Genomic DNA, 95353 nt, shown 5'->3' on the forward strand with positions numbered 1-95353 from the left:
GTAATTTAATTACATTATAGTTCGTGTTTGTTTTTGATTGAAATGCTTATGTCCCAGCCTCTTTCCTACGATTAGTCAAGTAGTTATTTAAAAAATATTTGAACTTGATAGTACTATTTTTGAGCATGTCAAATAACCTCAGCTATTCTATTAATTTTTTCAAACTGTGGTATTTTGTGGTATACTTTTTATGTGTTATTATTGGTCCTTAGAGACCGTGTACGAGTATTCGTACTTTGTATTGTTCCTGACCATGGAATAGATACATTTCAATAGCTTGTTCATGCAAGCAACAGTGGCAACCCTGTCCTTTTTGGCTTGAGGTTGCTTTTTTAATTTATAATAATAATCCACAATGTGATTGGGGGCAGCTTTTTGTTGGCGTATCATATTCTTAACGATAAGATATAAGACTTTTCTTCCTTTTGGATTTCCACGTTTATTGATATGGTCTTGACCTGCATATTTACCAGATTGATACCTTCTAATATCTATGCCGATAAAGGCGTTCACTTTTTTATGATTAGAAAAGCGTGACAGATCGCCTATCTCCCCAATAAGGAGTGCTGCGCTAATCTCCCCAATGCCAGGAAAACTAGTAAGTAACTGGAATTCTGAAAGTTGTCGGGCCTTCATAATTAATTGTTCTGAAACCATTTTTTTTCCTCTAATAGATGAAGAAGTTGTCGTGCATAATATTGAACTTTTTGAGTTGGAACACTATCTGGTGAAACAGCTGGATAAGATTCTTGCGCGTATTCAATGAGTAACTTCGCCTTCTCCATAGCTCGATTTTCTGATATCTTCTTATGCGTAGTTTTCATCAATAAATTTTTGATCTTGGTTCTACTTGTCTGTAATACTAATTCAGGGTGTGGGAATAACTCTATTAGTGTTAAAGCATAAGGCGTTACTCTACTGGAAAAGAATCGTTCAAGCTCCGGAAAGCTTACTTGAAGTGCATGGTGCAAGTACATCCGTGTATGTTTTATTTGTCCTTCTATTTCTTGATAGAAGCGCGAAAGATCACGAAGTTCTGTATAAATTTCAGGTTGTTGTACTTTTTCTGATCGATCCACAAATGGATGAATTTGTGCTAATTTATGGGCATCATGTTTGTCTGTTTTCCAGCTTCTGAGTGTTCCCTGTTCTAGTTGTTTTTTGGCTTCAAGAGGATTTAACAAGAAATAGGTTAAATTGTTTTTCTGACAAAAGGTCTCCACTGGCTTCGAATAGATACCAGTTGATTCAAAAACAATTTTAGGTTCTTCTGGAAGGCTATAAATCTCTTCTAATAATGCTTGAAACCCAAACTTATTGTGAAGAATTTCCCCTTCTGAAAGACATGTTTGGCCGTCATATAAGACTTTGTAACTTTTCCCCATAGAAATATCTAAAGCAATAATTAATTCCAATGTTTTTCCTCTCTCTTCTTTATCATTTTGAAAGATCTTCACTTATTCATTTCGATTCCAATTTCCTATACACGAGCTCCTTGGCCCCAACATACTTAAAGCTGATTCAAAAATGAAAGTGAAGAAGCTCCGTTTATCATTCGGATTCGAGATCCCTGAGGCTGGTCGAGCTTTCTTTCACTTCTCACTATAACTTAAAAAGAAAAATAGTGGGCAAAGTCATCCGTCGATGACCTTACCCACTAATCTTAGTATGTTTTTATGTTCTAATTTAATAAAATAGTGCTTCCCCATGAAATTAATAAAGGAAGCTATTTTGAGAAAATATATTCATCCTTTTATCAAAGCTTGGAACAAAATAGGATAAAAAAAGAATAAATGAATAAAATAATTTTTGTTGCCTTTTTAAAGAACTATAAGTGACAGGAGTGGAAGATTTTACAGCTGCCTATTCTATAGTTCTAACAATTAACATGTACTCATAAGTTGAAAGAGTAGAAACAGTAGGGACTGTTAGTTAAAAGAAAGAATTGCTAATACATTTTAATAGGTGCAAACAGATACAATGCATGTTTAGTAAAAAAATTGATTTTACTGTATATCTGTATATGAAGAGGAGGAATCTATGTAAATGTCAATTGCAATAGGTGAATTTTAAATGGACCTCTTCATGCAAATTTTCCATACAAGACTGTCTTTTGATACGAAAGGAAAAGGAGGATACTAATGGGAGACTATATTAGGCGAATACTTATAGCCGCTATTATGCTATTATTTATAAGTTTACTGTTTTTAGGGGGCAAGTATTCACAAGCAAAAGCATTTTCCCTCGCTGACCGCACAAAAGCATGGACTTGGCCAAGTGAAGGAATAATAACGGATACCTTTAATACAAGAAATGGGACACATAAAGGAATAGATATTGCAGGAGATCTTGGAGACAAAGTGTATGTGGTAGATGAAGGGGTCGTAACAAAATCCTATTATTCTCAATCCTATGGCAATGTTATTTTTGTTAAACATGAAAATGACTTAGAAACGGTCTATGCTCATCTAAATAAACTGCTTGTAAAGGAAAAACAATTGGTAAAAAAAGGGGAATTGATTGGTGAAATGGGGAATACAGGATATTCCTCTGGTGTACATTTACATTTTGAAATACATAATAAAGAGTGGACCATTACAAAAGAAAATGCAATAAATCCAATTTTAGTATTAGGAAATGTACAAGTAGGTCAGACTGTAAAAATAGCTGTGCAAGAAGAGGTAGAGGATGTAGTAACAGAACCCATTCACTCTCCTAAAAAAAATTTGCTTCTAGAGGAAGAAAAAAAGTTGGAAGAAGAGTATATAAAGAGAAGCATGCAGAAAATGGAGCTGGAATTGGAGAAAGAAGATGACTCAGAATATACAACGATACCATATAAGAAGGCAAGTATATATCTAAAAAGCAGTGAGTATCTTATAGAAGATAAAAATGAGGAATTTACTTAGAATGTATAGGAATAGGTAAAGTGAGTTAGTTTCTTTCATGAGAGGAATCAACCGAATCCTTTTATTAAAAAAGGCTAACGGCAAAAAGCGTTCACAAGATACTATCCCGAAGTTAAAGAATAATAGTATTTTGTGAACTCTTTTTGAGTGAAAATAAGTCTTTTATATGTGAAATTGTGAACAATAAATGAAGTTCTAAGCAAACTTCTTCACAAATATTGTTTGTTTCATGTATAATAACAATTGTAAAACAACAAATTAATATTGGTCTATCTTCGGGGCAGGGTGAAATTCCCGACCGACGGTGATGAGTCTTGCACTCAAAGTCCGTGACCCTACTTCGGTAGGTTGATTTGGTGAAATTCCAAAACCGACAGTAAAGTCTGGATGGGAGAAGATGGAGGTTCTGCAATCGTTCAAAATAGCTTTTTAGAACGTTTATTAAGAATGCAACCTTTAAACTACTCCCTCAAGTATATCTTTAGCTTGAGGGTTTTTATTTGCAGTATTCTTAATAAATTGCTGAATCTTTCTTCTTAGGTAGATGGATCCTAAAAAGAAGGAGAGAAGAAAATGAAGAAAAAAATGAATGTAAGAAAGTATGTTTTGATTGGGATGATGAGTAGTTTAGCTTATGTGTTAATGATGCTTAAATTTCCAATTCCACCATTTCCAAGCTACTTAAAAGTTGACTTTAGTGATATTCCAGCTTTAGTTGCAGCACTTATTTTAGGACCTGTAGCAGGAATATTAGTTGAATTGATAAAAAATATATTGGATTATTTAATAACAGGAAGTGAAACAGGAATTCCAGTTGGTCATTTTGCTAATTTTATCGCTGGAATCTCATTTATACTGCCAACCTATTTTATTTATAATAAAATTAAGTCAAAAAAAGGGATGGCTATCGGTTTAACATTAAGTATTTTAATCATGACTGCTTTATTAAGTCTATTTAATTACTTTATCATGCTACCTTTCTATAATGCGTTAATGAAAATTCCGAATGATACTACTATATTAAGACAAACAATTATTTCCGCAATTATTCCATTCAATTTATTAAAAGGGATAATTATTTCAATAATCTTTACGTTAGTATTTTCAAAAATGGGTGTATGGATTAATAAACAAATTCCATCACGAAATGTTTAATCTTAAGGGACAGGGAAAAAAGCATGTCAGCTAGCGATAAACACGAATGGTTATGCGGTAATATACGTATAACCATTCGTGTTTTAAGTTTTATCAAGAAGGTTTCAAAACAGTCTGTTGCTATTACTCGCAGTTTGAATACACTGCGCTTTCCGTGGGGCTGCACGAAAAGTATAGTTTCTTCCAATTAAATAAGGGTTGATTTATTTGAAAACGAATGAAATACCCAAATTTAAAAGTCGGCCACCAACAATTATGGTTAAATTGCAGTTTTTCAGTGCCCTCTTTTCGCCTAGTAGGTCACCTTTTTTTCGCTAATCCTATAGGGAGTATCATCTCTTACACTTTATACGGCTTAATAAATAAAAAGCAGAAAGGATACATAATTCCTTTCTGCTTTGTTTATGATAAAGAAAACTATTCGAATTTTAGTGGATCTCCATCAAAAGATTCATCCGCAACTTTGATAGAATCAGTCGGACAACCTTCAAAAGCATCTAACATATCATCAAGTAATACCTCAGGGACTTCAACTGTTCCTTCATTATCATCTAACATAACGAATGCAATACCTTCGTCATCGTAATCATAAATATCAGGCGCCGCAGCTCCGCAAGCTCCACATGCAATACATGTGTCTTTATCAACAATCGTATATTTTGCCATGAGTAAAAAAACCTCCAGTGTTATTCATACGGAGTATATACATGACTAGCATACTCCTTACTATTATCTTATTGTAAGACTGAATCTTTAACTTTTCAATAAAAAAGAGACAGAAAAAGTAGAAAGTAAGAATAACTTTTCTTAAAATAGTCAAAAATTCAAGCAGTTTTTATAAAGATTAATGCTCTCTTCACTAAAAATATTAGATGTTGGGAGATCAAAGTTCACTTAACAATTAAATTCATGTTAAAATAAAAGAAATATTACAAACAAATTTCAACAAAATTTGTCGAATATAGAGGAAGATGAATGTATGTCCTTTTTGAAAATAATTATTCTTAACTGTTTATATAAAATGAATGGAGAAAGGACCATATACTCCATCCTTCATATATTAAATGGCAAAAAATCATCCCAAACAATCCAAGATATTCATATCTTTCAGTTAACCTCCTTATATCAGTCCTTTCCTATGTTATCAAGAGAGCAATTAGAGGAAGTTATTCAAACATTATATAAGGAAAAATGGCTTGTACAGTCTTTAGATAATCATTATTTTATTAATGATACTAGAAAGGGAGAGTTGGAGAATTTGTTAAAGGATAATCCACTTCCAAATTATTTAAATGGTTGGAAATTTCATGCCATTACAGAGCCTTTTTGGCAGAGATTGTCTTTATTTATACAAGTTGCTTCCCATTTGTCTGGAAACAGTATTCGATATATACCAGTACAAAGAAATCCTGTGACCCAATTATGGCTGAAAGAGACTCTCCATTCAATAGCTATAGATAGAAGTAACATTAATAAGTACCTTTATAAAGATTTAGTAAAATGTCTTGAGGAGATTGAAATAAATCCAGCAATCCTGATTAACAGATTAACAGGTTTAAAAAAAATAGGTCTTACGTCAGATCAAGCTGCATTAGAAATGAAAATGGATCCCTCCTTATATCAGTTATCTTTTCTTGCTATTCTTCATTTTATGATAGAAAGAATCCTTTCTAATAAGGAGGACTATTCCTTATTATGTTATATGATTGAAGATAATAAAAAAAATTATACGTTAACGGCTTCAACAGCAAAAACATATGATCTTATTCAAAAAGGCCATAATATAGAGGAAATTGTTCATTTAAGAAATTTAAAACAAAGTACAATTGAAGACCATATTATTGAAGTATTATTAAATGTTCCTGCATTTCCAGTTCATAGTCTTGTGAGCGAGGAAAAAATGACGAGAATTAAAGATAGCATCGAGCAATCATCGTCTAAATCATTAAAGGTAATAAAGCAACAATTACCAGATGTCTCTTATTTTGAGATACGTGTGGTGATGGCAAGGTATGGTGATTCATGATGAAATTAGAAGACAAACTAAAAGAGTACTTTCAATTAACCCAATTTCGTGGAGGACAGAAAGAAACGATTGCGTCGGTTCTTAATCATAGAGATACGCTGGCGATGCTGCCAACTGGAACAGGAAAGTCGTTATGTTATCAGTTTGCCGGAATGCTTCTCGAAGGTACCGTCATCATAATATCTCCACTTTTATCTTTAATGCAGGATCAAGTAGAACAAATGAAGATGAAAGGGGAAAAAAGAGTAGTTGCTTTAAATTCCTTTCTAACACCAGGAGAAAAGCAACGGGTACTTAAACGAATTAACCAATACAAGTATATTTTTATTTCCCCAGAAATGATTTCTATGACTCATATCCTTGAAATTTTTCAACGAATGAAGATTTGCTTATTTGTAATTGATGAAGCACATTGTATTTCACAATGGGGATATGATTTTCGACCAGATTATCAAAAATTAGGAAAAATTCGACAAAAATTGAATAATCCTTTGACATTAGCTTTGACAGCGACAGCTACAGAAGAAATTCGCAAGGATATTAAGAGGTCGTTAAATCTAGAAAATGTTGAGGAGATTATTTATTCTGTTGATCGACCTAATATTGCTATTAATATTGAAGAATTAGCACATACCCAAGAAAAAATGGAGAAGCTTCTTGCAAATATTCAAGCGCTTGATGGGCAGGGAATCGTCTATTTCTCTAGTAAAAAGTTGGCTGAACAGACTGTTGCTTTCTTAAAAGAAAGAGCTTCGAAACGAATAATGGCCTATCATGGAGGAATGTCCCAGGAAGACCGAATCCTCGTGCAACAACAATTTCAAGCTGGTCAGCTAGACGTTATTTGTGCTACAAGTGCATTTGGAATGGGGATTAATAAGGAAGACATCCGCTTCATTATCCACTTTCATATGCCTACACAATTAGAATCTTATCTTCAGGAAATTGGAAGAGCAGGAAGGGATGGGAACCAGAGTGTGTCGATGGTTCTTTATACACCAGGCGATGAATGGATTGCTTATCAGTTAATTGAATCGGAGTTGCCAGATGAGCTTCAGATTAATAAATGGAAAGCACTTTTAAGGAAATACCGAACATTTGATGATTGGATGAAAAATGAAAGTTATCAGTTACAAATGCTTTTTTCTGAAATACAGTGGCGAGTTTTGGAATCATATATTGAGCCAAAAAATAAATCAATGGAAGAATTGTGGCATTCTCTAGAATTATATTGTAAGTTCCGTGAAGAAAGAGTGAAAGTAAAAAAACAGAAAATACAAGAACTGATAGCTTGGTTACATTCTGAAACATGTAGAAGAAAGTATATTATGGAATATTTCGGAGAAAAGTACAAAAGCAAAAGAAAAGAAAAATGCTGTGACAGATGTGGATTGGAGTTATCTGATTTCTTTCAAAGTAAGAACAATAGACAGGATATGCCACAAGTTGATTGGAAAGAGCAGTTAGCTTTTATTTTAAATATAAAAAAGTAGGGTATGAAAATGAATAAAGCAAAATATACGGAGTTAATTAACCAATTGACAGATCGTGATCTATTGAAAAATGTATATATGACCCAAGTTATCCTATTAATTATAGCTTTCTTTCTACATATGATTATATTTAGATGGAATCCTCCAATTACCGAGTTATTTAAGTATGAATGGACAGATTTTATAATTGGAATCATTGCGGCACTTGTGGTTGTAATATTTGATATTTGGTTGATGAATCGGTTTACTACTCATTATCATGATGATAGTGGTGTGAACAAACGAATTTTTCAAGATAGACATCCTTTTCATATTGCGTTCATAGCATTAATAGTAGCATTTAGTGAAGAATTACTTTTTCGTGGTGTCATCCAGTCTAATTTAGGGCTAGTTCTAAGTTGTCTTCTTTTTGCTATTATGCATTATCGGTATTTATTCAATCCTTTTTTATTTGCTAATGTTGTATTAGTAAGTATTGTTATTGGAGTCTTATATGAAGTGACAGAAAATCTTTGGGTTACAGTGATTATGCATTTTCTTATTGATTTCCTGCTCGGTTGTATTATTCGGTTTAATTTGTATCAAAAGGAAATTTGCGTATCAAAGTGAATGTTCGGTGGAGGAAAAGCTCACTTATTGGGGAATTGTTAGGATGGGATGTAAATGAAAAAAGAAGATCCATATAGGGTTCAAGCTGAATTACAGAAACAACGTTTAAAAAAGGTGACAAAGGAAGAGGAAAAATCCGAGGAACGAGCGGAAGAATCTTCATTGCCTTCAAGAAGCGCTGTTCATAAAAATAAAAAGAAAAAATTTAAAGTTCCAATAATTAGTTTATTAGCATTTATATTTGTGCTCTTGCCAGTTGTCTTATTATTAATAAATAGTTTATTAAATGGAAAAGATTTTTCTAATCTTTTATCAACAGAAAATACTCCTAGTTTATTTGAAAATGTAAATATACAAAAAGAAAATCCATCCAATAATAAATCAAATCAGGACAAAACGGAAGAAGGAGAACAAGAAGAATTAGTGATAGATAGTAATACAACCGAAACAGAAGAAGAGGAAGATGTACCTACAGATAATTCAAAAGAAAAAACGGTAGAAGAAGAGGATAAAGCAACAAAGGAAACGACTGAATCGGAACAAACAAGTGAGAATCCGCCAAAAAATGAAGAAACGGAAGAGGTCATGGAGCAAGCAAATGCAAATGAGAAGATAGTATATCATACTGTCGAAAAAGGAGAAAATTTATATCGAATCGCTTTAAAATATTTCCCTAATGGGGATGGAATCGAAAAAATAAAATCCGCTAATAATATGACAAATGACCAAGTTCAGTTAGGACAAACGTTAAAAATTGTACTTGAACAATAATTAATTAATTCTAACTTGTCCACTAACTACATATATATTTATAAAGCGATTGATAAGTTATGTTGCTTACACATGAGGTCTATGTGAAGAACAGATACTTTAAAATTGTGCTATTTAAAGGAGGGAGCGACTTTGGAAAGTCCAATCTTCCCTGAAGACTATGTGTTAGATGGAACAACTAAAAAAGTTATCCTAAAAATAATCGAGAAAAAGAAAAAATTTGATCTGTTAAAAAGACGTCACATACTCATTATGTGGTGTACTATCTTTACGACCTTTTGTTATTTTCTTTGGCTTTATAAGCAAATTGCTATACCCTATTCCCATTCATTTGCTGTTATGTTTTCCGTGTATGTGGAAGAAAGCATTAATCTTTATATTCTTCTGTTTATAATCGGAGTATTTGGATATATGAATGTATTGAGACAAAAGAGGGATAAAGCAGAAAAAGAGTTCCATGACTTGCGTTGCGAGTTTATTGATAAAAGTAAAGATTTATTTGGGAATAGTGAAACGTGGAACAGACGACATGAAATGTATAATAAATTAAAAGATTTCTACGACATAAATTTATTTCATCAAGCAAAGTAAAAAGGTGTAAGATATGAAGAGGGCTATAAAGAACAAAAGATACCTACGAGGGAGGTATCTTTTTGAATATAAACAGAAAATAACCTTAAAAAATCTTTTTCTGCTGCCGATCATCTTTAATAATTTCTACTGCCTCTCTAAAACGCTGGGAATGTACGATTTCTCTTTGTCTAAGAAAACGGAGGCTATCATTTAAATCTGGGTCATCACTCATATTGATGATCCATTGGTATGTGGCCCTAGCCTTTTCCTCTGCAGCTATATCTTCATATAGATCAGCAATTGGATCTCCCTTTGCCTGTATATAGGTTGCTGTCCAAGGATTGCCTGCAGCATCATGGTAAAATAAGGCGTGGTCATGATTAACATAGTGATCACCAAGACCTGCAGCCTTCAGTTGATCTGGAGTAGCATCTTTCGTTAATTTATATATCATCGTAGCAATCATTTCTAAATGAGCAAATTCTTCTGTTCCTATGTCTGTTAATAATCCAATAACACGATCAGGGATGGAATATCTCTGATTTAAGTATCTTAATGCAGCTGCAAGTTCACCATCTGCACCTCCATATTGTTCAATTAAAAATTTTGCAAGCATTGGATTGCAGGTACTCACTTTAACGGGGTATTGTAACTTTTTCTCATATAACCACATAATATTCTATTCTCCTTTATCGCAAAATTAAATATTTGAAGTATGTTTACACTTGCCAAGGCCAAGGGGGTGTATCCCAATCCCATGGTGAACCAGATGGGCTATTTCCAAATTGCAATAAAGGTCCATATTTGCTTTCATATAACTTTTTGAATTTTTCTCGTTCTTTTACATAATGGTTAAATTGATTAATAGCATCTTGATCATGATGATGGGTATCTAAGTATAAGGTTAGTTCGACTAGAACAAAGTCGACGGCTTGGAGCTGTTCCAATAATTGATAATATTCAGGTGGAAGCTGCTTCATAATTTTTTCACTCCCTTATTTTTTTCTCATATGGACTGTAGTAAGGGTCGTAAAGAGCTTTCCATAGAGTTCCTGCTTTTAATGCTTCCATTGGACTAAACTGAGGAAGGTGTGGTGGCTGAAAACCAAGAAATAAATTGGGCGGCGTTGAGTACACTTTTGTTTTTATCGGTGGACAGGGATCAAACTGACTGATAAAAGGATGATATTCTCTGTAAAATGAAGGCATAATAATTTCCCTCCTTTATAATGGGTATACTTTACATCTTATGTCTAGAAATTAATTTACATGCTTTCTTTTATAGAAGCACAACTTTTCCTTCTTACTTTTTTTACAAGTGAAATCTATAAAATAGGAATATTTTGTTTCCATTTAGCTACTCGAAATAAAAGGAAAAGGTATTCTTAAAATTAGTAAAACAAGCTGAAATTGTATTAAAATAAAGGAATCAGCATAAAGGGTAATACGGGGAGGTTTTTATGGTATTTTTATTGGGCGGCTTTATTTTGCTTGTAATTTTTTGTATTGCATTCCTTATCTATATGAAAAATATCGCGAATGAGAATAATGTGAAATATGAGCTATTCTACTTTCCTAACTTTCCTTCATCGATCCATGAAATAACGCTATTTTTCATTTCGGATATACACCGAAGAACCATTGACGATACTATAATCAATGAGGTGATTGATGTAGCAGAACTGGTAATAATAGGTGGAGACCTTTTAGAAAAGGGTGTAAACTTGGAGCAAACAAGGGAGAATTTACGCAAGCTGAAACAAATTGGACCCGTTTATTTTGTCTGGGGAAATAATGATTATGAAATAGATCGGGATGCATTAGAGAGTTTGTTGAATGAAGAAGACATCGTTTTGTTGGATAATAAAGCAGTATCTTTTATGTCATCAAATGGAGAAGGCTGGTCTTTAATTGGAGTAGAAGATTATTCGTTAGAGTATGATGATTTAGAAACGGCACTTCAACAGGTAGAGAACAATAGCTTTAAGATATTAATTAGTCATAATCCAAAAATAATCGAAGAATTAGATGAAGAAAATCAAATTTCTTTAGTATTAAGTGGTCACACTCATGGTGGCCAAATTCGGATATTTGGTTTTGGACCATATGAATTAGGTGGAACAAAGCTAATCGGAAAGACTACTTTGTTTGTTAGTAATGGATACGGGACAACAAGTATTCCTTTAAGATTAGGGGCAAAGCCAGAAACACATATTATTAGAATTCAACACAAACAGAATGAGGAAGAAATGAAATTTTTTAAGCCAACAGTTTGAATAGTTGGCTTTTTCATTTTAAATAATCTCACTTAATAATATTACTCACCGATTACTCCTTCTTTTCATAAACTGCATTAAGAGTTTTTTCAAGGAGCAGGAGGCGTAGTCATGCGTTTGGAGAGATTAAATAGTAATAGAATTAAAATCCATCTGACCACCGATGATCTGTATGAACGTGGATTGACCAAGGAAGATATATGGAAAGACTCGATAAAGTGGCAGTATTTTTTTCATGAAATGCTTGAAGAAGCAAATGATTTATTTGATATGGAGATACATGGATCAGTAGCTGTTGAAATATTTTCAATGAAAGCTCAAGGTATGGTAATGATCTTAACCATAACAGAAAATGAATTGGATACAGAAGAAATCTTATCAGAAGGTTTTTTAGAGATGCAAGTAACTGTAGAAGAAACAGTGGATATATTATATGAATTCATAGATATAGAGGATGTTATTGATGCAGGGAAACAATTAGTGCAAAATAATTTCACTGGCGGTTCATTATATAATCTAAATGAAATATATTATTTATGCTTTACAGATATTTCTTCGTACAAAGAAGAACAAATGATTGCTATTCTAAGTGAGTATGGGGAAAGTAGTTTAAAGAGTATATACATTATTGAAGAATATGGAAATACGATAATAAGCGATAATGCTATTGAGACGCTAGTACAGTATTTCTAATTTGTTAGAAATACTAAAGCAGCCTGTATACGTAGAATCATACGAGGATGGGCGGTTAGACAGGTGACACCCGTTTGAAGATATGTGTATTCAGGCTGTGGCTAATAGCAACCAACATATACGAAAATTCCTTTACATATAAATGAGATAGAATGATTTTCCTTTTTATTCTTATGTTTTTTAGAATAAAGTTGCTTTAAAAGCAAATAAAATCATCTATCTTTTTTTGTGATTTTAGAAAATATTCTACATAAAAATTTACAAGTTGATGATTGGTAAAACCTGTTGAAAGTGTTAAAATGAAATGGGGATATCCTTCCCATCATTTTTGTTTGGCCTCAAGTAATTTTATCGAGTAAAGAAATTAGTTTATAGACAAATGAATTAATGATAATTAAATGAGGGTGGGGTAGGACAAAGAATCGTTTAATTGAATATACTGATAGTAGAATATGAAATAAAAAACAGTTATCCACAGTAAAAAATGGATTTATTGATGGAGAATATGCCTGAAGCTGGCAAAATCAGATAGCTTATGTGTTAGTTGATTCTGTATCAAGTTTTCTGACGAATTTTCTTGCATCTTGCAGGTAAAAGAGTATACTATGCTTTGAATTAGCAAATAAACAAGAAATAATAAAATCATTTATGTTTTCGATTCTATAAAAGAAGCTAAATAATTATTCTTATAAAGAAGAACTACAGTTTATAAACTGGTAGTTTTTTAGGAGGATTTATTAATGGTAGCCAACAAATCTAACGAGAAGAATCATGTAGAAGAGCAACACGATGTTTTGAAATCAACACAAACAATAATTCATAAAGCTTTAAACAAGCTTGGTTACTCAGATGAAGTGTATGAATTATTAAAAGAGCCGATTCGAATGATGACAGTTAAAATTCCTGTGAGAATGGATGATGGAACTGTAAAAATCTTCACAGGCTACCGCGCTCAGCATAATGACGCAGTTGGACCTACAAAGGGTGGTATTCGTTTTCATCCGAATGTTACAGAAACAGAAGTGAAAGCACTCTCCATTTGGATGAGTTTAAAATGTGGAATTGTGGACCTTCCTTACGGTGGTGGGAAAGGTGGAATTGTCTGTGATCCTCGTGATATGTCCTTTAGGGAATTGGAACGATTAAGCAGAGGTTATGTACGTGCAATTAGTCAAATTGTTGGTCCGACGAAAGATATTCCTGCTCCAGATGTTTTTACTAATTCACAGATTATGGCGTGGATGATGGACGAGTATAGCCGAATTGATGAATTTAATTCACCTGGATTTATTACAGGGAAACCACTTGTATTAGGTGGATCACAAGGACGAGAGACTGCTACTGCTAAAGGTGTTACCATTTGTATTCGGGAGGCCGCAAAAAGAAGAGGCATATCTATTGAAGGTGCACGAGTTGTTGTACAAGGATTTGGAAATGCGGGCAGCTTTTTGGCTAAGTTTATGCATGATGCTGGTGCAAAAGTAATTGGTATTTCAGATGCATATGGAGCATTGCATGATCCAGAAGGTTTGGATATTGACTATTTATTAGATAGAAGAGATAGTTTTGGGACTGTTACTAATTTATTTAATAATACAATTTCAAATAAAGATTTACTGGAATTAGATTGTGATATTTTAGTTCCTGCAGCGATTGAAAACCAGATTACAGAACAAAATGCTCATAATATAAAAGCTAGTATTGTGGTGGAAGCGGCAAATGGACCTACGACATTGGAAGCTACCCATATTTTAACGGAAAGAGGAATATTATTGGTTCCTGATGTATTAGCTTCAGCTGGAGGAGTTACTGTGTCTTATTTTGAATGGGTTCAAAATAATCAAGGATACTACTGGACAGAAGAAGAAGTAGAAGAAAGATTAGAAAAAGTAATGAGCAAATCCTTTAAAAACATCTATGATACTGCCGAAATGCGTCGTGTAGATATGAGATTGGCAGCATATATGGTGGGGGTTAGAAAAATGGCGGAAGCATCTAGATTCCGCGGTTGGATATAAAATTGGCTAAATCTATTGCTCAATTTACAAAAATCTCCTATCCTTATAGGTAGGAGATTTTTTATTTTGGCACTTTTCAGGGTGAATTTCTTCCACATAGCGATTCCATATTCATTAATAGAAAAGGATTTCTTAAGGAAGTTTACCCTTATGGTAAAATGTTAGGAGTGAACGATTTGAAAAGAGAAGAGGCTATTATCATTGGTGCTGGTCCATGCGGTCTGGCAGCAGCAATCGCTTTAAAGAAAATAAATATAAATCCACTAATTATTGAAAAAGGAAATATTGTAAATGCCATCCATGGTTATCCTACTCATCAGACATTTTTCAGTACAAGTGAGAAGCTGGAAATAGGTGAAGTAGCTTTTATAACAGAACAATATAAGCCTAATAGAAATCAGGCGTTAGTATATTATCGAGAAGTAGCAAAAAGAAAAGAGCTTCGCATTAATGCATTCGAAGAAGTTCTGGAAGTTAATAAAACAGAAGAGCAATCATTTATTGTAAAAACGGAAAAAGCAACATATATTGCTCCCTATATTATCGTTGCAACTGGATATTATGATCATCCAAATTATATGAATGTTCCAGGAGAAGAGTTAGAAAAGGTAATGCATTATTTTAAAGAGGCACACCCTTATTTCAATCATGATGTAACGGTCATAGGCGGGAAAAACTCAAGCGTAGATGCAGCAATTGAATTGGTGAAAGCTGGCGCAAGAGTAACAGTTTTATACAGAGGCAGTGAATATTCTTCCAGTATCAAGCCATGGATTTTGCCCGAATTTGAATCGTTAGTGAGAAAAGGGATTATCAAAATGGAATTTGAAGCAAATGTCGTAGAAATTAAAGAAACGACACTTCTTTATGAAGTGAATGACCAAATTCATGAAATAAAAAATGATTTTGTGTTTGCGATGACTGGATATCATCCTGATCATGAATTTTTAAAAAAAATGGGTGTAGAAATCGAGAAAGAAACAGGGAGACCTATATTTGACCCAGAAACGATGGAAACGAATAGGAATGGAATATTTATTGCTGGGGTAATTGCTGCAGGAAATGATGCAAATGAAATCTTTATCGAAAATGGAAGATTTCACGGTGAGCAAATTGCCAAAGCGATCCTAGAAAAAAATAGATAGGTCCGAATACTCCTTAAACAGAGGAAAAGGGGAATTGACATGTTGGCGATTTTTTCAGCCGGAATAGCGCCTGGATTAGCATTATTAAGCTATTTTTATTTAAAAGATCAATATGGTTCAGAACCAATATCACTGGTCTTGCGGTCTTTTATTTCAGGCGCACTACTTGTTTTTCCAATCATGTTTATACAATATGTGTTACAAACAGAGAATGTTATTCCAGAAGGTATTTGGAGTGCACTGTTTACCACCAGCCTATTAGAAGAATTTTTTAAATGGTTTATTCTTTTTTATACAGCAGTTAAGCATGCTGATTTTGATGAACCTTATGATGGAATCGTGTATGGAGTTGCCGTTTCATTAGGATTTGCGACCATGGAAAATATTCTTTATCTAGTGGCAAACGGACTAGAATATGCTCTTGGAAGAGCATTGCTCCCTGTTTCCAGTCATGCTCTATTTGGAGTCATTATGGGCTATTATTTTGGTAAAGGAAAATTCATTGTGCCAAGAGGGAAATGGTTGGTATATTCTCTACTTGTTCCTTTTATCCTTCATGGTGTTTATGATTATATATTATCCTGGGAGAAAATTTGGCAGATTTTTATTACCCCATTTATGCTCTATTTATGGTGGCTAGGACTTCGAAAGGTAAAGAGTGCTCGAGAGTTAAGTAATGAACCTATACAAAAAATGACAGGAACATGAATGTATAAAGGAATAGAGGGGAAAATTTACCATTATGCGAAAAATGGTTTCTTAAACCTCTATGGAATAGGGATGAGTGGCAATATAAAAAGGCAACAAAGTAGAGTGAATAACTTCACTCTACTTTTTTTGTATAAAAAACCATTTGCTACAAAAAATACTGTTAATGTTAATAGTATTTAGTTATGGGGGTAATAAGCATGAATAAAAAGTTTTTACTCACAAAAATATCGGTCATCCTTTTTGTTTTGTTAGAACTACTAGCATTCCCTTTTCATGATCAAAAAGTGCATGCATTTTCTGAACAAGTTATACAGCATGGTGCTGTAGGGGATGATGTTATTGAATTACAGGCTAGACTGCAATACGTAGGCTATTATAATGGAAAGATTGATGGTGTTTTTGGTTGGCAAACATATTGGGCATTAAGAAACTTTCAGTATGAATTCGGATTGCCAATTGATGGTTTAGCTGGCACTAAGACGAAAGATAAGCTACTTCGTGCAACCAAATATAATGAACAGTTTGTAAAAGAACAAATTAACCGTGGAAAAAAGTTCTCCCATTATGGTGGAGTTGATTTAGAAAAGCAAAAGACTCCGTCTGCTAAGAAAGAGACAACGCAAAAGCAAACAAAAAAACCTAATACTAAAACGGAGAAAAAGCCAAGTAATAATACAGCTAAGAAGCAAAGTGATACACAGAAGAAAGCAAGTAATGGTGGCCAAGCAACCCCGAAAAATAATACTTCTGGAAACCAGAATGGTACGGGGACAAGTGCTGGTGAGGGAGGTACTGCAACAGAGAATAATAACACTCCAGCACCACAAAATACAACTAATACAAATGGTGGCGAAAATACTACAGGGAAAGAACCAACTGCAGCAAACGTACCAAGTGGATTTTCACAAAATGATATTCAATTAATGGCTAATGCAGTATATGGTGAAGCAAGAGGTGAGCCATATGTCGGCCAAGTAGCTGTTGCAGCAGTAATTCTAAACAGAGTTAATAGTGCTACATTTCCTAATACCGTTTCTGGTGTCATTTTTGAACCACGTGCGTTTACAGCGGTTGCTGACGGACAAATATGGCTAACTCCTAATGAAAGAGCAAAAGAAGCGGTATTAGATGCGATAAATGGATGGGATCCAACGGGTCATGCTTTGTATTATTTTAATCCGGATACAGCAACTAGTGCATGGATTTGGGGTCGACCACAAATTAAACAAATAGGTAAGCACATATTTTGTAAATAGTGGGGTGAGATGAATGTTAAGAGGAATATTAATAGGAGTATTAACACTTGGGATAGCAGGAGTAGCCTACTGGGGCTATCAAGAGCACAAAGAGAAAAATGCAGTATTATTAAATGCAGAGAATAACTATCAAAGGGCTTTCCATGATTTAACGTATCAAGTAGATTTACTTCATGACCAAATTGGTACAACATTAGCAATGAATTCACAAGAATCTCTTTCTCCTGCATTGGCAGAAGTATGGAGAATTACATCTGAAGCACATTCAGATGTGGGACAGTTGCCATTAACATTGCTACCATTTAATAAAACAGAAGAATTCCTAGCAAACATTGGTGACTTTAGTTACCGTACTGCTGTAAGAGATTTAAATTCAGAACCATTATCTGATGATGAATATAAGAAATTAGATGAATTGTATAAAGAAGCAGCAGATATCCAAGATGAATTACGAAATGTTCAGCATCTAGTTCTGGAAAATAATCTCCGCTGGATGGATGTTGAAATGGCATTAGCCACAGATAAGCAGTTAGATAATACCATTATTGATGGTTTGAAAACCGTAGAAAATAAAGTGGAAGGTTATCAGGAAACAAGTTTTGGAGTAACAAATGTTAATATGGAAAAAAAGGACGAAAACTTCAAACATTTAAAAGGAAAGAAGATTTCTGAAAAAGAAGCAGAAAATATTGCAAAAGAATTTGCTGAATTTAAAAATCCTGTAGATGTGAAAGTCACTGAAAGTGGAGAAGGTTCAAATTATGGATTCTATAGTGTAACATTAAAGGAAAAAGGTACAGATATAGAAGCCAATATGGATATAACAAAACAAGGTGGATATCCAATATGGTCGATTGTTTCTCGAGATGTAAAAAAAGATAAAATTAGCCTTAATGAAGCGAATAATAATGCTGTGAAATTTTTAAAGGATCATAACTTTAAAAACTTAGCTTTATTTGAAAGTATGCAGTATGAAAACATTGGTGTGTTTAATTTTGTAACAGAAGTCGATGGAGTAAAAATATATCCAGATAGCATAAAAATGAAAGTTGCATTAGATAATGGAAATATCATTGGCTTTGCAGCAGAGGATTATTTAATGGCAAATACAGAAAGAGAAATAAAAGATCCGGTGATATCTAAACAAGATGCATTAAAGAAAATCAACAAACAGGTTAATATTATGGATGATGGATTAGCAATAATCCTTAATGATCTTAATGAAGAAGTGTTATGTTATGAATTTATTGGAACATTAGGAGAAGATACTTATCGGATTTATATTAACGCCGATAATGGAACAGAAGAAAAAGTTGAAAAATTAAAGAATGCTGAACCAGTTTATGAAGAAGTAGTATAATAAAAATAAAAAAGCTGTCAACAGGCTCTAAAAAGGAGAAGGTTGACAGTTTTTTTCTCTTATTCTTAAACTCCAGTAAGACGCTCCATAAGGTGGTATTGCCAAATATAATTTAATCATGCAATAATGATACATGAAAGTAGGTATATAGTTCGGTGTATAGAGTATATTTATGAGTCCTAAGAACTATTTACGGATAGAAGTGCTACAATTAAATAAAAATAAAGTACATAATAAAGGTAGATATAATCCAAAAAAAGGAAAGTGTGAGATAAGTGATTTCAATTGGAGATACATTAATTATTGAACCGATTCATGGAGAAAAAAAAGTTGATCAATATAAAAGCCGTGTTTTAGGAATGGAGGAAAAATCCCTTTATATTGAATATCCCATTCATCTTGAAACAAATAAGCTGATTTTTCTAATGAATGGTGCTCAATTAAGAGTGAATTTTGTTACAAATGAAGGAATCGCTTATTTATTTCATTCAGAAGTAATCGGAAGAAAAAAAGATAATAATGTACCGGTGTTAATTCTTTCATTACCTAGCATAGATCAAATGATTAAAATTCAGCGAAGACAATTCGTACGGATTGAAACAAGTATTGATATGGCTATTCATCCAATGGAAGTAGAGAACTCCTTTCAGCCATTCACAACGGTATCTTTAGATTTTAGTGCAGGGGGAGCTGCGGTTATTGTTCCTAAAAAAATATACTTAGAGGAAAATAGTAAGATAAAAGTTTCATTAGTCTTACCCTTACAGAACGGAGAGTATAATTATTTGCATCTAGATGCGGAGATTAAAAAAATCATTGATTACAATGAAAATAGCAATAAAATGTCTATTGAATTTTTAGATATTGAGCCAGTGGATCGTCAGTCGATGTTAAGATTTAGTTTTGACCGCCAATTATCCTTAAAAAAGAAAGGGCTTGAAATCTGAATAAAGGAATACTAAAACTCCGATACTAACTTTATAGGATGAATTCGTATTGATGATCGCTAGGAAGTTTTACTTTCTTCTCTACGATTGTAGTAGTGGCTAGTAAAAGGAGTGCTTCGAATGAAAACGGTAGAAAGAATTATAATAAAGATAATCCTGCTTCAAATCGTCTTTTTTTTAGTTGGTCAAATATTTCATATGTGGGATATTATCCCGGAAATAAGAACCATTACCCAATATGAAGGAGTTATGGATTCCAATTTTATATCCTTTCTTGAGACTTTTGGAAGAAAATAAAACATGAATGAAGAAATTTGTCTTTTTTCCTATAATTGTTATATACAAAAATGCTACATAAATAAGCCGATATTAGTGATAAAAAATGAAAAGAAATATGTTAAAATAAAAGATAGTTAAGCCAAATTAAGGCTAGCTCTCCTAATGATGAAATGCTGCTTTTAAGAAGGATTGTATATTCTTTAGAAGCCAACAACGGTTATGGAGAATTTTAATAAGATAATTGGTATATTTGAGCCAGTAGTTCAGGAGGATTTATGGAAAAGAAAATTAGCATTGCAATTGATGGCCCCGCAGCTGCAGGGAAAAGTACGGTTGCAAAGATTGTCGCAGAACAATTAGGATATATTTATATCGATACAGGTGCGATGTATAGAGCATTAACCTATAAGGCAATAAATCATAAATTGAATTTAGAAGAAGAAGAGAATTTAATAAATATGTTAAATGAGACTGTGATTGAATTATTCCCAGGTGAGCAAGGACAATTAATTTTCTTAGATAGCAAAGACGTAACAAAGGAAATTCGTTCAAGTGAAGTAACGAACTCTGTTTCTATCGTTTCGAAGCATAAGCTTGTAAGGGAAGAAATGGTAAGAAGGCAGCAAATGTTTGCAGTAAATGGTGGAGTGGTAATGGATGGTAGAGATATCGGCACCCATGTGATTCCTACTGCTGAGGTGAAAGTATTCCTTTTAGCGTCTGTTGATGAAAGAGCTTTTAGAAGACATAAAGAGAACATAGAAAAAGGATATGAATCTGACTTAGAACAATTAAAACAGGAAATTGCTGCAAGGGATAAATTAGATTCAGAACGTGAAGTTGCCCCCCTTAAGAAGGCGGATGATGCGATTGAAATCGACACAACTTCTTTATCTATTTATAATGTAGTAGATAAAATCATGGAATTAACAAGAGAAAAAATAAGCAATTAATTTTAACAGATAGAAGATCCACTTAATCTTAAAAACTAGTCTAGTGTTTCTTGCTTGACAAAAAAACAAGTTTGTAAGAAGTTTAAAGAGAAGAATTCTTAAAATTCGTATGCATGATAAATTTATTTAAGCTGCAGGATGTTTTTAAACAAATATTTATGCAGGTAGAGTCGAAGGAGGAGTACATATGTCTGAGGAATTAAATGATGTAGTTGTAAATAATTATTCTGTTGGAGACGTAGTAAATGGTCAGATTACGAAGGTAGAAGAAAAACAGGTAATTGTTGCAATCAGTGATAGTAAACTTGATGGGATACTTCCAATAAGTGAATTATCAAGCTTGCACATTGAAAAAGCAAGTGATGTTGTGTCAGAAGGAGACAAGCTTGAATTAGAAGTTATTAAAGTGGAAGAGGATGCCCTTGTTTTATCAAAAAGAAAAGTCGATGCCAAAAAGGCGTGGGATCAACTTGAAGAGAAGTTTAATTCAGGTGAAGTTTTCGAAGCAGAAGTAAAAGACGTTGTTAAAGGCGGACTTGTTGTTGATCTTGGTGTAAGAGGCTTTGTACCTGCATCCTTAGTAGAAGCTCATTATGTAGAAGACTTTTCTGATTACAAAGGTAAGACAATTTCTTTTAAAATTGTCGAACTAGAAAAAGATAAAAGCCGCCTTATTCTATCCCATCGCGCTGTAGTAGAGGAAGAGAAAAGTAAGCAAAAGCAAAATCTTCTTGACTCGATTGAAGCTGGCCAAACACTAACAGGTACTGTACAAAGAATTACTGATTTTGGTGCGTTTGTTGACTTGGGAGGCATTGATGGATTAGTTCATATTTCTCAATTGTCCCATGAACATATTTCTAGCCCAACAGATGTAGTTCAAGAAGGTCAGGAAGTAAATGTGAAGGTACTAAGTGTAGATCGTAATAATGACCGTATCTCTTTATCTATTAAAGAAACACAGCCAGGACCATGGGCGAACATTGCAGATCGTGCTGAAAAAGGTAGTGTACTAGATGGAACAGTTAAGCGTATTGTTTCATATGGCGCGTTTGTTGAAGTGTTCCCAGGGGTAGAAGGACTTGTGCATATTTCACAAATCGCCCATAAACATATTGGAACACCACATGAAGTGCTAAAAGAAGGTCAAGAAGTTCAAGTGAAAGTTTTAGATGTTAACGAAGAAGACCAACGCCTTTCACTAAGTATTAAAGAACTTACAGAGAAAGAAGTGGATGAGGAAGAAGTGTATGAGCTTCCTGAAGAATCAAAAGGTTTCCAATTAGGTGATATGATTGGAGAACAATTGAAAAAGTTGAAAAACTAATTTCTTTGTTTCGTTAAATAGAAAGAAGATATAATAGGGTGGCCATTTTTTTAGGTCACCCTTTTTGCAATGCCTACTTATTATCGTTTAATAATCTGCCTTCTTCAGGACTTTGTAATCGAGTTGAACCATTATAATGAAGTGCTTGGTCACGGTCAGACTCTACTCGGTTACTTTGTTTTAATTTTTTTTCCTGTCTATCCTTAGCCATAGAATTTACCTCCCAAAATAATTAATTGATTCCATTCATGACATGGTCCGTTCACTTCCTTAATGGAAGTTTCTTTTTAGTATTCTACAGAATAGTCGAAACTACATGATGAAAAAAATTCCTTTTGCATAGCAACATATTTCCTTTGTTTACTTGTATCTTTTTCGTTTAAATTACATCCTGCCGAGACATAATGGGAATTAGGAGAGTGAGTATAATGGAGGGATCAATCTTTTTATTTTGTGCATGGTTTATCTGGATTGTTACGACGTTTTTTTTACAAAAAGATAATCCGAAGCGAACTAAATATTCCATTTATGTATTAATAGCAATTGTTTTAAGCCCCTTTAAATGGGAGTGGCATGAAATAAGTAGTTCTGTTTTACTTTTGAGTATATTAATTATCTCGTTTTATTCTACTGGTCGTTTACGATGGAAAACGACTATTTATATTATCATAGCGTCCTTTTTTACGATGTTAGCTTATGCCACATATGAACTGATGGCAATCATTGATCCTATCTGGGTATTTATTCCAGGACCTTGGCTTAAAGTAAGTATATTGTTTGTCCTAGTTATCCTTTTACATAAAAATATAGTCTGTCAAATACTTATTTTGCTAATTGGAAGTAGCACTGGAGAAATATTATTGAGTAGCATTTTAAGAAATTATCAGATGGAATATTATATTGGTTCTTTGAGCTTTTTTGACTATTTAATGCCTGGTGTAGTTGGATTCTTATCCCTATTTTATATAAGAATGACACTAGTAAAATGGGAACAGCATGTATTTATGCTTGAAAAGGAGAGACAAAAAAATATATGAGTAACTTTACTTATCCAATTTTACTTGGAGTAATTGTTGGGACAATATTAAGAATGTATATGCTAAGAACAGATTATCGCCAATATCCTACTTATTTGCATGGGAAAATTATTCATATCGCGCTAGGCTTCATAGCAGCAGGGCTGGGTTCCGTGGCCATTCCTGCAATCTTAAACAAAGATTATACAGCAGTAACTTTCTTAACTGTTGCAGCTTCTCAATTTCGAGAGGTTAGAAATATGGAACGAAATACGCTTACGGAGTTGGATAGTTTCGAAATGGTTCCAAGAGGAAAAACGTATATTGAAGGAATTGCTATTGCTTTTGAAAGCAGGAACTATTTGGTAATGTTTGCAGGTCTTTTAAGCACCTTTGGCTATATTATTTATAATATATGGACAGGTATTCTTGCAGCAATCATCTCTGTAATCATAGCGAAAAAATTGATGTCTGGTGGTCAATTAAAGGATATTGTAGATATTTCATATGCAAAGCCAATGTTTGATGATTCGGGTCTATATGTAGATACCATTTATATTATGAATATTGGTTTGCCAGAGCGGCAGAAGGAAGTCTTAAAGTATGGAATGGGCTTTATCTTGACTCCTAAAAATTTTAATGCCAGAACTACCATTGCAAATTTAGGACAGAGGCAGGCAATTCTATATGATGTGACTACTGCTCTTGGTGTCTATCGAGACTCTGGAACACCCGCATTAGTACCATTAGCTAAACGGGATTTAGAGGATGGAAGGGTGGCTGTATTCGTGCTACCTCAAATACAAAATGAAAAAAAGGCGATTAGTATTATTGGAGCCGTGCCAACGTTAGAAAATGCCATTCGGATGCCCAGTAAACGCTTAGAAAGAGAGGGAGAGATAGAATGAATTTAGAAAAATACATTTTAGCCTCCATTACAACTAATCCAAGCAAAGTCGCACCAGGAAACGGTGTGTATTATTGTGAAAATACGACTGAGATGGAGAATGTTGCCACTAATCTAGAAGCTATATTAGATGGGATTGCTCATAAAATTGGGGAGGAAGTTTATATTATAGTAAAGCATTAAATGCAAATTAGATAAAGTTTTCCAATGAAGAAGGAAGTTTTCAATAGGATTTAGTTTATAAAAGATTAGGGTGTAAGGGAGCTTATATATTTTATAAAAACCAATATATACGAATTAGCGCATACATTGTGAAAAAGTTATAAAAATGATGATTATTGTAAAGAAATGTAGTTTTCTGTTGCTTGGATAACATCTCTTTGATAAACTGTTTTAGTTAGGGGTCTACTTCTCTATTTTAGGGTTAGCCCCTATTTTTACTATTTTTTGTTAAAGGGTATTACTTGAGCAATCGATTATTGGTTTCATTATGTTTAGAATCTTAGGAATAAGTTTTTCATTTTGTTTTTAATCTTGCTTATAAGAGTGTGATTTCAGCCTAAAAAACAACAAATTCGAATGATAAAGAATTCTAATATCCACGAAACTAAAAAGCGGAAGTACTATATTTTCATGTACTTATGTTATAAAGGTAATAAATAATTTAAGAATGTTCTTTAACACTGTGATTACTTAGTTACTATTTTTTTAAGGAATCATGTGGCATGGATAGAATGATTATGTGTGAAGGGAATGATAGCGATGGCTAAACCAGTTATTGCGATAGTTGGAAGACCGAATGTAGGAAAATCGACTATCTTTAATCGGATAGTGGGAGAACGTATTTCAATTGTGGAAGATATACCAGGAGTAACGAGAGATCGTATTTATAGCTCTGCAGAATGGTTAAACCATGATTTTAATCTTATTGATACAGGTGGAATCGATATTGGGGATGAACCATTTTTAGATCAAATACGTATGCAAGCGGAGATAGCAATAGAAGAGGCAGATGTTATTATCTTTATAACAAATGGTCGTGAAGGGGTTACTTCTGCCGATGAAGAAGTTGCAAAAATATTGTATAAAGCTAAAAAGCCAGTTGTTCTTGCCGTTAATAAAGTAGATAATCCGGATATGAGAGAACAAATCTATGATTTTTATGCATTAGGATTTGGCGAACCATTTCCAATTTCAGGATCTCATGGTTTAGGTCTCGGTGATTTATTGGATGAAGCTGCAAAGCATTTTCCTAAGCATGATACAAAGGATTACGGTGATGATATTATTAAATTTTCTCTTATTGGGAGACCAAATGTAGGGAAATCATCCTTAGTTAATGCAATGTTAGGAGAAGATCGAGTAATCGTTAGTAATGTAGCTGGTACTACTCGAGATGCAATTGATTCTGAGGTAACGGTTAACGGAGAAAAGTTTGTTATTATCGATACAGCAGGAATGAGAAAAAAAGGAAAAGTATACGAATCTACAGAGAAATATAGTGTATTACGAGCATTGCGAGCAATTGAAAGATCGGATGTTGTTTTAGTTGTTATTGATGGAGAAGAAGGAATTATTGAACAGGATAAAAAAATTGCTGGATATGCACATGAAGCTGGAAGAGCAGTGATTATTGTCGTGAATAAATGGGATGCAGTAGAAAAAGATGAGAAAACAATGAAAACATTTGAACAAAATATTAGGGAACATTTCTTATTCCTTGATTATGCTCCAATTGTTTTCCTTTCAGCAAAAACGAAGAAACGGATTCATACATTAATACCGATGATTAAAGTTGCTAGCGAAAATCATACTCGTAGAGTGGAAACAAGTGTGTTGAACGATGTTATAATGGATGCTGTAGCGATGAATCCTACTCCAACCGATAAAGGTAAACGATTGAAAATATACTACACTACCCAGGTTGCGGTTGGACCACCAACTTTTGTCGTTTTTGTCAATGATCCAGAATTACTTCACTTTTCTTATGAGCGATTTTTAGAAAATCGTATTAGAGATGCATTTGGTTTTGAGGGAACACCGATTAAAATCTTTGCAAGAGAAAGAAAATAATAGAGGTGTAAAGAAGATGAAAATTCAAAAAACTGTAGCGATGATTGGTGCTGGCAGTTGGGGAACAGCACTTTCATTAGTACTTGGCGATAATGGTCATACTGTTCGTATTTGGGGTAAAGATGAGAAAAATATTGCAGAGATCAATAATTTGCATCAAAATAATAAATATTTACCAGGTATAACCTTACCTAAAGAAGTAGTCGGAACTACATCTTTAGAAGAAAGTGTTCGCAATGTTGATTTTATTATTTTAGCTATACCAACAAAAGCGATGCGAGAGGTTATTCCGCAATTGCTTCCATATATAAACGAACCAAAAACAATCATTCATGTTAGTAAAGGAATTGAGCCTGAAACGTTAATGCGTATTTCTGAAATTATCGAGGAAGAGATACCAGAAAGTAAACGAAAAAGCATTGTTGTATTATCAGGTCCTAGTCATGCAGAGGAAGTGAGTCTTCGACATCCGACGACCGTTACAGTATCATCCAAGAATATGACCGAAGCAGAACTTGTTCAAGATTTATTTATTAATCATAATTTCAGGGTTTATACAAATCCAGATCTTATAGGTGTTGAAATTGGCGGAGCATTAAAAAATATCATTGCAGTTTGTGCAGGTATTGCAGATGGTTTAGGATTTGGTGATAATGCCAAGGCAGCTTTAATAACAAGAGGACTTGCTGAAATGGCTAGGCTGGGAACAAGAATGGGAGCAAATCCCCTTACGTTTGCAGGTTTGACTGGGATTGGAGATTTAATTGTTACATGTACAAGTGTCCATTCTAGAAACTGGAGAGCTGGTAACATGCTTGGAAAAGGCCAAGTGTTAGATGAAGTTCTTGCTCAAATGGGTATGGTTGTGGAAGGAATTCGGACTACAAAAGCTGCACATCAGCTGTCAGAAAAATATGGTGTTACGATGCCTATTACGAATGCTTTATTCCAGATTTTATTTAATGATCAAGATGCAAAAGCTGCCGTAGAGAGCTTAATGGCAAGAGGAAAAACGAATGAAATGGAAGATTTAATAAACATCCTTGCCTCTCAGTACATAGAATAAGAAAAAGATGTGTATTTTTCATCCTTTCTTATAAAAGGATGAAAAAGGAATCTTTTTAAGCAAATATAGGCGTTTTAATGGTTCGAAAATGGATGTAATAACATAAAATGTTTTGAAGCAACCTAGTGGAATGAACAGGGTATGGGTCAAATAGTTGATGGATAATCAAAGTGAAAAGTTTCCCCTACTTTTTACTTTGATTTTTTTATTTTTCCCATTTTTAAACTTCAGGAAGAAGCAACAGAAAGCTTAGGATAATTTGAGGAAGAAAGTGGAAGATAAAACTATCCGTGAAGGTTAAATTGCCTCAACTACCCATTAGGTGTCAGGAAAGAAAGCATCCACAAATGGAAGTTCGCTTAAATCATAGTGATGATTTAGTTTAAATGCTTTATTATAGAGATGTGTGAAAACCTTGAAACATGTTGGTTAACTAGAAAGACTGGCTGATTAATATTATTTTCCCTTCCTTGTCTCTTTTCTATCTTTTTTCCAAACAAAAATGTCATATCCCTTCTCTTCATGTATATATTGAAGAGAAGGTTTTTTATTTTATCTATGAGTGTTTTTTATGAATTAGGTAAATTTCAGAATCAAATAAAAAACGTATGGATGGGTACCATTTTTACGTTCATAAACAACTAACTTGCTAAGTAAATATAAAAACTAGCAAAAAAAAGGAGGGGAAAATAAAAAATAAGTCATAAAGAGATAGGACAACATCATAAATATATATTGTCTAATAGTATTAAAAGGATAATTCTATCCCATGTACTAGGAAAAGTTCAGGAGGGGATCACTTGGAAAAGGTAAATATTTTTAAAGATATTGCCGAAAGAACGGGCGGTGATATTTACTTAGGTGTAGTAGGTGCAGTACGTACTGGAAAATCAACTTTTATAAAAAAATTCATGGAATTGGTCGTAATTCCGAATATGGAAAATGAAGGGGAAAGAACAAGAACAAAAGATGAGCTTCCTCAAAGTGCAGCAGGAAAAACGATTATGACAACAGAACCGAAGTTCGTTCCAAATCAAGCGGCCTCTATTAAAGTAGATGAAGGGTTAGAAGTAAATATTAGGCTTGTTGATTGTGTTGGCTATACAGTGCCTGGAGCACAAGGATATGAGGATGAAAATGGGCCTAGAATGATAAATACACCATGGTATGAAGAACCAATTCCATTCCATGAAGCTGCTGAAATAGGAACTAGAAAGGTAATTCAAGAGCACAGTACAATTGGAGTAGTTATTACAACAGATGGTACTATTGGCGATATTCCAAGAAGTAACTATCTAGAAGCTGAAAATAGAGTAATTGAGGAATTAAAAGAGGTTGGGAAGCCGTTTATTATGATTATAAACAGTGCACAGCCATATCATCCCAATACGGAAGCATTAAAGGATGAGCTTTCTGAAAAATACGATATCCCAGTAATTGCGATGAGTGTAGAAAGTATGCGTGAAGCAGATGTTTTAAATGTAATGCGTGAAGCATTATTCGAGTTCCCGGTATTGGAAGTAAATGTGAATTTACCGAGCTGGGTAATGGTATTAAGAGAAAATCATTGGTTAAGAGATAATTACCAAGAAGCAGTAAAAGAAACAGTAAAAGACATTAAGAGATTAAGAGATGTAGATAGAGTTGTCTCTCAATTTAGTGAATATGAATTTATTGAAAATGCTGGTCTAGCTGGCATTGAAATGGGCCAAGGGATTGCCGAAATTGATCTATTTGCACCAGATGAGTTATATGATGACATTTTAAAAGAAATTGTCGGGGTAGAAATTAGAGGAAAAGACCACTTACTAGAATTAATGCAAGATTTTGCCCATGCAAAAACGGAATATGATCAAATTTCAGACGCATTAAAAATGGTGAAGCAAACAGGTTATGGGATTGCTGCTCCATCCTTAGTTGATATGAGCTTAGATGAACCTGAAATCATCCGTCAGGGATCTAGATTCGGCGTTAGACTAAAAGCTGTAGCGCCTTCTATCCATATGATTAAAGTAGATGTTGAAAGTGAATTTGCTCCAATTATTGGATCGGAAAAACAAAGTGAAGAATTAGTCAGATATTTAATGCAGGATTTTGAGGATGATCCATTATCAATTTGGAATTCAGATATTTTTGGAAGAAGCTTAAGTTCAATCGTCCGAGAAGGCATTCAAGCTAAACTCTCCCTTATGCCAGAAAATGCTCGCTATAAATTAAAAGAAACATTAGAAAGAATTATCAATGAAGGTTCTGGTGGACTAATAGCAATTATTTTGTAAGAACTCTATTTTAGGGTTCTTTTTTTTTATTTTATTTCGAGAAGAAAGCGAAATTTGGTATAAAAAAAGCCTAATAGAGGCATTTTATTTATTCTTATACCCACCATTTACTTAAGTGAAACAATGGAGTTATAGTTCTTTTTACGTTTTAATTTTGGTTGTAAATGGAAATTTTATGGTTTTAATGTTACGCTTTTATTTCAAAATAAGAAAATATCGCTATCAATACATAAAATTTCTTGATATGCATAAACGATTATGATAATCTTTTAAAGGAATTAGCGTTATATAAGGTTTCTTATTCTTTATGTAAGGGTTAAGTTACTTTATACTTGAATACTTCTTTGAGTGAACAAATGTATGTCATTTAAGAAAAAATTCGGTAGGACGTATATAATTCCGTTAATTTGTTTACAAATAAAGATATGAAACTAATTTTAGGCTTTTATTTGAAACACTCGGGAGGAGGTGAAAGGCATGAACAAGACAGAATTAATCAATGCAGTTGCTGAAGCAAGTGAACTATCAAAAAAGGACGCTACTAAAGCAGTTGACGCTGTTTTCGATACAATCTTGAATGCTTTAAAAGATGGTGATAAGGTTCAACTTATCGGTTTTGGTAACTTCGAGGTACGTGAACGTGCGGCTCGTAAAGGTCGTAACCCACAAACTGGTGAAGAAATTGAAATCGCAGCAAGCAAAGTTCCTGCTTTTAAACCAGGTAAAGCACTTAAAGACGCAGTGAAATAATTACATATAATAGTATTTCACTAAAACCGCGAAATTATCGCGGTTTTTTTTTATGAGTTTTTTTATAAAATAATGATGATTGAAATGAAAGGAGAAAAAGGAATAAGAGAGAATCTTTCCAAAGTAGCTATTGTACCCCTTTACTTTCTCTTGTGATATAATAAATAAAATATGTGATTGAAATGGAAAAGTTCTGTTTAGTGCTGTTTTCTAAAAGATTGGTGTGTTTCCAATAGAAAAAACCAATAAATTCAATAACTAATAAATCTGAATACACGTAGACTCCTATGGTAGCGGCTCGGCACTCGACCAATGGAAAGCGAAGTGTATTTAGGCTGCGGGTCATAGCAACAACTTTACATATAATAAAGAATAATATTTCGACAGTTTTTAGAGATTGGCATGAATAGATAATAGCGAAAGAGGAATAAATGGGGAACAAGGGTGATATTATGGCTATACAAGAATTAATAGAGAGTGTAAAAATCAAAGTAGTTGAAAAAACCTCCAATCATTATTTACAAAAACATATACCAAATCCAATTTTGGATGAACATAAGCTTTTACTAACAATAACAGTCTTATTACAGGCAAATGTAAAAAAACAGGATATTATTACCTATGCAACAACAATTACACTTATTCAGATTGCCCTTGATACCCATGAGCTCGTTACAAATGATAAGATGCATAAGGGAAATGAACGAAGTAGACAATTAACGGTATTAGCAGGGGATTTATACAGTGGGCAATACTATAAAATATTAGCTGAAATAGAAGACTTTAAAATGCTTAAGTTTTTAGCAGAAGGCATTAAAGTGATTAATGAGAATAAAATATTCTTCTACCATCATAGCGCAAAGGGAATAGAGCAATTAATAAAAAGTCTAAAAGATATTGAAGGAGCATTAATCCAAAAGCTAGTCGACTACTATCAAATGGATGGATGGAAAGCTTTTGTGGAAGAATTTTTGTTTCTTCATCGAATTTGCAAAGAAAAAGAGTTGTTTGATCAAACGAATAGTTCAATGGTAGTAGATGCTTTTTTTAAGTATGAGAATAAAAATAAATTAAATTCAATAACTAAAAATAATAAAGATGCAATGATGGATAAATATATAAAAGAGGCAAGTTTACGTGTAGAAGAGTTGTTAAATAGTCTTCCAGCATTGCAAGAAGAATTTAGAGAAACCGCCTATCGATTTTTGAATAAACTAAGCAAACAACAATTGTACGTAGAGGAAGGGTAAATAATAATGCAAGAGCAGCAGTCTAAAGAAGAAAAGGTACATAATGTATTTGAAAAGATTTATGGGAATTATGATAGAATGAATTCGTTAATTAGCTTTCAGCAGCATAAATTATGGCGAAAAGACACGATGAAGCGAATGAATGTGCCTAAAGGTTCAGCATGTTTGGATGTATGCTGCGGAACAGCTGATTGGACAATTAGCCTAGCAGAGCAAGTTGGCCCTAACGGGGAAGTGATTGGTCTTGATTTCAGTGAAAATATGCTAAGCATAGGAAAGCAAAAAACAGCTGAGTATAAAAATATACAGCTAATTCACGGCAACGCCATGGAGTTACCCTTTGCAGACAATCATTTTGATTTTGTAACAATCGGCTTTGGTTTGCGTAATGTTCCAGACTACTTAACTGTTTTAAAAGAAATGAGAAGAGTAGTAAAGCCTGGAGGGATGGTTGTTTGTTTAGAAACATCGCAACCAACAATGCCAATTTTTAGACAAGGCTACTATATGTATTTTAGATATATTATGCCGATTTTTGGTAAACTTTTTGCTAAAAGCTATAAGGAATATTCATGGCTACAGGAATCAGCGCGAGATTTCCCAGGTATGAAAGAACTAGCTATGATGTTTGAAGAAGCAGGATTAAAGAGAGTAGGATATAAAGCTTATTTTGGCGGTGTTGCTGCAGTTCATTTTGGTTATAAGTAATAATCTCAATAGTGATGAAAGTCCTGTAAGGGAGAAAAGCTTTTTAGCTGTTTAAAAATTTTATTTAGATATGGGAATAGCTGGAGTAGTCTAAATAGAAGTGGAGAAAATGTTTAACAAGGTTCGCCGCTGTTTTAGCAAAAATGGAAAGTATATTAAAGGCTACTATAAGAAAAAAGAACTAGAAATAATGTCAAGGAAATACATAATTATTTTAAAATATGGATACAAGTTGGGTGAGTAGTTGGTGAAATTAAAAATGATGTACTCATTTTTGAATTCGGATATTGAAAAAATTGAGAGAGAATTAGAAGAAACCGTACAGGCAAACTCTATTATATTACGTGAGTCTTCCTTGCATTTACTACAAGCAGGTGGAAAAAGAATACGTCCGATATTTGTATTGCTTGCAGGGCAATTTGGAAATTATGATATCCATAAAATAAAAAAAGCAGCAGTTTCGTTGGAATTAATTCATATGGCATCATTAGTTCATGATGATGTAATAGATGATTCTGATTTAAGAAGAGGTCAGCCTACTATTAAAGCAAAATGGGATAATAAAGTAGCGATGTATACAGGGGATTACATTTTTGCTCGGTCAATGGAAATTATGAGTGATATTAATAAGCCTGATGCCCACAGAGTACTTGCTAATACAATTGTGGAAGTCTGTATCGGCGAAATTCAGCAAATAAAAGACAAATATCGATTTGATCAAAATATTAGAGATTATTTTCGGAGAATAAAAAGAAAAACGGCTTTATTAATTTCAGCAAGTTCTTTAGTAGGTGCGATTGTTTCGGATGTTGAAGAAGAATTCCAGCAAAAGTTGCATCAATTCGGGTACTATGTTGGTATGTCTTATCAAATCATAGATGATGTACTAGATTTTGTTGGGACAGAAAAAGAATTAGGAAAGCCAGCAGGCGGGGATTTACTTCAAGGAAATATTACATTGCCTGTTTTATTTGCAATGGAAAATGAAGAGGTTCGCAAAAAAATAATCACTGTCCATGAAGCAATGTCAAAACAGGAATTAACAGAGGTTATTACAAGCATTAAAAATACAGATGCAATCGATCGTTCTCTTCAAGTAAGTGACCTGTATTTAAATAAGGCCCTCTTAACTATTCGTGATTTGCCGAATGGAAAAGCCAAATCGGCACTAGCTAATATAGCAAAATATTTGGGTAAACGTAAATTTTAGCAATTGTAACAGTACCTATTACATATGAAAGCGTTTAAAGATTCTTTTGCAAAATTCGAATTTTTGTGTTAAGTTCTTTTCATGAATAACCATTTTTGCTAGTCTAATACATATGGTAGGAGTGAGCTTATGGAAAGAACATTTCTAATGGTAAAGCCAGATGGTGTACAAAGAAATTTAATGGGGAAAATAATAGCCCGGTTTGAAGAAAAAGGTTTCCAACTCGTTGGAGCAAAGCTTATGCATATTTCGGAAGATTTAGCAGAACAGCATTATGCAGAACATAAAGGTAAGCCGTTTTTTACACAATTAGTAGATTTTATCACTTCTGGTCCTGTATTTGCAATGGTTTGGCAAGGAGAGGAAGTTATCGCAAAATCGAGAATAATGATGGGGAAAACAGACCCTCTAGAAGCTTTGCCAGGTACCATTCGTGGCGATTTTGGAGTAGTAAAACATAAAAATATAATTCATGGATCTGATGGAAAAGAAAGTGCGCAAAGAGAAATATCCCTATTTTTCGATGAGGAAGAATTAGTAGAGTATCATAAATTATTAGATAATTGGGTTTACTAACTTTTGGTTATAATAGCTGTCCTGTTCATCAGGACAGCTATTTATATGTGGATAAACGATATTATCAGGTAGCGTTCCCCGTGTTTCCTTTATCTCAGTCAGAGCCCTCCAGTTTGTACGACGATAAACAGGCGCCTCCACATTTCGATTAATTATATGAATTATCGGAATAAAATTTGGCCCTTTTTGAGGAAAATCGTATATACTAAAAAAGAAGTTGATTTTATGATGGTTGTGAGGAAATTACATGGAGAAGGATTTTCAAGATTTTATTAAGAATTTCTATAGATTATCAGGAATAGATTTGTCTTTATATAAAGAGGCACAAATGAAAAGAAGGTTGACATCTCTTTATGAAAAAAGGGGTTTTACTTCTTTTGCAGATTATTTTAAAGCAATACATACGAATAAGAATTTATTGGACGAGTTATTAGATCGGATGACAATTAATGTTTCTGAATTTTATCGTAATTATAAACGGTGGGAGGTTTTAGAGAAAAATATATTGCCCGATCTCCTTAAAGCTAAAGCGCAGATGAAGGTATGGAGTGCTGCTTGCTCGACAGGGGAAGAGCCATATACATTATCAATGCTTCTTTCCAATGAAATGAAGGCAAAGGATTTTCAAATCCTTGCAACAGATATTGATGTTAATGCATTGGAACGTGCGAAAAATGGTGTGTATTTAGAGAGAGCATTAAATGAAGTGCCAGTGGCGCAAAAGAATAAGTATTTTGAACAGCAAGGCTCGATGTATAAAATAATGGACGAAGTGAAAAAAAACGTCACATTTAAAAAACAGAATTTATTGGCGGATTCATTTGGTGGCCCATTCGATTTAATCGTTTGTCGAAATGTTTTAATATACTTTACAGAGGATGCAAAAGATTTGCTTTATCACAAATTCGCTCAAGCCTTAAGACCTGGTGGGATTTTCTTTGTCGGTAGTACAGAACAAATTTTTACCCCCGCAAAGTATGGCTTAGAAACAGCAGATACTTTCTTCTATCGTAAAATATAAGCAATGGCAAAACAACCACAAGAATATCCCGTTGTTTTGCCATTGTTTAAATAATTACTGTATGGTCATCCTTTGAATTTACAAGAGATTTAGATGATTTTGCAAAGATTTTTAGGTTTTTCTCTATTCATAACTGGATAGGTATGTTATATTGAAACATAATTACTTTAAAGCGTTGAAGGGAGAAAGGATTTATATATGAGATACTTAACATCTGGGGAATCGCATGGTCCCAAACTAATTACTATTATAGAGGGTCTTCCTGCTGGAATGCCTTTATTAGCGGAAGATATAAATGAAGAATTAGCTAGAAGACAAAAAGGCCATGGTCGAGGAAGAAGAATGCAAATAGAAACAGATACCGTGGAAATCGGTGGTGGAATTAGACATGGTTATACGTTAGGTTCACCTGTTTCTTTAATTGTAGAAAATAATGATTGGAAACATTGGACTAAAATTATGGGTCAACAGCCAATCGATGAAGCAGAAGCAAATGAAATTAAGCGGAAAATTAGCCGTCCAAGACCAGGCCATGCTGATTTAAACGGTGCTATTAAATATGGTCATCGAGATATGAGAAACGTATTAGAGCGTTCGTCCGCACGTGAAACGACCGTTCGGGTGGCAGCTGGTGCAGTTGCGAAAAAGCTGCTCTCTTTATTGGGGATTAAAATTGCTTCCCATGTTGTGGAAATAGGCGGAGTGAAATCCAATGTTACGAATTATGCATCAATCGAGAAGCTTAGGGAAATAACAGAGAATTCCCCTGTCCGTTGTTTAGATGAACAAGCAGGCGCTGAAATGATGAAGGCGATTGATGATGCGAAAGCAAGTGGTGATTCTATTGGAGGCGTAGTAGAAGTAGTTGTGGAAGGTATGCCAATTGGCGTCGGCAGCTATGTTCATTACGATAGAAAGTTAGATGCGAAGCTTGCTAGTGCCATAATGAGTATTAATGCATTTAAGGGTGTCGAGATTGGTATTGGTTTTGAAGCGGCGAGAAAGCCAGGAAGTGAAGTCCATGATGAGATTATCTGGGATAAAGAAACAGGATATTCTAGAAGAACGAATCGTTTAGGTGGTTTAGAAGGTGGAATGACAAATGGCATGCCAATTGTTGTTAGAGGGGTTATGAAGCCGATTCCGACACTTTATAAACCATTAAAGAGTGTTGATATTGATACGAAAGAAGAGTTTACAGCAAGTATTGAACGCAGTGATAGTTGTGCAGTGCCAGCAGCTTCAGTTGTTGCAGAGCATGCTATTGCATGGGAGCTTGCTTCAGCTATCGTTGATCAATTTTATTCTGATCGTTTCGAAGGACTTGTTGCTAATATTAGAGAGCATAACAAACATGCGAGGGAATTCTAATGCCCACTGTTTCAATTCAAACTTCGTCGAAACAATATGATGTGTGGATTGGGGAACATGTCATTAAACAACTACATTCGTTTATTCAAAGCAAATTTGAAGACGTAACGAAAATATTGATTATTACAGATGAATCCGTAAAGAAGCTACATTTAGCAACAGTAGAAAAAGAACTTTCCACTCTCCCTGTTATAACATATACAGTACCTGCAGGGGAAAAGGCAAAATCATTCGATGTTTTTTATGCTTGCCTCACCTATATGCTAGAACAACATTTAGATAGAAAATCACTAGTTTTGGCATTAGGTGGTGGAGCAGTTGGGGATTTAGCTGGCTATGTAGCTGCATCCTTCATGAGAGGTATTCCCTTTATTCAAATACCTACAACTGTTTTAGCTCATGATAGTGCTGTTGGTGGAAAAGTTGCGATAAATCATCCTCTTGGAAAAAATATGATTGGTGTTTTTAATCAGCCAGAAGCGGTTTTTTATGATACAACTTTTTTGTCTACTCTGCCAATTCAGGAGCTACGTTCAGGGTTTGGTGAAGTGATCAAGCATGCATTAATAAGTGATTCACAGTTTTATCAAGATTTGACTACTAATATAAATAACTTATCAAAAGTAGACATAGCTTATTGGTCTGAAATACTAGAAAAGGGAATTCTAGTTAAACGATCTATTGTAGAGAAAGATGAAAGAGAATCAAATATACGAGCTTTTTTGAATTTTGGTCATACGCTTGGGCATGCAATTGAAGCGGAGATGGGGTATGGTAAATTTACGCATGGGGAAGCTGTTGTTATCGGAATGATTTTTGCATTAAGGTTAAGCAAGAAGAAATATGATATAGCCTTTTCAATGGAGGAATACATAAAGTGGCTCCAATTACTTGGTTATACCTGTGATATTCCAGTGGATTTAGAAATAAACAATTTAATTAATCGAATGAAGCAAGATAAGAAATCGATTAATAGAACAATCCGTTTTGTCTTACTAAAAGAAATAGGTAAACCTGTTTTAGTAGAAATAGGTGAAGCGGAAATTAGAGAAGAATTAGCTATATTTAAAGGTGGGAAGTAGATGATTAGAGGAGTTAGGGGAGCTATTACGGTTGAAAATAATGTAGAGGCAGAGATATTATCAGCTACAGAAAGCCTTTTTAATGAAATGATAAACTCCAATCAAATTAAAGCGAGCGATGTTGCCTCTGTATTTTTATCAGTAACGGATGACATTAATGCAGCTTTTCCTGCAAAAGTGATTCGTATGCAAGAAGACTGGATATTTGTTCCGGTAATGTGTATGAAGGAAATAGCAGTTCCCAATTCATTAGAGAAGTGTATTCGTATTATGATGCATTGGAATACAGAACTTTGTCAGGATGAGATTCAACATATTTATTTAGAAAAGGCAATTCAATTAAGACCAGATTTAACAAAACAATAAGTAACTTTTGGGGTGAAAGAAAATGAAGTGGAAACAGCAGCTTTTAAGTTTAAAAGCTTATCAACCAGGTAGAACGATTGAAGAAGTAAAAAAACAATTTAATTTAGACCGAATTGTAAAACTTGCCTCCAACGAAAACCCTTTTGGAAGCTCTCCGAAAGTTTTAGAGGCATTGAAAAAAGTAGATGGCTCGTATGCTTTATATCCAGATGGATATGCTACAAACTTACGCTATGCGCTTGCTGATTTTCTAAAAGTAACACCAGAAGAGTTAGTGCTTGGTAATGGATCGGATGAAATTATATTAATGATTTCAAGAGCTCTACTTAGACCGGGATTAAATACTGTAATGGCTAGTCATACATTTGGTCAATATAAGCATAATGCAATTGTGGATGGTGCAGAGGTTAGAGAAGTGCCCCTAACAGAAAAAGCAGAGCATGATTTACCTGCGATGCTTGCTGAAATAGATGAAAATACTAGTGTAGTGTGGTTATGTAGTCCTAATAATCCAACTGGTACATATATTCCAGAAAATGAATTAGTTTCTTTCTTAGAAAAGGTACCAGAAGATGTCTTAGTGGTATTAGATGAAGCGTATTTCGAATATGTAGTTGCGGATGATTATTATGATTCTATTTCTCTGACAAGAAAATTCAGCAATCTTATTGTGCTACGAACATTTTCAAAAATATATGGTCTTGCAAGCTTCCGTGTTGGATATGGAGTAGCAAATGCCACTCTATTAAACACTTTAGATCCAATTAGAGAACCTTTTAACGTTAATACATTAGGGCAAATTGCGACTGAAGAAGCATTAAAGGATCAGGAGTTTGTAGAAACTTGTAGACGGAAAAACAGAGAAGGATTAGAGCAATTATACCGTTTTTGTGAAGAAAATAATTTAACATACTTTCCATCCCAAACGAATTTTCTCTTAGTTGATTTTAAAATCGATGGAAATGAAGTGTTCCAATATTTAATGAGTAAAGGATATATAGTTCGTTCGGGTGTTCCTTTGAATTTCCCTACCTCAGTTCGTATAACAATTGGTTCGAAAGAAGAGAACGAAGGATTGATTCAAGTCATGACGGAGTTTCTTGCTGAACAGAAAGTCGCGAAATAATGATGGGAAAAGAAGGCGGTGATAGGATGAATGGTCGCGTCTTCATAATAGGTTTAGGACTTATAGGTGGATCGTTGGCTTTATGTATAAAAAAAGAACATCCAGAAAGTACTATTTTTGGATATGATATTTCCCGAGATAATTTAAAATTAGCCAAAATGCTAGGGGTTATTGATGAAATAGCATCAACGATTGAGGCAGGAGCACAAACTGCTGATCTCATTATTATTTCAACACCTGTAAAAGAAACAGAAAAAATCATCGATTTGCTTTCGACATTAGCGTTAGAACAACATGTACTAATTACAGATGTCGGAAGCACAAAATCTGTTGTTACAAATAAATCGCAAGTGTTATTGGACAAAGGTATTACTTTTATTGGGGGCCATCCGATGGCTGGATCCCATAAAAGTGGTGTCTCTGCTTCCAAAGTTATTCTATTTGAAAATGCCTTTTATTTACTAACTCCTCACGAAAGTATTAAGGAACAAGTGGTTCAAGAGTTACTTAAATGGCTCCAAGGAACAAATGCAAAGTTTCTAATTATTTCTCCAGAGGAGCATGATTTATTGGCAGGTGCCATTAGCCATATGCCACATATAGTTGCAGCATCGTTAGTGCACCAGGCAGATCACATTAGTGAAAGACACGAGCTTGTTACAAGGTTAGCAGCAGGTGGATTCCGAGATATTACTAGGATTGCATCAAGCAGTCCTTCCATGTGGCGGGACATCTTAATACATAATAAAAACGTATTAATTCAGTTAATGAATGACTGGAAACAAGAAATGGATAAAGTGCTTTCACTGATTAAACATGAACGAGCAGATGAGTTATATGACTATTTTTCACGAGCAAAAAAAGTAAGGGACGGTTTGCCTCAAGACCAAAAAGGTGCCATACCAGCTTTTTATGATTTATTTGTGGATGTGCCTGACTATCCAGGGGTAATTTCCGAAATTACTGGCTATTTAGCAAAAGAAAATATAAGTATAACAAATATTCGAATAATGGAAACGCGGGAAGAGATTTTTGGAATACTAGCAATCAGCTTTCAAACAGAGGCAGATAGAATAAGAGCACAGAAATGCATCGCTTCTTATTCTAATTATGATACTACGATTGGATAGAACGAAGGTGAATGTATTGGAGTTATTAACATTAAGAAGTAATAGGAATGGGTTAAAAGGTGAAATTGAAGTTCCGGGTGATAAATCGATTTCTCATCGTTCGATCATGTTTGGATCCATTGCAAATGGAATGACAACAGTAACAAATTTTCTATTAGGAGAGGATTGTTTAAGTACAATCTCTTGTTTTCGAAAATTAGGGGTATTAATAGAACAAGATACCCAAAAGGTCGTTATCTATGGAAAAGGAATGAGTGAATTACAAGAACCAAAAGATATTTTGGATGTTGGGAATTCGGGTACAACGATTCGCTTATTAACGGGAATATTAGCAGGATTACATTTTCACAGTACGTTAATTGGCGATTCTTCAATAGGCAAACGACCAATGACAAGAGTGGTTACTCCTTTAAGGGAAATGGGTGCGAAAATTGACGGCAGAGAAGAAGGAAAGTATACTCCTTTATCCGTACGTGGTGGAAATCTACAAAGTATTACCTATCGATTGCCTGTAGCAAGTGCACAAGTAAAATCTGCAATATTATTTGCCGGCCTTAATGCAGATGGAATCACAACGGTGATTGAGCCAGTACCTACTAGGGATCACACCGAGAGAATGATTCAACGATTTGGCGGGAAAATTAGTAGACACGAAAATGAAATTCAAGTAGAAGGTGGCCAGAAACTTCTTGGTACAGAAATTCATGTTCCAGGAGATATATCATCTGCAGCATTTTTCCTTGTAGCTGGTTGTATTGTCTCTAACAGTAGCATTACTTTAAAAAATGTGGGACTTAATCCTACAAGAACAGGAATAATAGACGTTTTGCAAAGCATGGGAGCAAGCATCGATATTCAAATAGATGCTGCTGATGCTTTTGAACCGACTGGAACAATAAATGTGATGTCAAGTAAGCTTAAGGGAACAGTTATCGAAGGGGAGATTATCCCGAAATTAATTGATGAAATCCCAATCATTGCATTGTTAGCAACACAGGCAGAGGGAGTTACGGTTATAAAAGATGCCCATGAATTGAAGGTTAAGGAAACTAATAGAATTGATACTGTAGTAATGGAGCTAAAGAAATTAGGTGCGGATATTCAAGCAACTGATGATGGAATGATTATCACAGGTGGGACGAAGCTGACTGGAGCAAAAGTAAATTCTCATGGAGATCATCGCATCGGAATGATGCTTGCAATTGCTTCACAGATTTGTGAAGGAGAAATGATTCTCGAAAACGTGAATGCTATTGCGGTGTCGTATCCAGCTTTCTTCGAACATCTTCATATATTGTCTAACTAATAATTGGTCGTCGATGAACACGCTAAGTTTGTCGACGATTTTTTTTGGAACAGAAAATTATTAAAAATGTGGATAAATGGAATATTTGCTATTGTTTAATCATAGCCTGTCTTAAAAGAATAGGTGGTGATTTAGGATGCGATATATCATCGAAAATATACATTTATTAAAAAGGCAAAGATTGAAGAAGACATCTATCCTAATTGAGGATAATCGAATTGAATTACTTAAAGATAAATTCCACTCTTATCAATATATGCGAATGGATGGCTCTCCATATATAATGACACCCACTACAGTTATGCTTGATAACCAAGTGAAGCAAATGAACTCTAGTACACAACAAAAAAAGTATATAGAAGAGAACTTGATCAAAAAGGGATGTACAACCTTTCTCTTTTATATAGAAGTAAAGAGAGAAAGAGAATTGGCTTTGCAATTTAAAAAAATAAACAGTCAATTACTAAATTGTGCAATAGATTATGTTGCAGCCGTAAAGATTCCTTTATCATTATTATCGCCTAGTTTTGTACGAATGTGTAAAAGAGAAAAAGTACCAGTTTTATTTATTGAGATTGAAGATATTAAAGCCTTATATCAAATTCCATGGGGATGGATAAAAGAGGCTTTATTTCCATATAATGCACCACTCGTACCGATATTTTTAGCAAAAGATGAACAAGAAAAGAAAATGGCACAAAATATATGGTCAAGTTTAATGAGAGATGTTAAAATACCATCTATTCCTCATGAAATAAAAGAAGGAATGCCAGTCGACTATTCTGATTTAGCCAAAATAGGGATTTATCCATTTAAAGGAAATGTGTACCAAGGTGGCGAAGTAACGTATAATTTAGTTGCTTACGATGAATCAATCATAAATATTGAAGAAAACGATTTGTTTCTTTATCATTATGATAGAATACAAATGACTATACACAAAGGAAAATGTATTCGAGCAGGGGCAAAGGTGTATTATCGTCCAGGCTATGGTGAATTACTTGAAGTAAAAGTACCTTCCTTCCTAACAATATAGAAGGAGATTAGAGAGGATTATCATATGGAAAGAGTTAATGAAATTATATCTTTATTAGAAGATGGACAACAAGAGAAAGCGTTAAAATATTATCAAGATGTTTTAAAAATGGGCAATAATGAAGAAAGATTTGTGCTAGGCGAAGAACTATTTCAGCTAGGTTTTTTGGAAGAAGCCAAAAATCTATTTTTAGTACTACTAGAAGGGTATCCGGATGAAGGAGAATTACTTGTTCTAGTTGCAGAAGTGGAAATGGAATTGGGAAATGAGGAAATAGCGATTTCTTATTTAGAGAAAATTAACCCGAAGGATCCCTCTTTTCCTCAAGCTTTACTATTGCTTGCAGACTTATATCAAATGGATGGGTTGTATGAGGTTAGTGAACAGAAATTAAAGGAAGCAAAAAAAATCCTACCAGATGAAGTGATTATTGACTTTGCCTTAGGTGAATTATATTCGGAACAAGGAAAAATTGCTGATGCGATAAAATCCTATCAAAAGGTATTACCAATGCAGGAAAATATTGCTGGAGTTAATATCAACGGAAGGATTGCGGATAACTTAAGTGCGGGGGGAGCCTTTGAGGATGCAATTGGCTATTATGAAAAAGCACTCGAAGAAAAAATAGAGATAAATACGTTATTTAATCTTGCTTTGACTGCCTCGCAGGCGAGCCTATATACGGTTGCGATAAATCGTTTTGAAGAGGTAAAAGCTTTGGATTCATCCTACCATTCCCTCTATTTGTATTTGGCCAGAGCATATGAGCATGAAGAAATGCTTGACGATGCATACAAAACAGTTTTAGAAGGAATAAAGCAAGATGAGTTTAATAAAGATTTATATTTATATGGTGGCAAATTAGCTTTAAAACGTGGTGATGAACAAAAAGCCGAGGAACATTTTAGAGAAGCACTTGCAATAGATCCTGAGTTTATAGATGCAGTGCTTTTATTAAATAAATTATTCTTAACTCAAGATCGATTTGAGGATGTCATCGAGTTAATTGAGCTGATGGATAAACAAGAAATGGAAGAGCCGCAATTGCATTGGGATGCAGCCAAAGCATTTCATGGCATAGAAAAATATTCAGAGGCATTAAACAAATATCAATTAGCATATACTTTCTTTAAAGAACTTCCAGATTTTCTATATGATTATGGATATTTTCTTTTAGAAGAAGGAAAAAGAAGGGATGCTGCCGAAATTTTTAATATGCTATTACAAACAGACCCAAGTAATGAAGAGTATATTGAAATCTTGCAACGCCTCACAGAAAACGAATAATTAAGTAATTGAAAAAGGGTAAAAGTATTTTTCACATGGTGACTTTCGTAAAGGATTTTCTTTTAGCGAAATTAAATTTATGGGAAAAGGGCAAACAAAAAGCTTGTTGGTCCACTCTAGTTGTCATTTCCTTAGGAGCGATGCAGGTAAAGCAGGTTGGATAATAAAATTTGTTGCAAGCAGAGGAGGGAATTACAAATGAAAACCCCTGTATCTGTCAATGAAAAAAAAGACTTCATTCGTTGGTTTTTAAATCATTATCAATTGAAGAGACGGGAATGTGTTTGGATTTTAAATTATTTAATGAGTCATGATCAATTGATGGAAAAAGTCCATTTTGTTGAAAATGCAGAAAAATGTCCAAGAGGGCTGATTATGTCCACGCATTGTGTAGATGAAGTACCTTTTAGGTTTTATAAAGAAAATGTAATGACTACAGATGCAGAAAAGTCTTTTCATGATATTCGCCTAAATAGAGATGAAGATATTTACATTCAGCTGAATTTTTACGCATCAAATCAAGTTCATCAATACGCAGCTGTACTAGTAGAAAATCCATTTATGCCGAAAAAGCTACAAATAACCGAAAAAGATAAAATGATTGCTGAACAATTTTTGGTAAGTAGCATAGAAAAATTTCAAAAAGAAAAACTTCTCCAATTAATCGATGAAGCATTAGATACTGGAGATAAAGATATGTTTAATACCTTAACGAATCAATTAAAATTCTTTCAAAATAAATAAGGTTACTTGTCTTCCCGTAAAGCGAACTTTACGGGATTTGTTTTTTTACTAAAGTTCTAATTTCTTGAGATTTTCCTATGCCCTCTAAACTGTGATAAAATAGGAGGATCAGTTATGGAAAAGGGGAAAATGTGTGAGAAGTATTTATATGATACTAAGCAATCGTTCATTTTTAGGGCTGTTACTCATTATTAACATAGTAGGAACGGCTTATGGCTATTATTGGTACAGGTTTCAATTAGCAGAGACACCGACAAAATTTCTGCTCTTCGTACCTGATAGTCCGACAGCAAGTCTCTTTTTTGTGTTTGTATTAATAGCTTTCTTATGGAAAAAGAATTGGCCGCTTATAGAAGCACTAGCTTTAATAACTTTATTTAAATACGGAATATGGGCAGTAGTAATGAACATTCTTGTCTATGTTGAAACAGGAGCAATTGGGATAGACTCATGGATGCTCATTTTTTCACATGGGGCAATGGCAATTCAAGGATTGTTATATATTCCTTTTTATCGTTTTAAATGGATCCATATTCTACTTGTAGCAATTTGGACTTTACATAATGATGTTATTGACTATGTGTTTAAGATGATGCCTAAATATAGTGTCTTGGATCAATATATGGCAAATATCGGCTACTTTACTTTTTGGCTTAGTATTCTAAGTCTATTAATAGGTGTATATGCATATAAAAAAAGGCAGCAATTACAATGGAAAATTCAATAGAATTATTTTTTTAGTCTAACCTTGTCCAACTCATCATACATTTTTAATAGTAGATAGAGGAGGGACAAGAATGAAGGCTAAATTGGTTATGTTGTTGATGATATTGATTTTACTTTTGCCTATCTCTTTTTCTGTATATGCAGACCAAAAAACGCCTGCTAAAGAATTAGATGAACTAGATACACTTTCAGATGAAGTATTACAGCTTGTACGATCAGAACGATATGAGGATGCTAAAAAAATTCTTGATTATTTTTCGAATCAATTTAGTACGGTAACGGTAAATGGCAGTCTATTTACACTCGATGAACAGCGAATATTAACTGGAGCGCATGATGAAGCGATAGAAGCTATAACCAATCCATCGATAGATAGTGATCAACGGATTAATACTGTAACGAAATTTCGATTGGCGGTAGATGCTGTTTCATCAGGTGAGCAGCCCTTATGGACACAAATGGAAGATCCTGTTATGACAACATATCGAGATATGAAAGATGCAATCATTTCTGAAGATAAAGAGAGATTTAATGAGAGATTAGATGCGTTCTTATCGCTCTATCAAATTATTAATCCTAGTCTTAAGCTAGATGTTTCAACCACTCAATTTCAAGAACTGAATTCTCTTGTCGAGTTTCTAAATACCTACCGTTTACAAGTATTTAATCAAAAAGGGACCCAAGAAGAAGTTGGTCAATTAGAAGCGGAGCTACAGGATGTTTTTAATCAGCTGTATGAAGATGAGGCGGATCCTTCATTATGGTGGGTGATTATTTCTACAGGAAGTATCATTATTCTTACTTTATCATATGTAGGATGGCGAAAATATCTTGGAGATAAAGCAGAAAAAAGACAAGCAAAACAAAAGAGAGATAAAATTTGACTTTGAAGTTTTTCTTGCTTACAATAAAAATATACTACATGATGAAATAGGGGGAAAAACATGTTTTTTGTATATTTTATACTAATTATTCTCATACCTATTTGGGCACAAATGAAGGTGAAAAGCGCATATAAAAAATATTCAAAAGTAGCTTCTTCCTCACAAATGTCCGGTAGAGAGGTAGCAAGAAGAATATTGGATTCTAATGGGTTATATGATGTATCTGTTGAAGAAACAAGAGGTGTTTTGTCAGATCATTATGATCCTCGCTCCAAAGTTGTGCGATTGTCCACTGATAACTATCACGGGCACTCAGTAGCTGCAGCTGCTATTGCCGCACATGAAGTCGGTCATGCAATCCAAGATCAGCAAGAATACTCATTCTTACGTTTTCGTTCCGCTTTAGTACCAGTTGCGAGTTTTGGAAGTAATGCATCTTGGATATTTATCATGATTGGTATTTTTGCAAGAATTGAAGGAATGTTATTGTTAGGAATTATTTTAATGGCTGCCGGTGTATTGTTCCAATTTGTGACACTTCCAGTAGAATTTAATGCATCTAACCGTGCAATGGATCAGGTAGTTTCATTAGGGATCATTCGAAACGAAGAAGAGAGAGAAACGAAGAAAGTATTAGATGCAGCAGCACTTACTTATGTGGCTGCAGCAGCAGTAGCGGTGCTCGAATTGATTCGTTTAGTTTTAATCTATACAGGTATGTCAAGAGACGAATAAAATTAATAGAACGATGTGAAAAGGAAGTATCTTTTTACATCGTTTTTTTATTTGATTAATTTGAATTTTGATTTTTCGAAAAATTATAGAATCGAAACAAACGAAGGTGTATAATAAACAATGCGATTTATTTAAAGTGATACCTCCTTTCATTTGGAGGGATTCTTTTATCCAAATGGATGGTTAATAAAACCATTCGGACCTATACGGACAGTTGATCTCCCTTTTATCTTCATATTCCCCATGAGAGAGAAAGGGGATAAATGGGAATTAACGAATAATTAAAGAAAGAAGGGTTTATTTGCAAACTGCTGAATACGTACAAGGGAAAAAGCAACAAGAGTTGACGGTTTATCGGATTTTATTTGCGATAAGTTTAGGGCATTTTTTAAATGATTGTATGCAATCTGTTGTGCCTGCTTTATTTCCGGTTATCCAACAATCAATGGCGTTAAATTATACGCAAATTGGCTGGATTGCCTTTACATTGAATATCACTTCATCCATTTTGCAGCCAGTATTTGGCGTGCTTGCAGATAAAAAGCCTGCACCATATCTATTGCCAATTGCGATGTTTTCAAGCTTAATCGGGATGCTCGGGCTTTCCCTTGCTCCTAATTTTTATCTTGTCTTATTATCGGTATTATTTATCGGGTTTGGTTCCGCCATTTTTCATCCAGAAGGTTCACGAGTTTCCTATATGGCGGCTGGTCCCAAAAGAGGCCTTGCACAATCCATTTATCAAGTAGGTGGAAATGCTGGTCAGTCTTTAGCACCAGTATTTACAGCTGTTATCTTTGTTCGTACAGGCCAATTCGGGACTATTTGGTTTACACTTTTAGCAACTTTAGGCATGATCGTGTTATTCCAAGTGTCAAATTGGTATAAAAAAGAATTATATAGTAGAAACCCACAAAAAAAACAGCAGGCCAAACGCGAATTTATTGTAAATAAAGAAATTATTGTTGCTATATGCTTACTAATTTTTCTTGTATTTGCTCGGTCGTGGTATGGAGCTGGAATCAGTAATTTTCTCCATTTTTATTTAATCGAAAAGTTTGGACTAAGTATTGAAAATGCGCAAATTTTTGTTTTTATATTTTTACTTGCTGGTGTAATTGGAACTTTTTTAGGTGGACCGCTAGCAGATCGTTTTGGTAAAAGAACCATTCTTCTATTTTCATTAGTTGGTTCTGCTCCATTTGCACTGCTTTTGCCACATATGCCTTTTTGGCTGATTGGACCTTTATTGTTTATTATCGGATTTATATTACAGTCTAGCTTTAGTGTGACTGTTGTTTATGCACAAGAGCTGCTTCCCGGCATGATTGGCCTAGTATCAGGGTTAATTGTAGGTTTAGCATTTGGAATGGGGGCTCTAGGTGGAGTGATTTTCGGAGTGATAGGAGATACGTTTAGTTTACAAGCCATTATGATTATCTGTAGTTTGCTGCCGCTGCTAGGAATATTAACTTATTTATTGCCGAGTGATAAACGTGTTACGGAAATTCATTCTGCTTTAAAATAAGCAACCTTTTTCGTTAAATGGAGGTATGTATGAAATTTATAAAAAAATGTATTCCTTTTTGCATTTACCTTTGAAAAAAGAAATGCGAAAAGAATACATTTTTTTTTGGTTATTTTTCGAGTGGTTGTTTATACTCATCCAAAGTAAAGCCTTCTCCCATTACATCATGCACGACACTTACGGATACAAAAGCATGTGGATCAATGCTTGTGATGATACTTTTTAAGCGAACAATTTCTGTTTTCGCTACAACACAATATAGTACTTCTCGATCTTGTTTTGTGAAAGAACCATGACCTTTTAATACCGTGACACCACGATCCATTTCAAGCATTATTTTATTGGCAATCTCAGTATTTGAGTCAGAAATAATCATTGCTCCCCTTGCGGCATATGCCCCTTCTTGAAGAAAGTCAATAACTCTGGTCCCAACAAAAACGGCAACTAATGTATACATTGCTTCCCTATAGGATAAGTAGGTCAAAAGGGACAGGGTAATGACACAAAAGTCAAAAACGAACATGGTCTTTCCCATACTCCATCCATAATATTTAAAGCCTAATCTAGCAATAATATCTACGCCACCTGTAGTCCCACCATAACGGAAGATGATTCCTAAGCCTACACCGATAAATGTACCAGCAAATAATGCAGCCAAAGTTAGATCCTCTGTTAGAGGAATTTCTAATTGAATCCTTGGAAGCTGGAAAAACCAAAGGAAAATCGATACCGCTACCGTTCCGATGATAGTATAAATGAATACATTCTTCCCTAATAGCTTCCATCCAATCAGAAATAAGGGGATATTAAGCAGTAGATTTGTTATGGAAGGATCCCAATTCCATAATGCATATAATAGAAGGGTAATACCGGTAAAACCACCTTCAGCCAAATTATTTTGCATATTAAAATGAACAATTCCAAAGGAAAAAATGGCAGATCCTAATAGAATAAATAAGACATTTTTAATTTTGATACCTTTAAACATCAACTCAGCCTACTTTCTCTATGTACAATTACATTGCTATTAGCGTATCCATTATATCGAATCACATTCAGATGGGCAATGGAGGAGAAAAAATTCAAGAAAGAATAACAAACAGAAAACGAGTAAAAGTTTAATACTTGTTAAATCTAAGCATATCTTCGTTAAAAATGTTTGTAAAAATGGAGCAGATTAGCTAACATGGAATTGGATAAGATTACTTATTGACGTAAGAGGTGTCTATATTGAATCGAGAAAAAACAGTAAAAGATATACAAAGAGAAGTTGATGAATACATTGGTCAATTTAAAGAGGGCTACTTTAGTCCGTTAGCAATGCTTGCTCGTCTTACCGAGGAGCTAGGAGAATTAGCAAGAGAAGTAAATCACTACTATGGAGAGAAGCCCAAAAAAGAGTCAGAGACGGAAAAGGAAATTACCGACGAGATTGGTGATATGCTATTTGTATTAACCTGTCTAGCGAATTCTCTAAATATTGATTTGGAGGAAGCGCATGATCGTGTCATGCATAAATTTAATACACGAGATAAAGACAGATGGACAAGAAAAGACTAAAGAAAATACATAAAAGTAAGGAGATTATACATTGAATAAAGTAAAAATCGTAATAGCTGGCCCAAGAGGTAGAATGGGAAAAGAAGCTGTGTATTTAACAGGAAGAACAGAGCAATTTGAGCTTGTTGCTGTTTTAGATCATAAACATGAAGGGAAAAGCTTAAAAGAGATTGAAGGCTTTTCTTCCTATGATGTCCCAATTTATACGGATATTGAAGCTTGTTTACAAACAGAAAAGCCAGATGTACTCATTGATTTGACTACACCTGAATTTGGTATGCATCATGCGAAAACAGCTCTAAGCTATGGCGTTAGACCAGTAGTTGGAACAACCGGTTTTACAAAGGAAAACTTGGAAGAGTTAGAAGGATTATGTGAAGAAATGAACCGCGGCTGTATTATTGCTCCAAACTTCGCTTTAGGTGCTGTTTTAATGATGAAATTTTCTAAAATGGCAGCACGATACTTTGCAGATGTAGAGATTATGGAAATGCATCATGATCAAAAGCTAGATGCACCATCAGGTACCGCAGTGAAAACAGCAGAACTTATTGCTGAAGTACGAGAAAGTAAAAAACAGGGACATCCAGATGAGAAGGAAACAATACAAGGAGCTAGAGGAGCTGACTTTGATGGTATGCGCATCCATTCTACTAGGTTACCAGGTTTAATTGCTCATCAACAAGTAATGTTCGGAGCAGAAGGAGAATCCTTAACAATTAGACATGATTCCTATAATCGTACATCATTTATGTCAGGCGTTAAATTTGCAGTAGAAGAGGTATTAAAAATTAATGTACTGATCTATGGCTTAGAAAATATTATGGAATAGGAGTGGAATAAGGATGAACATTGCATTAATTGCTCATGATAAAAAGAAAAATGATATGGTAGCTTTTGTTGTTGCCTATAAAAAGATATTTGAAAAGCATGCTTTATATGCAACAGGAACAACAGGTGCAAGAATTCAGGAAGCAACCGGATTAGAAGTACATCGTTTTCATTCAGGACCGCTCGGAGGAGATCAAGAAATAGGTTCATACATTGCTAATAATGATATGGACATGGTGTTTTTCTTCCGAGATCCATTAACAGCACAGCCACATGAACCAGATGTAACAGCATTAATCCGCTTATGTGATGTTTATTCTGTCCCTCTTGCAACAAATATGGGAACCGGAGAAGTATTAATTAGAGGACTCGAGCAAGGCGATATAGATTGGAGAAAAATAGTTCATGGAAAGACAGAACCAGTGGCAAAAAAACTCGAAGATAACTAATATAGATATACTTGCTTTTGGTGCACATGCAGATGATGTGGAAATCGGCATGGGTGCAACAATCGCTAAATATGCAGCATCAGGGAAAAAAATAGTCATTTGTGATTTGACAGAAAGCGACCTTTCTTCAAATGGAACGGTTGAAAGACGTAAACAAGAAGCAAAGGAAGCTGGAAAAGTGTTGGGGCTTTTCGATAGAATAACCTTAGATTTTCCTGATAGAGGTTTATATGTGGAGGAGAAAGCCATTCAAAAGGTAGTAGAGGTAATTCGCTCCTACAAACCTAAGCTAGTTTTCTCCCCTTATTGGGAAGACCGGCATCCGGATCATGGGAACTGTACAAAAATCGTGAAAGAAGCGGTTTTTTCAGCAGGCATTCGTAATTATCACGCTAATAACACAGATCCACATAAAGTTCAAAATGTATACTATTATATGATAAATGGTTTTCATAAACCAGATTTTGTGATTGATACAAGTGAGTTTATGAAACATAAAGAAGCAAGTTTAAATTGTTATCAAAGCCAATTTGTTAAAGGGAAAGACAGTGTAGACACTCCGTTAACAAATGGCTATATTGACACCATCGAGGCAAGAGAAAAACTTTTTGGAAAAGAAGTCGGCGTAACCTATGCGGAAGGCTTTATTAAATCAAAGCCAATATTATTAAATCAAGATTTATTAGGTGGAGACATATGAAAAAATTAAAAATTGGCATTACCTGCTATCCAACTGTTGGTGGTTCAGGTGTTATTGCAACAGAATTAGGGAAAATGCTGGCGGAGAGAGGACATGAAATACACTTTATCTCCTCGAGCATACCATTTCGGTTAAATAAAATGTATCCAAACATTTACTATCATCAAGTAGAAGTAAATCAATATGCTGTTTTTCAATATCCACCATATGATTTAGCACTGAGTAGTAAAATGGCAGAAGTTATTAATCGAGAAGAATTAGATTTGCTTCATGTACACTATGCAATTCCTCACGCTGTTTGTGCCATATTAGCAAAACAAATGAGCAATAGAGATGTAAAGATAGTGACAACTCTACACGGTACAGATATCACCGTATTAGGGTATGATCCTTCACTAGCAACAGGCATTCGGTTCGGGATTGAAAAATCAGACCTTGTAACAGCTGTTTCGAATTCTTTAATTGCCCAAACGCATGAAGTAATTGAACCAAATAAAGAAATTGTCCCTGTTTATAATTTTATTGATGAAAGAGTGTATCGTAAGGTAGATGCTAGTCATTTGAAAAAAGAATTGGCTATTTCAATGAATGAAAAAGTCATCATACATGTATCTAATTTTAGAGGAGTTAAAAGAGTAACGGATGTCGTCAAAGCATTTAAACGAATTTCAGATCAAATTCCATCAAGACTACTGCTTGTTGGAGATGGTCCTGAAATGTCTAAAGTAACAAAACTGGTGGATGAACTGCAATTAAGAGAGAAAGTTTTGTTCCTTGGAAAACAAGAAAATCTAGAGGAGCTGTATTCGCTAAGTGACTTAATGCTACTTCTTTCTGAAAAAGAAAGCTTTGGCTTAGTAGCATTAGAGGCGATGGCATGTGGAGTGCCGGTTATAGGAACGAATGTCGGCGGCATTCCAGAAGTAATCGTTCCAAATGAGACTGGTTTTATTTGTGAACTAGGTGATGTAGAGGATATTGCTAAGCATTCGGTAAATCTTTTATCAGATAGTAAAAAACATGCTAGATTCTCTAAAAATTCTCTTTCAAGAGTAAGAGATTATTTCCGTGCAGATATTATTGTTGACCAATATGTGGAGATTTATAAATCAATTCTAGAAACTGGTGGAACGAATGATCAAGCCTTTTAATGACGCTATTCCCATAATGGAGAGAATTGAGAGTGCAGGCTTCGAAGCTTATTTTGTTGGGGGAGCAGTTAGAGATTATCTATTAAACAAACAAATTAATGATATAGATATTGCTACCTCCGCAACACCTGATGAAATTAAAACGATATTTTCCCATACTATCGATGTTGGAATTGCACACGGAACAGTAATGGTAGTATGGAAAAATCATACATACGAAATAACGACCTTTCGAACCGAATCTACTTATGTTGATTATCGAAGACCAGAAAAGGTGTTGTTTGTTCGCGAATTAAAAGAAGATTTAAAACGTCGGGATTTTACGATAAATGCGATAGCGATGAATAAAGAAGGACGTATTATTGATTTTTTTAATAGCCAGGAAGCTTTAAGACAGAAGGAAATTAAAACAGTTGGTAATGCGAATGAGCGGTTTCAGGAAGATGCATTAAGAATCATGCGAGGGATTCGATTCGTTAGTACCTTAGGCTTTCAGTTGGAGGAGGAGACGTTAATAGGCATTATCAAAAATAAGCATCTTCTTTCTAAGATAGCAGTGGAGAGAATTACTACTGAATTTGAAAAGCTTTTACAGGGGAAATGGTGTTCTGATGCTCTAGCTATATTGCTTGAAACAAAGATGTATACATTTTTGCCGATGCTTGCATCTAGTAAAGAAGGGCTCACTAAGTTTGTGAATATCTCTCTGTCTCAGCTTGATTTACTTGAAAAATGGGCTGTTTTATTATTATTATCCATTGAAATAAAAGAAAAACAGCAAATAGAATCATTTTTGCGTGCTTGGAAGCTACCAGTTAAACAAATACGGCATATCCAAAAAATAATCTATTGGTTTTTAGAAAGAGAGAAAATGGTCACCTGGACTAATCATTCGCTTTATTTTGCTACAATATCTATCGCAGTTAGTACGGAGAAAATATATCAGCTTCTAAAAAATCAAGAAATTAATCCAAATATCTCTCTATTAGAAGAACAATATAGAAAGCTGCCAATCAAAAAAAAGGAAGAGCTGGCTATTAGCGGAAATGACCTTTTATTATGGACGAAAAAACAAGCAGGACCATGGATAAAAGAGATGCTTTCCCTTGTTGAAACAAAAGTAGTGGAACGGAAAATTAAAAATGATAAGAAAGTAATAAAGGAGTGGCTAAGAGAATGTCATCAGATATCAGAAAAGGACTAATTGAGGCTTTTACTAATAACCCGAATCAGTATTTATCTGGTGAATCGCTTGCTAAGCTTTTAGGATGTTCCCGTACAGCAATTTGGAAGCACATCGAAGCACTAAGACAAGACGGCTTTATCCTTGAAGCAGTCCGAAAAAAGGGTTATCGAATCATTAGCTCACCAGAGAAAATCGTTCCTGATAATATTTTGTTTGGTTTAAATACCTCCTATATTGGCAGGAATATTCATTTTGAAGAAACGGTGGATTCTACCCAGAATATTGCCCAAAAGCTTGCCTTGGAAGGGGCTGTAGAAGGCACTTTAGTTGTAGCAGAAGAGCAGATTGGCGGCAGGGGCAGATTAGAAAGAAAATGGCAATCTCCTAAATATAAAGGAATATGGATGAGTCTTATTTTAAAGCCGGCTATTCCGATTATGAAAACACCGCAATTGACATTGCTTATTGCAGTAGCGGTTGTTCAGGGAATACAGGATGTTACTGGAGTACAAGCTGATATCAAATGGCCAAATGATTTATTAGTGAATGGTAAAAAATTGACAGGAATTCTAACAGAAATGCAGGCTGATAGTGACAGGGTGCATTCGTTAATCATTGGAATCGGTATAAATGTAAATCAGCAGCTTGAAGATTTTGAAGAAGAGCTGCAGTCCAGTGCCACTTCTATCTATCTTGAAACAAAGACAAGTTGGGATCGAGCAATCATTATCCAAGGCATTATGAAGCAAATAGAAAAACTATATCTTCTTTACTTAGAAAAAGGCTTTTATCCAATAAAACTATTATGGGAAAGCTATTCCATTAGTTTAGGGCAAAAGGTTAGAGCAAATACGTTAAATGGAAGTATCTTTGGACTGGCTAAAGGAATTACAGACGATGGGGTGTTACTGCTTGAAGATGATCAAGGAGAAGTACATTCCATTTATTCAGCGGATATTTTAATGGAAACGTAAATTGCCCATAGTCATCCCTTAGCTGGTTTGTTATAATTCATTTGTCGGGCAGTATCTTAATGAACTGCACCATTGTTTTTAATGTGCAACAACCATAATTATATCTGCCTAGATCCATATTTGGACAAGGACAGAGGGATGAAAAATCGAAACATAAAGACAATCCTTCTATTCTTTGTAGAAGGTTTTTTTCGTATTAAGCCATTCCCTCTTCCTATTAAAGGAGGAAAATGAGTGAAAACTACAACAGATTTTTTTAAAATGAAACAAAATGCCCAAAAGATTACAATGATTACGGCATATGATTATCCTTCTGCTAAATTAGTAGAACAAGCAGGAACCGATTTAATATTGGTAGGGGATTCTTTAGGAATGGTCGTTCTTGGATATGACTCAACAGTGCCAGTTACAATGGAAGACATGATACATCATGGGAAAGCAGTAAAACGAGGGGCTAAAGATACATTTATTGTCATTGATATGCCATTTATGAGTTATCATATATCAAACCGTGAAACATTAATCAACGCTACTCGCTTAATTCAAGAAACTGGAGCAAATGCAGTGAAATTAGAGGGTGCTGATGATGTCATCGATCAAATAAATAGTTTAACAAATGCTGGTATCCCAGTTATGGCTCATTTAGGCTTAACGCCACAGTCTGTTGGTGTTTTAGGTGGTTATAAAGTACAAGGGAAAAGCTCTGAAGAGGCTAAACTTCTTATTCAAAATGCACTGAAATGCCAAGCTGCAGGAGCTTTTGCGATAGTGCTAGAGTGTGTTCCAATGCAAGTTGCGAAAGAAGTAAGTGATCAACTGGACATACCAACAATTGGAATTGGTGCAGGAAGTGACACAGATGGCCAAGTCCTTGTATATCATGATCTCATAACATATGGTGTTGATCGAGTGGCGAAATTTGTAAAACAATATACAAACGTAAATGATCCAATTTCACTAGCGTTGGATCAATATATATCTGAAGTAAGAATTGGAGCATTTCCTGAAATGAAGCATAGTTTTCAGATGAAAGCAGAAGAAGTAAAAAGCTTATATGGAGGAAAAAGCCAATGAACATCCTAAGTAATCCACATCAATTGCAGGAGATATCAACACAGTTAAAAAAAGACCAAGTATCAATTGGGTTTGTTCCAACGATGGGCTATCTTCATGAAGGGCATCGAGCTTTGCTAAAAAAAGCAAGAGAGCAGAATGATGTAGTTATAATGAGTGTATTTGTTAACCCCCTCCAATTTGGACCTAATGAAGATTTGGAATCTTATCCAAGAGACTTTGAGCATGATAAACAGGTCGCAATCGAAGAGGGGGTTGATTATTTATTCCATCCTTCTGAAGAAGAAATGTATCCTGAACCAATGTCTGTAATCGTAAAAGTAGAGCGACGTACAAATTGTTTGTGTGGACGTTCAAGACCTGGGCATTTTGATGGGGTTGCAACCGTTCTAACGAAGCTGTTTCATTTAGTACAGCCAACTAATGTTTATTTTGGAAAGAAAGATGCTCAGCAAGTTGCAATAGTGGATGGATTAATTGAAAACTTTCATTTCCCTATTAATCTAGTTGCACTTAACACAGTAAGGGAAGAAGATGGTTTAGCTAAGAGTTCTAGAAATATTCGCCTTACTCCAACAGAAAGACAAGAAGCAGGTATTCTTTATAAATCGCTAAGTTTTGCTAGAGCTGAATTAATAAAGGGGACAGACAATTTAGAAATATTGAAGAAGCATGTAGTTGAGTTGATTGAAAGGGAATCTAGTGGAAAAGTGGACTATTTTGAAATTCTATCCTATCCCCAATTGGAGAATGTAAAGCAGTTAACGGGAGAGATTATTATTGCGATTGCCGTTCAATTTAGTAAGGCTAGATTAATTGATAATATTATCTTTAAAATATAAGGTTAAGACGCATAAGTATCTCCCTCTGGCTTTTTGGAGAGTTCGAGGAAGTTAGGCCCGAATGGCTCCATTAACCATCAGTGGCGAAGGAAAGAAACCAAATAGAGGTACAAAGTTTCACTTTATATTATGGAGGGTTAACCCAATGTTTCGAGTAATGATGAACGGAAAAATCCATCGAGCAACAGTAACGGAAGCGAACCTAAATTATGTAGGTAGTATTACAATAGATGAAGATATATTAGATGCTGTCGGGATGGTAGCGAATGAAAAAGTTCAAATTGTTAATAATAATAATGGTGCAAGATTGGAAACTTATATAATCCCAGGGGAGAGAGGTACTGGCACTATTTGCTTAAATGGTGCAGCAGCAAGACTTGTACAAGTAGGGGATATTGTCATCATTATTTCATATTGTTATATTTCAAATGAAGAGCTACACAGTCATCAACCGAAAGTAGCAATTATGGATGAACATAATCGCATAATAAACATTCTGCATCAAGAACCAGTGAAAACAGTTATGTAAATTACTAATGCTGATATAAATTACCCCTATTCACTTTGAGTAGGGGTTTTATAATTTATAAAAATTTAAAGAATAAAACTAACATCTTTCCCTTTTTCCATTTTTATGATACCGTTTGAATGACTGAAAGTTTGAGGTGGACGTAATGAGTAACAAATTTGTAGTAGTTGATTTGGAGACAAACGGTAATTCTCCTAGAAAAGGGGATCGAATTATACAATTTGCGGCAGTTGTTATTGAAAACGGGAAAATAGTGGAGGAATATTCTTCTTTACTTAATCCTCTTCAACCAATTTCGCCATTTATAGAAGAATTAACTGGAATCACCGATGAAATGGTGGAAACAGCACCAATTTTTGACGAAGTTGCAGAAAAAATTGTTTCTTTATTAGAGGAAGCTTATTTTGTAGCCCATAATGTATTATTTGATTTATCCTTTTTAAATGAAGAGCTAGAACAGGCTGGCTTTAAGCAGTTTTATGGACCAATTCTTGATACAGTAGAATTAGCAAGAATTTTATACCCAACAGCAGATAGCTATAAATTAACTGATCTTGCTGCACAAGAAGGGATAGTCCATAGTAGACCACATCAGGCTGATAGTGATGCTTATGTTACAGCAGAGCTATTGCTATTATTGTTGGAGAAGCTGAACGTACTGCCTCAAGTAACGACAAAGCAATTAGAATTCTTAAGTTCCTCGCTCAAAAGCGATTTAGATATTTATTTACAAGCTCTTATTCAAGAAAAACAATCAAAAATAGAATATATACGGGATGATTGGGAGATATATCGAGGATTAACCATTAAAAGACTGCCTAGTAATCTGATAGTAGATCAAAGAAAGGATTGCTCTGTTTCTTTTGATATGGAAAAAATGGAGCAAAGAATGAGGGATACTTTTCCTTTTTATCAAAGAAGAGATGGACAATTAGAAATGATGAAGGTTGTTCATCAGGCATTATCAGACAATCGACATGGTCTTATTGAGGCTGGTACTGGTGTTGGAAAGTCTCTTGGTTACTTAGTGCCTGCTGCATATTTCTCAATCGCAAATAAACAGCAAGTAATTGTCAGTACTTTTACAACCCAACTACAAGAACAACTTTTTCATAAAGATTTGCCCTTGCTTAAAAGTATCCTTCCATTTCCTATAACTTATACACTATTAAAAGGTAGAAATCATTATATCAGTTTAGATAAATTTGAAGTTTCTTTAAAAGAGCAAGAAGATAATTATGATATTATTCTTACAAAAATGCAAATATTAATTTGGTTAACAGAGACAGAAACAGGAGATAAAGATGAGTTGAATTTAACAAGTGGCGGAAGCAATTACTGGGAAAAAATAAAAAATGACGGAAATTTTTCGCTGCCTATTTCAAAGGAATGGGCATCTAAGGATTTTTATAGAAGAACTCGAAATGCTGCACAAAAAGCAAATATGATTATAACGAATCATGCTTTGCTTTTAAAAGATCTTACAGCAGGTCAACGCCTCCTCCCTTCCTATGAGTATGTCATTGTGGATGAAGGACATCATTTTGAAAAAACGACGACAAAGCATTTTGGATTTCGTTTTTCCTACATTGCTGTGCGTTTAAGTATTAATGCTATTGGGACCACAGATCAAAAGCAACTTATGTTTCATTTAGAAAACTTGTTAGGGGAATCGAATATCCATCAGAAATGGGAGTTTAATCAATTTATCCTTGGATTACATGATGAATTAGATGAACTTTTTCGGGCTGTACTTCGCTATGCGAAAAAAACGAATCAACCAAGAAGAGATGGAAGGGGAAGCTATCGATTAAAGACTAATAGTGGCATGGGAGATTGGAATGCTGTCAAAAGCGTTGCAGAACGAATTATTTTTCTTTGGAAGGATGGAAGAGAAGTATTAGTACAAAAAATACAGCGATTAAAGGAACAAGGAAGAAAGTTTAGCGCTTCTCAAATGCTAATAGTGGAAAGAATTGAGTCGATTTTAAATGATTGGTATATATATATTAATCATTTGCGGGAGATGTTTTTGCGAGTAGGGGACAATATCGCATGGTTGGAAACAGATGCGAAAAATTATCCGAACAATGCAGTAATATATACACAACCTACTTCTGTCGCTGAAACTTTACAGAACAACTTTTTTAATAAGAAAAAAAGTGTTGTATTTACTTCAGCAACAATTACCGTAAATAATTCATTTGAATACTATGCTAAAGGGTTAGGATTAGGAAATAGCCAACTGGAAGTTCAAATTAATTCACCATTTGATTATGAGAAACAGGTGCAATTACTTATCCCAACAGATGTACCAGAAGTTAATTCCGTATCATTAAATGATTATGTTACTACAATCGGAGAGCAAATAATCCATATCGCACAGGCTACAAAAGGTCGAATGCTGATTCTTTTTACAGCAAATGACATGTTAAAAAAAACATATGATTATATGAAAGAAAGTGGTTGTTTAGAAGAATACGCAATCTTGGCACAAGGGATTACAAATGGAAGTAGAATGAGATTAACGCGTAATTTTCAGCGTTATGATAAAGCAATATTATTAGGTACGAATAGTTTTTGGGAAGGAATTGATATTCCTGGCGAGGATTTAACTTGTTTAATCATTGTGCGATTACCGTTTTCTTCACCTGAAGACCCTTTAACGGAAGCGAAAAATGAGTTGATTAAGAATAAGGGAGGCAATCCTTTTATAGAAAATAGCCTTCCAGAAGCTGTTTTGCGATTTAAACAAGGATTTGGTAGATTAATTCGCACGGAAGAGGATAAAGGATTTATTATTGTTTTTGATCGCCGTATTGTTACAACTACTTATGGGGAGACATTTCTGAAGTCTATACCTACTGTGCCAATTAAGCAACAAAATAGTCAGGAAATGGTAAAATTCATCAAAAGCTGGCTAAAGTAAATTTTTATAAGGTGAATATAGGCGTTTGAGAAAGTACTGCTTCTTGAATGCCTGTATAAAGTGTTTAAGTAGTATACATAATCAATTAGTTGCTCGACAAATAACAACGAATTTATAGAAAATAATTTCTTTCTATTTATAAATACTGTTATAATAACCTATGTACAAAATACTGGTTTAAAGAAGTGATGTAATAAGATGAGAAAATGGATATGGATTGTTATTGTTGTTTTTCTTATTGGAATAGGTGTAAGTATTCATACATATGTACAAGCAATGAAGCCTATAAAAACCGCAAGAGAAATAGCTGAAACGATTGCTAAAAAGGAATCAGATATGAAGGAGATTGATAGCTTTCAATTATATAATGGGAAGGAAGCCTATTATATTCTAGAAGGAAAGAACGATGATAAGGAAGAAATGATTGTTTGGATAAATGAACAAAGCCATCAAGTTACTCAAAAGCTGAAAAAAGATGGGCTAACCAAACAAGAAGCACTTAATATATTATTATCGGAGCAATCACCAGAAAAAATAAATGCAGTCCGCTTAGGGATGTATGATGGACTGCCTGTTTGGGAGATTTATTCTCATACAGATACGGACTCAATAAACTACCATTGGTTAGATTTTGAGACAGGAGAAATCCTTTTAACAATTGAAAATTATTAACTGATAGGAGTGGCAAATAGGAATGAAAATTCAATTAGCGCAAAGAGTGAACGCATTAACACCATCTACAACATTGGCCATTACAGCAAAAGCAGCGAGTTTAAGAGCAGCTGGTCATGATGTTATTGGTTTAGGCGCAGGAGAGCCAGACTTTAACACTCCTCAAAATATTATTGATGCTGCGGTTAGAAGTATGAATGAAGGTCATACAAAATATACGCCTGCATCAGGATTACTAACATTAAAAAAAGAAATTGCAGCAAAGCTAAAGAAAGATCAACATTTAGATTATGATACAAATCAGATTATCGTTACAAATGGTGCAAAACACGGATTATTTACTTTATTCCAGGTTATTTTGGATAAAGGGGATGAAGTAATTATTCCTACCCCATATTGGGTTAGTTACCCAGAGCAAGTAAAGCTTGCAGAAGGTGTACCAGTTTTTGTAGAGGGATATGAGTCAAATGAATTTAAAATTACTCCTGAACAATTAAAAGGAGTAATTACCTCAAAAACAAAAGCAGTTATTATTAATTCACCAAGTAACCCAACTGGAATGATTTATACAGAGGAAGAATTAAAGGAAATTGGAAATGTTTGCTTAGAACATAATATTTTAATTATATCTGATGAAATTTATGAGAAATTAGTTTATGGCGATAGTAAACATGTATCGATTGCTTCTTTATCTCCTGCACTTAAAGAAGCGACTATTGTAATAAATGGGGTATCAAAATCTCATTCGATGACAGGCTGGAGAATTGGGTATGCTGCAGGAAATAAGGAAATAATTACTGCGATGGCGAATCTTGCAAGTCACAGTACTTCAAATCCAACCACACCATCTCAGTATGCTACGATTGAAGCTTACGCTGGTCCAAAAGATTCAGTGGAAGAAATGCGCCAAGCATTTAATAAGCGCTTAGATATCATACATGAGAAATTAAATAAAATTCCTGGTTTTTCGTGCATAAAGCCAAAAGGAGCATTTTATTTTTTTCCAAATGTAAAAAAAGCAGTAGAATTAACAGGATATGCAACAGTTGATGAGTTTGTTGCTGGCTTGTTAGAAGAAGCATTAGTAGCCGTTGTGCCTGGTTCAGGATTTGGCGCAGATAATTACATCCGACTTTCTTATGCAACATCACTTGAAAAGCTTGAAGAAGCAGTAAAGCGGATGGAACAGTTTGTAGAAAAAAAAATGGTTGTGAATAATTAATTTATCTTTATAGCAGAGTATGTCAAAAAATTTCTATCTCTTTTTTGGCATTCTCTCTTTTCTTTATTGCTGTTTGAATACTGTAATGGGAACAGGTAGAGAATTTAGTGATAAACACTATTATTGTTGCCTATTGTATGTTCGATAGTGTTGATTGTCTTAAGATGTAAAGGTATAATGTTTTGGTAGAATATTTTTTTATAACTAGTATGTTTTCTACTAAATCAGCTAAACAGGTAGGAAGAAGCGGTTTATTTATTATCTTTATTATGGATAGAACAACCGCCTCTATTTAAGTACATATATTTATTTGTTTTTGGAGGAGTTAATTGTGATTAAAGCAACTATTGCCGAGTTACCAAAATATGTTGATAAAGAGGTTAAATTAGGTGCGTGGATTGCCAACAAGCGCTCTAGTGGGAAAATTGCCTTTTTGCAGCTTCGCGACGGATCTGGATTTGTTCAAGGAGTAATTGTTAAAAGTGATGTAGAGGAAGAAGTATTTCAAACAGCTAAAACAGTTACACAAGAATCATCTGTATATGTTACTGGTACAGTACAAAAGGATGAACGATCTCCGTTTGGATATGAATTACTTGTTACAAATGTGGAACTGATTCATACTTCTACAGATTATCCGATTACACCAAAAGAACATGGCACAGAATTCTTAATGGATAATCGTCACCTATGGTTACGTTCAAAACGTCAACATGCAGTAATGAAAGTAAGAAATGAAATTATTCGTGCTACCTATGAATTCTTCAATGAAAATGGATTTGTTAAGGTAGATCCACCAATTTTAACAGGAAGTGCTCCAGAAGGTACAACCGAACTGTTTGCAACGAAATACTTTGATGAAGATGCCTATCTATCACAAAGTGGACAACTTTATATGGAAGCTGCTGCAATGGCGTTAGGGAAGGTTTTTTCGTTCGGACCAACTTTCCGTGCAGAAAAATCAAAAACACGTCGTCATTTAATCGAGTTTTGGATGATTGAGCCGGAGATGGCTTTTGTTGAATTTGAAGAAAACCTAGAGGTTCAAGAACAATACGTATCCTATGTTGTTCAATCTGTCTTGAAAAATTGTCAGCTAGAGCTTAAAACTCTTGGAAGAGATATATCTAAATTAGAGAAGATTACAGCGCCTTTCCCGAGAATAAGCTATGATGATGCGATTACTTTCTTGCATGAAAAAGGTTTTGATGATATTGAGTGGGGGGATGATTTTGGTTCTCCACATGAAACTGCCATTGCTGAAAGCTTTGATAAACCTGTGTTTATTACCCATTATCCAACTAAAATCAAGCCTTTCTATATGCAACCACATCCAGAGAGAGAAGATGTTGTGCTTTGTGCAGATTTAATTGCCCCTGAAGGGTATGGTGAAATTATAGGTGGTTCTGAACGTATTCATGATATGGATCTCCTAAATAAGCGTGTAGAAGAACATCAATTAGATCCAGAAACATATAAATGGTATTTAGAACTGAGAGAATATGGTTCTGTTCCACATTCTGGTTTTGGGCTTGGTTTAGAAAGAACGGTCGCATGGATTACAGGCGTAGAACATGTTCGTGAAACAATTCCGTTCCCAAGATTATTAAATCGTCTATATCCTTGATTAAATAATAGGGTGAAAAATATGGAAAGTTTTTCAAAAGTTGACCTCACATCGATAATTCGTGTGAGGTTTCACCTTTTGTACCAATCCTATTTTTTCCCTTCTTCTTTTTGTTAACTATTGCTAGGTTTGGGTGATTTTCATTATTTCATGCATCTGACCAACATGATATACTAAATTAGAGGTGTCATTATGAATAAAACAATTTTTTTAAAATGGTTGCAAGAGGGGAATATAAATATTCCTTCCACACTTCTAACACACTATAAATATTTGAAGATAAATGAAAAAGAATTAGTGCTTTTGCTGCAAATACATTACTATTTAGAACGGGGCAATGATTTTCCAACCCCGTCTGAAATAGCTGATCAAATGACTTTAGATAGTATGGAATGCCGCGAGTTATTGAGTCAGCTTATTAGAAAAGGTTTTATCGAGATAATTGAAGGAAACAGTGATACAGGGATTCGATTTGAGCGATATTCTTTAGAGCCCCTTTGGAATAAATTAATTGAGCAATTTTTACTTAATAATAAAAAAGAAGAAGCAGCTTTAAACGAAAAAGAAGAATCTGATTTATATACTTGCTTTGAGCATGAATTCGGTCGACCATTATCTCCTTTTGAAATTGAGACATTAAATATGTGGGTCGATGATGATCAGCATGAAATGGCAATAATAAAAGCAGCTCTTAGAGAAGCAGTTGTTTCTGGTAAATTAAACTTTCGATATATTGATCGAATTTTGTTTGAATGGAAGAAAAACGGAATTAAAACACTCGAACAAGCAAAAAATCATGGGAAAAAGTTTAGACAGCATCAAACTACTGGATACAAAATAGAACAGAGGGAAGAGGCTCCCAACAAAAAAGCAGTACCTTTTTATAATTGGTTGGATCAATAATTAATAGGTGAATAAAATTAAATAAGTTAGTCAGTAAGATTACTATCATTCGGAAAGGATGTCCAATTTATTCTTTGGATGACCTTTTTTTTATAGATTTATAGTTTATTAATTCGGAGGATCGCATGTTAAAAAAAGATGAAATCAGATATTGCCTAGATAAAATGGGAGAGATGTTTCCTGAGGCACATTGTGAATTAGTTCATTCCAATCCGTTTGAATTGGTTATTGCAGTATCTTTATCTGCACAATGTACGGATGCGCTAGTTAATAAGGTGACAAAAAACTTATTCCAAAAATATAAGACACCAGAAGATTACTTAAGTGTACCTTTAGAAGAATTGCAGAATGATATTCGCTCTATTGGTTTATTCCGAAATAAGGCAAAAAATATTCAAAAACTTTGCCAAATAGTTTTAGAAAAATACAATGGTGAGATACCAATGGATCGAGATGAATTGATTAATCTACCAGGTGTAGGAAGAAAAACAGCCAATGTTGTTGTTTCTGTTGCCTACAATATGCCTGCTATTGCTGTTGATACACATGTCGAAAGGGTAAGTAAGCGATTAGGGATTTGCAGATGGAAAGATTCTGTTTTAGAAGTCGAAAAAACATTAATGAAAAAAGTTCCTAGGGATGAATGGTCTGTGACTCATCACCGCATGATCTTTTTTGGAAGATATCACTGTAAGGCGCAAAATCCTCAATGTGAAGCTTGTCCGCTGCTAGCATTATGTAGAGAAGGCAAAAAAAGAATGAAGACTAAAGGTATAGTATAATGGACAAGAATCAATTAGATGTCCCCGTACAGCTCTTATATGGCCCTTTCCCAGTGATCAAGGAATTTTCATGTATTAAGACGGATTCCTTTGTTAGGAGACCAGCTTTTTTGCATGAAGCAAATTACTATTATAACAAGGAAACGTTTCACCCGTGGAATATAGAAAATGTTAAGGAATGTGTAAATAAGATACTAGAAGAGTGGAAGCTTCTTAAAGTGGAGCTACAACAATTTGCAGCGAACAGAGATACGTTAAATCTACAATACGGATTAACAATAGCTTTGGAATACTTTTTAGAATGCCTATATTGGATAAATGAAAAACCGGTGAATTTAATAGATGGTTTAGTAGACAAAAGTCTAGAAGTAAAACCGTTTAATTTAGAAGATCGTCTCGAATTTATCCTAAAAAGGCTGAATGGGTATCATTCCTATAGACAATTGGATGAGTTGTTTAAAGAGTTAGAAAAGCAGTTTGCGATAAAATTAGTAAAATTAAATAGGAATATTTAGAAAAAAGAAGAGGACTTTTCCATTTGGAATTGTCCTCTTCTTTTGCTGAAACAGGTTCTTTAACAGGTTTATTGAGAGTCATTTCGATTGTTATTTCTATTTCTCTCTTTATCTTGATTGATGTCAGTCGTGCTGGTGTTATTGTTTTGAACATCATCACTATTCCCATTATCATTATTCCCGTTATTGTTCCCATTTCCATTGTTATTGTTATCATTTCCGTTGTTATTGCCATTTTCATTGTTGCTGTTATTGTCTCCGCCATTATCAGAATCTTCGTCGCCTTCCTCGTCCTGATTATCGTCAGATTCTTCGCCATTAGGATCGTCTTGATTTTCTTCATCATCTATCGTTTCATTTGGATCCTCAGGTGGCTGTTCCTCGATTTTCTCTGGCACAGAAATATTACTAGATGCAGGATCACTTTCTAAATCATCTTTAATTGCCTTTACAGTAAAGGTATACGTACTACCAGCCGTTGGTTTTGTAATTTTGATGCTTGTATCGTAAGTAACAGTCAGCTGCTCGCTAGCTCCACCATCGACACTTACACTTACGTCAAATTTAATGCCATCTTTATCACCATAATCCCATGATAACTCGATTTGATCACTGTTTTCGTTATAGCTAGCTTTCACTCCAGTAGGAGCATTTGGCTTATTGTATTTCTGTGATACTTCGTTCAGAATATTACCTTTTACAGCATACTCAGTTAGGATTTGACTGCTTGGCGTGTATGGACTTGCCAATTTAGCTGGATACGTACCTTTTTCTATTTTTATCGTTTCGACACTATCTGGTTTTTTGAAATCAGCAGTTTCTACATCTTCAGAAATATGGCCCATTACTGCTTTAAAAATCTTTTGGGCTACTTTCTGATCTAAACCAGGTTCAATTGGATTTTTTCGTTCTGTGTAACCAGTCCATACAGCCATCGTAAAGTTGGTTGTATATCCTGCGAACCAAGCATCTGGAACACTTTTTGAATTAGTAATACCCCATTTATTTCGTTCTTCTTCAGAATAATTGGTCGTCCCAGTCTTACCAGCGACAGGCAATCCTGGAATATTAGCAAGACTTCCAGTTCCATCGCTACTTGTGAGTACACCTTTTAGCATATCTGTAATGAGAAAAGCTGTATAATCTTGCATCACAACTTTTGATTTAGGTTCCATATTTATCTTTGTGCCATCTTTTAATTTAAATGAGCGTACGGCATGTGGTGTATTATAAACTCCTTCATTTCCAAAAGCACTATAAGCACCTGCAATTTCTAGCGTGCTAGCTTCAAATGCACCAATTGCATAGGATTCATAGGCGTTCTCTAATGGAATTCCTAGATTGACAGCAAATTCTTGAGCATTTTCTGCTCCAACTGCTTGGAAGGCTTTTAGTGCAGGAATATTTCTAGACATTTCTAATGCTTTTCGCATAGTCATAGACCCTTTATAGCTATTATCCCAGTTGCTAATAGATGTTCCATCAGAATAAGTAGTACGTTCATCTACAATTGTTTGATAGGTTCCCCATTTTAAATACTCAACTGCTGGACCATAGTCAAGTATAGGCTTTGCTGTAGATCCAGGTTGTCGCTTTATATCTGTTGCATAGTTTGTTCCTAGCTTTACATCTGGATCACGATCACCACCAAGAGCTAAAATTCCACCAGTTTTTGTATCCAATAAGGTGATTCCTGCTTGGAAATCTTCATCGGGGAATTCAACAATTTCTCCTTCATACATTAATTCTTCGACATAGTCTTGTGCCTCTATATCCATTGTTGTATAAATTTCTAGTCCATCTGTATATACATTAACATCTGGATATTTTTTCTCAATTTCGGCAATAACTTGTTTTATAAATGGATCGTAAGGTAAGTCGTTTGTTTGTCGATCTTCTTTTGCTACTAATGTATCTTCAACCGATGTTTTTTGAGCTTCTTCCATTTCTTCTTTTGATATATATCCATGCTGATGCATTAAAGATAATACAATATTACGTCTTTTTTCTGCTCTTTCTGGATTATTAAACGGATTATAGGCATTCGGCGCCTGTGGCATCCCAGCAAGAAGAGCTGCTTCCGGTAGTGTCAATTCATCTAAGCTTTTATCAAAATATACTTTAGCGGCTGTTTTAACACCGCTCATATTTTCCGACATAAAGATTTTATTTACATACATCTCAAAGATTTCTTCTTTAGAGTATTTGCGTTCTAATTCAAGGGCAAGCCAAGCTTCTTGGGCTTTACGAGTTAATGTTTTTTGCGGTTGGTTAAAGAAGAAGTTTTTCACTACTTGCTGTGTTATCGTACTTGCTCCTTCTGAACCAAATCCATCTCTAAAGTTTGCAATAACCGCTCCGCCTAAGCGAATGGGATCAATCCCATGATGCTCAAAGAAACGGGAATCTTCTGTTGCGATAAATGCATCTTTTACTAAATCAGGAATATCTTCATAGTTTACATAGTCGCGATTTACCGCACCTACTTTTGCTATTTCTTTATCATTCTTGTCATAGATGGTAGAAGAAATTGGATCCTTTAATGTTTCGGGATTCAATTCTGGCGCATCTTTTACCATGATGGCAAAAGTTACTCCACCTGCAATTATTCCAATAATACCGATTGTTAATAAGATAAGCAGAACGCGCTTAAACAAATTCATGCCACTTTTTTTCTTTGCTTTTTTAGGAGCATTTTTCTTTGAGGCTTCGAGTTGCTTGCGACGCTCCTCTCGCGTTTGATATTTATCTGTCATTGTTATTCCTACCTTTCTTTGAAAAACAAAAAGGAATTAGTTAAATTTATATATCGTATCGATTACTTTAATATAGTCAATTCTAGGGTGGTAACCAAGGCTAATAGAGTGACCATTGATTTCTAATTCATGTTTCGTAATCGATTTCCTTCCGCCATTTATCATTCTTTCCCAAAACATAAAGAGTTTTTCTGCTGTTAAATAGAATATTTCACTTGTTTCAGAGAAGGAGATAATGACAAAGCAAATTCCTTGTTGTTCACATACCATCCGCATATGTTTGATTTGGTGTTCATGGAAGTTGTTTAGCGGAAAAGAAGTAGTATGCTTCGTTTCTTTCGCTTCAAAATCTATATATTTTCCTTTATAAACACCGTTATAGTCTGTAGTGGAAGCTTGTTTAAAATAGGCTTCTTTTATGACTGCTGCACTTCTTTTTGGATAATCAACCTGAACGATTTGAACAGGTGTCGGCTTTTTATGTATAACTGCCTTCCCAAATTCTAAATAATATTTATTTGTTTCATTCAAATCATCCTCTAAAGTCATTCCCCTGTTACTATAACTAATTTTTTTTTGTGATTTAATATTCTCGTTTTTTAGCGGAGAATATCTTTTTCCATTTGGGTAATGAATCTTCATTTTTTCACCTCACAAAGATCCTTTCAAAGTATAACTTATTGCAATCAACAAACAATAATACCATAAAGCGTTCATAAGAGGTGAACATTTTGATAGGTATAAATTCGTATTTTTCTCCAATAGAAGAAGAAAAACTTATAACTAGAATAAGGCTAATTACTGATAAGTGCAACTTAGACAATATATCAAGAACAAATGCCTATCTTCGTTATTATAACAAAAATCAAGAAATACAATGGGCTTTTCTTGCCAGTCAAGTTTCGCGCAATGCCGGCTGGAATATGTGTGACTTAAATGGGCTCTGGCTGCCGCAATTAGTTAGTCAAAAAAAAAGGCAGCAAATTTACCTAACCTATGAGAAAGCAAATTGGCTTATTTTTAAAGATGCATACCCCCAATTATTACTCTATGAATATTCGACGAAAATAAACGCGCCAATGTTTCATTTATTAAAAGTTTTTCAGGTTTCTTCTTTTATGGAACAAGAATGGCTGGAATTCTGGAAGAATAGGGATAAGAAAAGGTTAATGAACAGTTTGATTATTAATGAACAAAATGTTATTCAGAAGCCCGTAATTAAAAATGAAAGAATTAAGCATCATATTTTTCATTATCTTCCCTATCTTTTTCAAGATTTACTACATTTTAATGCTGTACTTTTTCCAACATTATATGGGAACCTATACGGAGCTAGCGTTGCGAACTTTACTTCCCTTGATGAGAGAATTAGGCTAGGAAATACATTAGCAAACCTATTATTTAAAAATAATTTATATCAAGACTTCTATGATTTTGCAAGAAAAAGAGAACATACTGGGTCGAGAAAGGATTATGAAAAATATATATACCCCAAAATGACCAATACAACACCAATATTGCGAGCTGTTTTTCCAATAGTCAATCATCGTGATAGTGAGAGAGGTGATTGGTATAAAAAGAAAATTAAGCATAAATGGCGAGTAAGTGGTGATAATAAAGAACCATTCTTAATAACGGATTGGTACTTTAATAAACAAGAGCAGTTACATGAACTAATTCGCCAAAAAAATAAGTGGTTCTAGTCCATCTTTCTACTTTGTCGAATTTTAAACGAGGAATAAGAAAATCTACTTTCTTTGCCGAATCTCTTCTAGTTTTGTCACTTAGGGAGGATAGTTCATAAAAAAAAAGAAAAGATTATATATCAAAATAGCTTGGAGGGATTTGCATGGAAATTGCTTATACAAAAGAAAAGTTATTGAATATGTTAGAAGAAATCCAAGAAGAGTTAGATGCATTAGATGAGACACTTTTTAAATCGGGAAATCAAAATATGCAACTTATTGAGGAGCATATCACTTCTTTAAATGAACTTGAAAATGTAATGGATACACTTAGGGAAAATATTACAGCAAGCCAAGTCTGCAATCCTACTGACCTTTCTCCTTATGCAAGAAAAATGCCACTTTACTTGAACTTAGCAAAATAAATCGTTAAAATAAATGGATTAACGACATTAGGTAAATGGAGTGGCAAAATTGACCGAAAATCATCAGTTGATGGATTATACAGAGAAACTTTTAGAGGCAGTCGAATATTCAGTTGAGACGTTTTACAAAGTGAAGGAATCGGGAGTAAATGAGGATTTTTATAAAGTCGTTCGTCCGTTTGCGAATCAAATTAAAGAGATTAATGATGAATGGAAGGAAATGGCTAAAGCATGGGTCAGCGAAGCGAAGCCTGATTATTTAAGTTCCATTCAAATTAATACAGCATCTGATCATATTGAATTAATTTCGATTCAAGCATTTTTTACGCAAACGAGCAAGAAACGGTTTCTTGATTCGGCAAAATCTGTAAAGTATATATTACAAACATTACTGGATTTGCTAACGGCGGAAAAACAATAGGGGAATGTCAAAAGGAGATGAAAAATCTCTTTTTTTTTCGTTTATTTAAAGGTAGGGTAATTCGTCTATGCCATTTAGTCAGTTGTTTTTTGATAATGAATGCACGGGATAGGCGAAATCATCATATAGTAGAGAAGGATACCTTTAACGTGGGAGGATAGATTTTCATGTATAGAGCATCTAATCCACAAAGAAGAAATGTACCTTATCTGAACGCTTATACGACGCCATATTCACAAACCGAGAACAGACAATATTATTATCCTTATATGAACATGGACCAAGGGCAATGGAATGGGGTAGGGATGAATGGACAAAATCACTATCATATGCCAATGCAACCTAATTATCCAAACAACCAACCGAGTTTTTATCACCCGCAAAATGCATACAAGAGCAGCACCCAAGACATTTTCCAAAATCCATTGCACTATATGGATAACACGGAAATGAACCATTACTCGCAAAATTATATGAATCAAAATCCAAGCTTTATGAATCCATATCCAAAGCAATCATTTATCCCCAAAAAACAAGGGAATGTGAAAAGTATTATGAATTCTTTTAAATCACAAGACGGTTCATTAGATTTTAATAAGATGATGGATACTGCTGGAATGATGATGAACGCGATGAATCAGGTTACGGGTTTAGTAAAGGGCGTCGGCGGAATCTTTAAAGTATAAGCAGAATTGAACAAGGAGGCTGTCAATCGACAGCCTCCATTTCTTTTTCTCTACTTACCAGCGGTGTGCTTTTGCATTACTTCTTAGAATGATATTGTTTTGAGACATTTGTGTATGCCCATTTACTTGGGACTTAGAACGTTTTGGTCTCGTCCAATTGTGATGAAAAAGCGCAGAATGAGAATCTAATTGATCTTTATAACTCATCTTATCACCTCAGGAAGTAAGATTAGAAGAAATTTTTGGATGAAAAGGAACCTCTCCTTCTTGCGTTCAGGAAGGAGAGTGTGCTTCTTTTAGCATCCACTATTAATATGTGCAGATTATAATTTTTTACTCTATCTGGTTTAGGAACTTTGGTCTTCAATCATTATTTTTTTCCCTTTTTGTTTCGGTATTTTAATGATAAGCAAGCCATTTTGATAGGATGCTTTGACTTTTTTTTCATCAATAGGGTGAGGAAACGCAATAGTTCTGCTGCTTTTTTTAAACGTCTGACTTGTATGAAATGTTTTCGTTTTCGTATTTTCTTCTGTAATGATATCCTGATGGTTTACACTTATAGTTAAATGATGGTCAAAGATATCTAATTGTATTTGTTCTTTGTTGATTCCTGGAAGTTCTGCTTTGATAATTGTTGCACTTTCTGTTTCATTCACACTAACGGGAAAAGCCATGTTTGGAAATGGATTGCTAAAAAACTCATCCATTTGTTGTAGAAAGTTTTTCACTGGCTTTTCTTGGAAAAATTGATTCATCGAACGCATAAATCCATTTAAAACTTGAGGATTTTTCTCCTTTTTATTCGGGTCAATTGGAAAATTGGAAGACATTTTAAATCACTCCTTACATAAAACATGAACATAAGTTGATAAATGTTTTCTTCCTTTTTCTATTCAGGGAGAAAACTGCAATTGAATAGGCCTTTTTCTACTTATACTATGCCTAATACATACAATTGGTGTTTCGTCCCCCTGCCATTTTTAATTAGAAATAGAAAAAAGGATGCCAAGAAGAGTTTTGATATATCCAATATTTTTCTCTCATCTGGCTTAAGTAGGTGAGGAGATCATGTTTATGAAAATGTTTGAATAGCTCAACAAATGAACCGCTTTTAATGACGTTTTACTTTATCTGTTTTTATAAAAAGTGCTATATTAAATGAAAAGCGGAAGAAAGGAAGTTAGTAAAAATGAATACTATAAAAGTTGGTAAGGAAGAGCTTTCTTATATAGAAAAAGGAGAAGGGGAAACCATTGTACTCATTCATGGATTTTGTGGAAGTACTGATTACTGGGAGTATATTATTCCATTACTTGCAGATAAATATCATGTATTAGCAGTCAATCTACGGGGACATGGAACTTCAAGCTTTAGTGGAGAACCCTTTCAAATAGAAGATTTAGCGAAGGATATTAAGGAGTTATTAGCGAGATTAGGGATTGAAAAAATATATATGTTTGGACATTCACTAGGCGGTTATGTGACATTGGCTTTTGCAGATCTTTTTATAGAAAGCTTAAAGGGATTTGGCTTAATTCATTCAACCGCATATCCTGATACAGAAGAGGGAAAGGCAGGTAGGCTAAACGCCATTCAAAAAATTCAAGACCTCGGCATTATAGAGTTTGTAAATGGTCTAGTTCCTAATTTATTTGCAGACGAATCCCTTGTTAAGTTAACGAACGAAGTAGAAAAGGCAAAAACAATTGGTTATGGCACTAATGCTTTAGCTGCTATGGAAACACAGGCAGCTATGAGAAATAGACCAGATAGAAATGATGTTGTGGATGAAGCTAACTTGCCTATTTTATTGGTAAAGGGAACAAAAGATAAAGTGGTTTCAGTGGATCGAGTAGCTTCTGCATCAAGCTCGAATATTTTTGAAGTTAGATTAGAAACTGGACATATGAGTATGCAGGAAGCTCCCAATGACTTAGCAAAAGCAATCCATTCATTTGTTAAAGAGAACTAACAAATAATGGTTATTTTTTTCTTTGAAAATCTCTTTTAAATCGAACGTCTATTCGATAGAATGGAGGTTATAGAGGTGAATCAAAATGAACGTACGTAAAAACCTTCAAGATATTATGAAAGAATTAAAAACAAAGGAAGACTATAAAGAAAAAATTTCCCATTGGCATACAATCGAACCGAAAGAAGCTGTAACAGCCCCGCTACCAGAAGATTTATTACCTAATTTAAAAGATGCATTGCAAAAGCGGGGCATTACACGATTATATACACATCAATCCTCCTCCTATCAGGCGATTCGGGAAGGGGATAGTGTAGTTGCTGTCACGCCAACTGCATCAGGAAAGACTCTTTGCTATAATCTTCCTGTTATCCAGTCCATTGCTGAAAATAAAAACGCAAGAGCTTTGTATATGTTCCCGACAAAAGCACTTGCACAGGACCAGAAAAGTGAATTAAATGAGCTAATTGAAAGTGCTGAATTACAAATAAATAGCTATACATATGACGGAGATACTCCTGCTTCGATTAGACAGAAGGTTCGCAAGGCAGGGCATATCGTCATCACAAATCCGGATATGCTTCACTCAGCTATTTTGCCACATCACACAAAATGGGTATCTTTATTTGAAAACTTAAAATATGTCATTATTGATGAATTGCATATTTATAGAGGCGTTTTCGGAAGTCATGTTGCGAATGTCATGAGAAGATTAAAGCGGATTTGTGCCTTCTATGGCAGCAATCCTGTCTTTGTATGTACATCTGCAACCATTGCGAATCCAAAGGAATTGGCAGAAAATTTAACAGAAAAGCGTGTTAAGCTAATTAACAATAATGGTGCTCCAAGCGGCAAGAAACATTTCGTCTTTTATAATCCTCCCATTGTGAATATTCCTTTAAACATTAGGAGAAGCGCGACTTTAGAAGTAAGGCAGATAGCAGGAGAATTGCTGAAAAATAAAATTCAAACAATCGTCTTTGCCAAAAGTCGAGTGCGAGTTGAGATACTACTAACTTATTTACAGGAACTAGTTAAGTATCAGCTTGGATCAAAATCTATTCGTGGCTATCGTGGCGGATATTTACCAACGGAAAGAAGGGATATTGAGCAAGGTTTAAGACATGGAAATATTTACGGAGTTGTTAGTACTAATGCATTAGAATTAGGTGTAGACATTGGACAACTTCAAGCTTGTGTGATGACAGGGTACCCTGGTACGATTGCCAGTTCATGGCAACAGGCGGGACGAGCTGGGCGTAGACATGATGAATCACTTGTGATTATGGTAGCAAGCTCTAGTCCCCTTGATCAGTATATGGTTGCTAATCCTGACTATTTTTTTAGTAGAAATCCAGAAACAGCGAGGATAAATCCTGATAATTTAATTATCCTAATTGATCATATGAAATGTGCGGCTTACGAGCTTCCGTTTAAAGAAGGAGAAACATTTGGAAATTGTGAAATAACAGAAATACTCGAGTTTTTAACAACTGAACGAATCCTCTTTCAAAATGGAGATAAATGGTATTGGATGAATGATTCTTTTCCAGCACATAATATAAGTCTTCGTTCTGCATCACAAGAAAATATAGTCATTATTGACATTTCTGATCGTAGTAAAAGCAGAGTGATTGGAGAAAGTGATCGCTTTTCTGCGATGACTCTATTACATGAAGAAGCTATTTATATGCATCAAGGGATTCAATATCAAGTGGAGAAACTTGATTGGGAAGAAAAAAAAGCATATGTTCGTGAAGTCAGTGTCGATTATTATACAGATGCCAATTTAGCGGTCTCTTTAAAGGTTTTGGAAGAAGATAATCGAACCGATTATTCTGAAGCAGAAACAGGCTTTGGCGATGTTAGTATTATAGCAATGAGTACAATTTTTAAAAAAATAAAATTTGAAACACATGAAAATATAGGTTCTGGTCCCATTACTCTGCCTGAAGAAGAGCTTCATACAAATGCGGCATGGCTTTCTTTTCCACAAGAAAAATTAGCATGGGATCAAGAACAAACCGAACAAGGCATAATTGGTGCTGCTCATGCATTAAAACATATAGCACCGCTTCTTGTTATGGCAGATCCATCTGACTTACATGTAGTTCCACAAGTAAAAGCAGAGCATAATGAAAAAGCAACAATCTTCTTTTATGATCAATATCCTGGTGGAATCGGCTTAAGTAAAAAAATATATGAAGAAATGCCATCAGTATTAAAGGAAGCAAAAAAAATGGTGAAAAATTGTGCTTGTGAATACGGCTGTCCTTCTTGTATAGGAACAGAGAGCCATTCAAATAACAGTAAAAGGGATGTAATTAGAATCCTTTCGCTCTTGGAAGAAAGTAATTTTTCTATTTAAGGGGAATAATATGTCGATTAAAAATAAGTTAAGTAGAATGAAGTCTCATATAAAAAAAGAAGAACAGACTACTCCTGTTAAAAATATCGAGATAAAGGGAAAGAATATTCCATTTATCCAGCAGTGGGAGCAAGAAAATGTCTATCCTTATTGGCTAGATCAGGACTATTGTTTAATTCGTGAAGTAAGCTATCCTCTGGACTATACACATGGGAATTATACATTTCGGGAGTTTTGTCACATTGTGGACGAATGGAATAAAGTCAATTACGACCATCCTCTTTCAGCAAAAGGGCATCAGGCAAAGGAGCTGTTCTTCTTTGACACGGAGACAACTGGCCTTGGAGGCGGTACGGGAAATACTATATTTATTCTTGGGTATGCACAATTACGAGAAAATGAAATAGTTCTAAAACAGCATATATTGCCACATCCAGGAGCAGAAGTGCCTTTATTTAATAGTTTTTTAGAGAATGTAGACTATACAACTCTCGTAACATATAATGGAAAAGCTTTTGATTGGCCACAAGTAAAAACAAGACATACGCTAATAAAGGAGCATGTACCAAAGCTCCCTGAATTCGGTCATTTTGATTTATATCACGGGGCAAGGCGGATGTGGAAACATCGTTTAGATAGAACAAAGCTGTCTATCGTGGAGGAAGAAATCCTTGGAGTAAAGCGGCAGGATGATATTCCCGGATTTCTTGCCCCCATGATTTATTTTGACTTTGTTGAACGAAAGAATCCTGAAGGAATGCTTGGTATTTTAAAGCATAATGAAATAGATATCCTTTCTCTTATTACTTTATATACCCATTTAAGCTATCAATTGTTAAGAAGAGATTATAACATTAGTGCCAAAGAAACGTTAGAAGTTGGAAAATGGTATGCCGTAATTGGCCAGACTGATATTGCCAAACAAAATTTACTGAGTATTCAGGAGCAAAATAAAGAAGAAGTTTTAGAGGCAGCCTTTTTATTAGCAAAAGAATATAAAAGAGAGAAAAGATTAGAGGATGCTGCCGAGCTTTGGAGAAAAATTGTTCAAACATATACACAAGAAACAAAAGTTGCAATGGTTTTACAATCACTAATAGAACTTGCTAAAATGGCAGAACATAAAGAGAAAAACTATCAACTGGCATTAAACTATACCCAAACAGCAGAGCAAATAGTAAAACACAAAGATAAGCTAGATAAAATGATGTTTGAACTTCAAAAAAGAAGTGAACGCATAGAAAGAAAACTGCAAATGAATAATAGAAATCAGTTATTCCATCAATAACCTAGTTGTTTGTACGCCCGTTCCCTATTAAAATAGTAATTGGTTCATTTATACTAAAAACTTTTTTCTATGAAATATATTTTAGTAATTTAACAACAATATAATTTCATAGAAGATACAAATTAGCATAGATGAAATTCTAATTTGGAGTGAACGAACTTGTATAAAGTGGTTATGTGTATGTTTTTTGTTCTTATTTGTTTAACCATCATCTTATTTACAACACTAAAAGACAGCTTCTATGCCCTTTTATAAAATTATAATGACTCAAATAATATTGGGAATTATGGTGATTAATGATGCAGTAAAAAGTTCTCTCGGCAAAATAGGTGTTTGTATTAGTACAAGATTATCCCTTTCTACATAAATTGTTAGTGTAAGATAACTAATTTTTGAGAGGAGATTTTCTTATGCATTGTAAACCAAATAACATTTTACCTGCAGTAGTACATCCAACAAAATGTTGTGTGAATAACACTTTTTCTAATAATATTGTGCCACATATTCATCCAACACATACTACTACTGTAAACCATGTGAACTATGAGCATCAACATTTCTTCCCACACACTCAATCTGTTGAGAATGTGGTAACTAATACTCAAGCTAATATGGGTTCAGCTCCAATGGCACCAATGGCACCAGCAACTCCAGCTATGCCAACAACTGGAGGAACTCCATTTACAGCAACTGGTCAAATGTTCCCGGCTCAAACTGGTATGCCTGGTGGATTCCCATTTAGAAAAAGATAAGTAAGCTAAAACAAGGATCTTTGTTTGAGATCCTTGTTTCTATTTATAGAAAAGTTATTTTAAAACCCACACTTAAACTTACTTTTTACTAGGAGTAGTGGCGGAAGGAAGGTGGGAAGATTATTAGTCAAAAAGAAAAGAATGATTCCCGTAAATATCAGTAGGGGAGAAAAAAGATAACATTGCCTGGAAAAATCCTTTTTTCATCACGATTATTTTCGATCATTTTATCGAATACTTAACATATAATGAAATCAGCAAGCAAAGAAGCAGAGCTAAAAACGGTGTTCTTCTTCTTTTAGGAGGTATAAATTCTTTATGGGAAAAACTATTTATGATATATTTTAAAGTAATAATGGTTAATACGAAGGAGTTACTTGTACAATTATGAAAATAGCCGTCATTTCTGGCTATAAGCCTTTTGAGATAGGAATATTTAAACGAGACGAACTAGCTGTAGAATACATAAAATTAGCAATTAGGAAAAACCTGCAAATAATGCTGGAAGAAGGACTTGAATGGGTATTAATTAGTGGTCAACTTGGTACAGAGCTCTGGGCTGCTGAAGTTGTTTATGATTTGCAAATGGAAGAATATCCTGATTTAAAACTAGGAATTATTACTCCATTTCTTGGACAGGAACAAAATTGGAAAGAAATAAATAAAGAATGGTATGAAGAAATTATGATTCAGGCTGATTTCGTTGATTCAGTATCCAAGAAAGCATATGAAAATCCACAGCAATTAAGAGATAAGAATGTATTTTTACTGAAAAAAAGTGATGCTCTTCTTCTGTTTTATGATGAGGAGAACCCTGGTAGTCCCAAATATTTGTACGAATTGGCTAAAATGTATCAGGAAAAAAACACCTTTGAAATTCGTAAAATCCAGTTTTCAGATTTACAAGATATTGTGGAAGAAGTAAGATTTAATGAAGAGTATTAGTAGAATTAATTGACAAAATGGCGTATTTTTGAAAAAATATTGAGATAAATGGTAATCGACTGAGGTGAGCGATAAATGCTATCAGATAAAATGAAATTAACAGCAAAAGATATTTTGGAAAAAGAGTTCAAAACTAGTGTAAGAGGATATAAGCCGGAAGAAGTAGATAAGTTTTTAGATTTAATTATTAAAGATTATGAAACATTGCATCAAGAAATTGAAGAGCTTCAACAAGAAAATTTACGCTTAAAAAAGCAAGTGGAGGATGCTAGTCGCAGACAACCACCTCCAACTACAGCAGGCACAACTAACTTTGATATTTTAAAAAGATTATCTAATTTAGAAAAGCATGTGTTTGGTAGTAAGCTTTACGATTGAGTTACATTTACTAAATGCAGGTCATGCTGCATAATAGATTAAGAATTACCTATAATAACCATTGCAATGCTTTGGTAAAACCACTATAATAGCTATTGTATCAATAAAACGCTTTGGTAATCGCTGCAAACTTAGTTTGTAGAGGAAAGTCCATGCTCGCACAGGCTGCGATGCTTGTAGTGTTCGTGCCTAGTTAAAAAATAAGCTAGGGCAGCATATTTATGTTGACGGCAGGGAAAATGCCTAAGTCTTAGGATATGGCATGAATACCTTGAAAGTGCCACAGTGACGTAGCCTTGTCAGAAATGACAAGGGTGGAACGAGGTAAACCCCGCGAGCGAGAAACCCAAATTATGGTAGGGGAACTTTCTCTGAGGAAATGAACGGATGAGAAGGACAGAAATTATATTTCTGTAGATAGATGATTACCGCCTTTGTACGAGATGTTAAAGTCGTATGAGTACAGAGGAACAGAACATGGCTTATAAAGCGTTTATGTTGATTAATGATGAGAATGAAGATAAAATCACAAGGGTGACACGGAGATTAGTGTCTGATAAACTGTTAGCGTTTTGGCTTAAAACAGTATGTCATGCATTTAATCTGGTCATCCTTTTTATATGGACTATTTCTTGTATCAAAATAAAAGTAAAAATAAACAACATACATAAGATGAAATTATAGTGAAATGAAGGAGATAATATGCGAAACTTTGAATTAATAGCAACAGCTGCTATGGGGCTTGAAGCAGTAGTTGCGAAAGAAGTACGAGAGTTAGGGTATGAATGTACAGTAGATAATGGGAAAGTATTATTTAAAGGCGATGAAACCGCAATTGCAAGAGCAAATATGTGGCTTCGTACAGCAGATCGTGTAAAAATTAAAGTGGCCGAATTTAAGGCAACTACATTTGATGAACTTTTTGAAAAGACGAAAGCGATTCGTTGGGAGGATTATTTACCTGTTCATGCTCAATTCCCTGTTTCAGGTAAATCAGTAAAATCAAAACTTTTCAGTGTATCGGATTGTCAAGCAATCGTTAAAAAGGCTATCGTTAATCGTATAAGCTCACATTATAAAAAAACTGGCTGGCTAGAGGAAAACGGAGCTTTATTTAAAATAGAAGTAGCAATCCTTAAGGATATTGTTACATTAACAATGGATACTTCAGGTCAAGGTCTTCATAAACGAGGTTATCGAGCTGATCAAGGGGAAGCACCACTAAAAGAAACCCTAGCTGCAGCTTTAATTTCACTAACAAATTGGACAGCAGATCGACCATTCGTAGACCCTTTTTGTGGATCTGGAACGATTCCTATTGAAGCTGCTTTAATTGGACAAAATATCGCACCAGGTTTTAATCGTGACTTTATTTCAGAAAGTTGGGATTGGATGCCAGCTAAAGTATGGGAGGATGTCCGTACAGAGGCAGAGGATACTGCCAAATATGACCAGCCACTTGAAATCTTTGGATCAGATATTGATCATCGCATGATTAAAATAGCTCAAGAAAATGCATTTGAGGCAGGACTAGGAGATTTAATTACTTTTAAACAAATGCAAGTAAAAGACTTTACCACAATGAAAGAAAATGGTGTTATTGTGGGGAATCCGCCGTATGGAGAACGATTAGGGGATAAGCCATCTGTTCAAAAAATGTATCAAGAAATGGGACAGGCTTTTGCTCCACTTGAAACATGGTCTATTTATATGCTAACAAGTGATGAAGCGTTTGAAACACACTACGGCAGAAAAGCAACAAAGAAACGTAAACTATTCAATGGTTTTATCAGAACAGATTATTACCAGTATTGGGGAAAGCGAAAAAGAGATTAACAAATTAAAATTCCTTTAACAGATTAACTGTATTCGATGAGTATATTTTTTTTGTATCCGTATATATTTATTCTATACGTATTTTTCTGGAGGGAATATTTATGAACGATAATACAGTAGACTATACAAAAATTATGGATGCATTGAATTCTTCTATCGATCTTATGGCTGGAGAAGGAGTTGCAGACGAAAGCGTGATTCAAAAGCTGTCTAACGCCCAACAAATAGTTCACCAAGCAATGTCTTATTCCTTGTCTAGAGATAGGGGCTGAAGGAGAAATGGTGCTCTGAAGGTTCTTCTTTTCTGATTTTTTTACTTTAGAACAAATTAAAAATGCCATAAATGTTTGAGAGGGTGCCAAATTATTTTAAGGCAACCCTCTTTTCACTTGAATATTAGTTATAAATTGTCTATGATAAGGATTCGTTATGAAATAAATAAGGATAATTTTATATATAGCAAAGAGAGAAAAAAGGAAGTCAATTCGTAAAGTCGGAGGGGTATCATGCAAAATAGCATGCCATTTGAAGTAGCAAAAACAGAATCATTTTATGAAAAATTGGGAGAATGGATTGGTGACGTCTTTTATGACATTCTTCCAGAAGCAGGATATGAATTACGTGATGAACAGGTTTATATGGCTTATCAATTAGAAAAAGCATTTAAAGATAAAAAAACGATTTTTGCAGAAGCAGGTGTCGGTACTGGAAAAACATTTGTCTATTTATTATACAGCATTTGTTATGCTCGATATGTAAACAAGCCTGCAATTATTGCTTGTTCAGATGAAACATTAATCGAACAGCTTGTGAAAAAAGAAGGCGATATTGCCAAGCTAGAGCAAGCTCTTGGATTAAATATTGATGTGCGATTGGCAAAATCCCGCAACCAGTATTTATGCTTAACAAAATTGGATCAAAAAATCACTTTTGAAGATACTTATAATTCTATTTATGACAGTCTTCCTGAATTCGTTCACGGAACAGGTTCTATGCAATCCTTTGCTCCTTATGGGGATAGAAAGGATTACCCAGATCTAAATGATAAGGATTGGGAAGGTGTGGCATGGGATTCCATGCAAGATTGTTTTACATGTGATAAACGCCACCGTTGTGGACAGACATTACACAGGGATTATTATCGTAATGCCAAGGATTTAATCATATGTTCCCATGATTTTTATATGGAACATATTTGGACAAAAGAATCGAGAAAAAGAGAAGGGCAGCTTCCATTACTGCCTGATAGTGCGTGCGTAGTTTTTGATGAAGGTCACTTACTAGAATATGCAGCACAAAATGCGTTAACCTATCGTTTAACAGAACAAAATTTGGAAAATCTATTAACTAGATTGATGGCAAATGATGTGCGTGAAAAAACATTAAATATTATTGAAGAAACAATCTATCAGAATGAGCAGTTTTTTAGAGAGTTAACAGATGCTTCCTTTAAAGCAGAAGGCTCTGAAAAACAAGAAATTAAAAAAACAGACAAAGTAATGCGAGCAGGAAGAAAATTAGCAGGATATATTTCGGAATTAGAGGAAGAGCTTGTGTTCGAAAGCGAAATGTATGTTATTAATGAATATGACTTAAAAGTTGTTGAGGAGTATTTAGAACAGATATCTCATTCTTTAAGCTTATTTTTGAAGGAAATGAATGGAATTACATGGTTTGAAGAAATGAATGGGGAAAGAACGCTTGTAATTATGCCAAGACTTGTTCAAGACATTATGCAAGAGGAAGTATTTAGCCAACAAAAACCAATTATTTTTTCATCTGCAACATTGTCTGAAAACAAATCATTTGAATATATGGCCAGAAGTATCGGAGCATCTGATTATCTTTCTTTTTCTGCTGATTCTCCATTTGATTACGATGAGCAGATGAATGTTCATATTAAGTCATTTGAGAAAGAAATGAATATGGAAAAACAGGAATATTGTTATGAAGAGTTGATAAAAGCAGAGGGACGCTCATTGGTTCTTTTTAATAGCAAAGAAGATTTGGCTAGTTTTAAGGAAAATCTACCAAAGGACTTTTCGCTTCCAATCTATTTCGAAGGAGAAAGAGAAATCAGTACGCTTGTTTCTAACTTCCAAAATGAGGAAGAATCCATCCTTTGTGCAGTGAATTTATGGGAAGGGTTAGATGTGCCAGGTAGATCTCTAGAAAATGTGTTTATCTATTCCTTGCCATTTCCTCCAAATGATCCAGTGTATAAAAGTAAACGAGAAAATGTCGGAAATCCATTTTTAGAAGTGGATTTACCTTATATGATTTTAAGACTACGTCAAGGCATTGGTCGTTTAATACGTACACATGAAGATAAGGGCTCCATTCATTTATGTATGGATAGCGATGAAACAGAGCTCGTACAAAATGCTGTATTAAAGGCATTGCCTGTAACACCAAATTAAGCAATTAATCATAAATGTCTCATTAGTCATTCTATTAGTGTGTCTTAAAAATAGGACACATAGTTGCTTGTTGCAGCTCAGAATGAACGAATGAGGCATTTTTTTCAAAATAAGCGAGTACATTTTTTTTACTTACTCCAATATCATAATATATCTAGTTTTCCAACAGGTATGTTATGATAAAAGAATACTAAAATGGAAAAGAGGAGAGTATATTGTCTATTAATATAAAAGAGATGGAAACAAAATTTTTGGAGTATGTGAAGAAGATAGGAGCATACAATGAAGCGCTCGCTCTAATTTATTGGGATTTACGTACAGGTGCTCCAAAAAAGGGAGTCAATCAACGAACAGAAGTAATCGGAGTGTTATCTTCTGAATTATTCGAATTATCAACTTCTGAACAATTAGAATCCTATCTTACTGTTCTATCTGAAGAGATCGTTCAAGAGGAATTATCCCCGATTACAAGAAAGACAGTAGAGGAAATGAAAAAGGATTTTGATCGCAATAAAAAAATTCCAGCTCAAGAATACAAGGAATATGTTATGCTTCAATCAAAAGCAGAAAGTGTTTGGGAAGAAGCGAAGGAGAAAGCAGACTTTGCACTTTTTCAGCCGTATTTAGAAAAACTAGTAGAAATGAACAAGAAATTTATCGAGTATTGGGGACATACAAACAATAAATATGATGTTTTATTAGATATGTATGAGCCTGGTATGACAGTCGCTATATTGGATGAAGTCTTTTCTAATGTGAGAGAGAAAATAGTGCCTTTAGTACATAAAATTGCAGAATCAAGTCATAAACCATCTACAGAGTTCTTATATGAGCGATTTTCGAAAGAAGATCAAGAAGCATTTAGTTTGGAAGTGTTGAAGCAAGTAGGATATGACTTTGATGCTGGACGTTTAGATCAAACCGTTCATCCATTTGCTACAGGAATCAATCCAGGTGATGTTCGTATAACAACGAAATATGATGAGTCAGACTTTAGAGTAGCTGTATTTGGAACAATTCATGAAGTTGGTCACGCTTTATATGAACAAAATATTTCCAAAGATTTAATCGGAACTCCTTTATGTTCGGGAACTTCGATGGGAATTCATGAATCTCAATCACTATTTTATGAGAATTTTGTCGGAAGAAATTTATCCTTCTGGAAACATAATTATGAAACCTTAAAATCCCATACAAACGGTCAGTTTGATCAAGTTTCTGTCGAAGATTTTTATCGTGCGATCAATGAATCGAAGCCTTCTTTAATTAGAATTGAAGCAGATGAACTAACCTATCCGCTACATATCATGATTCGTTATGAAATAGAGAAAGGTTTATTTGATGGTGATATACAAGTGAAGGATTTACCAAAGATTTGGAATGAGAAATATCAGTCCTATTTAGGAGTGGTTCCTGAAAATGATGGGGAAGGGGTTCTTCAAGATGTACATTGGGCCGGAGGAAGCTTTGGTTATTTCCCTTCCTATGCACTTGGTTATATGTATGCAGCGCAACTAAAACAGGTAATGCAAAAAGACCTTCCTGAATTCGATAATTTATTAGAACAAGGACAATTACTGCCTATAAAAGAATGGCTTAATGAAAAAATTCATCGCTACGGAAAAATGAAAAAACCACTTGAAATATTGAAAGATGTTACTGGAGAGGGCCTAAATGCTCAATATCTAATTGATTATCTTTACACTAAATATAGTGACGTATATCAGTTAGAGCAATAATCAACACTTATTGACTGAACGAACAATTTACACATCTAAGTTTAAAAGGCGGTTACGCCAATCATCAATAGCTATCAGTTTTTCAGTGGTCTCGATGAAGCGAGGGTAATTTTAAAGGGCTCCCTATATTACAGCAGCATTGCAATTCAATCGATTATAACAAATCGGTTAATCTTTTCTAGTTTCGGCACATATTCCATGAATGATAAATATACTAATATATGTTTATAAAGAAGTGGGTGTGATAAATATGGAGAATTATTATTGTAGTCACTGCCTGACCATCTATAATGAAAAGACAATTTGCAAATGCTGTGGGCAAAAGGTGGAGAATAAAATTAAAATCGAAGTACAAAGTCATACAGATAATAAGAAAATAATGTAGAGGAAAATAGGATGAAAAAATCATTTTTTTGTTTGAGTTAATTCTGCATGTTAAATCAGTTGAATTCCCTAACCAAATGGGTGAGAAAGTAAAATTTTAAACGGGGAAAAATTCAGAGGAAAGTAGAATTGTTCAGCTTCAATCAATGTGGATAGATAAAACATTGATTGAAGTTGAACTTTATATTTCTAAAATAAGAACAATGGTTAATTGGCCAATGTTTTGGAGCGAAATAGGCAAGCTAAGTGCTTTTTCAAAACCAGATAACTTTGTTTCACCTGCTAAAACGGTAGGTGGTGTTATATCTATATCAATTCCATTTTGAGACACAAATGTAGATAAATTACCAGCAATCATATTCCCTAATTCACCAGAGAATGATTCAAGCATAGCCCCTTCCAAAAACATACCAAACATGGATTCGCCTAGCTTACCAAAAACTTGGTTATCCCCATCTATAATGATTCTGCCACGAAAATCTCCAGTTAATCCAATTAATACCCCTAAAGATTTTAAAACAAATGGTGAGACAGTTACAGATGGCCTCTCAATTTGTAGTTCACAGGGAATAACACCTTTTACAGCTTCAATTGTTCCGTTTAAAATTTCAGTTGTACTTTTAGTTAATGACACACACTATTCCCCCATCCTCTAGATAAAAACATCTTATCATAAAATAGACCTATTTTGTTTATATTTTTTGAGAAAATAGGATATACCACATGGTACATTTTTCCTAAACTACTTGTTTTATATGGATTTCCCTTGCTAAAAGGACAGAAAAATAAAACTATTTTTCTTATTGAAAATGATTTTCATTGATGATAATATGTAATTGAGATAGAAAATTATTCTCATTAAGGAAATGAGGTGTAACGAATGATAGCTTTTCCTATTGGCTTAACGGTTATCAGTTATTTATTTGTTATGAAGTATGTTTTAAACCATACAACCAAAGCAACAGATATTAAATAATAGTAATTACATATGATGATGAATGAAATACTGCTTTTTCTTGTCCCCCTTGCCTACCTACATAGGGATTGGCTAACAAGAGAAAGCAGTTTTTTTCATTTCTCTAATATCAGTAAGACGTTATTTGAGAATGCGGAGAAGAGAGTTTGGAGAGTAACTGTCCCTAAAGGTAACACATGGTTAGATTCACTTTTTTTAGGTCGCTTTCAATTTTCAGTTAATTTTACTTTATTGTTATGTGGAAAATAGTTAAAATAAAAGAAATACATAGATGAAAAGGAGTTTATCCATGCTTTCAACGAATACAGACACCTTACATAAATGGACAGCGTTTTATCAATATTTTTTGGCACATAGTGATCAACAAACTGCGCAAAGATTGAAAGAACTAATTAAAAAAGCAACTAGACAAGAATTTATTGCAACTTTTTGTGGACATTATTCTGCTGGAAAATCAAGCATGATTAATAAACTTGTTGGTACAAAGGTTTTACCAACAAGCCCCATTCCGACAACGGCTAATATTTTTCGCGTGAAGAAAGGAAGCAAACAGTTAAAAGTTTCATATTGCACGAACCAAGCAGATGTTTATAAAGAGGTTCTTGATATAAAAGGCGTTTTACAGGCAACAGAAAGAGTGGATGAAATAAAAGAATTAGAAGTCCAATTGGATACGGAACTCCTTTTAGAGAATGCTATTTTAATGGATACCCCAGGAATTGATAGTACAGATCAAGCCCACCAATTAGCAACGGAATCTAGCATTCATCTTGCAGATATTATTTTCTATGTCGTTGATTATAATCATGTACAGTCCGAAATAAATTTTGATTTTGCGAAACAGCTAGTTGATTCAGGCAAAAAATTTGTGTTAATCGTTAATCAAATGGATAAACATCGAGAAGAAGAAATTTCATTTCAACATTTTAAACAAAGTGTTTCTGACTCCTTTTTGTCATATGGAATTAAGCCAGAAAAAATTTTCTTTACTACCTTAATCGAAACGAATTTTTTCTATCAAGGGTTGAAAGAGTTAAAGTGTTATATTGTTGAAAAAATGAAAGAAAAAGAGTTCATTCTTCCTATTTCAATGGATGAATCCTTTCAAAAGCTATATAAAGATCATCATGCCTTTATCGAAACAAAGTATGCTGAAAGAATCGCTCCTATAGATGAGGAGTTAGCAGGTTTAACGGAGGAAGAATATCATTCATTAGAATCAACCTTAAGTACAATAAAAAAAGAACTTCAAACAATAGATGAGGAAGAAAGCGAAACAGTAGTATCTTTAGAAAACGAGTGGCATTCGATTATTAAAAATGCGTATATTATGCCATTCAATCTTCGTGAATTAGCCAAGTCATATTTGGAAACAGAACAGAAAAATTTTAAAATAGGATTATTTGGCAGCAAAAACAAAACAAAAAAAGAAAGAGAGGAAAGACTACTTGCTTTTTACACAGAGCTCGAAAAGCTTGTTCAAATACAATTAATAACGCCATTATCGCAGTTTTTTGAGAAACACGGTAAGTCAGAGTATTTTCCGAAAATTAAAGGGCTTGCTTCTATTTTACATAGGCATAGGTTAAAAGAGTTAGTAAATAAGGATGCGCAGCTTTCTGAAAACTATGTTCTGGTATATTGTGAGACTGTTGAAAATGATTTGAAACAGTCTTTTAGGAAAGAAATCACGACACTATTTACTCAATGGAAAGAAGAGCGCCAGCGACAATTACATACGGAAAAAGAAGAGCGTAGGAAAGAACAGAAAATCTGGCAAGGATTTGTAGACTGTAAGCTAAAAAAGGAAGAGCTAGAGACTAAATGGCAAGACTGGAGAGAGAACCTAAAGCATCTCTTTGTCACACAATCAGTTGATGAGAGTCTATTGCAAAGATTACTAGATTCAGATAAAGAAGAAATTACTTACCAAACATTATCATCCATAAACGCAAGAGCCGTAGACAAGAAAAGAAATCTGACTGAGGATATTAAACGAGAAGAAAGAAATGAATTTGATACAGATTTACTAATTAAACAATTACGTTTTTTAAGTAATAACCTGCAACAGGTAAAGGGATTTACACATATAGCAAAGAATTTGCTTACTAAAGCCGCCAATATTGAAAATCGAACATATACTATTTGCTTATTTGGTGCTTTTAGTGCAGGGAAGTCTTCCTTTGCCAATGCCTTACTAGATTATCCGATTTTGCCCGTTTCGCCCAATCCAACTACGGCAACAATAAATCGAATTTTGCCAATAGATAAAGACCATCCACATAAAACGGTGATTGTTAAATGGAAAACAGAGTCAGAAATGCTTACAGAGATAAATGACTATTTACAGTTAGTGAAGGAAGAGGCAAGTACATTAGAATCAGCGCAAAATTTGATAAAAAAGCTAGCTGCTAAACCTGTAGAAAGATATGCGAATGAATTTCGCTATCTGCAAGCTTTTGTAAAAGGATATTCTGCCCATCGTGATCAATTGGGCAGCGAGATTAATGTTGGATTAGAAGCGCTTTCGAATTTTGTTGCAGTAGAAGAAACCTCTTGTTTTGTGGCTTCGATAGATGTTTATTTTGATTGTAGTATTACTAGAAAAGGAATTACGCTCGTTGATACGCCAGGGGGAGACTCAATTAACAGCAGACATACGGAGTTAAGCTTTGAATTTATGAAAAAAGCAGATTGTATTTTTTATGTCAGCTACTATAATCACGCATTTTCCAAAGCTGATCGTGCTTTTTTAGTACAGCTTGGAAGATTAAAGGATGCTTTTGAAAAGGATAAAATATTTTTTGTCATTAATGCAATAGATTTAGCGAAGGATGAAGAAGAGCAAGAAGCTGTAGAGGAGTATTTACAAGAGCAACTGCAATTATATGGTATACGTTCTCCACGAATTCTTCCTGTTTCTAGTCTTTATTATAAGCATGAAATTTACGGGAAATGGATGGGAAGAGCAGAGGCTAAAATGTATGAATTTATTGAATATGAATGGCTAGCAATGATGCTCCAATCTGCTAAAAAAGAATATGAAGGGACAATTGAACTTTTAAAGCAGCTAGTTAAATCTGCTTTTGCAAAAAAGGAAGAAGCGGAACAAGAGCTTTCTCGGATGGAGGAAGAAAAACGGAATATACTCTCACAATTTGAAACAATAACGTTTCAAGATAGATTAGCGAAATTTAAAATGGAAGTTGAAGAACAGCTTTTTTATTTAAAGCAAAGAATCATGTTTCGATTACAGGAATTAATAAAGGAAGCCTATCATCCATCCATTTTACGAGGGGATAATAAGAAAAGAGAAATTTCCCTTGCTACTGCTTCCTTTTTAATACAGTTGAATTTTGAATTTGAACAAGAATTGCGGGCAGTAAATGTAAGACTGGACCAAATATTTTATAAACAAAGAAAAGAAGGCTATCAAGAAATTCAGCATTCCATTCAGTCCATTAATGGCGAAATCCGTTTGCAAGAAGAAATGGAAAATGCAATTGATACAAAATTAACTTACCATGCTCCTTTCAAACAACTAGATAATGCGCTTAATAAAATTGGAACAAAATATTACAAAAATCCCAAAAGTTTTTTTGAGAATAATGAACGAAAGAATATGGGAATAGAATTAGAACAATTAGTGGATGAGCACGGGAATATTTTTATTAAGGAGCAAATTCACTCCTTCTTTACTTTTTATAAAGAGTTATTTGAACAGCATTTTGATACACTGCTTGATAATTTACAAGAACAAGTGGGCGAATATTATGATGGGAAAACGGCACTATTAACAGAGCATGAGAATTTAGATAAACTTGAGTGGATTATTAAGGAATCAACAAGATTTTCCGCTATTGATTAATGGTTAACAGGGATAACAAGAGGAGGAATAAAGATGGAAATCGTAAAAAGTGTTGATTGGCTAAAGGAAAATTTTGAACAAGATTCTGTTAGAATTATTGATTGTCGCTTTGATTTAAAAAATCCTGACGCTGGCACCGAATGGTATATAGAAGGTCATATCCCAAATAGCGTTTATTTTCACTTAGATAAAGATCTCTCCAATCCAGTAAGTGAACACGGGGGCAGACATCCATTACCAGCCATAGAAGAATTTGTTTCTAAACTTGAAAATATAGGTGTTGGTAAAGAAACTATCGTCATTGCCTACGATAATGGGGAGGGGGCGTTTTCTGGGAGACTTTGGTGGTTATTAAACTATATCGGACATTCCCATACATATATTTTGGATGGCGGCTATAAAGAATGGGTAAAAAAGGATTTTCCAATTTCAAAGGATGTCCCGACTTTTACAAAGAGTACTTTCTCTCCTGAAATTCAAACACATATGATTGCTACTTATGAGGAAGTGTCAGCACAAGTAAGAGCAAAAGAGGAATATAAGGTACTTATTGATTCCAGAGAACACATACGGTATATAGGAGAGATAGAACCGATTGATAAGAAACGTGGACATATACCTGGAGCAATAAACTTTGTATGGACAGATGGATTAAAAAATGGCTTCTTTTTGTCGACTAATGAGCAAAGAGAAAGGTTTTCCTCATTAGACCCCAGAAATGAATATATTGTTTATTGTGGCTCTGGCATAACTGCTACTCCTAATTATATTTCCTTAAAAATGGCTGGAATAGACAATGTAAAGCTTTATCCTGGAAGTTTCAGTGATTGGATTTCTTATGATGAAAATCCAATTGAGACCTGTTTGTCTAACAAGATAGAAGAATGAAACAAAGCATTCTATTATTAGGTGAGGCAGTAAGTTTAGAGTTTACAAAAGTAGAGGCAAATATAGATGGCATGAGAAGGTAGTACAGTGTAGTTTTGAACTTAGCTTAAAATAAGTGGGTTAGGAACAGGAAACTAATGGGGAATTTTAGTTCTCTGTTTTTTTCTTTAGAAGATAATTATTTTTCAGACTTCGTTTTACAACAAACGTACAATCAGGTTAAATTCCAACTAATAAAAAGGGAGAAGAAAAAGCTACCAGCCAAAACTATTTTAGAATCTGTTATAATAAACGAATGGAAATAAAGGAGAGATGCGATTTGAATAATGACAAACAGACAAACCTGATGCTCGTAGATGGGATGGCGCTATTATTTCGTGCTTTTTTTGCTACAGCTGTTACAGGTCAATATATGGTTAACTCAAAAGGAATTCCAACAAATGCAATTCATGGTTTTGTAAAACATTTTTTTACAGCAATTGAACATTTTAACCCTTCACATGTTGCGGTTTGCTGGGATATGGGAAGTACTACATTTAGAACAGAAATGTACCCTTCCTATAAAGCAAATCGTCAAGACGCCCCTGTTGAATTAATTCCACAATTTGATTTGGTAAAAGAAGTTGTAGAAAGCTTTAATGTTCCAAATATAGGGATAACTGGATTTGAAGCTGACGATTGTATCGGTACAATTGCGAAACAAATGAAAGGTGAAGCAAATGTTACCATCTTAACAGGAGATCAGGATATTCTGCAATTACTGGATGATCATATTTCTGTTGCGTTATTAAAAAAAGGGTATGGTAACTATATGGTTTATACACCAGCAAATTTTCAAGAAGAAAAAGGGATTACTCCAAAGCAAATGATCGATCTAAAGGGATTAATGGGAGATACAAGTGATAACTATCCTGGCGTAAAGGGGATAGGTGAGAAAACTGCCTTAAAGCTTCTCCAAGTTCATCAGAATATAGAAGGGATTTTAGCTAATTTATCGTTGCTTACAAAGGGTCAGCGTACGAAAATTGAAACAGACCTCGAAATGCTCCATTTAAGCAGACAATTAGCAGAGATTAAATGCGACGTTCCAGTAAGTTGCATGCTAGAAGATAGCTATTTAAATATCAATCCAGCTACCGCAATGAAGAAATTTGAGGAATTAGAATTTAAAAGATTTCATCATTATGTAGAAAAGAAAGAAGAGCTCACCTTATTTTAAGAAATGGTTTTTTATATATTACGCAAAATTTGCATTGGTATACGAAACTAGAAGGATAAACGCCTAGATATCTCAGAGACTGAAACAAATATTTTAACAAAAGTTAAACCAACCGATTCAAACGAAATGCTTATTTAAAAGTTTCGTATAATCGTTTGGGTTTTTATTTGTATTTATCATGTTTAACTTCATTAGATGTGGGTAGAGTTGAAAATTCTTTAGAATAAATATACAAAAGGATAGATACTTTTGCCCAATTCATGAAAGAAATCAATCAAGATAAAGACTGAATAATACAAGTTGGCTGGAGCTTTTTTTAAAGCCCCAGCTAAATAGCGAAAATTAATGAAATATCATTATTTTGTATTCTTCTTTTTCGCGGCATTTTCTAATTTGCTTTTTGGAGCTGGCGTTATATCAGCGTCTTGACCGTACCCTTGTGGATTAACCCCGCCAGCAGCTTTTCCTCTATTTGTATGGTTTTTATTACTCATATCAATCACCTCTTAAAGTCATAGTGGAAATAAAAATCAATTTTAGTATGAGCAAATAAGAATAATATCATCCGTAAATAAAGAGACTATTTGAAAGAGGTGATTGATATGAATAAGGGCATATATGTTGCCTTAATAAGCATTGGAATGGCTCAATTTTTAAAAATCCCCATTCATTTTTTTAAAACAAAAAAGTGGGATAAAGGCTTATTTTTTCAAACAGGAGGGATGCCAAGCTCCCACTCAGCAGGTGTTTCTTCTCTAACAACTTTTATTGCATTAAAACGAGGTTTACCAACTATTGATTTTGCGTTATCGCTTATTTTCGGATTAATTGTCATGTATGACGCACAGGGAATTCGAAGACAGACAGGAGAATTAACGTTAAAGGTAAATGATTTAGGAGAGCTAGTAGATAAAATTAATACAGATAAGAATATTGCCTTTAAAGAGCAGCAACCAAAAAAACTAAAGGAAATGCTAGGCCACCAGCCACAAGAGGTATTTGGAGGTGCCTTATTAGGTGTTTGTATAGGTTTCTTAGGACATTTATGTACGAAGAAGAAAAATACCATTATACGCCGTTAACAATTGATAGAGGGGCAAGCCCATTTTGCTTCTCTATCTTTTTTTTGCAAAGTTATCGAAGAAAATAGAAAAATTGTGACAATGGTCATTAAAAATGCAAAATAAGTGTTGAAAAAGCTAGAAATATGTCGTGATATAAAGTAACATGTAGGTAAAAGGATAGAGGGGAATGTACACAAAGTTTGAAAACAGTAGAGGAGTATTTGCTTTTTTTAGATGGGAAAGGCTTTTCCTTCGGTGACGATGCAATAGGTTTTATATATTTTGGCAAAGCATATACAAATGCTACAGATGAGCTTGTAATAACAGCAATTGAATGTACTTTAAAAATACAAAAGAAATTTGATGGCAGCTTTTTTGTTTCTTTGCTTGAGATGTTTATAGACAATGAACTGAAAACAAAAAAAGAAGCAATCAGCTTTATAAAAAGAAATCATTTATTTCCACTTTAATGTATTTACATAGAGTGGTTTTTTGTTTTTTCTAAAGAGGCTGTGACATAAGTATTTCAACCAACAATAAACACGAACTATAATGTGATTAACTTACATTATAGTTCGTGATTTTTTAGATAAAGGTTTAAAAACGAAGTGGAATGGAGCGGAGGACGCTCGACTCCTGCGGGAAATAGAGACGCT

93 protein-coding genes, 1 other RNA gene and 1 riboswitch are annotated in these 95353 nt (G+C 34.3%); of the genes, 80 read left to right on the forward strand and 14 right to left on the reverse strand.

Annotated features, from left to right (window positions below; genetic code table 11):
• Positions 1–198: 198 nt before the first annotated feature.
• Entirely contained in the window at positions 199–657 is a 459-nt protein-coding gene (locus ADJ83_RS26215; RefSeq protein ID WP_202908336.1) for a transposase, read from the reverse strand.
• Complete coding sequence (locus ADJ83_RS26220) at positions 639–1415, reverse strand: IS110 family transposase (RefSeq protein WP_231512549.1); 777 nt, start codon at positions 1413–1415, stop codon at positions 639–641. The genes ADJ83_RS26215 and ADJ83_RS26220 overlap by 19 nt, the downstream gene beginning before the upstream one ends.
• Before the next feature lie 726 nt (positions 1416–2141).
• Between ADJ83_RS26220 and ADJ83_RS11610 the strand changes: the two genes are divergently transcribed.
• Positions 2142–2909, forward strand: a complete 768-nt coding sequence (locus tag ADJ83_RS11610) for a M23 family metallopeptidase (RefSeq protein ID WP_082169264.1) — start codon at positions 2142–2144, stop codon at positions 2907–2909.
• 267 nt (positions 2910–3176) lie between these two features.
• A riboswitch (FMN riboswitch) is annotated at positions 3177–3312 on the forward strand.
• A 170-nt stretch (positions 3313–3482) separates the two neighbouring features.
• Positions 3483–4064: an ECF transporter S component gene (locus tag ADJ83_RS11615; protein WP_031537367.1), complete on the forward strand. Its 582-nt coding sequence runs from the start codon at positions 3483–3485 to the stop codon at positions 4062–4064.
• 417 nt (positions 4065–4481) lie between these two features.
• Here the strand turns inward: ADJ83_RS11615 and ADJ83_RS11620 are convergent, their stop codons facing one another.
• On the reverse strand, positions 4482–4730 hold the full coding sequence (locus ADJ83_RS11620; RefSeq protein WP_031537368.1) for a ferredoxin: 249 nt from the start codon (positions 4728–4730) through the stop codon (positions 4482–4484).
• A gap of 313 nt (positions 4731–5043) precedes the next feature.
• Between ADJ83_RS11620 and ADJ83_RS11625 the strand changes: the two genes are divergently transcribed.
• The 5 genes from ADJ83_RS11625 (at position 5044) to ADJ83_RS11645 (ending at position 9554) form a co-directional block, all read left to right on the forward strand.
• Positions 5044–6090, forward strand: a complete 1047-nt coding sequence (locus ADJ83_RS11625; RefSeq protein WP_031537370.1) for a helix-turn-helix domain-containing protein — start codon at positions 5044–5046, stop codon at positions 6088–6090.
• Entirely contained in the window at positions 6087–7583 is a 1497-nt protein-coding gene (locus ADJ83_RS11630; RefSeq protein WP_231512550.1) for a RecQ family ATP-dependent DNA helicase, read from the forward strand. The genes ADJ83_RS11625 and ADJ83_RS11630 overlap by 4 nt, the downstream gene beginning before the upstream one ends.
• Positions 7584–7592: 9 nt before the next feature.
• On the forward strand, positions 7593–8192 hold the full coding sequence (locus ADJ83_RS11635) for a CPBP family intramembrane glutamic endopeptidase (RefSeq protein WP_031537373.1): 600 nt from the start codon (positions 7593–7595) through the stop codon (positions 8190–8192).
• Positions 8193–8246: 54 nt separating this feature from the next.
• Complete coding sequence (locus ADJ83_RS11640) at positions 8247–8963, forward strand: LysM peptidoglycan-binding domain-containing protein (RefSeq protein ID WP_031537374.1); 717 nt, start codon at positions 8247–8249, stop codon at positions 8961–8963.
• Positions 8964–9095: 132 nt separating this feature from the next.
• Positions 9096–9554: a DUF2663 family protein gene (locus ADJ83_RS11645; protein WP_031537375.1), complete on the forward strand. Its 459-nt coding sequence runs from the start codon at positions 9096–9098 to the stop codon at positions 9552–9554.
• Between the two features lie 85 nt (positions 9555–9639).
• On the opposite strand, the gene ADJ83_RS11650 is transcribed toward ADJ83_RS11645, so the two are convergent.
• The 3 genes from ADJ83_RS11650 to ADJ83_RS11660 are packed head-to-tail and all read right to left on the reverse strand — an operon-like array spanning position 9640 to position 10745.
• Complete coding sequence (locus ADJ83_RS11650; RefSeq protein ID WP_031537377.1) at positions 9640–10209, reverse strand: manganese catalase family protein; 570 nt, start codon at positions 10207–10209, stop codon at positions 9640–9642.
• A 46-nt stretch (positions 10210–10255) separates the two neighbouring features.
• Entirely contained in the window at positions 10256–10516 is a 261-nt protein-coding gene (locus ADJ83_RS11655) for a spore coat protein CotJB (protein ID WP_031537379.1), read from the reverse strand.
• 7 nt (positions 10517–10523) lie between these two features.
• A complete protein-coding gene (locus ADJ83_RS11660; RefSeq protein WP_031537380.1) occupies positions 10524–10745 on the reverse strand; it encodes a spore coat associated protein CotJA in 222 nt (73 codons plus the stop codon).
• Between the two features lie 251 nt (positions 10746–10996).
• Between ADJ83_RS11660 and ADJ83_RS11665 the strand changes: the two genes are divergently transcribed.
• The 11 genes from ADJ83_RS11665 (at position 10997) to rpsA (ending at position 22501) form a co-directional block, all read left to right on the forward strand.
• Positions 10997–11812, forward strand: coding sequence for a metallophosphoesterase (locus tag ADJ83_RS11665; protein WP_031537381.1), 816 nt, complete (start codon positions 10997–10999; stop codon positions 11810–11812).
• Between the two features lie 111 nt (positions 11813–11923).
• Entirely contained in the window at positions 11924–12505 is a 582-nt protein-coding gene (locus ADJ83_RS11670; RefSeq protein WP_031538283.1) for an adaptor protein MecA, read from the forward strand.
• 740 nt (positions 12506–13245) lie between these two features.
• The gene (locus ADJ83_RS11675; RefSeq protein ID WP_031538284.1) at positions 13246–14523 is read left to right on the forward strand and encodes a Glu/Leu/Phe/Val family dehydrogenase; all 1278 of its coding nucleotides are present in this window, start codon (positions 13246–13248) and stop codon (positions 14521–14523) included.
• 176 nt (positions 14524–14699) lie between these two features.
• Positions 14700–15668: a YpdA family putative bacillithiol disulfide reductase gene (locus tag ADJ83_RS11680; protein ID WP_031538285.1), complete on the forward strand. Its 969-nt coding sequence runs from the start codon at positions 14700–14702 to the stop codon at positions 15666–15668.
• Positions 15669–15707: 39 nt separating this feature from the next.
• The gene (gene prsW, locus ADJ83_RS11685) at positions 15708–16376 is read left to right on the forward strand and encodes a glutamic-type intramembrane protease PrsW (protein WP_031538286.1); all 669 of its coding nucleotides are present in this window, start codon (positions 15708–15710) and stop codon (positions 16374–16376) included.
• A gap of 200 nt (positions 16377–16576) precedes the next feature.
• Positions 16577–17635 (forward strand): spore cortex-lytic enzyme, encoded by a 1059-nt coding sequence (gene sleB, locus ADJ83_RS11695; protein WP_031538288.1) that lies wholly within the window; start codon positions 16577–16579, stop codon positions 17633–17635.
• Between the two features lie 13 nt (positions 17636–17648).
• Positions 17649–18995 (forward strand): germination protein YpeB, encoded by a 1347-nt coding sequence (ypeB, locus tag ADJ83_RS11700; RefSeq protein WP_031538289.1) that lies wholly within the window; start codon positions 17649–17651, stop codon positions 18993–18995.
• 275 nt (positions 18996–19270) lie between these two features.
• Positions 19271–19942, forward strand: coding sequence for a flagellar brake protein (locus ADJ83_RS11705; RefSeq protein ID WP_031538290.1), 672 nt, complete (start codon positions 19271–19273; stop codon positions 19940–19942).
• 120 nt (positions 19943–20062) lie between these two features.
• On the forward strand, positions 20063–20239 hold the full coding sequence (locus ADJ83_RS25600; RefSeq protein WP_031538291.1) for a DUF5359 family protein: 177 nt from the start codon (positions 20063–20065) through the stop codon (positions 20237–20239).
• Positions 20240–20496: 257 nt separating this feature from the next.
• Positions 20497–21174: a (d)CMP kinase gene (gene cmk / locus ADJ83_RS11715; protein WP_031538292.1), complete on the forward strand. Its 678-nt coding sequence runs from the start codon at positions 20497–20499 to the stop codon at positions 21172–21174.
• Positions 21175–21361: 187 nt separating this feature from the next.
• Positions 21362–22501, forward strand: coding sequence for a 30S ribosomal protein S1 (rpsA, locus tag ADJ83_RS11720; protein ID WP_031538293.1), 1140 nt, complete (start codon positions 21362–21364; stop codon positions 22499–22501).
• A 73-nt stretch (positions 22502–22574) separates the two neighbouring features.
• Here the strand turns inward: rpsA and ADJ83_RS24575 are convergent, their stop codons facing one another.
• On the reverse strand, positions 22575–22712 hold the full coding sequence (locus tag ADJ83_RS24575; protein WP_065429089.1) for a YpzI family protein: 138 nt from the start codon (positions 22710–22712) through the stop codon (positions 22575–22577).
• Positions 22713–22929: 217 nt separating this feature from the next.
• Between ADJ83_RS24575 and ADJ83_RS11725 the strand changes: the two genes are divergently transcribed.
• The 25 genes from ADJ83_RS11725 to ADJ83_RS11845 all read left to right on the forward strand — a co-directional run bounded on the left by ADJ83_RS11725 (position 22930) and on the right by ADJ83_RS11845 (position 48678).
• Complete coding sequence (locus ADJ83_RS11725; RefSeq protein WP_031538294.1) at positions 22930–23538, forward strand: YphA family membrane protein; 609 nt, start codon at positions 22930–22932, stop codon at positions 23536–23538.
• Complete coding sequence (locus tag ADJ83_RS11730) at positions 23535–24425, forward strand: YIEGIA family protein (RefSeq protein WP_031538295.1); 891 nt, start codon at positions 23535–23537, stop codon at positions 24423–24425. The genes ADJ83_RS11725 and ADJ83_RS11730 overlap by 4 nt, the downstream gene beginning before the upstream one ends.
• Entirely contained in the window at positions 24422–24607 is a 186-nt protein-coding gene (locus ADJ83_RS11735) for a capping complex subunit for YIEGIA (RefSeq protein ID WP_031538296.1), read from the forward strand. The genes ADJ83_RS11730 and ADJ83_RS11735 overlap by 4 nt, the downstream gene beginning before the upstream one ends.
• Before the next feature lie 579 nt (positions 24608–25186).
• The gene (der, locus tag ADJ83_RS11740) at positions 25187–26497 is read left to right on the forward strand and encodes a ribosome biogenesis GTPase Der (protein WP_031538297.1); all 1311 of its coding nucleotides are present in this window, start codon (positions 25187–25189) and stop codon (positions 26495–26497) included.
• Positions 26498–26513: 16 nt separating this feature from the next.
• Complete coding sequence (locus ADJ83_RS11745) at positions 26514–27563, forward strand: NAD(P)H-dependent glycerol-3-phosphate dehydrogenase (protein ID WP_031538298.1); 1050 nt, start codon at positions 26514–26516, stop codon at positions 27561–27563.
• Positions 27564–28363: 800 nt separating this feature from the next.
• On the forward strand, positions 28364–29842 hold the full coding sequence (spoIVA, locus tag ADJ83_RS11750; RefSeq protein WP_031538299.1) for a stage IV sporulation protein A: 1479 nt from the start codon (positions 28364–28366) through the stop codon (positions 29840–29842).
• A 477-nt stretch (positions 29843–30319) separates the two neighbouring features.
• A complete protein-coding gene (locus ADJ83_RS11755; protein WP_016203034.1) occupies positions 30320–30592 on the forward strand; it encodes an HU family DNA-binding protein in 273 nt (90 codons plus the stop codon).
• A 431-nt stretch (positions 30593–31023) separates the two neighbouring features.
• Positions 31024–31842, forward strand: coding sequence for a heptaprenyl diphosphate synthase component 1 (locus ADJ83_RS11760; RefSeq protein WP_048717802.1), 819 nt, complete (start codon positions 31024–31026; stop codon positions 31840–31842).
• 6 nt (positions 31843–31848) lie between these two features.
• On the forward strand, positions 31849–32550 hold the full coding sequence (locus ADJ83_RS11765; protein WP_031538301.1) for a demethylmenaquinone methyltransferase: 702 nt from the start codon (positions 31849–31851) through the stop codon (positions 32548–32550).
• 247 nt (positions 32551–32797) lie between these two features.
• Positions 32798–33760 carry a heptaprenyl diphosphate synthase component II gene (gene hepT / locus ADJ83_RS11770; protein ID WP_031538302.1) on the forward strand — a complete coding sequence of 321 codons (963 nt, stop codon included), beginning with the start codon at positions 32798–32800 and terminating at the stop codon, positions 33758–33760.
• A gap of 129 nt (positions 33761–33889) precedes the next feature.
• Entirely contained in the window at positions 33890–34336 is a 447-nt protein-coding gene (ndk, locus tag ADJ83_RS11775) for a nucleoside-diphosphate kinase (protein WP_031538303.1), read from the forward strand.
• A 247-nt stretch (positions 34337–34583) separates the two neighbouring features.
• Complete coding sequence (locus ADJ83_RS11780) at positions 34584–35357, forward strand: CheR family methyltransferase (RefSeq protein WP_031538304.1); 774 nt, start codon at positions 34584–34586, stop codon at positions 35355–35357.
• 198 nt (positions 35358–35555) lie between these two features.
• Entirely contained in the window at positions 35556–36728 is a 1173-nt protein-coding gene (aroC, locus tag ADJ83_RS11785) for a chorismate synthase (RefSeq protein WP_031538305.1), read from the forward strand.
• Complete coding sequence (gene aroB, locus ADJ83_RS11790; RefSeq protein ID WP_031538306.1) at positions 36728–37810, forward strand: 3-dehydroquinate synthase; 1083 nt, start codon at positions 36728–36730, stop codon at positions 37808–37810. The genes aroC and aroB overlap by 1 nt, the downstream gene beginning before the upstream one ends.
• Positions 37811–38176, forward strand: a complete 366-nt coding sequence (gene aroH, locus ADJ83_RS11795) for a chorismate mutase (RefSeq protein WP_031538307.1) — start codon at positions 37811–37813, stop codon at positions 38174–38176.
• Positions 38177–38198: 22 nt separating this feature from the next.
• Complete coding sequence (hisC, locus tag ADJ83_RS11800; protein WP_031538308.1) at positions 38199–39302, forward strand: histidinol-phosphate transaminase; 1104 nt, start codon at positions 38199–38201, stop codon at positions 39300–39302.
• Positions 39303–39328: 26 nt separating this feature from the next.
• The gene (locus tag ADJ83_RS11805; RefSeq protein ID WP_031538309.1) at positions 39329–40432 is read left to right on the forward strand and encodes a prephenate dehydrogenase; all 1104 of its coding nucleotides are present in this window, start codon (positions 39329–39331) and stop codon (positions 40430–40432) included.
• A gap of 16 nt (positions 40433–40448) precedes the next feature.
• A complete protein-coding gene (gene aroA / locus ADJ83_RS11810) occupies positions 40449–41738 on the forward strand; it encodes a 3-phosphoshikimate 1-carboxyvinyltransferase (protein WP_031538310.1) in 1290 nt (429 codons plus the stop codon).
• 136 nt (positions 41739–41874) lie between these two features.
• Positions 41875–42774: a hypothetical protein gene (locus tag ADJ83_RS11815; RefSeq protein WP_031538311.1), complete on the forward strand. Its 900-nt coding sequence runs from the start codon at positions 41875–41877 to the stop codon at positions 42772–42774.
• 24 nt (positions 42775–42798) lie between these two features.
• Positions 42799–44061: a tetratricopeptide repeat protein gene (locus ADJ83_RS11820; RefSeq protein WP_031538312.1), complete on the forward strand. Its 1263-nt coding sequence runs from the start codon at positions 42799–42801 to the stop codon at positions 44059–44061.
• Positions 44062–44259: 198 nt separating this feature from the next.
• Positions 44260–44805 (forward strand): ReoY family proteolytic degradation factor, encoded by a 546-nt coding sequence (locus ADJ83_RS11825; RefSeq protein WP_031538313.1) that lies wholly within the window; start codon positions 44260–44262, stop codon positions 44803–44805.
• Positions 44806–44938: 133 nt separating this feature from the next.
• A complete protein-coding gene (locus tag ADJ83_RS11830) occupies positions 44939–45532 on the forward strand; it encodes a DUF1405 domain-containing protein (protein ID WP_035416534.1) in 594 nt (197 codons plus the stop codon).
• 70 nt (positions 45533–45602) lie between these two features.
• Positions 45603–46415: a sporulation protein YpjB gene (gene ypjB / locus ADJ83_RS11835; protein ID WP_031538315.1), complete on the forward strand. Its 813-nt coding sequence runs from the start codon at positions 45603–45605 to the stop codon at positions 46413–46415.
• A 60-nt stretch (positions 46416–46475) separates the two neighbouring features.
• Entirely contained in the window at positions 46476–47150 is a 675-nt protein-coding gene (locus ADJ83_RS11840) for a zinc metallopeptidase (RefSeq protein WP_031538316.1), read from the forward strand.
• A 301-nt stretch (positions 47151–47451) separates the two neighbouring features.
• Positions 47452–48678 carry an MFS transporter gene (locus ADJ83_RS11845; protein WP_031538317.1) on the forward strand — a complete coding sequence of 409 codons (1227 nt, stop codon included), beginning with the start codon at positions 47452–47454 and terminating at the stop codon, positions 48676–48678.
• A gap of 109 nt (positions 48679–48787) precedes the next feature.
• Here ADJ83_RS11845 and ADJ83_RS11850 read toward each other — a convergent pair whose 3' ends face one another.
• Positions 48788–49666 carry a YitT family protein gene (locus ADJ83_RS11850; protein ID WP_031538318.1) on the reverse strand — a complete coding sequence of 293 codons (879 nt, stop codon included), beginning with the start codon at positions 49664–49666 and terminating at the stop codon, positions 48788–48790.
• Between the two features lie 242 nt (positions 49667–49908).
• On the opposite strand from ADJ83_RS11850, the gene ADJ83_RS11855 reads away from it, so the two are divergent.
• From ADJ83_RS11855 to ADJ83_RS11935, 17 genes are all read left to right on the forward strand, one after another.
• The gene (locus ADJ83_RS11855; protein WP_031538319.1) at positions 49909–50238 is read left to right on the forward strand and encodes a nucleotide pyrophosphohydrolase; all 330 of its coding nucleotides are present in this window, start codon (positions 49909–49911) and stop codon (positions 50236–50238) included.
• A 31-nt stretch (positions 50239–50269) separates the two neighbouring features.
• Entirely contained in the window at positions 50270–51070 is an 801-nt protein-coding gene (dapB, locus tag ADJ83_RS11860; protein ID WP_031538320.1) for a 4-hydroxy-tetrahydrodipicolinate reductase, read from the forward strand.
• 13 nt (positions 51071–51083) lie between these two features.
• Complete coding sequence (gene mgsA / locus ADJ83_RS11865) at positions 51084–51518, forward strand: methylglyoxal synthase (RefSeq protein WP_035416535.1); 435 nt, start codon at positions 51084–51086, stop codon at positions 51516–51518.
• Positions 51475–52218, forward strand: coding sequence for a bacillithiol biosynthesis deacetylase BshB1 (gene bshB1, locus ADJ83_RS11870; RefSeq protein WP_048717807.1), 744 nt, complete (start codon positions 51475–51477; stop codon positions 52216–52218). Before mgsA ends, bshB1 begins: the two co-directional genes overlap by 44 nt.
• Entirely contained in the window at positions 52215–53369 is a 1155-nt protein-coding gene (bshA, locus tag ADJ83_RS11875; RefSeq protein ID WP_031538132.1) for an N-acetyl-alpha-D-glucosaminyl L-malate synthase BshA, read from the forward strand. Before bshB1 ends, bshA begins: the two co-directional genes overlap by 4 nt.
• Positions 53353–54573: a CCA tRNA nucleotidyltransferase gene (locus tag ADJ83_RS11880; protein WP_031538131.1), complete on the forward strand. Its 1221-nt coding sequence runs from the start codon at positions 53353–53355 to the stop codon at positions 54571–54573. Before bshA ends, ADJ83_RS11880 begins: the two co-directional genes overlap by 17 nt.
• Positions 54546–55529 carry a biotin--[acetyl-CoA-carboxylase] ligase gene (locus ADJ83_RS11885; RefSeq protein ID WP_031538129.1) on the forward strand — a complete coding sequence of 328 codons (984 nt, stop codon included), beginning with the start codon at positions 54546–54548 and terminating at the stop codon, positions 55527–55529. Before ADJ83_RS11880 ends, ADJ83_RS11885 begins: the two co-directional genes overlap by 28 nt.
• A 234-nt stretch (positions 55530–55763) precedes the next feature.
• Entirely contained in the window at positions 55764–56603 is an 840-nt protein-coding gene (panB, locus tag ADJ83_RS11890) for a 3-methyl-2-oxobutanoate hydroxymethyltransferase (protein ID WP_031538127.1), read from the forward strand.
• Entirely contained in the window at positions 56600–57445 is an 846-nt protein-coding gene (gene panC, locus ADJ83_RS11895; protein WP_031538126.1) for a pantoate--beta-alanine ligase, read from the forward strand. Before panB ends, panC begins: the two co-directional genes overlap by 4 nt.
• A gap of 145 nt (positions 57446–57590) precedes the next feature.
• Positions 57591–57974 (forward strand): aspartate 1-decarboxylase, encoded by a 384-nt coding sequence (gene panD / locus ADJ83_RS11900; RefSeq protein ID WP_031538125.1) that lies wholly within the window; start codon positions 57591–57593, stop codon positions 57972–57974.
• A 145-nt stretch (positions 57975–58119) separates the two neighbouring features.
• A complete protein-coding gene (gene dinG / locus ADJ83_RS11905; protein ID WP_031538124.1) occupies positions 58120–60903 on the forward strand; it encodes an ATP-dependent DNA helicase DinG in 2784 nt (927 codons plus the stop codon).
• A gap of 198 nt (positions 60904–61101) precedes the next feature.
• Positions 61102–61575 carry a DUF5590 domain-containing protein gene (locus tag ADJ83_RS11910; protein ID WP_031538123.1) on the forward strand — a complete coding sequence of 158 codons (474 nt, stop codon included), beginning with the start codon at positions 61102–61104 and terminating at the stop codon, positions 61573–61575.
• A 22-nt stretch (positions 61576–61597) separates the two neighbouring features.
• A complete protein-coding gene (locus tag ADJ83_RS11915) occupies positions 61598–62797 on the forward strand; it encodes a pyridoxal phosphate-dependent aminotransferase (RefSeq protein WP_031538121.1) in 1200 nt (399 codons plus the stop codon).
• A 334-nt stretch (positions 62798–63131) separates the two neighbouring features.
• Positions 63132–64424 carry an asparagine--tRNA ligase gene (gene asnS / locus ADJ83_RS11920; protein ID WP_152910820.1) on the forward strand — a complete coding sequence of 431 codons (1293 nt, stop codon included), beginning with the start codon at positions 63132–63134 and terminating at the stop codon, positions 64422–64424.
• 192 nt (positions 64425–64616) lie between these two features.
• On the forward strand, positions 64617–65327 hold the full coding sequence (locus ADJ83_RS11925) for a DnaD domain-containing protein (protein WP_031538119.1): 711 nt from the start codon (positions 64617–64619) through the stop codon (positions 65325–65327).
• 125 nt (positions 65328–65452) lie between these two features.
• Positions 65453–66109, forward strand: coding sequence for an endonuclease III (gene nth, locus ADJ83_RS11930; protein WP_031538118.1), 657 nt, complete (start codon positions 65453–65455; stop codon positions 66107–66109).
• 110 nt (positions 66110–66219) lie between these two features.
• Positions 66220–66624 (forward strand): YpoC family protein, encoded by a 405-nt coding sequence (locus tag ADJ83_RS11935; protein WP_152910818.1) that lies wholly within the window; start codon positions 66220–66222, stop codon positions 66622–66624.
• Positions 66625–66692: 68 nt separating this feature from the next.
• On the opposite strand, the gene ADJ83_RS11940 is transcribed toward ADJ83_RS11935, so the two are convergent.
• Together ADJ83_RS11940 and recU are read right to left on the reverse strand one after the other, a co-directional pair.
• Complete coding sequence (locus tag ADJ83_RS11940; RefSeq protein ID WP_031538116.1) at positions 66693–69380, reverse strand: penicillin-binding protein 1A; 2688 nt, start codon at positions 69378–69380, stop codon at positions 66693–66695.
• Positions 69381–69416: 36 nt separating this feature from the next.
• Positions 69417–70022: a Holliday junction resolvase RecU gene (gene recU, locus ADJ83_RS11945; RefSeq protein ID WP_031538115.1), complete on the reverse strand. Its 606-nt coding sequence runs from the start codon at positions 70020–70022 to the stop codon at positions 69417–69419.
• An 80-nt stretch (positions 70023–70102) separates the two neighbouring features.
• Here recU and ADJ83_RS11950 point away from each other — a divergent pair, with 80 nt between their 5' ends.
• The 4 genes from ADJ83_RS11950 (at position 70103) to ADJ83_RS24405 (ending at position 72597) form a co-directional block, all read left to right on the forward strand.
• The gene (locus ADJ83_RS11950; RefSeq protein ID WP_109767881.1) at positions 70103–71083 is read left to right on the forward strand and encodes a DUF2515 family protein; all 981 of its coding nucleotides are present in this window, start codon (positions 70103–70105) and stop codon (positions 71081–71083) included.
• A gap of 146 nt (positions 71084–71229) precedes the next feature.
• Positions 71230–71490: a hypothetical protein gene (locus tag ADJ83_RS11955; RefSeq protein ID WP_031538113.1), complete on the forward strand. Its 261-nt coding sequence runs from the start codon at positions 71230–71232 to the stop codon at positions 71488–71490.
• Between the two features lie 49 nt (positions 71491–71539).
• Positions 71540–71911 carry a YppE family protein gene (locus tag ADJ83_RS11960; protein ID WP_031538112.1) on the forward strand — a complete coding sequence of 124 codons (372 nt, stop codon included), beginning with the start codon at positions 71540–71542 and terminating at the stop codon, positions 71909–71911.
• A gap of 167 nt (positions 71912–72078) precedes the next feature.
• Positions 72079–72597 carry a YppG family protein gene (locus tag ADJ83_RS24405; protein ID WP_051640973.1) on the forward strand — a complete coding sequence of 173 codons (519 nt, stop codon included), beginning with the start codon at positions 72079–72081 and terminating at the stop codon, positions 72595–72597.
• Positions 72598–72651: 54 nt separating this feature from the next.
• Here the strand turns inward: ADJ83_RS24405 and ADJ83_RS24580 are convergent, their stop codons facing one another.
• Together ADJ83_RS24580 and ADJ83_RS11970 are read right to left on the reverse strand one after the other, a co-directional pair.
• Positions 72652–72804, reverse strand: a complete 153-nt coding sequence (locus ADJ83_RS24580) for a YpzG family protein (RefSeq protein WP_065429091.1) — start codon at positions 72802–72804, stop codon at positions 72652–72654.
• 140 nt (positions 72805–72944) lie between these two features.
• Positions 72945–73430, reverse strand: coding sequence for an Hsp20/alpha crystallin family protein (locus ADJ83_RS11970; protein WP_031538110.1), 486 nt, complete (start codon positions 73428–73430; stop codon positions 72945–72947).
• A gap of 359 nt (positions 73431–73789) precedes the next feature.
• On the opposite strand from ADJ83_RS11970, the gene ADJ83_RS11975 reads away from it, so the two are divergent.
• From ADJ83_RS11975 to ADJ83_RS12020, 11 genes are all read left to right on the forward strand, one after another.
• Positions 73790–74572 carry an alpha/beta fold hydrolase gene (locus ADJ83_RS11975; protein WP_031538109.1) on the forward strand — a complete coding sequence of 261 codons (783 nt, stop codon included), beginning with the start codon at positions 73790–73792 and terminating at the stop codon, positions 74570–74572.
• Positions 74573–74657: 85 nt separating this feature from the next.
• On the forward strand, positions 74658–76940 hold the full coding sequence (locus ADJ83_RS11980; RefSeq protein ID WP_031538108.1) for a DEAD/DEAH box helicase: 2283 nt from the start codon (positions 74658–74660) through the stop codon (positions 76938–76940).
• Between the two features lie 10 nt (positions 76941–76950).
• A complete protein-coding gene (locus tag ADJ83_RS11985; protein WP_031538107.1) occupies positions 76951–78228 on the forward strand; it encodes a ribonuclease H-like domain-containing protein in 1278 nt (425 codons plus the stop codon).
• Between the two features lie 410 nt (positions 78229–78638).
• Positions 78639–78980, forward strand: coding sequence for a spore coat protein (locus tag ADJ83_RS11990; protein ID WP_031538106.1), 342 nt, complete (start codon positions 78639–78641; stop codon positions 78978–78980).
• 387 nt (positions 78981–79367) lie between these two features.
• Positions 79368–79925: a DUF1273 domain-containing protein gene (locus ADJ83_RS11995; protein ID WP_031538105.1), complete on the forward strand. Its 558-nt coding sequence runs from the start codon at positions 79368–79370 to the stop codon at positions 79923–79925.
• A 75-nt stretch (positions 79926–80000) separates the two neighbouring features.
• Positions 80001–80303 carry a cell division regulator GpsB gene (gpsB, locus tag ADJ83_RS12000; protein ID WP_031538103.1) on the forward strand — a complete coding sequence of 101 codons (303 nt, stop codon included), beginning with the start codon at positions 80001–80003 and terminating at the stop codon, positions 80301–80303.
• 108 nt (positions 80304–80411) lie between these two features.
• Positions 80412–80793, forward strand: an RNA gene (gene rnpB, locus ADJ83_RS24585) — RNase P RNA component class B.
• 212 nt (positions 80794–81005) lie between these two features.
• Positions 81006–82139, forward strand: coding sequence for a THUMP domain-containing class I SAM-dependent RNA methyltransferase (locus ADJ83_RS12010; protein WP_031538100.1), 1134 nt, complete (start codon positions 81006–81008; stop codon positions 82137–82139).
• A 101-nt stretch (positions 82140–82240) separates the two neighbouring features.
• Positions 82241–82411, forward strand: coding sequence for a hypothetical protein (locus tag ADJ83_RS25605; protein ID WP_155986757.1), 171 nt, complete (start codon positions 82241–82243; stop codon positions 82409–82411).
• A gap of 234 nt (positions 82412–82645) precedes the next feature.
• Positions 82646–84559, forward strand: coding sequence for an ATP-dependent DNA helicase (locus ADJ83_RS12015; protein ID WP_031538099.1), 1914 nt, complete (start codon positions 82646–82648; stop codon positions 84557–84559).
• Positions 84560–84774: 215 nt separating this feature from the next.
• The gene (locus ADJ83_RS12020) at positions 84775–86298 is read left to right on the forward strand and encodes a carboxypeptidase M32 (protein WP_031538098.1); all 1524 of its coding nucleotides are present in this window, start codon (positions 84775–84777) and stop codon (positions 86296–86298) included.
• A 565-nt stretch (positions 86299–86863) separates the two neighbouring features.
• Here ADJ83_RS12020 and ADJ83_RS12025 read toward each other — a convergent pair.
• Complete coding sequence (locus tag ADJ83_RS12025; RefSeq protein ID WP_031538097.1) at positions 86864–87316, reverse strand: chemotaxis protein CheX; 453 nt, start codon at positions 87314–87316, stop codon at positions 86864–86866.
• Positions 87317–87947: 631 nt separating this feature from the next.
• On the opposite strand from ADJ83_RS12025, the gene ADJ83_RS12030 reads away from it, so the two are divergent.
• The 3 genes from ADJ83_RS12030 (at position 87948) to ADJ83_RS12040 (ending at position 93633) form a co-directional block, all read left to right on the forward strand.
• Entirely contained in the window at positions 87948–91526 is a 3579-nt protein-coding gene (locus ADJ83_RS12030) for a dynamin family protein (RefSeq protein WP_031538096.1), read from the forward strand.
• A 39-nt stretch (positions 91527–91565) separates the two neighbouring features.
• Entirely contained in the window at positions 91566–92414 is an 849-nt protein-coding gene (locus ADJ83_RS12035; protein WP_031538095.1) for a sulfurtransferase, read from the forward strand.
• Positions 92415–92760: 346 nt separating this feature from the next.
• A complete protein-coding gene (locus tag ADJ83_RS12040; RefSeq protein ID WP_031538094.1) occupies positions 92761–93633 on the forward strand; it encodes a 5'-3' exonuclease in 873 nt (290 codons plus the stop codon).
• A 356-nt stretch (positions 93634–93989) separates the two neighbouring features.
• Here the strand turns inward: ADJ83_RS12040 and sspL are convergent, their stop codons facing one another.
• On the reverse strand, positions 93990–94127 hold the full coding sequence (gene sspL / locus ADJ83_RS12045; protein ID WP_031538093.1) for a small, acid-soluble spore protein L: 138 nt from the start codon (positions 94125–94127) through the stop codon (positions 93990–93992).
• A 108-nt stretch (positions 94128–94235) separates the two neighbouring features.
• On the opposite strand from sspL, the gene ADJ83_RS12050 reads away from it, so the two are divergent.
• Both ADJ83_RS12050 and ADJ83_RS12055 read left to right on the forward strand, forming a co-directional pair.
• Positions 94236–94715, forward strand: coding sequence for a divergent PAP2 family protein (locus ADJ83_RS12050; protein ID WP_031538092.1), 480 nt, complete (start codon positions 94236–94238; stop codon positions 94713–94715).
• 182 nt (positions 94716–94897) lie between these two features.
• A complete protein-coding gene (locus ADJ83_RS12055) occupies positions 94898–95167 on the forward strand; it encodes a DUF6123 family protein (protein ID WP_031538091.1) in 270 nt (89 codons plus the stop codon).
• Positions 95168–95353: the final 186 nt, after the last annotated feature.

Origin of the sequence: Bacillus sp. 522_BSPC (assembly GCF_001076885.1) — a bacterium.
GTDB lineage: Bacteria > Bacillota > Bacilli > Bacillales > Cytobacillaceae > Niallia > Niallia hominis.

Bases quoted from the DNA above. Each gene is read 5' to 3' on its own strand.
- cmk (WP_031538292.1), top strand. From the start codon at position 20,497: ATGGAAAAGAAAATTAGCATTGCAATTGATGGCCCCGCAGCTGCAGGG.
- ADJ83_RS11755 (WP_016203034.1), top strand. From the start codon at position 30,320: ATGAACAAGACAGAATTAATCAATGCAGTTGCTGAAGCAAGTGAACTA.
- aroB (WP_031538306.1), top strand. From the start codon at position 36,728: ATGCCCACTGTTTCAATTCAAACTTCGTCGAAACAATATGATGTGTGG.
- ADJ83_RS24580 (WP_065429091.1), bottom strand. From the start codon at position 72,804: ATGAGTTATAAAGATCAATTAGATTCTCATTCTGCGCTTTTTCATCAC.
- prsW (WP_031538286.1), top strand. From the start codon at position 15,708: ATGTTGGCGATTTTTTCAGCCGGAATAGCGCCTGGATTAGCATTATTA.
- ADJ83_RS11675 (WP_031538284.1), top strand. From the start codon at position 13,246: ATGGTAGCCAACAAATCTAACGAGAAGAATCATGTAGAAGAGCAACAC.
- ADJ83_RS11655 (WP_031537379.1), bottom strand. From the start codon at position 10,516: ATGAAGCAGCTTCCACCTGAATATTATCAATTATTGGAACAGCTCCAA.
- ADJ83_RS11915 (WP_031538121.1), top strand. From the start codon at position 61,598: ATGAAAATTCAATTAGCGCAAAGAGTGAACGCATTAACACCATCTACA.
- ypjB (WP_031538315.1), top strand. From the start codon at position 45,603: ATGAAGGCTAAATTGGTTATGTTGTTGATGATATTGATTTTACTTTTG.
- ADJ83_RS11635 (WP_031537373.1), top strand. From the start codon at position 7,593: ATGAATAAAGCAAAATATACGGAGTTAATTAACCAATTGACAGATCGT.
- der (WP_031538297.1), top strand. From the start codon at position 25,187: ATGGCTAAACCAGTTATTGCGATAGTTGGAAGACCGAATGTAGGAAAA.
- ADJ83_RS11955 (WP_031538113.1), top strand. From the start codon at position 71,230: ATGGAAATTGCTTATACAAAAGAAAAGTTATTGAATATGTTAGAAGAA.
- ADJ83_RS12010 (WP_031538100.1), top strand. From the start codon at position 81,006: ATGCGAAACTTTGAATTAATAGCAACAGCTGCTATGGGGCTTGAAGCA.
- ADJ83_RS11630 (WP_231512550.1), top strand. From the start codon at position 6,087: ATGATGAAATTAGAAGACAAACTAAAAGAGTACTTTCAATTAACCCAA.
- ADJ83_RS24405 (WP_051640973.1), top strand. From the start codon at position 72,079: ATGTATAGAGCATCTAATCCACAAAGAAGAAATGTACCTTATCTGAAC.
- ADJ83_RS11625 (WP_031537370.1), top strand. From the start codon at position 5,044: ATGTCCTTTTTGAAAATAATTATTCTTAACTGTTTATATAAAATGAAT.
- ADJ83_RS11735 (WP_031538296.1), top strand. From the start codon at position 24,422: ATGAATTTAGAAAAATACATTTTAGCCTCCATTACAACTAATCCAAGC.
- ADJ83_RS11825 (WP_031538313.1), top strand. From the start codon at position 44,260: ATGAAAACCCCTGTATCTGTCAATGAAAAAAAAGACTTCATTCGTTGG.
- ADJ83_RS11990 (WP_031538106.1), top strand. From the start codon at position 78,639: ATGCATTGTAAACCAAATAACATTTTACCTGCAGTAGTACATCCAACA.
- bshB1 (WP_048717807.1), top strand. From the start codon at position 51,475: ATGGAAAGACAGAACCAGTGGCAAAAAAACTCGAAGATAACTAATATA.
- dinG (WP_031538124.1), top strand. From the start codon at position 58,120: ATGAGTAACAAATTTGTAGTAGTTGATTTGGAGACAAACGGTAATTCT.
- ADJ83_RS12050 (WP_031538092.1), top strand. From the start codon at position 94,236: ATGAATAAGGGCATATATGTTGCCTTAATAAGCATTGGAATGGCTCAA.
- ADJ83_RS11820 (WP_031538312.1), top strand. From the start codon at position 42,799: ATGGAAAGAGTTAATGAAATTATATCTTTATTAGAAGATGGACAACAA.
- ADJ83_RS11660 (WP_031537380.1), bottom strand. From the start codon at position 10,745: ATGCCTTCATTTTACAGAGAATATCATCCTTTTATCAGTCAGTTTGAT.
- ndk (WP_031538303.1), top strand. From the start codon at position 33,890: ATGGAAAGAACATTTCTAATGGTAAAGCCAGATGGTGTACAAAGAAAT.
- sleB (WP_031538288.1), top strand. From the start codon at position 16,577: ATGAATAAAAAGTTTTTACTCACAAAAATATCGGTCATCCTTTTTGTT.
- rpsA (WP_031538293.1), top strand. From the start codon at position 21,362: ATGTCTGAGGAATTAAATGATGTAGTTGTAAATAATTATTCTGTTGGA.
- ADJ83_RS11980 (WP_031538108.1), top strand. From the start codon at position 74,658: ATGAACGTACGTAAAAACCTTCAAGATATTATGAAAGAATTAAAAACA.
- ADJ83_RS11725 (WP_031538294.1), top strand. From the start codon at position 22,930: ATGGAGGGATCAATCTTTTTATTTTGTGCATGGTTTATCTGGATTGTT.
- ADJ83_RS11730 (WP_031538295.1), top strand. From the start codon at position 23,535: ATGAGTAACTTTACTTATCCAATTTTACTTGGAGTAATTGTTGGGACA.
- ADJ83_RS11985 (WP_031538107.1), top strand. From the start codon at position 76,951: ATGTCGATTAAAAATAAGTTAAGTAGAATGAAGTCTCATATAAAAAAA.
- ADJ83_RS11850 (WP_031538318.1), bottom strand. From the start codon at position 49,666: ATGTTTAAAGGTATCAAAATTAAAAATGTCTTATTTATTCTATTAGGA.
- ADJ83_RS12030 (WP_031538096.1), top strand. From the start codon at position 87,948: ATGCTTTCAACGAATACAGACACCTTACATAAATGGACAGCGTTTTAT.
- ADJ83_RS11780 (WP_031538304.1), top strand. From the start codon at position 34,584: ATGGAGAAGGATTTTCAAGATTTTATTAAGAATTTCTATAGATTATCA.
- aroH (WP_031538307.1), top strand. From the start codon at position 37,811: ATGATTAGAGGAGTTAGGGGAGCTATTACGGTTGAAAATAATGTAGAG.
- ADJ83_RS12015 (WP_031538099.1), top strand. From the start codon at position 82,646: ATGCAAAATAGCATGCCATTTGAAGTAGCAAAAACAGAATCATTTTAT.
- ADJ83_RS11610 (WP_082169264.1), top strand. From the start codon at position 2,142: ATGGGAGACTATATTAGGCGAATACTTATAGCCGCTATTATGCTATTA.
- panC (WP_031538126.1), top strand. From the start codon at position 56,600: ATGAACATCCTAAGTAATCCACATCAATTGCAGGAGATATCAACACAG.
- ADJ83_RS26215 (WP_202908336.1), bottom strand. From the start codon at position 657: ATGGTTTCAGAACAATTAATTATGAAGGCCCGACAACTTTCAGAATTC.
- ADJ83_RS11910 (WP_031538123.1), top strand. From the start codon at position 61,102: ATGAGAAAATGGATATGGATTGTTATTGTTGTTTTTCTTATTGGAATA.
- ADJ83_RS11760 (WP_048717802.1), top strand. From the start codon at position 31,024: ATGGGGAACAAGGGTGATATTATGGCTATACAAGAATTAATAGAGAGT.
- ADJ83_RS11765 (WP_031538301.1), top strand. From the start codon at position 31,849: ATGCAAGAGCAGCAGTCTAAAGAAGAAAAGGTACATAATGTATTTGAA.
- ADJ83_RS11970 (WP_031538110.1), bottom strand. From the start codon at position 73,430: ATGTCTTCCAATTTTCCAATTGACCCGAATAAAAAGGAGAAAAATCCT.
- hisC (WP_031538308.1), top strand. From the start codon at position 38,199: ATGAAGTGGAAACAGCAGCTTTTAAGTTTAAAAGCTTATCAACCAGGT.
- ADJ83_RS11615 (WP_031537367.1), top strand. From the start codon at position 3,483: ATGAAGAAAAAAATGAATGTAAGAAAGTATGTTTTGATTGGGATGATG.
- panD (WP_031538125.1), top strand. From the start codon at position 57,591: ATGTTTCGAGTAATGATGAACGGAAAAATCCATCGAGCAACAGTAACG.
- ADJ83_RS11940 (WP_031538116.1), bottom strand. From the start codon at position 69,380: ATGACAGATAAATATCAAACGCGAGAGGAGCGTCGCAAGCAACTCGAA.
- ADJ83_RS11805 (WP_031538309.1), top strand. From the start codon at position 39,329: ATGAATGGTCGCGTCTTCATAATAGGTTTAGGACTTATAGGTGGATCG.
- ADJ83_RS11640 (WP_031537374.1), top strand. From the start codon at position 8,247: ATGAAAAAAGAAGATCCATATAGGGTTCAAGCTGAATTACAGAAACAA.
- ADJ83_RS11880 (WP_031538131.1), top strand. From the start codon at position 53,353: ATGATCAAGCCTTTTAATGACGCTATTCCCATAATGGAGAGAATTGAG.
- ADJ83_RS11995 (WP_031538105.1), top strand. From the start codon at position 79,368: ATGAAAATAGCCGTCATTTCTGGCTATAAGCCTTTTGAGATAGGAATA.
- ADJ83_RS11975 (WP_031538109.1), top strand. From the start codon at position 73,790: ATGAATACTATAAAAGTTGGTAAGGAAGAGCTTTCTTATATAGAAAAA.
- ADJ83_RS25600 (WP_031538291.1), top strand. From the start codon at position 20,063: ATGAAAACGGTAGAAAGAATTATAATAAAGATAATCCTGCTTCAAATC.
- ADJ83_RS11670 (WP_031538283.1), top strand. From the start codon at position 11,924: ATGCGTTTGGAGAGATTAAATAGTAATAGAATTAAAATCCATCTGACC.
- ADJ83_RS25605 (WP_155986757.1), top strand. From the start codon at position 82,241: ATGAACGATAATACAGTAGACTATACAAAAATTATGGATGCATTGAAT.
- recU (WP_031538115.1), bottom strand. From the start codon at position 70,022: ATGAAGATTCATTACCCAAATGGAAAAAGATATTCTCCGCTAAAAAAC.
- ypeB (WP_031538289.1), top strand. From the start codon at position 17,649: ATGTTAAGAGGAATATTAATAGGAGTATTAACACTTGGGATAGCAGGA.
- ADJ83_RS11815 (WP_031538311.1), top strand. From the start codon at position 41,875: ATGCGATATATCATCGAAAATATACATTTATTAAAAAGGCAAAGATTG.
- ADJ83_RS11620 (WP_031537368.1), bottom strand. From the start codon at position 4,730: ATGGCAAAATATACGATTGTTGATAAAGACACATGTATTGCATGTGGA.
- ADJ83_RS11650 (WP_031537377.1), bottom strand. From the start codon at position 10,209: ATGTGGTTATATGAGAAAAAGTTACAATACCCCGTTAAAGTGAGTACC.
- aroC (WP_031538305.1), top strand. From the start codon at position 35,556: ATGAGATACTTAACATCTGGGGAATCGCATGGTCCCAAACTAATTACT.
- ADJ83_RS11745 (WP_031538298.1), top strand. From the start codon at position 26,514: ATGAAAATTCAAAAAACTGTAGCGATGATTGGTGCTGGCAGTTGGGGA.
- ADJ83_RS11840 (WP_031538316.1), top strand. From the start codon at position 46,476: ATGTTTTTTGTATATTTTATACTAATTATTCTCATACCTATTTGGGCA.
- nth (WP_031538118.1), top strand. From the start codon at position 65,453: ATGTTAAAAAAAGATGAAATCAGATATTGCCTAGATAAAATGGGAGAG.
- bshA (WP_031538132.1), top strand. From the start codon at position 52,215: ATGAAAAAATTAAAAATTGGCATTACCTGCTATCCAACTGTTGGTGGT.
- ADJ83_RS11885 (WP_031538129.1), top strand. From the start codon at position 54,546: ATGTCATCAGATATCAGAAAAGGACTAATTGAGGCTTTTACTAATAAC.
- gpsB (WP_031538103.1), top strand. From the start codon at position 80,001: ATGCTATCAGATAAAATGAAATTAACAGCAAAAGATATTTTGGAAAAA.
- sspL (WP_031538093.1), bottom strand. From the start codon at position 94,127: ATGAGTAATAAAAACCATACAAATAGAGGAAAAGCTGCTGGCGGGGTT.
- ADJ83_RS11925 (WP_031538119.1), top strand. From the start codon at position 64,617: ATGAATAAAACAATTTTTTTAAAATGGTTGCAAGAGGGGAATATAAAT.
- ADJ83_RS12040 (WP_031538094.1), top strand. From the start codon at position 92,761: ATGCTCGTAGATGGGATGGCGCTATTATTTCGTGCTTTTTTTGCTACA.
- ADJ83_RS24575 (WP_065429089.1), bottom strand. From the start codon at position 22,712: ATGGCTAAGGATAGACAGGAAAAAAAATTAAAACAAAGTAACCGAGTA.
- ADJ83_RS11665 (WP_031537381.1), top strand. From the start codon at position 10,997: ATGGTATTTTTATTGGGCGGCTTTATTTTGCTTGTAATTTTTTGTATT.
- mgsA (WP_035416535.1), top strand. From the start codon at position 51,084: ATGAACATTGCATTAATTGCTCATGATAAAAAGAAAAATGATATGGTA.